This window comes from Saccharibacillus sacchari DSM 19268 (assembly GCF_000585395.1).
GTDB lineage: Bacteria > Bacillota > Bacilli > Paenibacillales > Paenibacillaceae > Saccharibacillus > Saccharibacillus sacchari.
Genome location: NZ_KK073875.1, coordinates 323,186 through 438,528 on the forward strand (window position 1 = coordinate 323,186; position 115,343 = coordinate 438,528).

Consider the following 115,343-nt stretch of genomic DNA (forward strand, 5'->3'; position numbering starts at 1 on the left):
GCAATATAAGATGCGGTCGAGAGGACTCGAACCTCCACGGGGGTAAGCCCACACGGACCTGAACCGTGCGCGTCTGCCAATTCCGCCACGACCGCTTATCATGATCACTATTACAGCGACAAGGTAAATCATAACATAAAGCAAAAGCTTCAGTCAACAACTTTCAAAAAAAGCAAGGATATGCTTGCATGCGAACACCTATTCGGTTATACTAAAAACAGAACACAAGTTCCTACAAGGTGGTGAAGAGTATGACCGCTGTACAGACGACCCGAGATGAACTGTCTTTAATCAAAAGTTACTTGTTATTGACGCATATTTTGAAAACATTCGAGAATGATGCCAAAAAGCTGGAGTCCGATACACCGACGCAGACCTCTACTTTATATACAGAAATGATTCGCAACGCTTCCCGGTGTGCGGCTGTACTGCTGTCGGGCATTCGCCGCGAATTCAAAAAACGTAGCATCCGCATGTGTGAAGTCCAGCACTCGGAGAAGGGCGTAGATGCCGATTATCTCTGCCGCGGACTTCACGGCACCATGCATATTGATCATGCTCCTTTCCATAACGAAATGGAGTTGCGCATGCGCGCTTATCTGGGAATTTCGTCTACGGAGAATCGCTCGGCAGAACCGATCGTGACCGACTCCGGCCGTCAAAGCGCCGCACCTGTTCGCAATTACGGTCACCGAACTTCCAAGCCGGGAGTCTCAGCCAAAAAGAAGACATCTCGTCCTTATTCGGCTGGAGCGTACGCCTGAACATCGTCCCCCTCTCCCTTATGTCGATCCGACCGCCATCCCCCCGGCGATCGGCCGATATGGGGGGATATTAAATAAATAAAGTTATACCCCCGCAACAATAAAGCCCGGTTACACTGAAACTTCAGTGTAACCGGGCTTTATTTGTTCTTATATGCTAAGTTAATGACCAGCTTGTCGATTTAGGAGAATCAAACTCAGAGATGCGGATCAAAGAATTCATTTAAGATGTTGAGAAAGTCCAACGTAGCTGGAAGCGAGAAGACGGAGAGAAAAATTCAGTGAAGGAACGATAGTGATCGCCTTTGAAATCGGGAAAATTCTACTAAAAATTCAATCAGTTTTCCCGATTTCAACACGCGACCGGAACGAATTTTTCTCGGAGTCTTCTCGCTTCCCCCGCCAAAGTAACTTTCCCAACCAATCAGTTCTCGGATTTAAGCTCGTCCAAGCTTAACGGATCAATCCGTTCTTCCTTGGATGGCTGAATGATATAATTGCGGTCCAGCTTGACCACATTGCGATTCGGACGACGAATCAGGACATGCGTATCGTCCCACGCCACCACGATGCCTCTGATATCATTCTCCTTCAACCCGTCGCGAACGACCCGGACCTTTTCCCCGGATATTCGGTAGGCATTGAGCTGCGCGTCATCGATCATGGCGGACTCCCTCCCTTCTGTTTATCGTTTACCTCTTAACGAAAAAAGCCCGCACGCGCGTCGCGCGAGCGGACCGGTCTAAAAAGCGATGCTGGAATCTGTATTGCGGAAGAAAAAACTTATTGTTGCGCCGTTTCTTTCGAGTCCGCATTTTCGAACCAGAAGTCGAGAACTTTCGCCGACATTACGCGTTGTTCGACGTATTCAATCTGCTGAGGCGTGAATTCTTCTCTCCACGGGAAAGACAATTCTTCGCACAGATCGGCGAGCGTCAGAAGTTCGGACCAGGCGACATAGCGCTTATACCAGAAAAATTGAGGATGTTCGATCATATAGGGATAAAGGTCATCAAACTCCGTGTGCTTGCAATCGAGGGCACGTTCGAAATGTACCTTGGCATCGTTGACTTTTTTAATGAAAAATTCAGCATTTACTGTTGGATCGCTCATATTAGTCTTCCTCCTCTCCCTACTTAAAAAGTATTATACGTAACATTATCGGAGGGGTAAAGCGGGAAATTTAGCTTTTGGCTCAATTTCTCTCAGTCCGCAAAAACGACCCCTTCTTCGCCCAACGACTGGATACGGACCAGCGATTCCAGACGGATTCCCTGATCCCGCAGGCTTTGCGCACCGGATTGGAAACATTTCTCCACCACGATGCCTACCCCCACGAGCGTAGCTTCCGCCGAATGGATAATTTTGACGAGCCCCCGCGCGGCGTCGCCGTTGGCAATAATGTCGTCGATGAGCAAAACTCTGTCTTCTTTTTTAATAAACCGTTTGGGAAGCATTAAATCGGTTACGATTCCTTTTGTAAAAGAAGGCACGCGCTCCACATAAGAATCCGGGTCGGCCAGCAGCGTCTTCTTGCGACGGGCAAAGATCATCGGAACACCCAGTTCAAGCGCAACGGCAAAGGCTACCGGGATACCTGAAGACTCGACGGTCACAACTTTGGTTACGCCTTCCGCGGCGAAACGGGAAGCGAATGCGCGCCCCATTTCCATGGTCAGCGCAGGGTCAACCTGATGATTCAGAATTGCGTCCAGCTTCAATACCTGCTGCGATGCAATGACCCCTTCGAGCTTGATCCGTTCTTTTAACTCTTCCATAGGCTCTCCTCCAGATACCTTTTCGGCGCGCACGCCAGGTACGTTTTCGTAAAAAATAGCATTTTGTTTGATTTTTTTCAAGATGACACGACATGTGCGGAATTTCAGGCTTAAACCGTTTGCCGACCGCGTCCCTCATAACTGAGGTATAATCGCTTCAATTCGATCGCGACGCGGTTAAGCGAATAGTTCGATTTGGCTTTTTCGCACGCGGTACGGGCCAATTCATATCGGTAAGACGGATCGACGATGACTTGCTCCAATGCGTTCGCCAGCGCTTCGGCATCGTCGGGCGGCACAAGCAATCCATTTACCCCATGTTCGATCTGTTCCGGTACGCCGCCGACGCTCGTTCCGACCAGCGCCAGGCAGCACAAGGCAGCTTCGGCAAATACCGATCCGAATGCTTCCGCGCGCGAAGGCAGGACGAAGATATCGAAGAACGGCATGAATTCCTCCGGATGCAGCGTATAGCCGTAAAAGATCGTATCGTCGTATACCCCGAGATCCTGCGCCATCTGTTCCAGTTCTTCGCGCGAAGGGCCGTCTCCGATCAGATGCAGCACGTACGGCACGTTCCGCTCCTTCAGACGCGCGCAGGCTTGCAGCAGGATATCCAGCCCCTTTGCAGGCACCAAGCGGCAGACCGCCATCAACTGCGGCACCTCGTTCTCGTGCGGCACGGGCTTGAAGCGGCGTTCGTCGTAACCGTTCGGCATAATCTTCACCTTTTCCGGATACTGGATATAAGGAGCCATGTAACGCCGGAACGCGTCGGATACGGTGATCAACTGATCCGTCTTCGCTTCCAGTTCTCCATACATGGCCAAAAGAAAACGGTGTTCGGGTCCGCCTTCTTCAATCTTTCCGTTCAGCACCAATTCCCGTTCATAACTGGAGTGCGTCGTTTGCAGCACGGGCGTCTCCGGAAACGCCGTCTTCATCGCCAGCGCGGCAATCGGATGATGGGCATGGATCAGATCATACGGTTTTTGCAAACGCAGACGCGTCCACCATAGGTAATCGCGATAGGTCTGCATGTATTTTTGCACGATCGGACTGTCGCCGTACTCCGTCCAATCAAAGGTCTCGAACACGACTTCTTCGCGTCCTTTGCCCCGAATCCGTTTGGGCAGCGAAAAGATTTCCATCTCCCAACGGGCCGAAGAAAACTTCTCTTGCAGATACGGGATCATCGATGATACGCCCCCCGGCTGTTCGGGCGGAAAAAATAAAGCTTGCAGCAATCTCACAGCCAGTCTCCCCTTCCGCTTCACACGCTCTTTCTATATGATGATAGCCCACAAAGCCGCTCAAGGTAAAGGGCAAGCGGGCTGTTTTTCCGATCGGTTGCGGTATGGAAGGATTGCCGGATTGCTTGGGTCAAAGCTGCCGATTACGCAATGCATCCAGTTCTTCGGAAGTCAGTTCGCGATATTCGCCGAGCGACAGTTCCGGATCGAGCCGCAAAGGTCCCATCGAGATTCGCTTCAGGAACACGACCTTTTTGCCTACGGCTTCGAACATGCGCTTGACCTGGTGGAATTTGCCCTCCATGATCGTCAATCGAATATCGGTATGCGCTTCGCCTTCTTCTTCGAAATGCCGCACGATTTCAAGTTCTGCCGGCATCGTCTCGTATCCGTCATCCAGCGTGACGCCCGCTTTGAACGCTTCGCCGTCCTTTTCGTTTACGGCGCCGAGCACTTTGGCTTCGTATGTCTTCGGAACGTGCTTGCGCGGCGACAGCAGCTCATGCGTCAATTGCCCGTCGTTGGTCAGCAGCAGCAAGCCTTCCGTGTCTTTGTCCAGGCGACCGACCGGGAACGGCTCGAACGCCAAATATTCGGCATCCAGCAGGTCGATCACGGTGCGGTCCCATTTGTCTTCGGTTGCGGATACCACGCCCTGAGGCTTGTTAAGCAGCAGATAGACAAACTCCCGGTAATGCACGGATTGCCCGTCAACCTCGATGGTCGACGTTTCGGGATTCACTTGCAGGCCGCTGTCCTTGATCGGATTGCCGTCCACGATAACGCGTCCCTGCTTGACCAACTTTTTGCTTTCGCTGCGCGTGGCGATGCCGAGATGCGATAATATTTTGTCCACGCGCAATTTTTTTGCGCTTTTACTGCCTGATTGGTTGCTCATCCGTTCCATCTCCATCCTGCCGGGTATTCGTTTTTGAGTACGCCTGCGGCCCATTTGCCCCAGCCTGCCGAGTAGCCGTCGATACATACCAGCACATAGCCTTTGGCATCGGTGCCTTCGCCGCGCTCGACGCGTTCCTCGCCGAATGTCAATGTCTCGCCTTTGAGGTAGGACACGGCTTCCGGCAGCGACGAGCTTAAGTTGAGCGACCGCGCCGATTCGCGCGGCGACAAAGCCGCCGCCAATGCGTTCGACGGCACGAAGCGGCCTCCGGCTTTGACCATGCCGAGCTGGAAGCCCGAGCGGCGGACTTTGAGCCCGCGCAGCCGCTCCGGTTCGACCGGGCAGGCGTACGCATAGTCGCCGGAGATCAGCAGCGTGCCGAAGATCGGCACCGTGACCTGCTCGGACAGGAACTGAAGACACGCGCGGCGCACGTCGTCTTCGGACGCCTCCTCGCGGATATAGGCGTCCTTTTGGCGTCCGCGAGCTTGGCGCGCGGACTTGTCTTCGCGGCGAGGCGCAGCCGCAAAGCGGCTTTCCTGGCGGCCCTTGCCTTTAGGGCCGCCGCCTTTGCGCCCGCCTTCGGAGGCGGCGGGCAGTACTTCCCCGGCCCCGATGATCGGGCCGGAGGCCGTTCCCGCGGCGCCTTCAGCCGGCGCCGCCTTCTCCCCCGTGTGCTCCAGCACGCACACGAAATGCCCTTCGCCTTCGGCGAGATGCGGCCATATCCGCGCCGCTCGCGCCGTTTGCGCGAGCGCTTCCGGCCGCGTAAAGCCCGGCTCGCCGCGTCGAGCCTCCTGCTCAAGCAGCGGCGACAGCCAGCCGCCGCTTTGCGCCAGGCCGGCCACCCATTCCGGCCGCCCCGGAGAAAACAGCGGCGAATGCTTCAATTCGCCCACGACGAATTCCGGATGACGCGCCAGGAACAGCGCGATCATGGCCTCGTTCTCTTCCGGCGAGAACGTGCAGGTCGAATACACGATCCGCCCGCCCGGCGCCAGCATCGAAGCGACCGTATCGAGAATATCCCGCTGCATCACCGTGCAGACGTCTACCGAGTGTTTCTCCCACTGCCGGACGGCATCGGGATCTTTGCGGAACATCCCTTCGCCGGAGCAAGGCGCGTCGATCAGAATCTTATCGAAATAAGCCGGAAACTTCTCGGCGATCCGATCGGGGGTTTCGTTCAGCACGACCGCGTTGCGAACGCCGCTCATCTCGATGTTTTTCGCCAATGCCTTCGTGCGCTCGGCGCTGATATCGTTCGTTACGAGCACACCCTGACCGCGCAGCTTCGCCGCGATCTGAGTCGATTTGCCTCCGGGTGCCGCACACAAATCCAGAACCCGGTCGCCCGGTTCGGGATTCAAAGCTTCGGCAGGCTCCATCGCGCTCGGTTCCTGAATATAATAAAGACCGGTATGGTAAAACGGATGCTTACCCGGCCGTTCGTTCTCGTCTACGTAAAACCCGGTCTCGCACCACGGGATCGGCTTCAACTCGAACGGGCTGGCGGCTTTAAAATCCTCGAGTCCGATCTTGAGCGTATTCACGCGAATCCCCGCATGGCGCGGCCTTTCGTAACTGCCCATAAAATCTTCGTATTCGTCTCCGAGCCAACGCTGCATGCGCGACTCGAACAACTTCGGAAGTTGGATGCTCATAAAGCATTCCTCCTGTTTCTGATCTGATCAGGCACAAAACAGCCCGCCCCGCCTCGCGGCTGCTTGCCGCGGCCCGGCGGAGCGGGCCTGACTTGTGTTTAAGCGTTCGGTTTGGCCTTAGGCCCGCGCGCGTACCCCGTACGTTGCGGGATATTCGGCTGAATCTCTTTCGCAACAAGATTCACCTGAGCGATAAGCTCCGGGTCAAACATCTCAATTTCCAACGGATAAAAGTCAAACGGTTCTTGATCATAACGCTCCAATTGATCCAAATACTTCTGCGCCTGCAATACAAGCCGATCCAATCGAATGCCCAACGCATCTCCGGGGTACATCGATAACTTGCTTATGGCACTGCGCATCATCTTCCTGGCGCCTTCAATCTTGTTGTACGCGGGCGTGATTCCGCCGTTGCGAAAATGGTACAACGCTACGGCGATCTGAAGCAGCCCGGAATACAGCGGATCGCGACCGCGTTCCAACCATAATTCTTCGAGCTCTTCGTGACATTCAAAGTAGTCACGATCCCGATTGAAGTACACCAGGAACGCGGCAAACTTCGGTTCAGCCTTCATCTTCCGGGTCTTCCTCATGCTTCGAAGCCATGATTGCTTTGATTTCGGTTAACATTTCTTTCATGCCTTCGAAGTCGCGTACCAGGAATAACTCGCTGAATTTCTGCTGATACGCGATCGCTTCAGCAACCAGATGATACGCGTACAATCGATGAATCGTTTTGAGCGAGGTCGATACGATGTTCGCGTCGTCCTCGAATAGCTTCTGCGCGTCCAGAATTTCTTCGCGGATGCTGGACATCTCGCTATCGAGTACCGATGCGGCTTGCGCCGACTTTTGCAGACGAAGGCGCATGTCGCCCGGCAACCCGCCGCGATATTTATAGTTCAACGAATGTTCAATCGTTGCCCAGAAGTTCATGGCAAGCGTACGAATTTGAATTTCGGCCAGTACGATCTTTTGCTCCAGCGCAGTCTGCACCGGATAACGAATAATCATATGGAAACTGCGGTAGCCGCTCTCTTTGTAATTCGTGATGTAATCCTTCTCGTACAGGACCGTCAGGTCTTTCCGGGCCCGGATGTATTCGGCCACGCGGCGGATATCTTCGACGAACTGGCACATGATGCGAATCCCGGCGATGTCTTCTATTCCTTCTTCGAGATTATCCAACGGAACGTCCAATCGTTCGGCTTTTTCCAAAATGCTGGTAATCCGTTTGACTCGCCCGGTGACAAACTCGATCGGCGCGTATTCTTCACGCTTTTTCAATTCGGAGCGCATCGTTTTGAACTTGACTTTCAGTTCTTCGACTGTCTGTTCATAGGGAAGCAAAAAGGTTTCCCAGTTTCTACCGTCCATACCCATGCTATGTGCCTCCTCGTCTTCCTTCACCCTTTTAGCGGTGGTCAGCACCGACCGCTTGGGAGATATGGGTGAACCCGTCTGTTTGCAACAGCCTTTTGAGTCCGGTATGCAGGTGGCGGTTAATTTCAGGCCCCTTATAGATCATAGCCGTGTAAATCTCGATCAGGCTTGCGCCTGCGCGAATTTTGGCATAAGCATCTTCCGGCGTAAAGATTCCGCCGCTCCCCACGATCGGCAGTCTTCCTTGTGTCTGAGCATAAGCCCGCCGCACGATCTCGGTTGAACGGGCTGTTAACGGCCGCCCGCTGAGTCCGCCCGCTTCGGTTCGGTTGACATGCGTCAAGCCTTCGCGCGACAAGGTCGTGTTGGTCGCAATAAGACCGGATACGCCGCTCGAAGCAATAGCGTCCACCGTCTCTTCCAACTCGTCATCGCCCAAATCCGGCGCGATCTTAACAAACACGGGCTTCGGCGAAGCCTCGCCCGCTAGGCTTGCCAGTTCGCTCGTCACCGCGGTCAACAGCTTGCGCAATTCGTCGCCATGCTGCAAACGGCGCAAATCCGGCGTATTGGGCGAGCTGATATTGACGATAAAGAAATCCGCGTACGGGTACAGCACCCGAATGCAGCGTTCGTAGTCGAGATAGGCTTCCTCGTTAGGGGTGACTTTGTTTTTGCCGATATTGACGCCGACCGGCACGGGACGCTGCTTCAATGCAGCCAAACGAGCCGCCATCGCTTCCGCGCCCTCGTTATTGAAGCCCATCCGATTGATGAGAGCTTCATCCGACGGAAGACGGAACAATCTCGGCTGTTCGTTACCGGGTTGACTCAAGGGGGTCACGGTGCCGACTTCCATAAAGCCAAAGCCGACCGACGAAAATCCCGGAACCGCCTCGGCGTTTTTATCCAGTCCTGCAGCCAAGCCGATCGGAGACGGAAACGACAGTCCCGCCACTTCGGAAGCCAGCGCTTCGTCAGGCTCGGTACCGTACATCTTGCGCAGCAGAGTCAGTCCTCCAGGCGCGCTTGAAGCCCCACGCATGCCGTCAATGACGAGGTGATGGGCTTTTTCGGGGTCCATCCGGAAAAATAGCGGTTTGGCTAGGCGTTTATACAGCAAGCGGTTCACTCCCATTCTTCTCTTCTGACTCTTTAATTTTACTCGGAACCCCGTTAAAAGGAAAGCATTCCGGTCGCTTGTTTTCATGAAATAGCAGGCTACGTTCCCTCTTACAATTCCATGAAAAGAGACTTACAATGAGGATATACGATACCCAAAGGAGACGATGACAATGGCTGTCAAACGCAAACCGCCTGCCCTCCAGCAAAAAAAGGAAGAAATCAATCGCAAAGCTGCGCTCTGGATCGGCGGGAGCCTTGCTTTGTTCATTTTGGTTGTAAGCGCATTAATCGTCTGGGCGCAACTCTAACCCCGTTCCTATAGGGTTCGATTCCCAGCACTTAGCCCGGTCTCCGGTTTTTCTGCCGTAGCCGGGCTTTTTCGCATCTAATTCAGCCAGCGGTAGACCTTCTGATCGTTCGTCTGATCCTGACGGTCTTCGGTCTGGAAACGCTGCTGCGGAATCACCGTTTCCTCGGGCAGCACGTTGTCTGTCATCGTCACCTTCGTTCCGGCAGGGATCATGTCAAACAACTCTTCCACGTCATCCTTGTTCATGCGTACGCAACCGTGCGACTCGTCGCCGCCGATGCTGCTGGGCACATTCGTGCCGTGGATCGCATAGTCGGTATCCGACAATTGCATCCCCCGACTGCCGAATTCACCGTTGGATTTCCCGTTCGGATTGACCACTTTGTCGCTGATCGCGAACGTTCCGGTCGGCGTCTTGCTGCCGCCGAGTCCCACTTCATAATTGCGAAGCAGCACGTTTCCGCTCACCACCGCAAGGCGGTGCCGGCTTCGGTCCACGATAATCTCGAGCGGCTGGTCCAGATACGGGGTACCGCCAAGCGTTCCGGCCGAAACAGGACGCGCGCCTTCTTCGGACAAAGGCGGCATCTCTTGACCGTAAGCCTGCCTTTTTAACATCGTGGCAAAAGGATCGAAGGATCGGCTCATGATCGGCGTGGAACCCGACATCACGTTATTCGGAAACGGCTGATTTAGAGCCTTCAAGTTCTCCGGTATGCCGCCGCCCCCTTCGCGGTAACGGGCAACGGCCGAAGCGAGGGCGGCCAAACTCTCTTGTTCGCTCACCCAAGCTTGAGCGGCTCGACGTTCTCCCCTTGAGACGTCGGCTTCGCAATCGCAGGTGGTCGGATCATAGCTTCGAATCAGGCTTTCTGCCGATCCTTCGCCCGGCTCAAGCTCCGCTATCACCGGCATGTTCTTGTTCCAGAGCAGCCACTTTCCGTTTCGCTCCATGCCAAGCACGGAGGCCGGAACGGATCGTCCGTCTTCCATATAAGCAGCAGCCGCGATGCCGATGGCTCTGGGTACGCCGATTTCGGCGGCCGTGAAGACGGTTGAAGGCGGCCCCGGATCTTCATTCGTTCCCGCCGCGAACCTCGGCGCGCTGATCCCTGGCGCCTCGGCATAACGGAAGCCGGCAAGCAATAGCAGCACGGCAGCCAGCAGCCAAGCTCGGCGCTTGGCTATCGCCTTTTTCCGCTTTTGAGCCGCTTCCCGCAACTTTTCCTCATACTCGGCTAAAATATCTTCCGGCACATGCACGTGTTCATAAGCCTCGTAGACTTCCTGCGCCTGATTGAAACAGTAGTTGGCCTTGCCCTCTTGACCGTCGGCCGCATATTCCTTGCCTAATAAGTACCAGGCCATTTTGTTATCGGGATGTTCGCGCACGTACTGCTTCAAATCGCGAAAACGGGTCATGGCCCTTCGCTCCTTTGCCGGAAAATAGGCTCTAATGGCTTGCCTGATTCATTCCCGTAAAAAAGCGCCTCCCGCCTGTGTTTCAGGAGAGAGACGCTTTATCTCGGATCTGCCCTGTATTCGGCGCTTTCGAGTCGAATCAGCCTTCTTTGTTAAACGGTTCGTCCGCAATAATAATCGAATCGGTCGGGCAACCGTCGCATGCGTCGAGCATATCCTCGTGCATGTCTTCCGGAATTGCTTTAACGCCGTGGTTACCGTCGCCGTCGAAAATAACTTCAGCCAGTCCTTCATCATCGTAATCGTAGATATCCGGAGCTGTCGCGCCGCATGCGCCGCACGCGATGCAAGTGTCCTTGTCGACCCACGTAAATTTAGCCATGTATGTTCCCTCCTGTATACTCTATATCGGCAATACTGATTCTCTTGTCAAGAAGCCATTCCCGTAAGAGCCTTCATCCCTCTAACTATAATATAAACTTTTTTTGATTTCAATCATTCTTACGTTTCATTTTCATCGGTTTTCCTGATCCTTGCTGCGCTCGCCGTGAAAAGAAATCCCCGGCGAACGTCCCGCTTTCAAACGTTTGGTCCCGTCTTCTTCCAGCATCCCGGCGACCATCAAGGCATCCTCTCCGAACTTATCGCGCAGTTTATCCATGATCTCGGTCAGCTTTTCCTTCTTCGGCTGCTGCTCGTAATCGAAAAGGTCAAGTTGGATCGCCGCCGTGCTTTTGTCCGATAGATTCTGCGCGGCCACTCCAAGCAAACGAACCGGCTTTCCGTCGCTCCAATGACGCAAATACAGAGCTTTGGCTTCCCTGTAAATATCATCGGCTGCTTCGGTCGGAATATCCAGCGTCCGCGAGCGCGTAATGGTCTTCATTTCCGGCGTGCGAATCGTGATCTGCACCGATCCCGCCAGCAAGTGCTGTTTGCGCATGCGTCTGGCTACCTGATCGCTCAGATTCAATATCACCCGAAGCGCTTCGGGCGATTCGGTTACGTCGTACGGCAGCGTCGTCGTATGCCCCACAGATTTGCTGGGTTCGGGAACCGACTGCACTTCCGAATGATCTTTTCCGTTTGCGGCACGCTTCATCCAGGCTCCAAACACGCCAAAAGAGGCTTGAAGTCTCTTTTCATCGGTGCGCGCCAATTCGCCGATCGTACGGATGCCCATACGAGTCAGCTTTTCGGCTGTTTTGGCGCCTACACCAAACAATTCTCCACAAGGCTTGCTCCATAGCGTTTGCGGCAAATCGCGAATGCGAAGTATAGAAATGCCATTAGGCTTTTTCATATCCGAAGCCATCTTCGCCAACAGCTTATTCGGCGCTACGCCAATCGAACAAGGCAGCGATAATTCATGCTCGATCCGCCGCTGAATCGCCTCGGCAATCTCAATCGGTGTCCCGAACTGCCTGGAGCCGGTGATGTCCATATAACATTCATCAATGGAAGTGGCTTCGATCAGAGGCGTATAGTTATAGAGAATCTCGCGAAAAGCTCTCGAGTATGCCCGATACAACCGAAAATCCGGCTTGATGAGGATCAACGACGGGCAGAGCCGCTGCGCCTGATTTACCGTCATGCCCGTGCGTACGCCTTTTCGTCTCGCTGGGTAGGAGCTGGTAACGACAATGCCGCGCCGCTTTTCGCTGTCTCCGGCTACAGCCGTCATTTTGCCGCGATACAGCTCCGGGTTCTCCGCTTCATGCACCGAACAATAAAAAGCATTCATGTCGACATGCAAAATAACCCGCCCTTTTGACGGATAATAGCGCTCGACGTCTTCCATTCCTACCCACCTCCTTTTGGCCGCATTTATTGATTTTCATTCTTTCATTTTACAACATCAGAAGCGGTACAAACCGTTTTACGAATCGAAATTTTCGACCTTCATCGAAATGCTTAATTTTATCACATCCCATCGTATCCGTCCTGTCGCGGACTCCGTGCATGCGTTGCCGGATATCGTAAAAGCCTTCGATAGACTGACATCCGGCCAGCAATTCGGTAACGTTTCCATTTCAATCTCACCTTAGTTAAAAGGCTCTTCGTCCGCCTTGTGCGGACAATCTTTTTTCACTCCCTTTTCTTCCGTAAAATTTGTTAACCCGAGTACTATACCGGTTTAAAGCGTTCATGCTATAATCGACAATTAATACGGACGGAAGGGAGCAGTTCCATGACGCGTTCCATCACCATTTTCGATACGACACTCAGAGACGGCACACAGGGCGAAGGCATAAGCCTGTCTGCCGACGACAAGTTAAAGATCGCGGTCAAGCTAGACGAACTCGGCGTGCATTATATCGAAGGAGGCAACCCCGGCAGCAACGGCAAGGATGTGGAATTCTTCCGTCGAGTCAAAGATTTGAACCTCCGGGCAAAGATCGTCGCTTTCGGCAGCACGCGTCGCAAAGGCGCCTCGGTCGAAGACGACGAAAACCTGCGACTGATTGCCGAATCCGGCGTGCAGGCCGCCTCACTGGTCGGAAAGGCTTGGGATTTCCATGTCCATACGGCGCTTCAGACGACGCTGGAAGAAAATTTGGCCATGATCGGCGATTCGATTGCTTACCTGAAGCGTCGGGGGCTGGAAGTCTTGTTCGATGCCGAGCACTTTTTCGATGGATATAAAAACAATCAAGACTACGCAAAAACCGTGCTTCAAACCGCTTCTGACGCAGGAGCAGACTGGTTGGTGTTATGCGACACCAACGGGGGAACGATGCCGCATGAAATCCGCGAAATCGTAACCGCCCTTGTCGCCGAGATGCCGGATGCACGCTTGGGCATTCATACGCATAACGATTGCGAACTTGCTGTCGCCAATGCGCTCAGCGCAGTGTCCGCCGGAGCTTTGCAAGTTCAAGGCACGATTAACGGTTATGGCGAGCGCTGCGGCAATGCCAATCTATGTTCCGTCATCCCGAATCTTCAGCTCAAACTCGGAATGCCCTGTTTACCTGAAGAAAAGCTTACGCAGCTGGTTCCGGTTGCCCGTTATGTCAGCGAGATTGCTAACGTGCACATGCCAAGCGGCCAACCGTATGTAGGCAGTGCGGCTTTTGCGCACAAAGGCGGCATTCACGTCTCGGCCATATTGCGCGACTCGCGTACGTATGAGCATATTGCTCCGGAGCTTGTCGGCAATAAACAACGAGTGCTCGTATCCGAGCTTGCCGGTCAAAGCAATCTGATCTCCAAAGCCAAAGAGTTGGGCATCGAACTCGATCCGAAAAGCCCGCAAGCCGCCGAGACGATCGGGCGAATCAAGGAGCTTGAGCATCGCGGGTACCAATTCGAAGGCGCCGACGCCTCGCTTGAGTTGCTGCTTCGCGAAGCCGGCGGCGAAGTACGCGAATTGTTCGTTTTCGAGTCGTTCAAAATGCTTGTGGAAAAGTCGGCGGGAAAACCGGTCGTATCGGAAGCTTTCGTTAAACTACGTATCGGCGGAGAAAGCTTGTATACCGCCGGAGAAGGCAACGGTCCGGTCAATGCGCTCGACAATGCGCTGCGTAAAGCACTGCTTCACTATTATCCGCAGCTCACCGATATGCACTTGAGCGATTATAAGGTTCGGGTATTGGACGATAAAGAAGCAACGGCTTCCAAGGTTCGGGTGTTGATCGAATCCCGCGATGCCGAAGATGCATGGAGCACCGTCGGGGTATCCGGCAATGTGATCGAAGCCAGTTGGGAAGCCCTCGTCGACAGCATGCGTTACGCGCTCCTCGGTCAAGAACCTGCTGCAGCCGTAATAGCCGCGGAGCCGCGCCCCGGTCTGCTCAACCATTAACCCGCAAACAAAAAAAGCGGCTTCCCGCCGTAGCGGAAAGCCCAGTATGAGAGGGGTAAACATGGGTGGCAAGCTTCGAGGGAGCAACGCTTGTCTTGATCGTCAGTACCGGTACCCGGTCAGGAATCCGGTCTCGCGATCAACACTCGCTCCGTTCAAGGCTTGCGGGTCAAACATTGGGCGTTCAAAACCCGCTTCGAAATGAAGGACATCATTTCGGTGCAGGGAATTTCGCAGCGGGCGGCATGTGAAACGGACTCGTAATCCGTCTCACACCGTAGCGCCAGACCCGCCGCTTTTCGGATTTGGATTGCCGTTCATCAAATTGCATGATCCCGCATAAGCCAGGCAACGGTTTCGTTCAAAGCGAAATCAGGCCGAACTTTATGCGGGATTTTTCAGATGCCGTTCATTCGATCAAGTGTTGCTCAAATGGGCATACAGATCGCCAAGCGTAGAGATTTGACTTTCCCTCACCCGCTCCATGTAACCACCCCATAGCTTTGCCGTCATCAAAGAATCGCCCAAGGCATGATGGCGTTCTTTGATTTCAATACCTTCCTCCACGAGTAGTTCATCCAGCCCATATCCCGATCTTGTCGGGTCAAGCAGCTTCGCGATCATCATGGTATCGATCACGCGGTGCGTCAGATGAGCCTTGGAAGTTTTCCAAAGCGCGGTATTCAAAAAAGCTTTGTCATGGGCACTGGCATGCGCGATCAATACGGAATGTCCGATAAAAGCCATAAAATCATGCAGCCCTTCAATCAAAGAAGGCGCATCTTCCACCATTGCCGGCGTAATGCCAGTCAAATCCGTGATGTGCGGAGGAATACCGATGCGCGGATTGACCAGCGTATAAAACGTCTCGTCTTCCAGCACCTGTCCTCCTCTCATCTTGACGGCTCCGAACGATAGAATCTCGTCTCCCTTTTGACAATTGAAGCCTGTCGTCTCCAAGTCGAACACTACAGTCTCCAATTCATTCAGCGGGGTGATCAAAGCTTCCGGTCTGCGCTGTTCCCGGCTGAGCGAGCGGATGAATGCCATCTGATGGGCACTCTGTCCCCCGAATACCGACGCTACCGCCGAAGGGACGCCCCCGCCGCGCAGCATGTTCCAAAATCCGCTTCTCGACCCAGCCGGTCCCTTCATGCGCGTCTCCTTTCTGCGAATCTGAGCTGACGCTGAAGCACGCGGTGCAGCTTGCGTACCAGAATCAGGCCGTCGCGCAGTTCATAGAACTGCTCTTTTTTCTTCAATTCGTCGCTGAGCAGATACCCGGAACTCTCCAGCAGTCCCTCGCGCTCCGTTGCCTCAGTCAAGCCGCGCAGGCGGAGCGCCGTGCGAAAAGCTTCGTAGGTCGGCTCGAGAAGCGGTAACGAAGCGGCCTCGAACTGAATCAACCGTTCAAGCCGCTTCAATGTGGAGGATTCCTCCACATCGTGTTGAATCGCAAAAAAGCGGGCAGCATTTACAAGCGGAATATACATTCCGTACTTGACGTCAAAATCGCCGGCATGATCGCCGAAGCGTTCGGTCACGACCTGTCCCAGTACGTTTAACGTTTTCTTGTGGCGAACGGTATTACGTAAAATGGCGGCATGCAAAGCGGCATTGCCGCGTACTCCGTCGTAAAAGTCCCTGCGCCATTTGCCGGCCAATTCGGCATCGCCGGCAATCAAACGAAGATCGGAAGCAATAATCAGATAGCGTACGGGTTCCCAGCTAAGATCACTGCGCCATTCTTCCAGTTGCCTTGCCCATTCGGAAGAAGTCCGGCGCCACCTGGGCTCCGAACACATGACCTTTCCCTCGCATTTCTCATAACCTGCCGCCTCCAAAATATCCGTCAGCCGACGACCGAATTCTTCAAAATACGATTCTTTGTCGATATGTTCCGCGTCCGACAAAATCAATCCGTTATCCTGATCGCTCCAAAGCGTCTGCTCCTGCCTGCCCGCACTGCCGAATACGACGAAAGCATAAGACACGGGAGGCGGACCGAAGCCCGCCTCCCCCATCTCACGCTCGCACAATTCGACCGCGTGCTTCATGAGGCGGTCATGCATATCGTTGATTGAAGCGTTCCGGCCGAGAATATCAAGGCCGGTTCCCGCTTCCGCTAACTCTCGTTGCATCTCGACCCTTTTTGCGCGCAGCGCTTCGGGGGAACGGATCTGCGATAAATCTTCGCGGGATACGAATGAATGGTCCGTGTACGAATCAGTCGGCTTCACCGGATTCCCCCCTTTCTGATCATAAGCGCTTGTTTCCGAATTTCGGAGTTTCGAATTACCTTACATGTATCTAACATTTATTTATTTTAACTTCCAGTTTCATCTTTATGCAACCTCATGTCTGCAAGTAAATCTTAAGCGTTAGCCGGCGTGCGTTTGCTGCCCGAATCCGGGCTTGTCGGACCGTGGAAAGTCGTTTCGCCAGCCATTTTCATTTGCTCCGGATAACCATAGTTGCCATGCTCGCTGATATCCAGACCCATCATTTCTTCTTCTTCGGTTACGCGGATGCCCATTGTTGCTTTGAGGATTGCGAAGATCACGAAGGTTACGGCGCCTACGAAGGCCAGTGTGCCGACAACGCCGAGTGCTTGAACGCCCAATTGGTGCAGCCCGCCGCCATAGAACAGGCCGGCTTGTCCAAGACCTTTTTCAGTAGCCAGTGCAGGTGTCGCGAAGAAACCTGTGCAGAGCGCGCCCCAGATGCCTGCTACGCCGTGTACGGAGAATGCGAAGACCGGATCATCGACGCCTGCTTTTTCAAACCATTGCGCCGTGAAGAATGTCAGTACGCCTGCCACCAGACCGATGACTACAGCTGCCCACGGTTCAACGAAGGCACAAGAGCCCGTGATCGCAACCAATGCTGCCAATACGCCGTTCAACATGCTTGGGATGTCGGCTTTGCCGAATACCATCCAGGAGATCAACAGTGCCGCTACGCCGCCTGCTGCCGCTGCGATATTCGTCGTCAATGCTACATAAGCGAAGAAACCGTCCATGACCGTCAACGCACTACCCGGGTTGAAGCCGAACCAGCCTACCCACAGAATGATTACGCCGAGTACCGACAACACTTGGTTGTGTCCCAGAATGCTGTTCGGCTTACCTTCTTTGCTGTATTTACCCAAGCGGGGTTTGAGCATAACGGTCGCCACAAGTGCCGCCGTAGCCCCTGTTAAGTGAACGACTGTCGAGCCTGCAAAGTCTTGCATGCCCATTTGCGCAAGCCAACCGCCGCCCCATACCCAGTGTGCAATAATCGGGTAGATAATGATGGTGAAGAGAGCGCCGAAGACGATGTATACGCTAAGTTTGGCGCGTTCTGCAAGACCGCCGCCCGCAATCGCCAGCGATACGCCCGCAAAAGCCAGGTGGAACAGGAACATCAGCGATACCGGAACACCCAGTTCGTTAACCGAGTTGAACGATGAAGCTTGTCCGTCTCCTCCGAAGAAAAAGCCTTCAAAGCCGAAGAATCCGTTGCCGTTACCGAACCCGAAGGCGAATCCGAAAGCCCAGAACGCGATACTTGCAACGCCGAAGGAAAGGATTGTCTTGCCCGCTACGTGACCGGCGTTTTTCATTCGTACTGAACCCGCCTCAAGTAAAGCGAATCCCGCTTGCATGAAGATAACCAGTACGGCTGCGATAAATACGAAAGCCGAGTTCACGCCTACCGTCAATGCTTCGCCGTCTACCGCTTCCGCCGCATACGCGCTAACCGGAAAAGCCGATACCGCCGTCAGTGTCCCAAGTGCCAACCACCATTTCTTTCTCAAATTCCCCACGCCCTCTTCATGTTATTTTTTCTAACACAATGTGAAATCCTTGATGTCATTATAGACCGCGGCAAGAAAGCTGACAAGTGTATTTTCATAAAAAAAAAGAAAATTTATTTCAAACGCTTTTTAGCGAGCAAAAATTTGACCTGCGTTAATGCGGTGATGCGTACTTTCGGTTTGAAAGTATGACGTTTGACTGTACGCTTTGGGTTGGATATAATTGAATTTGTCAAGAGTTTCTTTTAAGAAAGGGTGAGGCAGCGATGGGGATATGAAACTGTTCAGGATCGGAGAACTGGCCCGTGCCGCAGGAACCAGCGAACGTACCATCGACTATTACACCAAGTTGGGATTGATTCATCCGCAGGACCGCTCGATGACCAACTATCGATTATACGGACCTGAAACCCTGCTTCGTCTGGAGCGTATTCATGAGTTGAAAGACGAAAAGTTTACATTGGAAGAAATTCGCGAACGACTCGACAAATGGAGCGCAGCTTCGGGAGACGAACGCGTTTCGGAGAAGCTGACCTTGCTCGAAAGCCATTTGGCGCAGGTCGAGAAGGAATTGAAGGAACTGCAACCGCTGCTTCAGGATCTCGATCCGGCGCAAGCGCGCAAGACCTTTTCTCAACTGCTTCCGCAAGGCATCGCCTGCATGGAAGCCATCAAATTGCTGTTGGGGCAGCCATGATCGATTATTTGAATATGGAGGGAACAAGCACATGAGTTTTAACGCGTTTATGTACATTCTGATCATTCCGGCCTTCATTTTGACCATCTGGGCACAGTTTCGGGTCAAGGGGACGTTTAAAAAATGGAGCGAAGTACCGGTGAACAGCGGTATTACCGGCTATCAAGCCGCACGCCATATGCTCGATACGCACGGGCTGCACGACGTACAGATCGTAACGGTACCCGGAACGCTGTCCGACCACTACAATCCGGTGAATCGCACCGTTGCCTTATCCGAAGACGTCTACTACGGAAACAGCATCTCCTCCGTCTCGGTCGCGTGCCACGAGATCGGCCACGCGATTCAGCATCAACAGGCTTACCCGATGTTGGCATTGCGCCACAAGATCTTCCCGGTCGTCAATTTCGCTTCCGGCGTCGCGCCGTTTCTGATCTTGGCCGGTTTTTTCTTCAGCCATACGCTGATCGGCTTGGGTATTCTGTTCTTCGCCGTCACGGTAATCTTCCAACTTATCACGTTGCCGGTCGAGTTCAACGCCAGCAACCGGGCCAGAGAAATCATGGTCTCCGAAGGCTACATCACCAATGAAGAAGAACGCGGCGTGGGCAAAGTCCTGAACGCTGCCGCGCTGACTTACGTAGCTGCCGCATTGGTCGCTCTGCTTGAACTGATTCGTCTGATCGGAATTTTTAACAGCCGCGACTAACGCCGATTCTCCGCAATCGCGCTTTCATTCGAAGGCAGTTGAATACACGCATACAAAACCGGCGCAGTCGCTCAGACTGCGCCGGTTTTGTATTTTCTTGGATAGAGTTGTGTACGATAGGTGTAAAAAGACGACAATCTTCGTCTGACGGACGATAAATACTGGCTAATTCTCTTGGTTTTATGGTACTATACATCTACTTTAACATTGCAGTCGATTGCAGCTTTCGCACCCAAAAGGAGAAGGTTTGTGAACCTATCAGTGTGGTATGATCTCTTCTTGTTCGCCTTGTTGTCCGTCTTGCTGGTCTACATTTTCTTCGCAGTTCGGATTACGAATCTACATAAAGTCTATTTCGTTTTCCACTTCTTCATGATGTTATGGCCGCTTTGTCAATTCGCTACGCACATCGTACAGGATGTTCAATTGCAGTTCCTCTACGTTTCGTTATCCTTCGTCGCATCCCTCATGCTTGCAAGCGGCTGGCTGCTGTTCACGTTGTTCCTTGCGGGAGACGAGAAACGATTAAGCCCCAAGTCCATCGCGCTGCTGTTCGTTCCCGCAGCCGTTGCCTCGCTCGGGACGATGATTAACCCGTTCCATCTGTTCGCCAGTCCCACGACCGACAATTACGTCGACCGTTCCTACGGTTCGCTGTTCTGGCTAACCATGACGGTCATCGCCGGATATTTCCTCACCTCGTTGGTTGTCCTCCTGCGCGCCGTACGATCTCATTCGTCTTCTCCAAGCCTTAAAAAGCAGATTCGTATCGTTTTATGGGGCGTGAGCGCATTGGTCTCCTTTGTCGCGATCGATATTCTGCTCAACGTTGTGCTTGCCAAGTTTTTGCCGATCATCCCCGGACTGACTTCGCTCGGTATTTTTATTGCCGATCTGTTTTTCATTTTCGTCATCACCCGGTACAAAGTGTTTGATCTGGTATCGATTGCGCACGAAGACATCATCAATACGATTCCGCACGGCATTCTCGTATTGGATGAAGACGATGCCGTGGTTGAAGCGAACCGCGCGCTCCGACTTTTTATCGATGCCGAAGTCGGGGAGTTGTTCGATATCGAAACCTTTCTGTCCTCGGTCCGGGCAATAGAAGACCCTCGTCAGTTCCTGAATCATTATAAGCGAAAAGAGCGCGACTTGTTCCAGATCGAGCTGACTTCGAACCGCGGAGACGGACTTCATTTCATTTTGCAAACGTCGCCGATCTTCGATGCCTCGCGTTCGCCGATCGGCCATATCCTGACCTTCCAGGACGTTTCGCAGGAGCGGCGCCTGGTTCAAGAGTTGAACCGTCAGAATGACGTTCTGCATGAGCGCAACCGCTCGCTGGATCGGACGCGTCTCGAACTGTCGCAAGCCAACCGCAAGTTGGAGGAGATGGCGCTGACCGATAGTCTGACAGGCTGCTACAACCGCCACTACTTGACTCAACGCCTGACGCAGGAAATGACGGCAAACGTCGAGCAGCGCATTCCGTTTTCTTTTATCCTGTTCGATATCGACTTCTTCAAAATGATCAATGACCGCCACGGTCACGTGGCAGGAGACGAAGTCTTGTACCGCACGGCGCAGATCGTCAAGCAGCGTATCCGCAGCACAGACATTTTGGCACGCTACGGCGGCGAGGAATTCATTCTATACCTGCCGTGCACAGAGAGAAAAATGGCCGAGAAAATTGCCGAGCAGGTACGCGCCGCCGTCGAAAGCAACTTCGTGAAACTCGATCAGTCGGCAGAGCCGGTTAACGTCACTGTGAGCTTGGGCGTATTATCTATCGAGGACTTCGAGCATCAATACATGCCGGATAACTTGGAAGAATATCTGACACGTTTATTTGCAGAAGTCGACAAGCCCTTGTATCAGGCAAAAAAGAACGGACGCAACCGAATTGAGTTTGCCGATATTCGCCAGATTTCGGATGACGGAACATTTGAAGCAAGAATGTGAAAAAGCAACGGATAAGGCTAAGCGCACAGCCTTCATTCGTTGCTTTTTTCATTTTATGGGTTAAAGTGGCTTGACAGTTCCAAGTCTTAGTTTTATGGTTGATTAATAGACTAACTAACCGCAAATGATCGACTTTATTCCAAAGGAGATTTCCGATGCCTATCTCTGCTTCACTTCCGAATCTGATGAAAACAAGACGCTGTTTATTCATTTTCCTGACTTTACTGCTCTTGTTGACTACACTGCCCAAATCTTCATTTGCTAACTCCGATCTCCGTCATGCAACGCCTTCCGGAATTCCAGTTCAAGATTTAGAAGCTTACATTGATGAATTCGTCGAACCTTACATCGGGAAAACAACCGCAGCCGCCTCGATCGCCGTGGTTCAAGATGGACGTACGGTTTTCTCCAAAGCTTATGGTTACGCCGATATTCCAAACCGGATTCCAGCTACTCCGGATAGTATCTTCGAATGGGGTTCGATCAGCAAATTGTTTGTATGGACGTCCGTAATGCAACTGGCGGAATCGAATCAACTGAATCTGCAGACGGATATCCGCGAGTATCTGCCCGATCATTTTTTAAAACGATTGCGTTATGACGAACCGATCACTTTGCTCCATCTGATGAATCACACCGCCGGATTCGAGGAGTATATGTTCGATATGGCTTATACGGCTCCTGAGCAAGTATCCTCTTTGGAAGAAGGTCTTTTACGAGCAGAACCTGCACAAATCTATCCTCCCGGGCAAACGGTTGCCTATTCGAATTATGGAAATTCTCTGGCTGCCTATATCGTGGAACGGGTATCCGGGCAGTCGTATGCCGACTATGTGAACGAACATATCCTGCTCCCGTTAAAAATGAATCACACCGAAATCCGCTCCGTTTTGGATGATCGACCGGACTTGCTGCGCAGTAAAGCCAAGGGCTATTTATCCGTTGAAGACGGACAAACTGTCGAAGGTCCCTGGAACTATATGTCCATGTATCCGAACGGAGGCGCTAACGGCACGGCTGAAGATCTTGCTCGTTTTGCGATGGCTTTAATGCCGGCATCCCATGAACAATCTTCATTATTTAGCCAATCCCGTACCTTATCCGACATGCTCAGCTCTTCAAAATCCGATGATCCTTACATGCCCGGAATCGCTCACGGCTTTTGGGAATATCCGGGTGCGGCTCGCACGCTCGGACACGGAGGCAATACAATGGCGTTCTCCAGCAGCCTTCAGTTCGCGCCTGACGAACATTTTGCTGTCGTGGTTCTCACTAATCAAGCCGGAGAATCCCATCTGGTACACGGGTTGTCGCAGGCCCTGATCGGAAGCCCGGAGATTCCCGCTTCCGATCAAATGCTACCCGAATCCTCCTTGGTCACCGGAAGCTTCGTTGCAGCCAGACGTCCCGACCAAGGATTTATGAGCGTCTATCCCTACTTGTCGCTGATGCGCGTCACCTCCGACAAAAAAAACGCTCTGACCGTTAAGCTCGCCGGATACGAAGGCGCGTACGAACAAGTTCGACCTTATTTATACCAAAGAACCGGCGGCGATTCCGAGTTAGGGGCCTGGCCTTTTATCTTTTTCCAAACGGATCAAGGATCAGTAACGCGGGTTTCGCTTTATACGAGTGATTATCTGCCTTTGTCCGCCGGCCGTTCCCTCGCTCTGCTCATTGTGCAAGGGATTGCGGCTATCGTTGCCCTGCTCTTCTTCCTGATCGCTCCGTTCTTGTTGCTGTTGGTTACATGGTTTAAGCGAAAAGGACAAACGGGCGGCCGCTTCACTCCGCTGCGGATCAAAACGCTGATCTTTATGTTCAGCGGAACGCTTTTGGCAGCCAACAATCTCCTGCTTGCTTATCGGATGCTGAGTCAAAACGAGCGGCCGTACAGCGATGTGCTGCCGCAGGTGATCTTGAACAGCATATTTGCAGGAGCCGGCTTGATTGCTCTGATTGCGCTTCTGTTGGAAATCAAACGACGGCCGCTGTTGGGCAAGCGCTCTAAAGTTGGCGTGGGAGTTTCCATTCTGCTCTGGGTTATCTTGATCGTATTGCTGATTGTGTGGCAGTTTTATCGCTGAGATGCTGAACATTAAAAAAGCCGCTTCCTTTTTTTAAGAGGAGGCGGCTTTTTCCTTTTGAAATTCCTATTCGTTGAGGAGTGCTGAGGGCGGCTGCGGGAGAAATTCATTCAAGACGCTGTCTCACGCAAAAAGCTTACAGCTTTCCGCGTTCAAAGGCGTCTTTCATTGAATTTCTCCCTCCGCCTATCGCTTCGCTCAGGCTATCAGGACTTTCTAACTTATTTGTTTACTATAATACATAGTAGACATGTCTTTTTAACTACACTCACTTATCGGCCAACGCCGCAGCAGCGGAGCGCCGTAAGAATGGCTGAGAAGCGGAGCGCTCGCCTTTGCAGCGAAGTTGCGACAGCGATCGAAGCCATCTTACGGCGCGCAGCGGTCTCCCGGAAGCTCAGCCGATCTTTTTCCCGATCGGCAGGCGTACGAGCAGTCCATACAGGAAGAAGCCTGCGATGGCGCCGCCGATGTGGGCGGAGATGTTGACGTTCGGCGTCGCGAAGCTCATGATCAAGCCCATGACGAGCAGAATATAGACCGTTTGCCGCGATCCTTTGTCCATTTTGGCTCGCTGGAACAGCGCCATGTACAAGAAAGCGCCGTAACCGCCGTAGATTGCGCCCGACGCTCCGACGGAGATGAAATATTCGCCGGCTCGATTGTAAAAGCCCATACTGATTAAGTTAGCAATGATTCCGCTAGCCAGGTAAAGAACCGCGTAACGAACATGTCCCAACAATCGTTCAAGCGGCGGTAAGAAGACCATAATGGCAAAGCAGTTGAAGAGCAAGTGCTCAAAGCTGCCGTGCAGGAAAACCGAGGTCAGGTAACGCCAAGGCGAATCGACGTTTTCAATACCTGGAACGCCGACAACATTGGACAAAGCTCCATATTGAAGCAGGATCGAGCCGGAAGCGTCTCGGCTGTAAGCTCCGTTCACCGCCAATACAATGAACATCACGACATTGACCAACACAAGAAGAGCCGTGACCGGATAAAACTTCAGGTACTGGTTCCATTTTTCGTACCTTACAAAAATCATCATTTTCCTCTTTTCCAACAGATCATGTCCGAAAATTCCGAAGAAATCTGACTTAGACTCGTTTTCGGACACGCTCTATTCTCTTTTTTGCAAACAATCCGTTAAAAACATTATAATAAAAACGTACGGGAAAATCCAAAATCCCGATTATCGTACGTTGATCTCAGTCATGAGCACGTACTTGCAGGAAAATCCAAGGAGGTTATTCACAATGGCACAACAAAGAACCGGCGTCGCCACATTTAAAGGCAACCCGATCACCCTGATCGGTCCCGAGTTGAAAGTCGGAGATTCGGCCCCGGACTTCAAGCTGAACCGCAATCTGCTGGAGGAAGCTTCCCTGAAAGACTTTTCCGGCAAAGTGAAACTGATTAGCGTCGTTCCTTCGCTCGATACCGGCACTTGCGATGCGCAAACGCGTCGTTTCAATACGGAAGCTGCCGATCTGGGCGAGAATGTGGTCATTTTGACCGTCAGCGCCGATCTTCCGTTTGCACAAGCCCGTTGGTGCGGAGCGGCAGGCGTGGATCAAGTGATCACCCTGTCCGATTACAAAGGCCATTCGTTCGGCGAAGCTTACGGCGTTCTAATCGAAGAATTCCATTTAGACATGCGTGCAATCTTCGTACTCGATGCGAATGATCGCATTACTTACGTTGAATATTTGAAAGAAATGAGCGAACACCCGAACTATGAAGAAGCGATTGCAGCCGTAAAAGCTTTGCTGTAATACGCCGTTCTTCACACATAAGCATGAAAAAACGTACCCGCCCTCGGAACTCCGTGGAGCGGGTACGCTTACATGAAAGCCGAAAAACGGCGCTGTCCATTTTTTCGAAAATTGATATTTCTCCAAGCGACTATTTGATGGCCTTAGCCCACTACCCTGTTGTCTTATGTGATGCCAATTTTTTGTCGAGGATCGTGAACAAGCTTATAATCGTACGGTAGTTTGCACCCAGATCACCTAAAGAACCACGGGATGCCGAATAGATATCGACAGCGCTTTTGACCGGACCTACAGCCAGAACCGAAACGGTGATATCCATCGTCCGACCGAACTTCGTACGCTTCTCCAAGATGATTTCTCCCACGTTAGGCACTTCATGCAGTACCTTATAGCCGGGAATCTTTTTCAGCGTCGAGCTGACTTCTTCCCAAGCTTTGTCCCTGGAAAGGCTATAGTATCTCGTTTTCATTTTAGGATCGGTCGCGCGATCACTCGTGCCTTCCTGGCTGCGAATGATTCCGATCAATGTACGTTTAAACGACAAGATCTTTCCTCCTTTGACGTTACCCTCATTCTATTCTCTAGTTTAGCATTGTTCGATTAATAACAAAAGAAAAACACAGCAAAAAAGCGTTCCCGCTCCGGGAACTTCCCCGGCGCAAGAACGCTTGATCCCATTCGGGACAAAGGGCGCTTCAGCCTATGTAACTGACCACTCCCTGATTTGGACAAAAAGAGATCCCGCTCTGCCGTCCGGTAACATTGTCTCGAACCTGCTATCGCAGGTGGGTGACCGCAAGACGGGCTTTGAAGTCCCCATGTCATATAGACAGGGCTTTTCATCGCGGCGCCTAATGTAGATCTCCCGAGACTTCATCATTGGTTCAAAACAACGAAAGACCGAAACGTACATCGCAGGATGTAGAGTTATTATAGCGCTTACGACACTCAATGTAAACTCTACCGCGCTCTTTTGTTAAAAAATGCTCACTTTTCTTTTCTCTCTTTTTTCTCTTTGCCCAGTTCGATCAGTTCGGGCTCGCCTTTCGAATTTTGCTCCTCTTCCCGCTTTTTCGCCTGATCCTGCATCTTCTGGAAGGTCGCATAGAAGTTCAAGAAAGCAAACCAAGCGATCACGCTGCCCGCCGCAATCACATACAGCACGGGCATATACGTCCAACAAATATAGATGACCGCGATTGCGCCGATCAGCGTCGAGAAAACGCGGAACGGACGCAGCAGCGTAAGCAAAATCGCATTTTTCAGAATACCGCCTATTTTCATATGGTAATGGGCAACCATAGAGAAGAAGTTGAACAGCGATACGAATAGCAGAATCATCAGGATCAGCATCAGAATGCCGAACAGCTGCATGTTGCGGAACTGCACCATGTAGACCGTGATATCCACGTACATGACCACGAACAACAGCGTATAGAAGATGCCGCCTACCAGACTTTGCTTGTAGTTTTCTTTGTACCCTCTAAAATAAGTACGGAAAATTTTGACGTCCGGTTCCCCCATCACCCATTTTCGCGTAACGGTGAACATCGCCGAAGTCGCCGGGAACAATGTAAGCGGAGCCAGAATTCCTAACGCCCAATTCAATGTCAGTGCTTCGTTCACATACTGCGGGTCGATCGCCAATCGCATGTACAAGATGAATAAAAACGGCGCCGAACACAGCACCCAGAGCAGATTCGTTCCCGAGATCCTCATAATCCACTCGGTCAGGCGGTAGATGCCCCCCGTAAGCCCCCTAAATTCCAACAGGTATTCCTCCTCAAAAATCGCATAATCGCTAAACCACCATATTGATAGTTCAATTATACCGATTATATCCACTAAAAACCACTCTTATCAAAAAGGCTTTCGAAACGTTTTGTTGTCAGCGAGCTTGCTTCTTCTCCATGCAAAAAAGACGACGCATTGCTGCGCCGTCTTTTGCTTATCTTAAAAATTAACCTTCGAAGTTATCACGCTTCGGAGCCGGACGATCTCCTTGGTACGAGGACTTGCCTCCGCGACCTTGGTATCCGCCTTCTTTCGAACCTTTGTAGCCGCCGGTTCCGCCGCTACGGCTGCCTTGGTAACCGCCGCTGCGTCCGCCGCTGCTGCTTCCGCCTTTGTAGCCGCCGCCTTTATAGCCGCTACCGCTTCCGCCTTTGTAACCACCGCCGCTACGAGCGCCGCCGTAGCTACCCGATGGTTTGCGACGCTTCACGCGAACCGGATCTTCCGGAGTCAGCTCGACCTTGGCATCTTTCTTCTCGCCGGTCATCAGCTTCATCGCAGCCGACAGCAGGTTCACGGAATCGTACTGTTCCAGCATTTGGATCGCGATTGCTTTGTACTCGTTCAACTCGCCGTCTTGTACCACTTCGAGCAGACGCTCGGCCAAGATGCGTTGTTTGCCTTCGATCGCTTCGCTCATGGTCGGGAGCGGTTTGCGCGTAATCTTGTGACGCGTGACGCGTTCGATGAAGTTCAGGTGATCCAGTTCGCGCGGCGTTACGAACGACCATGCTTTACCTTCTTTACCTGCACGACCCGTACGGCCGATCCGGTGAACATAGCTCTCCGGATCTTGCGGAAGGTCGAAGTTGATTACGTGCGTAACGCCCGATACGTCGAGACCGCGTGCCGCAACGTCCGTTGCAACCAGAACTTCGATGCTGCCGTCGCGGAATTTGCGCATTACGGCATCGCGTTGGTTCTGCGAAAGGTCGCCGTGCAAGCCGTCAGCCGAATAGCCGCGTTTTTGCAGCGCTTCTGCCAATTCGTCAACCCGACGCTTTGTACGTCCGAACAGGATAGCCAGTTCTGGCGATTCCATGTCGATCAAACGAGTCAGAGCTTCGAACTTCTGACGCTCAGGCACTTCGATGTAAGCCTGATCGATCAGCGGAGCGCTGATTTGCTTAGGGATAACCGATACATGCTGCGGGTTTTTAAGGAATTGCTCAGCCAGACGTTTGATGTTCGCAGGCATCGTTGCCGAGAACAGCAACGTTTGACGCTCTTCCGGAACCAGCTTCAGGATCGACTGAATGTCTTCCATGAAGCCCATGTCGAGCATTTCGTCCGCTTCATCCAATACAACGGTTTGAACGTCGTCGAGCTTGATCGTTTTACGGTTGATGTGGTCAAGCAGACGTCCTGGCGTACCGATGATGATTTGCGGCTTTCTTTTCAGCGCGCGGATCTGACGAACGATATCTTGTCCGCCGTAGATTGCCAAAGAACGAAGTCCTTTGAAACGTGCCAGCTTCTCGATTTCGTCGGCAACCTGAATCGCGAGTTCGCGGGTAGGCGCCATGATCAGTGCCGAGATTTTTTCTTCTTCGCGGGCGATCTTGCTGATCATCGGAATGCCGAAAGCTGCCGTTTTACCTGTACCCGTTTGAGCTTGTCCGATCATGTCGCTTCCGCTCAGGGCGATTGGAATCGCCTGCGATTGGATCGGTGTTGCTTCTTCAAAGCCCATTTCCGTGATTGCTTGTAATACCTTTGGTTCCAAATCGAAGTCTACAAAATTTGCCAATAGATTCATGCTCCTTTTATTGTAAGCGGACCGCCACTTTGCTTATGGACAATCTGCTTTCGTATTCTGTATTCTTAAGTAGCCGCAACCGATCGATAACCGAAGGGTTCCTCATATGCTGATGACACCAAGTTTTCCGCACCTACTTGGACAAGGGAGGAGCTTCTTCAACGCCGAAGCTGAAAAGCTGAAGCTATATTATATACCGTTTATCCTTTAACTCGTGATTCTTCCGTTCAGCCGCTGACGGTTACGGAAACGAGAAAGATCTACTCAAGAACATCTAAATCATTATAGCATAAGCGACTATAAAAAAGCCAGTAAACCTTTCAACGGATTGTCACATTTTTTCACGATTTTCATTTTCGTTCTTGTTTTTTCATTTTCTTTTTCAGGAGTGGTGAGGTTTGTTTATTCGTATCGGTCATATCGTAACAACGGTCGTCGGGGCTTTATTAATCGCGGCCGGCTTTAACCTGTTCTTGATTCCGCATCAACTGCTCAGCGGCGGCGTATCCGGCTTATCCATGCTGACCGGCTACTTTACCCCGATCTCCATCGGCGTGCTGTATTTCGTTTATAACGTCCCTATGCTGATCGCCGGTTGGTTCCTGCTCGGGCGACGCTTCATTCTGCTCAGCATCGTATCCGTTGCCGCTGTTACGGTATTAATTACCGTCGTGCCCGAGCGCATGGTCGCTACCGATCCCATCCTGTCCTCCGTATTCGGCGGCGTGTTAGTTGGCGTAGGCGCGGGCATTTCCTTCCGCGTAGGCGGCTCAAGCGGCGGCTTCGACATTCTAGGTTCTATCGTCACGCGTTATCGCGATTTCCCGGTCGGAAATGTGCTTGTAGCGATGAACGGCTTGGTCATCGTTGCGATGGGTTACCTTCAAAACGATTGGAACCTGGCGCTTCTGTCGATGGTCTCCATTTATATCACGGGAAAAGTCGTCGACATGATCCATATCAGCCACACCAAAGTTACCTTGTTCATCGTGACGAACGATACGGACAAAATGTTGGAACGCCTGCTCCAGATCGAACGCGGCATTACCCGCATCCCAGCCGAAGGCGCGTTCTCCCATGCCAAAAAAGACATGCTGATGACGGTTACCACGCGCTACGAGCTGGCCGAACTCAAACGCATCATAAAAGAAGCCGACCCTCTCGCTTTCGTCAACATCGTCGAAACCGTAGGCGTAATGGGCTCGTTTCGGAAGCGCTCTGTGTGAAGCCTTTTTTTCGGCTTCGGGAAAGTCCTGTTCGCTGGGGAACGCCGCTTGGCGGGCGGAGGATCAAGTGCGTTTCGGTCGCGTGTTGAAATCGGGAAGCTTGATCTGAATGTAATGAGGCTTCCCGATTTCAAAGGCGATCGCTGGCGCTCCTGCACTGCACTTGATCCTCCGCCCTTGTGCGGCAAGCCCGCTCAAGAACTTCCTTAAGACCGAAGCGGCCTTTACAGGCGCTTCTTTTTTTGTGGTGTAGTTTTTCATAAAAACTGCGCAAACAAAAGTTCATTAGATCCTTTCAAGGTTTTGAAAGCTGCGGAGCGTGGGGGGCGGAGGGGGGAATTCAGTGAAAGGCGCCTTTGAACTTGGAAAACCTACATCTTAAATTTCAATCCAGTTTTCCAAGTGAGACAGCGCCTTGAACGAATTCCCCCCGCAGCCCCCTCCCACACGCTTCTTTCGCGAACATAACCGCGATGTGATATAATAACCCCGTACCAACTTCATGGTTCGCTTTTCGCAGGTATTCGAGTCAGACAATGACGCACGATTCCGGAAAAGAAAGGGTGACGACTATGGAAATGGAAGCCGTAAAACTTGAACAAATCGTGATGAAATGGTACCCCGACATGCTTTCGTTCTTGAAGCAGCAAGAGTTGGATTCCGTGATCGTCCTTCGTGACGGCCTGGGAATTCTCGAAGCCGAAGACGCGCTTGACATTATCCATCACAGCATCCTCGAACATCAGTCGCCGGAAGTTTTGCATTAACGATCAGCTTTGACAAGGTATTGGGTTGAGTCTTTTCAATAAGTTCTTCCAATAGGCCGCTCTCTTCCTTAGGGAAGGGGCGGCCCTACATATGAGCATTGACAAAATCGCAGTACCTTGCCAACGCTAGTAGATTCGTCGCTTCTTCGGAAGGTTAAAGGTTGAAGGTGTGTCTTCCGGCAATGAAGAGGATTTTGCATTTCCCGGAATAATCAGGCATTCGTGACAAATTTGTTGCCTCACTTGATGAGAAAAACGCTATACTGGTAAAGGCTTTCGCAGCCGAGAATCACCTACAGACGAGGGAGAGAATACAATCATGGATATCTTATGGAGCCTGCTGGCTCTCACGGTAAGCAGCCACAACCCCGAAAGCGCACCCGCAGAACCGATTAATGCCAATCCGATCACGGTCGCGGTCGAATCGGCTTGGAATCTCAGTACGCTGACGGCTCAAAAAGACAGCGTGGTCATCGATGCGGACAACCCTCCGATCAAAATCGATCCGCAACCCGACGCGCCTAAGGTCAAAGGCATTTATGCTACGGCTTACAGCGCAGGCGGCGCAAGAATGACCGAACTGCTCGATCTGCTTGACAATACCGGTCTTAACTCGATGGTTATCGATATCAAAGACGACTTGGGGTACATAACGTACAAAACCGAAAATCAGGAACTGCTGAAAATGGGCACGGCGCAAAAGTTCATTCCGGACATCGACGCGCTGATGACCAAGTTGAAAGACCACAACGTTTACCCGATCGCCCGGATCGTCGTGTTCAAAGACACGGTGCTGGCTGAAAACCATCCGGAACTTTCTTTCACGGACTCCAGCGGCAAAGTATGGAAAAACGGCGGCGGCGACGCGTTCGTAAACCCGTACAGCAAGGAAGTCTGGGATTATAACGTCGCAATCGCCAAAGAAGCCGCGGCGCTCGGATTCAAAGAAATCCAGTTCGACTACGTCCGCTTCGCGGAAGGCTTCGAGAAACGCGCCGACACGCTCAAATACGAAAAAGACGGCGACAAATCGCGTACCGAAGCCGTATCCGAATTCGTGCAATACGCGCGCAAAGAACTGGCGCCGCTCGGCGTCCGCGTCTCCGTCGACATCTTCGGCTACGCGGCCTCCGTTCCGGCTGCCGACGGCATCGGGCAAGACTTCACCAAAATTTCGGAAAACGTCGACGTTATCGCGCCGATGGTCTATCCGAGTCACTACTCGACCGGCTGGTTCGGCGCGAAAGACCCGGACAAAGAACCTTACGTGACGATCAAAGGCTCGATGGTCGACACGTTCAAAAAGCTCGACGAGATCGAAGACGAATCGCAGCGTCCGATCGTGCGTCCGTGGATTCAAGACTTTACCGCAAGCTGGCTCGGCAGCGGCCACTATACGAAGTACGGCAAAGCCGAAGTGGATGCGCAAATCAAGGCCATGGCCGATATGGGCGTAGACGAGTATCTGCTCTGGAACGCCTCCAACCGCTACACCAAAGACGCCAATTACGGTCCGAAGGACTGATTGTCCAACCTCAACTTTACCGAGCGATACGTTCATGCGGACGCAAACGCGCGGCAACAGCCCGGCCTGCCACGGCCGGGTTTTTGCCTGCGTCCGTTTCGGGCGCCATTATCGTTATCTGAAAGGATCTGCCAACCGATGCATGCCGCTTCAAGCTTCAAGCAAAAATTCGCACAGTTTCTCGTCGTCTTTCTTCCGATTTTCATCACGCAAATCGCGCTGTCCGCCATGGCCTTTTTCGATACCAGCATGACGGGACACGTCAGCCCGGCCGCCCAAGCGGGAGTCTCGATCGGGGTCAGCCTATGGATTCCGATCCAGACGGGCCTAAACGGCGTGTTGAACGGAATCATGCCGATCGTCTCGCAGCTTATGGGCGGGGGGCGGGAGCGCGATATCCGTTTCAATCTGTTCCAGGGATTGATCTTGTCGCTTCTGTTCTCCGCAGCGGTGCTTCTGATTGGCGGCCTGCTGCTTAAGCCTGCGCTCGGATTCATGAATGCCGAGGCCGAAGTCGCGGATACGGCGTATAAGTTCCTGCTATGCCTGGCGTTCGGCGTCGTGCCGTTATTCGGTTATACCGTTCTTCGAGGCTGTATCGACGCAATGGGCCAGACGCGCGTCTCCATGGCGATTACGCTCTGTTCGCTTCCGGTGCAACTTGTGCTCAATTACCTGCTGATCTTCGGTAATTTCGGCTTTCCGAAGCTGGGAGGCGTCGGCGCAGGCGTTGCGACCGCCGTTACTTATTGGGTCATTTTTCTGATCGCGCTTATCGTGATGCACCGCTTCGAACCATTTGCCAGCCATGGCTTTTTCCGCAAACGTCATCGCATCTCTTGGGCCAAGCAAGGGGAATTGCTGAAGCTCGGCATTCCGATCGGCTTCGCGACCTTTTTCGAGACGTCCATCTTCGCGGCGGTGACGCTGCTCATGAATCGTTTCGGAACCAACGCTGTCGCTGCGCACTCCGCCGCAATCAACTTCGCTTCGACGCTGTATATGATTCCGCTGGCGATCTGCATGGCGCTCACCATTCTTGTGGGCTACGAAGCGGGAGCAGGACGGCGCAAGGACGCCCGTCAGTATGCCTTTATCGGAATCGGTTCCGCCGTACTGATGGCTCTGGTCACCGCGGTTGTTCTGCTGCTGTTTGCCGACAAAGTCGCGTTGATCTATTCGACCGATCCTGCCGTCACCGCATTGATCGTGCAATTTTTGGCTTATGCGATCTTTTTCCAGTTATCCGACGCTTTGGCAACGCCGATCCAGGGCGCGCTGCGCGGATACAAAGACGTGACTCCTGCTTTTTTCATCACGCTTATCGCTTACTGGGGTATCGGACTTCCGCTCGGATTCGTGTTGGCCGCGTACACCTCGTTCGGTCCGTTCGGCTACTGGATCGGATTGATCGCGGGTCTGGCTGTCGGGGCTGTTCTGTTACTGCTGCGCTTGTTCAAGGTTCAAAGGATGCACGGCAGCTCCCCTGCATCGTCCACGCTTTCTTAAACGGTTAAGTTTTACTGGATATGGACTTCGGTCCGCTTTAATCATATGCCGCTCCTTCATGCAAAAAGGCAGCTCCCGCGTCGTCACGTTCGACGCTCGGAGCTGCCTTTTTTTCGAAATCAAAATAAATCCAACTGCTCCGGCTCGTCCTCGCCAAGAAGCTTCGGCACATTCTGCCCCAGAATCGCCATCAGTTCGCGCGCATTTTCTGCCGCATCGCCTCCGGAGTTGTTGTTAAAAATGATCACGACTTCCTTCGATTGCTGTTCCAGTCTGCGCAGCCGCTCTGCCCATTCTTCCAGCTCCTGCGTATTATAGCGATACAGGTAGCGAACTTCGCGCCAGTTGGGCTGATTGGACGACTGCCAACCGGATACGTTGCGACCGTGCATGCGCACGATCGTCAGTTGATCATCCGTTGCTTCTTCCACGATGGGGACCGAACCGACGCCTGCTTGCGGTTCGTCGCATACGCTGTGAATCCAACGTTCTTCGCGCATGAATTTGAGCGTCCGTTCGCGCATCGCCGGTTGGAACCAGCTCTGATGGCGAAACTCCAGCGCGCAAGGCACATCTTCCATCCGCTCGCGCACCTCGCGCAGCTTGGCTACATTTTCCCGCGTGCAATCAAACCAAGGCGGGAATTGGAACAATGCCGCCTTCAGTTTGTTCGCATGCTGCATCGTGCTGATCGACAATTTGAACGCTTCGAACATCTCGGTCTCGCTGTCGAACGGGATTTTCCCGCGCGAATGTCCGGTCATTCCTTGATAAGCTTTGACGACGAAACGAAAGTCTTTCGGCGTCTCTTGCACCCATTTTTCCATATTGCGCTTCGATTGCACGGCATAAAACATACTGTCCACCTCGACGGTTCCGAACATTTTCCCGTACGTGACCAATTTCTGCTTCGCCGCTTCCTTCGTCGCATAGATATAATCGTGATCGCCCCAACCGGTCAACCCGATCGTGATCATATGCCGCACCTCCTTCATGCCGAATGGCTTGCCTCGTTGTCACTTACCCGTTCTGTGAAAAAAAAGAAACCTTCGCCATCCAAAACGGCAGAACGGCTGCCGCTTCGGAGCAAAGGTTTCGTTGGACGAACCGATTACTGCGACAAGCGCAGAGCCAGCTCGTACATCTCGTGATCGAACGTAGGACGCGTGTTGACGACCTTGTCGATATCCGTCAGCGTCAGCTCTCCTTTGACGATGCCGCAAGCTTTGTCGCTTTCGCCGCGGATCAGCGAGCGTACCGCGAAGTCGCCCAGACGGCTTGCCAGGTTACGGTCGAACGGAGTCGGCGTGCCGCCGCGTTGGATATGGCCCAGCACGGTTACGCGCGCATCGATTTGCTTGGAGCGCTGCGACAATTCGGTCGCGATGTCATCGCCTTTGCCTGCGCCTTCCGCAACAACGATGATACTGTGACGTTTGCCCATCGCGAAGTTATGCGTCATGCGCTGCGCGACTTCATCCAGATCATAAGGGACTTCAGGAACGAGAATCGTTTCCGCGCCCGAAGCCAGACCCGCATGCAGCGCGATATCGCCGCAATGGCGACCCATGACTTCAACGACGGAAGCGCGTTCGTGCGACGACATCGTATCGCGCAGCTTGTTGATTGCGTCGACAACCACGCCTACGGCCGTATCGAAACCGATGGTGTAGTCCGTGAAGGAGATATCGTTGTCGATCGTGCCCGGAAGACCCATCGTATTGATGCCGAGCTTGCTCAGCTTGTTCGCGCCTTGATATGAACCGTCGCCGCCGATGACGACCAGGCCGTCAATTCCGTAGTTGCGCAGGATTTCCGCGCCTTTGCGTTGGCCTTCTTCGGTATAGAACTCTTTCGAACGGGCGGATTGAAGCACGGTTCCGCCGCGTTGAATGATATCGCCGACGCTGCGAAGATCCATCGAGAAAATATCGTTGTTAAGCAGGCCCTGATAGCCGCGTTGAATACCGAAAATCTCGATTCCGTGATAAAGTCCGCTGCGCACGACGGCGCGAAGGGCGGCGTTCATTCCCTGGGAGTCTCCTCCGCTGGTCAATACTGCGATTTTTTTTACTGCTGACATATTACTTCCCCCTTGTTAATGCTGCTTATGTTTGCGGATCCATACACTGTTGACGAAAAAGAACAGGCGAGTCAGCGGGCTTTTCTTCATCAAGCGTTTAGACACGGTTCGCACATCTTTTTGTTGGCTTACTTTCGGGTCGGACAGATACAAAGCAATCAGTCCTTCAATCACCATGCGGTGGAAAGCGGCATGCGGAAGCCCGGCCACGTCGCGGCGCGCCCCGCCCACGATAAACTCGACGCGCTGTAGCATGTCTTCCCCGCTATCATAGTAATTGCAGAAATTCAGGTCCCCTCCGACGCGGTCCTCTTCCTGATCGATCAAATAATCGAGCATGATATGGAGCCCGCAGACGTAAGGAAAATACGACTCGTAGACCGATTTTGCCGCTTTTTCATCGAAATCGTCACGGCTCGCTCCGGCAAAAAGCATGAACATGCCGAGCGTCGAACCGGTGGCAGCGGCGAATTCGTTCCAATGCAAATCAGGTGCCAGATCGGCATGTTCGGCTCTCCAGGTCGTTAGCGACGGCTCCCTCAGCTCGGGGGCGATATGCTTGTAGACTTGAAGATCGCCGTACAAACCGACCAAACGGCGCACATAAGGCTGGGCATGGGCATAACCGGGCAGCTGCCGGATATTTTCCTGACAGGTGGTCACGAGGACATTCAAATACCCTCCGTCCTCCTGTTCGTCACGGAAGCGATAGTAATTTTCCGGCTGTACGGACGGATCGACCGCGTCCAGCATGGACTTATGTAAAAGACGAAAATCTTCCGGGTCCAGCGACGTGCTTCGATCGCACAAATTGTCCAGATAGTCGCTGATGGTCTGAAGGGCTACGATCAGCGGAATCAGTACGTCTTTTTTGTCCGAGTTGATTGCTGCATAGACCGAGCCGCCCTGACAATGAAATTCCTTGTCCGCGATGCTCGCCAGCGCTTGGGTTCGAAGTTCGGGATCGGGAATGGTCGCCGCGCGATCTCTCCAGCCCCCGAGTGCGTCCTTCACGCCCGGTAAAGCGAACTTGTACACCCATCGCATCAAACTGATGGGTTCTTCGGGAACGGTGTAAGCGGTTCTGAGTGGGTTCAAAACGTACCTCCAAATACCAGTCTTAAGTCTGTGGCGCATGCGTTTGCCTGTCGGACAGGCGTAATTGCTTGTTTCGCACGCTCCCGTACCCAAATTCACTTTCCATTATAATATGAGGGTGTAATTTGTACAAATAACCTTCGTCATATTCTCGGCTTTTTTCAGCGTTTTTTCTGCAAAAAGCCATCGCTTCCGCCAATCCTCCCGCGCCGCTCGCCGGATGTGCCGAAAAACGTTCATTTTCGAGAAACTTTCCGTTCGCGCGCTGCAAACGATTTCAGTCGTGCTATACTGGAGAATGATCTATTCGCTCGATTCTCGAGAAAGGGGTTCATCATGTCCGACGTTCCGTTATCCTGGAAGCGCCTGCTCCTGTTTTTCGTTCCGCTGGGCTTGTCCGCTTCGCTCGTTACCTTGTCCCATGTCATTATCAACCGTACGCTGGCCTCCGCCGCCTCGCCGGAGACGGTCATCGCCAGCTACGCGCTCGCCAGCAGCCTGTTGGCCGTTACCGAACGGCCGTCCACGTTGCTGCGGCAGACCTGCTCCGCGCTGGTGCGCGACAAGATTTCGTTTAAAGCGCTCACGTTCGTCACGTACGTATTCCTCGTCTGCGTGCTGCTGATTGGGGGCATCATCGTCTACACTCCCGTGGGGCGCGGCATTTTCGGCGCTTTATTCGGCGTTGATCAAGCGCTGCTGCCGAGCGTGATCGCGGTATACGGCGTATTGATGTTCGTTAGCGTGTTTTCCGTCATTCGCAACATCTACCAAGGGATTATCATCACCAACAACCGTACCAAATGGCTGACCATCGGCATGATGATCCGCTTGGCCGGCATGTATCTGCTTTCCCTGTACTTCGTGAACGTTCAGGGCGTGACCAGCGGGATCGTCGGCGCCATTATCTTCCTGGCCGGCATGGTGATCGAAGCGAGCGTAAGTTTCCTTGAAGGACGCAACATCGCCCGCCGCTTACCTGTCAAAAAGCCGGACCATCACATCGAGACGCGCGGCGACGTGTTCCGTTTTTACAAGCCGCTGCTGTATTCGTCGCTCGTCGCGATGTTTATCGGCCCTGCGCTGAACATCATGCTGGGCAAAACGGACGGCGTTGCGCTGGCGATTTCGTCTTTTGCCGTCGCCGCGAGTCTGATGCAGCTCATGTTGAGTTTCTTCATTTATATCCATCAGATCGTACTTAATTATTATAAGGTCGATCCGGTGCTTGTCCGCAAGTTTGCGCTCGCGATCGGCTTCATCCCTGCTGCTCTCGTTGCGATCATCGCCTATACGCCGCTCGGCTATTGGGTATTCGGGCATGTGATGAACGTGGAGGGGCAGCTGCTTCAGGAGAGTCTGTACACGCTGCGGGCGTTCATCCTGTATCCGCTCGTCATGCCTTGGCTGGATTACGGCAACGGGCTAATCCTGCTCGGCGGGCAAACGAAAGTCATGTTCCGCTCCCAACTGGCTAACGCGATCTGCACCATCGGCTTCCTGTTCCTGCTGGTCGCGATCTTCCCGAATTGGAACGGTATGGTTGGCGCCATTGCGCAATCTTTGGGACTGCTGGCCGAAGCGGTGATTATCTTCCTCGTCGTTCGCCGTATGGGCAGAGAGCCGAAGTTGGACCGGACTGCCGCGCCGTAATCCGCATATCCGCGTCCCCTGCTGCGCCTCCGATGTTCGGATTGGCGTTGCGGGGACTTTTTTTATTAAAAAGGATGCAAAAAGGCACAGTTCCCGTGAAGGATCTGTGCCTGTGGTTTGCTATGTCATCAAATAAGGCAAGAAATAAATTCTTACAGTTTGATTACGTTAGCTGCTTGTGGTCCGCGGTTTCCGTCAGTGATTTCGAATTCTACTTCTTGACCTTCGTCAAGAGTTTTGAATCCGTCGCCTTGGATTGCCGAGAAGTGTACGAATACGTCTTCGCCGCCTTCTACGGAAAGGAAACCATAACCTTTTTCTGCGTTAAACCATTTAACTGTACCTTTCAAATGAACAACCTCCTAAAAATATCACCATCTATGGTGAATATCGTTATTATACTGCAAGAAAAAACCTTTGGCAATTGGAAAGTTAAAACGTGCAAAGGCTTTCTTCTATAGGCGTTGCTTTTGGTTATGCGGGTAGGGTATGATTTTAGATAAGAAACGATGTGAAACGAGGAATGGCTTACATGATTAAAAAGCACAGTATTTACAAGACGGATAATTGGAACATGATGACGGTGGAAGTTCACGGGCGTAACCTTGTGCTGCGCGAAATTTCCGACCAATGGGGCGAGGAAACGCACCACTTCATGAGTCGTCCGGAGATGATGCATTGGGCCGAGAACCGTTTTGCCAAAGACAAATTCGAGGGCACCGACGAAGAATGGCAAAGCATCATGGACGCCCTTAAGGGCGTGTAACCTTCTATGAATACGACCAATATCGCCGCCCTGCTGATCTTGACTCTTCTGCTCGGCGCTGTCGTCGTGTTTTACAAGGACTCGATTCCTCCCAAATTGAAACGGGGTCTTGCGATCTCCGCCGCCGTTATGCTGCTCCTTTCGTTCATCCTGACGGTCTATACGCTTTTCAGCATGGGCTCTTAAGACGTGCGTTCGCCCGCATCGTTCCTGCCGAGCAGCTTGACCAACCTTGCTTTTAACTTGGTCAAGCTGCCCGTCGGGTCAACGATGCGGGATTTTGAATACGCGTCATCATGCCAATTCTTCCTATACGATCATCGCACAATTCCTGAGGAGGTCTTTATCTATGAGCACAACGCCTAAATCCCTGCCGAAACGAAGCGAAGTCCCTGCCGAGCACCAATGGAAGCTGGCCGATCTGTTCGCGGATCAAGCTGCCTGGGGCGCTACATACGAAGAAACCAAAGCCCAATTGAAAACGTTCGAAGATTTCCGCGGCAAGTTGAACAACGAAGCCTCGATCGGCGAATGCTTCAAGTTCGAAGACGAAGTCTCCCTGAAGCTGGAGCAGCTCTACGTCTATACGCATCTGTACCATGACCAAGATACGGCTAACCCGACCTACCAGGCTCTTACGCAAAAAGGCCGCAAGCTGCTGGTCGACGCCGGCGAAGCAATGTCGTTTATCACGCCGGAGATCTTGTCGCTCGACGACGCGCAGCTCGACAAGCTGATCGAAGCCGAGTCGCTGAAAGATTACCGGTTCACTTTGCAGGAAATGAAGCGCGAAAAAGCCCATGTGCTGTCGCAAGCCGAAGAAGCGCTGCTCGCTCAAGTCGGCAACTTGTCGCAAGCGCCGCAGAACATTTTCGGCATGCTCAACAACGCGGACTTGAAGTTCCCGAACATCAAAGACGAGAACGGCAACGAAGTGGAATTGACGCACGGCAGCTACATTCAATTCCTGGAAAGCTCGAACGTCGACGTGCGCCGCCAGGCTTTCCAAGCGATCTACGGCACGTACGCCAAGCTCAAAAACACGATCGGCGCGTCGCTGACGGCCAATGTGAACAAAAACATTTTCTACTCCCGCGCGCGCAAGTATCCGTCCGTGCTGGAAATGAAGCTGTACGGCGACAACGTTCCGGTATCCGTGTATGACAACCTCGTCGACGCGATCCATGAAAGCCTGCCGATCCTGCACCGTTACATGAGACTTCGCAAAAAGCTGATGGGCGTGGACGAGCTGCATATGTACGACCTGTTCGCTCCGCTGGTGGACGAGTTCAAGATGGACATCACGTACGACGAAGCGAAACAAACCGTGATCGACGGCCTGCAGCCGCTCGGCGCCGATTATCTCCAAGTGCTCGAAGACAGCTTCAAAGACGGCTGGATCGACATTTACGAGAACGAAGGCAAACGTACGGGCGCGTACAGCTCGGGCGCTTACGGCGTTCACCCTTACGTGCTGCTCAACCACAAAGACAATCTGAACAGCATGTTCACGCTGGCGCACGAAATGGGTCACGCGCTGCATTCCTACTATTCGGACACGACGCAGAAATACCGCGACGCGCAGTACACGATCTTCCTGGCCGAAGTGGCCTCGACGACCAACGAAGCGCTGCTGATGGATTACCTGCTGAAAAAGTCGACCGATCCGAAAGAAAAAATGTACCTGCTGACCTACTATGCGGACCAGTTCCGTACGACGGTGTTCCGTCAAACGATGTTCGCGGAGTTCGAAAAGATCATCCACGCGCGCACCGAAGCCGGAGAATCGCTCACGCCGCAAGATCTGTCGAGCATCTACTATGACCTGAACGTGCAGTATCACGGGCCGGATATGGTCGTGGATCAGGATATCGAGATGGAATGGGCACGTATCCCCCACTTCTACAACAGCTTCTACGTATACAAATACGCGACGGGCTTCTCGGCCGCGACCAGCTTCTCGAAGCAGATCCTGGAAGAAGGAGCGCCTGCTGTCGAACGTTACCTCAGCTTCCTGAAAAGCGGCGGCAGCGACTACTCGATCAACATCTTGAAAAAAGCCGGCGTGGACATGTCTTCGCCTGAACCTGTTCGCGAAGCGATGAGCGTATTCGAAGCTTTGATCGAACAAATGGAACAGCTCTCCGAATAAGGGCAAAGCTTCCTGCGTCAAAACCGCCATGAGCGGCTAATGATGCTCAGAAGCAACAAAGCGAAAGGGGTTGTCCTTATTTATGAAAGCTCAATGGTCTTTGATTCTTATGCTGGTGTTCGCGGTCATCATCGCGATCTTCGCGGTCATTAACGTCAATCCCGTCGAAGTTAACTTTATCTTCGGTTACGCGGACGTGCCGCTCGTTCTGCTCATTCTCGGCAGCGCATTGTTCGGCGGTCTGGCGGTCGGCATGTTCGGCGTGTATCGGTTGTTCAAAACACAGCGCGAAGTCAAAAGACTCCGCGCGGAAAACGAGAAGTTGCGTACGCAGCCTGCTGCTCCTGCCGCTTCCGTGTCTGCTTCTACACCGCCGCCGGCTTACGACGAACCTACCGTCTCTGCCGACCCGACGCCGCTTGAGCCGATCTCGGATGATCTGGATTCCCGGCCGGAGTCGCGCGGGTTCCGTTCGGATAAGCTGAAAAAGTTGTAAAGGTAAAAGTTTCGCTTGCACCGTTCGATCCGCGATCACGGGAAGAATGAACCGTGATCGCATCCCGAATGAGTTCATACGAAAACCGCCGCTGTCATAGCGTGCGGTTTTTTTTCGGGTCGCGAAGCAGCGGAGGTTTTGTCGGAGCTTGCGATCGATTACAATAGAAAGTGGAGTGCAGCATAGGGTATAAGGATTAGCGGAACATGTACTCGAATTGAAACAAGTTACTGAAGGTTACCGCCTGATTGTTGACCTTTTGCACGCATTTTACGGCTCAATATGCGTTTTTTTCAAAAATGCTGACGAAAGGTCAACAAAGTTGCGATCATTTCCGCTTTTTGATCCTTTTTGAGTAAAAATGTTGACCACACATCAGCAATCGATGAGAAAAGAGCAGATCATGCCTTTTTTGTTGACTTTTTGCACACATTTTCTGACTCGCATGATCTATGCAGAGTTTGATTTGACTTACTTGATTTCTACCTTACTGGAGGCTGACCGATTATGACCGTAAACATTGACGAAAAATACGTGGTTTCCTTTTTAAAAAAATTGCTGGATACGCCAAGTCCCACGGGCTATACGCATCACATTATCGATATGATCCGCGAAGAAGCGGAATCGCTCGGTTTCCCGGTGACGTTTAACGAAAAAGGCGGCGCGATTATCAGTATGGAAGGCGAAAACGATTCCTATACCGTAGGTCTGAGCGGTCACGTGGATACGCTGGGCGCGATGGTCCGTTCGATCACGCCGCACGGCACGCTGAAAATCACGTCGCTCGGCGGGTTCGCGATGTCCAGCATCGAGAACGAATACTGTATCATCCATACCCGCAGCGGTAAAACGTACACGGGCACGATCCTCACGCAGCACCCTTCCGTTCACGTCTATGCGGATGCACGGGACTTCAAACGCTCGGAAGAACATATGGAAGTCCGGATCGACGAGTTGGTCTCTTCCCGCGAAGACGTGGAAGGCTTGGGCATTCGCACGGGCGACTACATCTCGTTCGACGCTCGCGCGGTGGTGACGGATAGCGGGTATATCAAATCTCGCCACTTGGACGACAAAGCCAGCGTGGCTGCATTGTTCGGCCTTCTGGAGTCGGCGAAGCGCGAAGGCTGGAAGCCGAAGCAAAACGTGAAGCTGCTCATCTCCAACTACGAAGAAGTCGGTCACGGCGCGGCTTATATTCCGTCTGACATCGCAGAGCTGATCGCGGTGGATATGGGCTGCATGGGCGAGGATTTGACATGTAAAGAGACGGATGTCTCGATCTGCGCGAAAGATTCCTCGGGTCCGTACGATTACCATATGACCGGGAAGCTGATCGAATTGTGCGAAGCGCAAGGGATTGAGCATGCAGTAGACATCTATCCGTTCTACGGCTCGGATGCTTCGGCGGCGCTGCGCGGCGGAAGCAATATCCGGGCGGCGTTGATCGGACCGGGCGTGCACGCCTCGCACTCGATGGAGCGGACGCATACGCGGGCGGTCATTGGGACGGCTCGGCTGCTCTGTGCTTATGTTCAAGGATAAGAAGGGAAAAAGCGAAAAGGTCTCGGAAGAAGCTTCGACGGTTGTCGAAGCTTTTTCCGGTTCGGAGACTGTTAGGCGTGCGGGTAAGTCGAGCCGACGGAAGGCGCACAAGCGGTGGGTTATCGGCGCAGCCGCTCTTTTGGCTTGTTCGATTGCACTCGCCGCGTGGCTGCTTGTTCCGTCCAAGCTTGCGGAGGTGTTCGACGGACTGCCTCATCGCTATACGTATGCGGAAGCGGAAACCGCAGGGCTGCCCAAGTTATATATGATGGCCGTCGCACCGGAAGATGTCGAGCTGCGGGCGGACAAGCTTCCTCTGCGGCAGATTCCGGCTTACGGGATCAACGGCGGGTTCTTTTACGAAGATACGCTGCTGTCGATTGCGGTCATGGATGATACCCCGGTTAACGGAAAGCGCGGCGATTACGGTTCGGGATGGTTCAATGCTAAATATGCCCGGGGCACGCTGGTGTGGGACGGAGCGGAGAAGAAGTTTTCGGTACAGGTGGTTTCGTCCGCCGACGAGCTTCGGATGAGCGATCGCGGAAACTATTTTGCTCAAGGCGGCGTGAGTTTGAACCTTGCGGACGACGCAGGCTGGGAAAAGCAGAGCGTGCGCGAGCATCTGCCTTTTGCCGAAGATCGGCGAATGCGTTCGGGACTTGTGTATAATGACGCCGGGCAGCTGTGGTTGATCGTGGCGCCGGAGCCGATCACGGCTGCGGAGTTCCGTTCGGCGCTGCTCGCGGGCGTTCCGGGCGAAGGACGCGAAGGCATTTTCCTGGACGGGGACGGTTCGTCGCAGATGAATGCGGACGAAGCGCTGCTGACCGGGGATGGCCGGATGGTGGTGCAGATGATTGGCGTGTCGGCGGAAAAGTAAAGACTTGAGTCTGAAAACGTAAAGAACCTTCACGGCCATTGCTGGTCGATGAAGGTTCTTTTGCAATATTCGTTTTAAAAGGTGATAAGCCAAGCCATTTCCGGTTTATAGATCTTCTCCGTTCGTTGCGATCACGCGTTTATACCAGTCGAACGAATCTTTCTTCGAGCGGTTTAGCGTGCCGTTTCCTTCGTCGTCTTGATCCACGTAAACGAATCCGTATCTTTTGGACATTTCCGAGGTCGACATGGAGATCAGATCGATCGGTCCCCAAGCGGTATACCCCATCAAGTCCACGCCGTCCAGCACCGCTTCTTTCATTTGCTCGATATGCTTTTTCAAATAGTCGATCCGGTACGTATCGTGAATCGAGCCGTCTTCTTCGACCTTATCGTAAGCGCCCAGGCCGTTTTCCACGACGAATAGCGGTTTACGGTATCGGTTGTACATATCGCGCAAAGTAATGCGAAGTCCTTTCGGATCGATCTGCCAGCCCCAATCAGAGGTATCCAGATATTGATTTTTGACGGCATACGTGACGAGATTGCCGGACACGGCTTCGTAGTTCTCGGGATTTTTCGCGACCGATTTGCTCATGTAATAACTCAGCGATACATAATCGACCGGATACTGCTTCAGTATTTCGTCGTCCCCGATCTCTTTTTGGATCTCGATATCATTCTCGGCAAAGTAACGGTTCATATAAGACGGATATTCGCCGTGAACATGAACGTCCGTATGGAAAAGATTCAAATCGTTATAGTGCTGCGCCAAAAATACGTCGTCCGGATTATTGGTCACCGGATACGTTTGCGTTCTGGCCAACATGCAGCCGACTTGGGCAGAAGGGTCGATCTCGTGCGCCAACTTCGTCACCAGCGCGCTTGCCACGAACTGATGATGCAGAGCTTGATACGCGATCTGTTCCTTCGTGCGGCCCGGAATCCGATCGATCAGAACGCCGCCGCCCGTATAAGGGCTATGTCCCATCATATTGATCTCGTTGAAGGTGATCCAGTATTTGACCTGATGCCGATAGCGATTGAAGACCGTTTCCGCGTATTTGACGAAAAGCGGAATCAATTCGCGGCTGTACCAACCGTTATGTTTGCGACTCAACGCAAGCGGCGTCTCGTAATGCGACAAGGTCACGATCGGTTCGATCCCGTGCTTGTTCAAAGCCGCGAAGACGCGGTCGTAAAATTCCAAGCCTTCGAGATTCGGAACCGCATCGTCGCCGTTCGGGAAAATTCGCGCCCAGTTGATCGATAAGCGGAACGCTTTGAATCCCATCTCCGCAAACAGTTCGATGTCTTCTTCGTAGCGGTTGTAAAAATCAACGCCGTCACGCTTCGGATAACGATCTTCCACCTCGCCTTTCAACGCCCGCTCGATATAATCCGAGTTGACGTCGATCGCGAAATTCAAGCCTCTTTGCGCTTTCGGCACGAAAGGCACCATATCCGCGGTCGTCAATCCTTTGCCGCCTGCGTCGTATCCGCCTTCGACCTGATTGGCCGCAGTCGCGCCGCCCCATAAAAAGTCGGCAGGAAACCCGTTCATTTTTTTCGATAAGTTGTTTGTCATCTTAATCGCTCCTTATTTCATAATCGTCAATGCGCGTTCGCCTTCGAAAATGGCTCCCGTCTCATTGATCGTCAAAACGTTCAAATAATCGCTCGTATTGGTCACGATCATCATCGTTACCGTTTCCAGTCCCGCTTCGCGAATCGCCGCACGGTCGAATTCGATCAAAGGCTGACCGATTTCGATCCTGTCGCCAGGCTTGACCAGACTCGTAAAATGCTTGCCTTTCAGCGAAACGGTCTCGATTCCGATATGGATCAGCAGTTCTTCCCCGCCGTCGCCTTTGATGCCGATCGCATGTCCGGATTTCGGCAGAATGCTGACTTCCCCGTTGACCGGCGACACGATGCGGTCTTCTTCCGGTTCGATCGCGATGCCTTTACCCATAGCCTCTTCCGAGAAGGTAGGATCGGATACGGTTCGCAGGTCGACGATTTGCCCGTTCAGCGGCGAATGGATATTGATTGGCGATTTGGAGTCGGCGTTCGACGAAGCGACGGACGGTGATTTCGTTTCCGTTTTGACGGCCGGTTCACCGGCTTTCGCTTCCTTTCCTTCGACCGGAATATCTTTGAATCCGAAGACCATGACCAGAATGAACGCGCCCAGCAAAGATCCGGCGAACAACACCGAGACCATGATCAGGTTGAATGAATCACCGGAAGGATCGGCAAAGGTCGGCAGGACGAGAAGACCGGGCAATCCTCCCAAAACGAATTTTTTGATGCCCAACCAGGCCATAAGCGAACCCATCGCGCCCGAGGCAATCATCGCCAGATACAACGGTCTTTTCAATTTCATGTTGACGCCGTACATCGCAGGCTCGGTGATGCCCAGCAGGGCGGAAAACCCTGTCGAAGCGCCCAACTGCTTGAAATGAGGATTGCGGCTTCGCACCGCGACGGCAAGTGCCGCCCCGGCCTGCGCGACATTGCTCATCAGCATCATCGGACTGACGATCGGATCGAAGCCGTAGCTGGAAAAGTTCTGAAAAGCGATCGGAACGAGCGCGTAATGCATCCCTGTCATGATCAACAGCGGCATAAATCCGGCGATCAGCAGACCGGCCAGCGGTCCGGCTACGTCGAACAGCCAGACGAGTCCGCCCGCTACCGCGTTGCCTGCGTAAGTGCCCAGCGGACCGATCAGCCACAGCATGACCGGAGCCACGATCAGCAGCGACAACAGCGGCGTGAACATCATCGTGATCACCTGCGGCATCCATGATTTGACGAAATTGCTGACGTACTTCAGCAAAATAACGCCGAGAATGATCGGAATGACGGATGATGAATAGCTGATTACGGGAATCGAAATCACGCCGAACAGCGCAAAGTTCGTAACTTCCCCGCCGGAATTGACCGCGTTGACCATCGTCGGATACAGCAGCGGCGTTGCCAGCGCGAGCGCGACATATTCATTCGTTTTGACTTTGCGGGCTGCCGTAACAGCCAAGAAGAACGGCAGGAAGTAGAACAGCCCGTCTCCGATCATGTTCAGAACCTGGTAAGTCTCGCTTTGATTGCTCAGCCAGCCGAACGTGACGAACATGGCGACGAAGCCTTTAAGCAGACCCGCACCGGCCAAAGCCGGAATCAGCGGAGTGAATACGCCGGAAATAAAGTCGAAAACGGACGAGATCGGGCCTTTTTTATCCGCGTTCTCCGATGGTTGTCCTTCGCCGGCTCCGACCAGCGGTTCGACCTCGGCGAAGACGTCCGCGACCTGATTGCCGATAATGACTTGAAATTGATCGCCGGAGAATTGCGCGCCCATAACGCCTTTCAGTTGTTTGATTTCCTCCAACTGCACCTTTTCCTTCTCGCTTACCAGAAAGCGCAAACGCGTCACGCAATGCCAAGCCTGCTCGACGTTCGGCTTGCCTCCGATTTTTTCGACCACCTGCCGGGCCAGTTCCTGATGTTCTTTCATCAGTCGTTCACTCTCCGATCCTGTATGTATTTTTCAAAAAAAATACCCAAACAAAGTCGAGCGTTCGCTCTCCTTCGCTTGGGTAATGCCCGAATCTTCGATTCGGTAACAATCCGCAACGGACTATTCGGTTTCGGGCTGATTGGTCAGGCGCCAAATATGAAGAGCCAGATACAGCATTTCATTCGGCGATAACGTCCACCCGTATTTTTGTTCCAACAAACGGCCAATCTTCTCGACGGCTTGATAGGAACGGGGATACTTGCTTTTCACTACTTCGACGATCGTGAGATCGACTTCCTGGTCTTCGATAGGATTTTGCTTGAATTGACGGATGAAAAAATGGCGTAAATGAGTAATGAACCGGGTATAGCTCAACGACTCTTCATCCAAGCTGATTTGAAAATGATACTGGATGACTTCGATGATTCGATTAATCACTTCGGTCATTTTCAGCGTCTCTTCGATTCGCGTCTTTTTGTTCTGCTGCCCGTTCACGAAATGATACGTAAAGAAGGTTTCTTCGCTTTTCGGCAGCAAGACGTCGAGACGGTCGAACACGAGACGAATCGCTGCTTGAGCCGCAAGATACTCTTGCGGATACAGATTTTTGACTTCCCAGCGATTGGCTCCCACATAATCGACTTCCTCGATGGCGCGCTTAATGGCAAAGTTCAAATGATCGGCGACCGTCAAGTAAATATTGTTCTCGAATGTCGTGCCGAGCGACGCTTCCGCGTTTTTGACCACTTCCACCGCCACATCGAGAACCTCGGGCTCCATATGATCCAGTACCTGAACCAAAGGCCTTTTGGCTGTCGAATCCTCTGCCGCAAACTTCCGGCGGATGCTCGCTTCGTCGATGGGATCGCCTTTTTTCTTTTGATACCCTACTCCGGTCCCCATTACGATCCATTCAAGCCCAGAGTGATCGTTAACTAAAGCCACGTTGTTATTAAAGGCTTTAATATACTTCACTGTGCTGACCCCATCTCTAGAAAACACAAAAATCCATCTTAAAAATACAATGAAGTATTTTTAACATGGTAATGCCTGATCGAATCAGTAACAACCCATTTAGTTTATGCTTTATAATTTATCATCAAATGAAAGCGGAGTCAAACTAAATTTTGAAAGTAAACACAAACCGATCATCCGCCTGCCACCTATGCTCCGCATCGCAGCGGTAACCGCGCAACCACAGCGTTCCGTCGATCTTGCGCAGGTAAAACCCCTTCGGAATTTCGTCGTCTTCGCTCAGCGGCTCCGAAGCGATCGTGATCGATCCGGCAGGTGCTTGATTCGAACCAGGCTTGCCGGCCGAACCTTCGTCATGTTGATCCTTATATTGCAGCCTTAGATGAACAGCCAATTCGAGCGGAGCTAACGCCAATCCAAGCTTCGACGCTTGACGAAATACTTGCGGCAGCGTCGCCCCTTCACGGAACCCGAGATCGGCAACGGACGCTTCGACGGCAAGCAGCGTGCGACGAATATCCGAAGTCGTAAAACGAGAATCGGCAAAAAGCTGCTCCGCATAGGCGTTCAACGATATGCGCTGCTCGTTCAGCCGCTGCATTAGTTCATTTTTAGATACTCCGCCAATCTGTACGTGCCAACGAGCCGTCGGAACTTTTGGATGCTCTTTGCTTTCTTTTTCATTCATGATTCCGCCTCCTCTTTTTCGCGAAACTTCGCAGCCGGGTTGGTTCTCAACCAATTCACGATCTCGTCGAACAGTTCAAGCGAATACCGGTGATCGTTGTGCATGCCAGACAGCTTGTTTTCGATGATCCGTACATTTTCTTCGACGCGGTCCGAACGAACAAAAGTCACCAGTCCGGGCATAAAAGTGTTCAGCGCTTCGAAATACCTTTTCTGCGGCTCGATAAACGTCAGGTTCATCTCGAAGCCTCTTCTCATTCGCGTGGCATCGCCGGCTTTGCGCGTTCTTAACTGCTCTTCGTCCGTATGTAAAATGAAATACCAATCGGGAAAGCCCAGCTGGCGCTGCTCAATCAACGGGCGGTAAAAGTCGGTGACGAAGTCCAGCGATTGGCCTTCGAACAAGGTGAAACCGAACGACCAGTTGTACCAAAACGGCTGGAACAGATCGATGTCGATCACGGCAAGACCCTCTTGTTCCTTCTCTGTCGCGATGTTCCATCGGTCCGCCTGCCGCTCGAAAAACCATTCCGAATATTCACGCTGCGGCTTTTCCCACAACATGGCGACTTCAGGGATATGGAAACCTCCGGTTTGAACGGCCAGCGCGGCGGAAGTGGTCGTTTTACCTGCGGCGCTGGCGCCTTCGATGCTGATGATGGTCATAAAATTTCTCCCTCCGTAAAAATGCACCCTTGAATGAACACGGGTTCCCCTAACAGGGTCCTTAATGTTCATTCTAAAGGGTGCAAGGCGATATTCCTAAATTTTCTTCAAATCGGATAGCTGATTCAGATCAAATCGGAGCGCTGAAGCAGACGCTGCACGATAGCGGCCGTCTCGGCACGTGTCAGCCAGCCTTTCGGTACAAGCAGGTCTGTTTTGCGTCCTTCAATAATACCGGCGCTCACGCTTGCCGCCGCTCCTTCTCTCGCCCAGTCGGCAAGTTGATCATTGTCGCGGAAAGCGGAAAGATTCGTCGAAACTGATGTCCCTTCGCTTAAGCCGGTCAAACTCATTGCCCGAGTCAGCATTTGCATCGCTTGTTCGCGAGTCAGCATTTCGTCAGGACGGAACGTTCCGTTCGCAAAGCCGTCGACCAATCCGTATTCGACCGCAGTATTGATATCTTGATAAAATGGATTGTTCGAATTCACGTCGCTGAACGTTGAACCGCTTCCTCTCGATTCGAGCCCCAATCCGCTGACCAACGCCGATGCGAATTCCGCACGCGTGGCATTTCTGTTCGGCATGAACATCTGTGCGCTCGCGCCTTCCATTACCCAACGCGAAGCCATATCCTTAACGATATCTTCCGACCAATGGCCCGAAGTGTCTTGGAAAGAAACCGGATTCGAGACCAATACATAGGTACTGTTGCTCCGGCTGTTAACGATTGCTTGCAGGACGCCGTCAATTCGTCTGACTTTGGTCGGCACCGAATGCAGACTACCGTTCGAATTGAACACGATCGCGGTCGTCACGAGATTCGAAGCTACGCTCTGAGGAAGAGTTATCGTTCGCTCGACGTAACGGTCGAAATCGGTAACCGGCCGTACGTTTCCGTCATAAACGGCTTGAATTTCAAAATCCATGGGCGGAGCAACGATATCGAAGCCCTGGGAGGATGCCGTTTGCTGAACCTGCTCCGTCGTATCTGCATTCGAGACGGCGATGCGAACCCGAACCGCAACATCTTGCAGCGGAGTACCGCTGCCAAAGGCGGAAGCCAGTTCATTCACATTGATTTCTTCCGCCGGAATCGTATACGAAGCTCTAGGCGTTTGTATGCGAAGAGTCGCGTCGGATTGTTCCAGATTGTTGATCATGCGACCGCTGATTTCGCCGACAACCGCATCTGATTGATCCGTGACCGGAATTGTCAACACCGCGCCGTTTCCGGCCTCGTTCAATCTTTGCTGCAGCGTTTCTTCATTGACACGAATCGTGGTTACGCTTTGGCCGTTTTCTTGTGTCGTCGTTGCGGTTCCCACATTCTGCGGCACTCCGTTCACCAGGACGTCAACGCCCGAAGCGGGAGTCGGCGCAGGTGCAGGAGTCGTTGGCGCAGGAGTCACGACAGGATCAGGCACGGCCGGAGTCGGATTGCTCGGCGGGTTCGGATTTCCCTGAACCGGCGTAACCGTTACTCTTGCGACCCGGCTTGTGGCAGCCTTTGATTCGATAATTTGGTTTACGGATATCGAATCGCTAAGTCTTCTTGGTTCTTCATTCGTTACGACCACATAATAGTAAGCGGTTCCGACGGAAGAAGTCGGCACCGAATAGCTTGGACTGTTCGCTCCTTCGATCGGAACGGCATTCGTCGTGCTTTGAGTCGTGTTTCGGTACCACTGATAACGGAGCATCGGTTCTTCAAAAGATATTGCCGATGCCGTTGCCGTTACAGTCAATGTCACCGGCGTCCCTACCGTAACCGTCCGATCCTGAGGTTGGGTCGTGATAATCGGAGATCCCGGGCCATGCGGCAGATCGTTCACCGTTACGACTGCGGTACGACTCGTCGAAGTTGCTGTCTTATTGCCTGTTCGACTATCGTCGGTATTCGTGACCACGACATAATAAGATCGGGTTCCGGCTTGCTTAAACGCCGTAGTCGTGTAAGTAGCATTGTTGGCTCCTAGGATCTCTTGGCCGTTTTGATTATCGCTTTCTACTACTTGATACCACTGGTAACTTAAAACGCCTTCACCGGGCACGGATGCCTCGACGGACAATGTAGCGCTTTGTCCGATATAAACCATTTCATCCTGCGGCTCCGAAGTAATCGTAGGCGCTTGGGCGTTCGTGCGTTCATTGACGAATACATTTGCCGTTTGACTTCTGACTGTAGCTGTTTTATTGCCGGTTTTGCTATCGTCGGTATTTGTTACTACCACATAATAGCTTTGGACTCCAAGATTATCTGTCGGAGCCGTATACGAGGATTCCGTCGCACCCGAAATCAGCGTTCCTTCGTCCCCTGCAATGTCGCTGTCCACCCGGTACCATTGATAGCTCAATGTTCCGCCCTCCGGAGCTGTCGCGGTCACGCTAAGCGTAGCGGTCTCTTCCATGTTGACCGTCACGTCTTTGGGCTGAAGAGTGATCGTCGGTGCTTGAGCATCGGTACGTTCTTTGACAGTTACTGTAGCTTGTTGACTTCTGACTGTAGCTGTTTTGTTGCCGGTTTGACTATTGTCGGTGTTGGTTACCACAACGTAATAAGTTTGGACTCCGGCATTCTGCGTCGGTGCCGAATACGTGGATTGGGTCGCGCCCGTAATCGGAGTTCCGTCCTCTTCTCCGACAATATCGCTATCCATTCGATACCATTGATAGCTCAATGTTCCGCCCTGCGGAGCCGTCGCGCTCACGCTGAGCGAAGCGGGATCGCCCGTATTCACGTTCACGCCCTCAGGCTGCCGGGTAATCGTCGGCACTTGGGCATTTGTCGCCTCGCGAACGGTTACCGTAGCGACTTGGCTTGTGGTCGAAGCCGTTATCGGATTTCCGGATTGTTCGGTTGTATTCGTTACGATCACATAATAATAATAAGGTCCGGAAGCATTTGTAGGTACGGTATAGGTATTGCTATTAGCATTTTGAATTGCGATCCCGCCAGTCGTTGTACTGGTATCGTTTCTATACCATTGATAGCTCAATGTTCCGCTGGACGGTGGATTGGCGGTTACGCTAAGTACCGTTGGACTTTTGAAATCCACTGTCTGACTTACAGGCTGAGAAGAAATTACCGGAGCTTCAGCAGTCGGAGCATCGGATATGTCGGACAATGTAATATTGTCGAAGTTCAAAGATTCCGGAGGATCGCCAGCATACTCCCATTCAATATCGATGGAAGACACTTTTTCAAATTCATAAGGTGAACCATTCTGAAGAATGCTTGAAAGCTTTACTGTTTTATCAGAAGGAATAACTAAAACGTTATTGTTCTCTAAAACAGCAATATCATCATTGTTCGAATCCTTCAAAGTCACTTTAAGCCGTTGAAGTTGCCCGTTACTACCGTATATAGTATTCGTACTGAGTCCAAGATCGTTAAAAGTAAACGACTGGTTGATTGTTCCTCCTTCAGCTAAAAGAGTCAGATTCCCAACAAAGTCGGGTCTCGTCATATAATTAAGACGAAGCGAATCTTGTTGAAAAGTATCAGGAGATTCACTGGATGTCACGACTCCGTTCGTCACCTTGAATTTGTCGCCAACCCGCTGAAATCCCTGACCTGCGGAATCGGCGGCTCCCAGGCCGCTAAAATTGTAAGTACCGTCTATGATGCCCTCTTGGGCATAAGCAGCAAAAGGCAAAAAGTTCGAGAAAAAGAGAACGGCGGCCATAAACAGAACCGGGACTCCCCGAGTGCGCTTTCGTTTAAAGCTTGCTTTCATCTTTCATCCTCCCATGGATTATGATCTGCATCCTATGAACCAGATCATAACTTCAGATTGCTAGCATCCGGCAGTTTGAATAGTTGAAGACAACCGACAGTCCGTCACATCGACTTTTACGACTTACACGTTGAATTGATCCCTATCTTTATTTGCCTTTTCGCTCCTTTCTTCTCTCTTTACACTTTATATTTAATCCAAAATATTTCATTTAAACATCCTTATGTAAAAAGAAACAAAAAAACAAGAATATCAATATACGATTCCTTGTTTCATTAGCGCTATCCTTTTGGGTCTTTTTTAATCGGGGAGCCTAGCTTGTTGGCGTTATTCCCCGGCCGAATCATCGCCGATGCGTTCGATCTGCTCCAGTACGTAACCTTGTTGAACCGAACCTTGGTAATTTACGAAGTATTCCCGATTCGGTTCGATCAGATTCCAAACCATCTCGTTTTCGACTTCGATGCGAACCGGTCCAATCGTATCGGTATTGACATTGGAGCCGATAATCCAGTTTTTCGCAGAGTCGTCCGATCGGCCTTTTTCCGTAACGCGGATCGAGGTGGCGACGGCTTCGAACGGTTCGTTATCTTTGTCTTTGGAGGTACAGCCGCCGATACAGAGTGCCGCGGCAAGCACAAGAAGCGGTTTTGAACAGATCGATTTCATCACGGATCGCCTCCTTACCCATTCTTGCGAATATACAGAACAGTTCCGGCAAAACGGTGCTTGTCTTCGCATGCGAATCGTTTATCCGAATATCAATATTCCTTCTGAAATAGGACGGCTCGGTGCGACAAATCGATTGCTCGAAAATACGGTTGAATCCAATTGTTTTTCCTTTACAGCTACAAGTCCCGGGAAAGAGCCTTTTTCGAATGGCATGAAGGATTACCCGCCTACTTCGCTTGTCATTCCTGGTTCGTACGAGACGTTCAGCATTGCCTTTTCTTGTTTGGCGACGAATTGTTCCATAAACGTTTCTACTTCTTTTTCGGTTTCGAGTTTTTGCCGATCGAATGCGTTGAACACGAAATTGACCTTTTGCTCGGAGATCTGTATGCCTAGATGCGTCATTTCGATGCCTGCTTCTTCGATGTCCTGCTGCTTGGATTGGATTTTCTCGAACACTTTGTTCAGATCGGCTCGCGAATACGTCACTTCAATGAATTCGACTTGATCCGGAAGATTTTGTCGAAGTTCATGTTTAAGCTTGCGGGTACGATCATTGTCTTGTTTGATTCCGACTATGATCTTGCCCGATTGCGAATCCGTGTAAAAGGTTCCGTCTTGGGAAAAAGGCACATCGCGATACACCTGCTTGACGATACGGCTGTAGGCCTGAATGTCTGCGGGATCGATACCGATTTTCGGACGATCGGAAGAAACGCCGCAAGCGGTCGTCATGGTCAGGATCATCGCTAACAGGCATATCCGGATTCGGCTTAGGTTCATCGTTATCCTCCTTGGAATGAAGCGGTTGGACGATCAAAGATGGTTTGATTATCTAACGCAAAAGAAACGATGAAAGTTGCCCAATAAAAAAACGCCGATAACCGACTCGACGTTTGCATAAGATTTGAAAGCTGATGGTCATTCGCCGACTTCATCCAAATGGGACGCATAGTAGGCAAGCGGTCTGCTGAAATACTGAAGCTTTTCGTCCGAGGTTGTTTCCAGCAAATTCGTCAGCAAAAGCTCGGTCGATTCTTGGTGTTTCCCCGTATTGTAAAGGGCGAGTGCCAAAAACGCTTGAAGCCCTCGATGATGCGGAAACTCTTTCACGCCTCGGCGCAGCGTCTTCTCCGCCTCCTCGTAAAAGCCCAAATAACGGTACGTGCTGCCCAAGCCGAGCAACGCTCTTTCCAGATCCGCTCCGGCCAGCCCTTGATCGATCGCTTGCACGTAAAAAGGAATCGCGTCGCGTCCCATGCCGGAGTTGTCGTGAGCGACGGCGGTCTGGTAGTTGATCTCGGCGTCCTGCGGATAAGCGGCTGCCAAATCCAACAGCATGGCCCGCACTTCGGCAAGCATTGCCTGATCCTGCTTGGCCCGTCCTTCTTCGCGAAGTTGTATAGCTTTATCTAAAAGTTCTCTATTCATGGGTGTGCCTTTCTTGTTCGGAGTGTTTTAAGCAATGATTTTGGCGCCTTTCGTTCGATTGCACTTCCAGCATAGCGTTTGCAGGTTGCTTTCGGTCGTTTCTCCGCCTTTGGACAAAGGGATCATATGATCGATCTCCAGCAATAAGTGCTTCGTGTCATAAGCCGAGATGCCGCAGCTCTGACAAGTATAATGATCGCGTATCTTGATTTTTTCCCGCAAAGCCGAAGTCATTAACGCTCTTTGGCCCGCAGCACTTTTTTTGAATTTGACCAGCGTACTCAAGTAATTTACAAACCGATTCAAATTATCGATGTCCAATGTAATGTCGCATTTAGACGAACTGTTGCCGCCGGCGGAAACATATTGGAACGTATAGACCGGAAAATATAAGGTGCTAAAGTCGATCTGTTCAAAACCAAGCTTTCTTTTTAGCTTTTCTTTGTTGAATCTGTAGATCATGGCCGGAATCGAGCTTTTAATATTTTCAACAATGGAATCATGTTCTTGTTTTAACAGCACTTTGCCTTGTTCGGCAGCATCAAAATCGTTAAGCACGGCTTCGAAACTCGAAAGGGATGCTTCTGTCACTTTGATATCAAAATACTTGCACAAATACTTAAACGGCTGATCGTTCGCGTTTTTACATACGGTTGCCGAGCAATTATGTACGTATCGATTCTTGATGTTTTTGTTCCACTCGGTTCGTTTGAAGTTGTAGTTGCTGTTGTCTTGAAGTGTGCTTTTGCCGTAATCGTAAGAGTTGATGTCGACATAGGCGTTCTTGAGTTCTTGGATGTGATGATTGAGGTCGTTGCAGTTCGCGGTGTAGGCTTCCACGCTTCGTTTGAGGGTGTTGAACTTTTCGCTTTTGAAGTAGACCGTGACGTAGATTTGATAAGCGACGAAAGTAGCCAGTATGACTAGTAGAAATTCCATTGTTTTCGTTCCTCTCGATTTGGCATTTATATTTTCTTTTGCAAGACTTGTTCTTCTTTCGGTGTTACGCGATGCAGTTATTGTCTTTGAACTAACCTTCAAATCTGTATGTAGTCCCTTTTCCAAAGTGCTTCTAATACATCGAGTTGATAGTTATGAGAGATTCTATTCCCTTCAGTAACCTGATTCCAAAGCTCTTTTTTGTTATTCAATAAATCAGGTTGTTCCTTAATTATGCTTGCAGCTTTTACTACATATCTTTTATTCTTTGAATCTCTTTTTGAATTATAAACCCCTGAAGAAATACCTTTTATATAACCTTCTTCGCATAAACCGAGAAACGCGTTTTTAGGGCATCCTTTTTTGGCTCCCCAAGTTCCTTCACCAAATACTTCTGCCGTGGCAATCTCCCAAGCTTCAATAGGTGAATGACAGAGATCCTTATGCATTATCTCTACAGCTTTGATAGCTGCTTGATTATACTTACTCATATAATTCTTCTCCTTAGATGATCTCTAATTTGCTTCTATAAATGCTTCGCATAACTTCTCTCGCATTCACGAACCCTCACCACCTTAACAAGCCCTTTGAGAGTTAGATGACTCTTATCTTACTCTCAAATATTCTTTATCCAGTATCTCTTAATGACATTGCCATCTTCTTCAATGAAATCAGAATCCGGCTTCCCGCCGTTTTTGATAATTGTTTTTTCAGATCCTATGTTGCCCGCATCACAGACCACTAAAACATCTTTTACACCTAGTCTCTTTGCCTCAATAAGAGAAAGTTCTAACAGAATTGTCGCGAGACCTTTTTGACGTTCAGATGGACGGATGCCGTAACCGATATGACCACCCGCATTAAACAAATGTTCGGTAAGCCGATGTCTGATATTAACTGCACCCAATACTCTATTGTAATCATTCACCAGCCAAAATGTTGAATCTGACACCCATCCCTCTGGCAGTCCGATCCCCTTCTCACTATCCGATAGCGATTTCAACATCCCTTGGAAATCTCTTGGATCTTTACTAATGACCCAAGGAACCATGTCTTCACCTGATTCTTTCCATTCTTGATAAAAAGGTAAGTACTCATTTTTTAGTTCTAATCGAGGTTTAACTAATTTTAAATTATTCATATTTGATGTCCTCTATGAAATGCCTTCAGATTCTAGTGACTTTCTTCATTTTCTTCTTTGTAAAAACATTCTCCATTCTTGCATCCATAGGTAATTTTTGAGCCAAAGTCTTCGTAATAGATGATTTCATTAAAATCAGAAGGCGGTGTTTCTCTAATTTTCTCTAACAAAGCTTTTGCGGACTCTATTGCATTGGGTTGATTTTCCTTTTGATCGTAACCGATCGCAGGCCCTGAAGGACCATCATAAACCATAAAATGCCACTTGCTTGTATCATTACTTACTTCAATTACGTAGTGGTAGGCATCTTCAGCATTATCTGATTGATATAACGGTTCGCCAAACAAAGTAAGAAGCGATCCTCTAAACCTCGCACTTTCTTCACCTTCATAAATGCCGGGATCAAGAAATTTCGAGAATCCTAATGTTAAATCTTCAGAAATAGCTTTGTAGGTATACACTTCATTTAGCTCCCCTTTCAAAGGATTATCATTTATTGAATTACCTTGTTCGAGATTCTTACGTGTATGATCCGAACAGCCTAATAAAACCACCAAAATCAATACAGTTATTAATTTGTACATGTTCATCCTTTCTAGAAGTGAGTAAGCTTTATAACAATTCCTCATTGATTTCAGTTAACGTTCCTGTATTCATGACTCGATGTATGTTGGATGTCCAGAGAATACCGGGCCAAGGAAAAATGTTTGCAGAGTGAATATTATGTTAGCTGATGTCCTGCTCTTCTTTGAGTCTTCTCGCATCAGGTCTTAACTATAAAGGTATAAGTCAAAATCAATTTCCGCCCCCAGATCATAAATAAACTTTATTGTGTCTTTATTTAGATACATGGCAGGCTTTATATTGTTCTCAATATTAATGACGACTTCAAATTTACATTCAAGATTGTTTTGTTTAATTAACTGTACGATTTGATCTTTTTGATCTTGAATTAGACCCTTAATTTTATCGATCTGATCATTGATATCAAAAGACTCTTCATATTCTGTAGCTATTTCCCAACATGTTTCCTTACGAACTAGATCTTTTCGTATCGGATCGCCTTTAAACCATGTTCTTGTAGGAGTAATTAAAAGTGTTTGGGTCAGAATTTTCGGGTCAAATTGTTCTCCAAATATACTGAATTCAACTTTTACATTCGTTCTTTCCATCCTGAGTTGCTCCTCGAATTATATGTTTAGCAGGATTTCACTTAACGTTCCTGTATTCACGACTCGACGCATGTCGAGCATGCGGCGAATGCCGGATCAAGGACGAATGTCCGCAGCGTGAATATATTGTTAGCCGATGTTAGTTTTCTTCTAATTCACAAACCTAATCTAAAATCTTCAATTTTCTGTTTAATAACTTCTTCTGGGTTATTCCCATTCTTTTTTAGCATAAGCATTTGTTCAAAATCTGTATCATTTATAAAAATAATCAGTTTGCTATGTGCCATCCAAATCTCTCTTTGGGTATGAATTGCAGATTCTTTCGGTTCTGTTCTTAAAGCTATGATTCCAAACATTCCAGGGCCATAATCTTTTAAATAGTTTGCCATCTGTAATACACAACCTTTGTCCACTTTGGTTGAATAATTTTTCGCGTCAACTATAATATAATCTGCTCTGTATCTACCTCTTAAATATTTCCAATATCCTTCATCACAATAGTTAGCCATGATAATGTCTCTTCTATTGGCCCTTATATGATCCGAAAGTTCGATAATCGGTTTACCTAAATTAGGACAAAAAAGGTGCTCAAGTATGTTAGCACAGATTTTCTGATAAGCCATCCAGTGCCTATTCCCTTTTGAACAGTTATTCAATTGTATTAATAATTCATCCTCTTCTGTTTTGCTAAATAACTCATTTTTTTCAAATAATCTTTTTAATTCTTCTGATGTTGACTTTCTTATCTGCGAATGAAATATTTTTGACAATTCATCAATGTCCCATACTGTCAACCAATCTTGTTCACCTAATTTGCTTTTTTGCTTTGATGAGAGTTCTCCTGGAAATGCTAAAACAATTTTATATTTAGATGATTTATACACAGATAACTGTTTTAAGACTTGTTCTAATCTATTCATTGAGAAAATAGGGCTTACTTTACACTGGATTAAAACCTTTTTTCCTCGATACTCTGCAGCAATGTCAATCCCATAATTTCCATGCACTTGACTTTCCATCACTACATTACTGAAATCCAGATGCTCTTTCATCATATTTGCCAATTCATATTGAAATATGTATCCAGTTAGAGCACTTACAGCATTATAATTTCGATTTGGTTCCATCATTAATTATCCCCTATACTTTTGAATGAACTTTAAACTAATTTCGGCTAACGTTCCCGTATTCACGACCCGGCGTATGTCGGTCCAAGGACGAATGTCCGCAGCGTGAATATTATGTTATACGTAGTTACGTTACCTAATCTTGATCTAATTTCATCATTAATTTTTGTTTAATCTTCTGCAAGATTAATTAAAGACCCGATTAAATCGAGTCTTTAATTAATAGGTTCACTACACCCTTATTTTATCTATATTTTCTTTTTGAATTAGTTAAATACGTCGTATTAGACAAAGCACCTTTATATATTTCTTCATCCAAAAATCTTAGGACATCTTTTAATTCCTTTTTATCTTGAGGTAAGATTAAGCTTTCTTGTTCTCCATCCTTCCCTGACCTTAGATCAATATTCAGCCCATAAGTTGCAGCACGTTCACGAATTTGAGCAGGCGTATAATTAATAAAAGTTTCTGAATCCTTAATTAATGCTACTTTTCTTCTCACCCAACTATCAGCATGTTGAAGAAAATGATCTTTGCTTTCAAGTGTGATTAAATCGCTTTGAATAAATTCATTAATATCGGCATCTGTCGCTTCACGATAATGATTCGATAAATCAAAAATTTGTCTGGCTGTAAAAAAAGATTTAAAAAACAAATCACCATCTTTATAAATACAATCAATTTTCTCTAAAATATTGATTCCAAACCCCTTTAAAAGTTCAAAAGTACCGCTGCTGTGGAATAAACTTATCCCCTTATTTGCTATATACTGCGTTTTATTAAACTTTTGAAATACAATCATCTTTGCATCTGTTGTGCCTGTAAAAATCGAAATGATTTTCGAAGCGTCTTCAGAATTCGATTTTAATTCATCAATTGAAGTAGGTTCTCTAAGAGCTGAACAAATTTCTTCTGAAACTTGAAAGTTTGAGATTTGGTGTATTTCTCCTTCGTCTGTCTTATAACTTCCGTCAAACGGAACAACATCAAAATTCAATAGATTTTCTACCTCTTTAATGAACATAGAAGTTAGTTCTTGTTGAGCATCTCGATCCAGTTTAATTCGATTTATATATAAATCATCCTCTTCATTTCGAACCATCACAAAAAAGCTAGCATTTTTGAACATATTATCACTCCTCCTCAGTATCCAGCACAATATAATCAGTTAGCTGTATCACACTTTTTATTGCTTTTGTGTTTTTAAGGCTTTTTTTAGTTATTAATAAATAAGTGATGTTCTCTGCAGTTGATACTTCGTAAAAATGGTACCCTAGTAAAGATAAGAGGGGATTGAAATGATAAGCATTAGTGCCCCAAATAACAATAAAAAAGATAAACATTATAAACAATAAAATTTGTCCATTTACTTTGTCAGTTCCTAATGAAAGAAAAGGAAGCAAATAAGCCACTAAAAAACCGACCACTTCACCATCTGTCACTTTTATTGAATTTATAGGAAAGTTTATAACCTCTAGTTTCTCTTTAGCAATTTTTATTATTTGAATACAACCTATCAACAATATAACTATTAATAATGTAATCAATGAAATTAAAGTAAGTGAACCGCCTCGTACCCACACAACAAACGCATATGTTAATAAAATTGGGGAGAATGAGGTCAGCACTAACATCGCTTTAGCTAATCTATTTATACGAATCACCTCCTATCAAATTTTATGGATAATATAATTTTACCTACTGTGATCTTGAACGCAAATAAAGGTGACTTGAATTCTCTTTTCATATTTAAATGCTATTCACATATTTCGAAATAAAAATTAGCTATATTTTATGAAAGTTCAAAGTAATTACGTATAACGTTCCTGTATTCACGACTCGGCGTATGCCGGGTGTCCGACGAATGTCGGACCAAGGACGAAAGTCCGCAGCGTGAATATTATGTTATCTGAAGTCGTTCTTTTCTTTGTCGTTTTTATTTATACGTTCTTTTATGACTCCATTAGAAAATATAGTTTTTATTTTCCCTTGCTCTATATATTCAATTACTCCTATTAATTCTTTGGTGTAGTCAATCTCAATGGTTTCTATAGCAGGAGGCGCTATAGAGTATTCGACTTGATACTCTTTTAATTTCATTCGTAAATTGTTGTAGCTAATAAATGCCTCTTCAAATGCTTCTACTTTAGTAAATTCACCGTACTGTTCATTTTCAGACAACGTTAATCTATTCATTAAGTCATTGATAGAGTATCTGTCATCATTAACTATATCTTCAATTATAATTTCAGTACTCGTCCCAGAAACTTCGATCGGTTTAGTGACATCCAAATCTGTATTTTTTTCTAACCATTCTTTATCAACTACTGGGCTAAAAGTTTTAATGATTGCTGGAGACTTAATATAAAGGCGCATATCAATCTTCCTTATTAAAGGTGTACCGTTCGCGCTTAACCAGTCAGAGTTGTTTTGTTCTCTAACAATCAGTAAACTGATTTTATTTTGCTCCGCCTTTTTTTTAGCTCCTGACTGATAACCCTTTTTAGTAGCAAAAACTAATTTTAAATCAGGAATATCTCTAGCTTTTCCAACCAAAGAATCAATTTTATCAATTGAAATATCAGAATTATAATCTTTGCATTCAATAATTGTTTTATAAACCAATCCTGCAAGCTCATATTCCCAGTAAATATCGAACTGTCTTTCGATTCCCCAGTTATCTTTAATCAGTTTATTGACTTCTACTTTAATATTTTTTTTGGCAGTAAATTCATCTGAGTCAAGAAGTGCTTGTTGCAACTTAGCAACAAATAATTCATATTCTCTACCTGTATTTTTCATTTAAATTCTCCTGAATTTATTATTTGTTTACGATTTCAGATAACGTCTTATTCATAAACTTCGCTTCCACCATTTCATTTATAGTATTCACGAATTTCGTATATCTAGCACTCTTCCGATTATTCACGACCCTCTTTTTCTTCTATACCTTCTCCCAATGCCTAATCGCTTACTTTTTCCATTTTAGCATCGTTAGGGAAATTTGGATATAAAGTTTCGCAGCAAAAAGAGGCCTTAAGATGGATAACCATCTCAAGACCTCAATCCTTTATGCCTAAACTTATTCTCTATCCGGCTTACTCTCGACGAAAATCAGCCTTTCCCCGCCTCGATCTGCTCCGCTAGTTCATTCAAATAGGTCCAACGCTCCATCAGCTCTTCCAGCTTCGCTTCCGCTGCTGCCTGCTGCTGCATCAGCTCCTGAAGCTTCGCGGAATCGCTGGCTGAGCGCTCCATCTCAGCGGCGATGTCCTCGATCTTCTTCTCGGCCGCTTCGATCGTCTCGTCGATCGAGTCGTACTCGCGCTGTTCGTTATACGTAAACTTCGCTTTTTTCGCGGCAGGAGCGGGAGCGGCGTTATCGGCAGTAGCCGTGTTAGCTGCACCGTTACTTTTTCCAGTATCGGAAGAGCCTTTAGCCGACGCGCCAGCCCCTTTCCCGCCTTCCGAAAACCCGTCCTTCAACGAGCCTCCACCCGTACGTTCCATATACTCGCTGTAATTCCCCGCGTGAATCGCTACTTTCCCGCCGCCTTCAAAAGCAAACAGCTTATCGCACACCCGGTCCAGGAAGTAGCGATCGTGGGATACGGTAATCATGACGCCCGGGAAATCGTCCAGATAATCTTCCAGCACCGTCAACGTCTGAATATCCAGATCGTTTGTCGGCTCGTCGAGCAGCAGGACGTTCGGCGCGGCGATCAGGATGCGCAGCAGGTACAGCCGACGGCGCTCGCCGCCGGACAGCTTGCCGATCGGCGTCCACTGGGCGGTCGGCGTAAACAGGAAGCGTTCCAGCATCTGCGACGCGGTCACGGTGCCTTCTTCCGTTTTCACCGTCTCGGCCGCTTCTTTGATATAGTCGATCGCCCGCATGCTCGGGTCCATCTCGGCGGCTTCCTGACGGAAGTAGCCGACGCGGACGGTGGAGCCTTTATCCACGGTGCCGCTGTCCGGTTCCAGGTCACCCGCGATCAGATTAAGTAAGGTGGATTTGCCGCGTCCGTTCGGGCCGACGATACCGATCCGGTCGCCCGGGACGGTCATGTAGGTCAGGTCGTCGATCAGCAGGCGTCCGGCCATCGACTTGCCGACGTGGTCGAGTTCAAGCACTTTGCGGCCCAAACGTGCGGATAACGTCGCCATTTCCATATCGCCGGCTTTTTGCTGCGGCTTGTCGTCTTGAAGCTGTTCAAAACGGTCGATCCGCGCTTTCTGCTTGGTCGAACGGGCTTTCGCGCCGCGACGGATCCAGGCCAGCTCTTTGCGCAGCAGGTTTTGCCGTTTGTCTTCGGTCGCCGCTTCGCGTTCTTCGCGTTCCGCCTTCAATTCGAGGAAACGGGAATAGTTTGCGGTGTAGCGATGCATTTTTCCGTAATCCAGTTCCAGCATGACGTCCGCGACCCGATCCAGGAAGTAGCGATCGTGCGTCACCATGAGCAGTGCGCCGCGGCGTTTTTTCAAGTAGGTTTCCAGCCATTCCACCGATTCCGAATCGATATGGTTGGTCGGCTCGTCCAGGATCAGCAGTTCGGACGGCTGCACCAACGCCGCCGCCAACGCGACGCGTTTGCGCTGACCGCCGGATAACGTCCCCATTTTCACGTCAAACGTATCCAGACCCAGCTTGGACAATACGCTTTTGGCTTCGCTTTCGATGCTCCATGCGTTCAGCCGATCCAGCTCTTGTCCGGCTTTGAGCAGACTCTGCTGAAGCTCATGCGAATCCGGCTCCCGTTCCAGCTTCAATGCCGTTTCGCTGTAAGCGCGCGCTGCCGCCAGCTCGTCGCCTTCGCCATGCAGAAGCTGCTGGAGCACCGTCAATTCCGGATCGAAATCCGGATTCTGCGCCAAGTAACGAATCCGCATGCCGCTGCTTTTGACCACCTGACCCGAATCCGGCTGCTCGATGCCCGCGATCACTTTCAGGAACGTCGATTTGCCGGTACCGTTCACGCCGACGACGCCGATCTTATCCTGATCTTCCATGCCGAACGAAGCTTCGTCGAACAGCACCTTTTCCCCATAGCTTTTGGATATACGTTCAACGGTCATGATATTCATCGCCGTTCAGTCCCCTTTCATGCTCACGCTCTTTTTCTATAAAAAAACGGACCCCCGCTGCCTGCGGAAGCCCGTTCGTCCTCCAAAATCTCAGTTCAATTCCCCTTCGCTGCCGCGCAGGAACAATCGGACGGTTTGATCCACCCGCAGCTCCAATTCTTCGCGCGTGAAGTCGCCTTCGAACAGAATATCCATCTTCAAGCGATCCAGCATCCCGATAAAAGCTTTGGCGTAAAAGTCCGGATCCGGCATGCCCGCTTCTTCCAGCACGTCTTTCACCGTCGCCATATAGCGGGTCAGAAATCCGTGCATCATCTTCATAAGTTCAGAGTCGTTATTAGGCGCGTGGAAAAACAGCTTGCCGTGCGACTTTCGCTCGTAATAATACTCCAGATGATGCTCGGCGACCTGTCGCAGCTTGGGCAGCAGCCCGTCCGCATGCTTGACGCGATAATTCAGGTTGCGCAAAAAGGTATCCCAATCCCGCCGAGTCACCGCAATAAATAGTTCTTCTTTGCTTTTAAAATATAAATACATCGTCCCTTTAGCGATTCCGGCATGCTCGGTAATATCCGAAATTTTGGTTTCATAGAACCCTTTTTGACCGAAAATCTCAAAGGCCGAGTCCAGAATCGCTTCATGCTTTTCCCTCTGCGCTCCGCTCATCCGAACCACCTCCCTGCCAAAACCATAATCGTCAATGCCAGCCCGCCGCCCGCGACCGAGGACAGCAGGTTTACCGCATCGTTATTCATGAAAGACCATCCGCGATAACGCGTGGTCGCCGCTCCGCAATGCGTGCGGCTTTCGACGCTTTTCCCGCATACCGGGCAGCGGTACATCACTTGCACCGTCGCGCCCAGGTACGAATCGACGAAAGCGCCGACGGTTCCGCCCAGCGCTCCCGCGGGAATCCATGCCCACCACGGCCAATCCGGTCCGCTTTTCGTCCAGAGCAGCAATACGAGCGCCGCAGTTCCGATCATGCCCGCGCCGACGACCGCAGCCGCGCTGCCGCGAAGCGACACGCCTCCGGACGTCCCCGCAGGCAGCGGCTTCCACGTCACGATCGATCGCGGCGGGCTTTTGCTCAGGCTGCCCCATTCGGTTGCCCAGGTGTCCGCGGTCACGGTCGCCATCACGCCGACGAACGCGCCGAACCAGAGCGGAGAAGGCCAGATATAGTTACCGAGACACAGCACCATGCCGATCCCGCCGTTGGCGAGCACCTGCACCGCGTCGCGCCGACCGCTTTTTTCGTACATTTGCTCGGCTTGACGCTTCTCGGCCTGCTTGACCTTGGACAATATGCTCGATGTGATAAAGAAGAGCAGCAGTAGGCCAAACCAGAACAAATCGCCCGCCCCGTAATAAATCGTGCCCATAATAATCGCCACGATCGCGCCGGATGCCGACAACGATCGTTTGGCGTAAGCGGCGCCCGCTACGAGGCAGGCGCCGACCGCTCCGATGATCCAATCCACTTGATGATACGCCTCCCGCGCGGAATCCGCCCTCGCCGTCTATTAGCCGACGGTGCAGCCGCCCCATTTTTCTTCGTTCCAGTACAGCTCCAGCACGTCGCCCGCAGCCGTCGGACCGACGCCTTCCGGCGTGCCGGTATAGATCAGGTCGCCTTCGCCGAGGCCGTAGTGCTCTCCGATGTAATCGATCAACGTTTGCAGGTCGAAAATCATGTTGGCGATGCTGCCGCGCTGCACGACTTCGCCGTTTTTGCGCAGCGAGAACCAAGCTTCGTTCAACGCGTCCAAACCCGGGAATTCAATTTCTTGCGTCAACGGAGCAGAATTTCGGAAGCCTTTGGCCGCCGTCCACGGATGCCCTTTGGCCTTAATCTTCGACTGGACGTCGCGCAGCGTGAAATCGATGCCTAGCGCGACGGAAGCGACGATGTCTTCAACTTTGATGCCCGGCTCGTACGCGCGGCCGATCCGCAGCACAAGCTCCGTCTCGAAATGAACCTCGCCCGCGTCTTGCGGCAAAGCGATCGTTCCTTCGTCCAGCGCGCAGATGGCATGGGACGGCTTCAGGAAGATCATCGGTTCGGAAGGAACGTCGTTACCCAGTTCTTCGGCATGCTTTTTATAATTGCGTCCTACGCAGTACACGTTATTAACAGCGATCATTGAAAATCCCCACCTTCATCAATTTTGAGTTAAAAAGGCATCCAGCGACGCCACAGCGCCCGTTCGCGGATCTCCGGCAGCTTGAGCGCGAGCAGCCAGCGATCCGGGCGATTCGTGCAGATCATCAGATCCGGGTGCATGGAGCCGAGCTCGCGCATGCGGCGAATATGATCCACCGTCCAGACCATAACGTCGATGCCGCGTTCAATTATCGAGCGGACGAACGCCGCATCCACTTTTCCATGCGCGATCGATAACAGCGTGCAACCGCACTCTTGCAGCCGCTGCTCCAAATCCGGAGGACGATGATCGATAATCAATCCGCGGCGCACACCCGGTGCGAGAGCACGGACTTCAAGCAGCGCTTCCCGTATAAAAGAGGTCAAGATCACATCCTGCTCCATCTTGCGCAGCGCGACCTCTTTCAGCACGGCCGCCGCAAGTCCCGTATAGCTGTCCGCTTTGGCTTTCAGTTCGATGTTGACCTTCAATCGTCCGCGAACCTCGTCCAGCAGCTCGCCGAGCGTCGGAATCCGTTCTCCGGCATACCAGCGGGATTTCCAACGCCCGGCGTCCATTTTTTTCAGCTCGGCCAATGTATGATCGCGGACGATGCCGCTACCTCCCGCCGTACGGCCGAGCGTAAAGTCATGGATGACCACCGGCACGCCGTCGCTCGACAGCTGAACGTCGATTTCGATCCAGTCCACTTCTTTGATCTTCATCGCCAGCCGCATCGCGGCCAGCGTATTTTCAGGCGCCGCGCCCGAGAATCCCCGGTGCGCGACGCAGCGATTATTCAACATCCGATTATTCATCTCCCGCGAACATTTAACCGAATACCTTAGTACCTTGACCGCATCAAATCTAAGGTTTGCGTTCATCGGAAACCCGCACGCTTCAAGCGGGTTTTCGAGGGGCGTAAACTAACATATTAAGCGGTCAAGGTACTAGTACTCTGTATCACTCAAATAGTAGGTTTACGTTTGGCCGAAACGCACATGGGTCTAGTGCGTTTCGGACGAGCGTAACCGTACATTCATCTGATACAGAGTACTTGTCAATTCGCACGAACCTGTCCGTCGGCATCGATCCGCACGCCGGGCGACAGATTATCGATACGCTTCAGCAGCTTCTGCGCATCCGCCTTCTGCATCGGAACCGGACGACCCAGCTCGGCCCAATACGGAACCAGCTTCATCGAGCAATCGCCGTTTTTGCTGCACTCCGCCTGGAAAACGCCGGTCTCCCACGTCTTGGCCGTCGCGGATTTCGTAAAAATAAAGTTGCCGGTTCCGTATGCGATCCACTTGCCTTTGTACTGCTCGAAGCCTTGCAGCACGTGCGCGTGACCGCCGATAATCAGATCCGCTCCGGCGTCAATCATGGCGTGCGCCAATGTTTTCTGATTTTCGTCGGGCATATCGACTCGTTCTTTGCCCCAGTGCGCGATCGCGACCACGACATCCGCGTTTTTGCGAGCTTCCGCTACGGCTCGGGCGGCGGCTTTCGGATCGTAGGCGCTTGCCGCGCCGGGATGATCCGGGCCCGCGGCCCAATTCGTTTCCGGAAGCACGCGGCTGACGCCGACGATCGCGATTTTGATGCCTTTGCGTTCGACATAGACCGGAGCATAAGCGGCCGAAGCGTCTTTGCCTGCCCCGACATGCGCGATGCCTGCTTTGTCCAGGTGCTTGATCGTATCCAATAACCCTTTGATTCCCTGATCGAGCGTATGGTTGTTCGCCAGATTGACGACATCCACGCCCGCATCCTTCAAAGGACCAAGCGCCTTCGGCGACGACTTGAATACGAATGATTTATCCGCACCCGTCGTGCTCAGCGCCGTAACCGGCGTTTCAAGGTTTATAACCGTCAAATCGTCGTTTTTAAACCGTTTTTGCACATAAGTGTACGGGTATGCGTAGCCTTCCTGCTCTAACAGCGACTGTACCTTGCCGGAAAAAATCACGTCTCCGGCAAAAGTGAGATTAACGACCTTGCCACTGTCGGTCTTGGACGAAGCCGCGACGTCTTGCGGCTCGGGAACAGCCGTCGCCTCGAAGTCGGCAGCCTGGTCTTCGGTTTCCGTCCCAGACGAAACGTCTTCGTCCTGCGGCTGAGCATCGCCTGCATCGTCAGCACGCAACTCGTCGGCCAGGTCGCCTGCCGACGGCACGGCCGCGCCTATGGCGGAACCGGCGGTCAGAGGCGGATTCCCGTCTTCGGAATCCGCTTCGCCGCCGCTTGGCAGCGCGTCTCCGGCCTCGTCTTCGGCCGGAGACTCCACGTCCGGCTGCGTATCCGTGCCGGACGGCTCTTCCGGATCGGCTGCATCGCTGCCGGTCTGCTCCTCCCCGGCCGCCGCTCCGGAAGCGGCCGGCTCTTGGCCCTCGGACGATAATTCCTCGTCCGCCAAGCCCGGCTCTTCCGCGATCCCGGCCGCGGAAGCCAGCGCAGATTCATTCTGCGCGGCTGCCGCGCGCAAAGCCGCAGCCGTGCTGGCTTCTCTAGCAGCATGTTCGCGCGCATACACCAGCGCGCCGCCTGCAACCACCAATATCGCCAATATCATATTAACCGTCAACAATACCCGGCGCTTTCGCTTCCGGGCTTTTTGGGTTCGAGTGCTTCTCGAACGCGGGGAATCATTCAAGACGTGGAATCTCCTTCAGCTTATTCGGGCATTTCTCAAAACGTACAACCGATATCGAAAACTATTCTTCATTATAGCAGGTTATCCGGCAGAAGGAGAATAAGCGCCCGCAAAAACGAAAAAAGCCGCCTCCTTATCCTGAAGATAACGGAAACGGCTTGCGCCTGATTTTCATTTTCGGGAATAAAACCAGACGCTTTTCGCAAAACAAACAGCTTTTTGCTCGTTGTCTCAATCTACTGCTCGTTTACGTTCGCCTTCTGCCTCTCACACCGCAGACATCGCCGGAACCGCGCTCGCCATTTCCGTCGAAATCTCTTTCGCCTGACGGATACAATCCGGCAAACCTACACCGTCGTAACCGGCTCCGGCAATATAGACCCCCGGCAGTTCTTTCGCCATTTGCTCACGCAAATTGGCGATTTGCTGCTTGTGACCTACCGGGTACTGCGGCATGGAGTTGTTCAAGCGCGTCACTTCGGTGAACAGCGGCTGTGCATCGATATCCATCAGATCCAGAATGTCTTTGCGAACCAACTCCACCAGCCCGGCGTCATCCTGTTTCAACGCTTCCTGCTCGCCGGCCCGTCCTACGTAACATCGCATCAGCACTTTATCGTCCGCGCTGGTGTGCAGCCACTTGGTCGATGTCCAGGTGCAGGCGGTAATCGTACGTTTTTCTTTGCGCGGAACCAGGAAGCCCGATCCGTCGAAGGTCGTTCGGATATCCTTTTTATCAAAGGCCAACACGACGTTCGCCACCGACACGTAATTTATCGCATCCAGCGCCGACGCGTCCACGTGAGGCGACAGCAGCCTCGATGTGGCAAAAGTCGGCGTAGTCGCCACGATAGAGTCCGCCGCAAGCAGACTTCCGTCCTCCAACTCCACGTTGTAGCCGCCTTCGGGCCGCTTGCGGATCGAAGAAGCTCCCGTGTTCAATCGCAGATCGACCGTTCCCGACAATTCCGTAATCAAAGCATGAATCAGACTTTGCAGTCCCTGGCGGAAAGTCAGGAACATGCTTTTTTTCGTCCCGGTATGCGTCTCGACAGGCTTGCGTCCCGTCATCATGCCTCGGATCAGGCTGCCGTGTTCGCGTTCGACGGCGCCGAACTGCGGAAACGTCGATTCCAGGCTCAAGCTGCGCGTATCGCCTGCGTAAATGCCCGCAAGCAGCGGTTCGGTCACGTTTTCCAATACTTCGTGCCCCAGCCTGCGCTCGATGAAGTCGCCCAACGATTCGTCTTCCTCGCTCCGGCGCGGCGGCAGCACGTAATCCATCAACGCACGCAGTTTGCCCACGGGCGAGACCAGTTTGCTTGCGAGAAACGGCTTGATTTGCGTCGGAATGCCAAGCACGAGTCCCGAAGGCATCTCGTGCAGCTTACCTTTATGCAGCAGGTAAGTTTTTTTGGCATCCGGGTTGGTCGTCACCAGATCATGATCGATCTCAAGGTCTTTTGCCAGGTCGACCATCGCCGTCTTGCGTGCCAGGAACGAATCCGGGCCTTTTTCAATAACGAAGCCTTCCTTGTGCAATGTCTCGATCTTCCCGCCCCATGTATTCCCTTTTTCCAGCACGGTCACGTTCGGCTCAAAGCCCGCTTCGCGCAGGAAGTTCCGGGTGTAAAAGGCGGCGCTAAGGCCCGTAAGGCCTCCGCCGATGATGACGACGTTACGCTGTTCAGCCATGAACCAGCGCCCCTTTTTTGCATTCGGTCACGATACAGTCGGCTATCGTCTGCATGTACAGCGGATCGGTGTTCAGCGAATCGATGCGCATCAGGCGAACATCTAGCTCCGCGGCCACTTCCTGCGCTTCAATATCGAGATCGTACAACACTTCCAGGTGATCCGATACGAAGCCGAGCGGCGATACGAGCATGTAACGAACTTCTTTTTCCGACAGCTCTTTCATCGTATCCAGCACGTCCGGACCGAGCCAAGGCTCTGCCGTGCGTCCCGCGCTCTGCCACGTGAACTGCCAGTTGGTCACGCCTGCCGCAGCCGCGACCGCTTCGGACGTTTCCAGCAGCTGGTCGCGGTACGGATCGCCGATCGACAAGATGCGTTCCGGCAGACTGTGCGCGCTGAACAGCACCTTGACCTCGTCGCGCGGCGCGCCACTTTCCACGAACGCGTCCAGCTTGGCTGACACGCGCTTCGAGAACGCTTCGATCAGTTTCGGATGCAGATGGTAGCTTTCGACAAAACTCATCTTGACTCCGGCTTCTTCCGCCGTTTCCTTCGCGCGCTTGATGTAGCTGCCCACGCTCATCGTCGAGTAATGCGGAGCCAGTACGATACCGATCGCTTCGGTAATCCCGTCGGCCGCCATATTCCGCACGCCGTCTTCGATAAACGGATGCGCATGCTTCAATCCTTGATAACACACGAATTCCGCATCCGGCAGATTTTGCGCGTTCAACTCGGCCTGAATGCCTTCGACCTGACGGTCGGTATTTTCGCGCAGCGGGAACACGCCGCCCACGATCGCTTCGTAGCGGTCTTTCAGTTCTTTGAGCTGCTCAGGCGCGGGCGGGTTGCCTCTGCGGATATGGGTGTAGTACGCTTCGACGTCGTCCAGACTTTTTGGCGTTCCGTAAGACATGACGAGTACTCCGATTTTTTTCTTCAACTTGATTTCCCCTCTCTTGCCATGATAGGAGTCGGCTTCGGCCGCTCCAAGTCCGATCTTTTATACGTTAACGTTTTTTGAAGCGCGAAAAGCCGCCTTGGAGCGGATTTTCGCCTTGTTCCCTTTATTTAACCCCGAGCGATAACGCGCGACAGCGCCTGGGCCGAGTATTCATGCACGTATCCGGTCAACTCGCGCAGCTTGTCCAGCGAAGCTTCCGGGAACAGGCCGTGTCCCAAGTTGAAAATGTATCCCGGCTGCTGCACGCCTTCATCGATAATTTTCGCCGCGCGCTCGTGAATGAGTTCCTGCGGTCCGGTCAATACGAACGGATCGAGGTTGCCCTGCACCGCATAACCAGGTCCCAGTCTTCGACGTCCTTCGGCAATCGATACGCGCCAATCCAATCCGATCACATTGGCTTTCAGCCCGCGCAGCGTCGGCAGCAGTTCGCCTGAAGCGACACCCGGGAAGTAAATCTTCGGCACGTTCTGCATCTCCGGCATCGCCGACAGCTCGTCGAAGATCCGCGTGATCGTCGGCAGCACGTAATGGGCAAAGTCCGCCGGAGACAGCGCGCCGACCCAACTATCGAACACCTGGAATGCTTTGCCGCCGTTTTGCACGTGTGCGCGCAGATAAGCGATCACCATGTCGCCCAGCTTGTCCATCAGCGCGAACCAGGTTTTCGGCTCGCTGTACATCATCGTTTTGGTACGGATGTAATTTTTCGACGGACGGCCTTCGATCAGGTAACTGGCGATGGTAAAAGGAGCCCCGGCGAACGTGATCAGCGGCACGTCCAGCTCGCGGTCCAGTATCCGGATCGTTTCCAGCACGTGGCCGAGATCGCCTTCGACGTCGATCGGGCGCAGACGTTCCACGTCGGCCAGATCCCGGATCGGATTGTCGATAACCGGGCCGATATCCTTCACGATGTCAAAATCGATCCCCAGCGAAGCAACTGGATTCATGATGTCCGAATACAAAATGGCCGCGTCCACGCCCAGCTTGCGCACCGGCATCAGCGTGACTTCGGCCGCAAGTTCCGGTTGGCGGCAAATTTCGAGCAGCGAATAATTTTCTTTGATTTTGCGATATTCCGGGTCGTATCGGCCGGCCTGCCTCATATACCAGACAGGCAGACGGTCGACCTCTTGACCATAACAGGCCCGGATAAAACGATCATTGTAAGTCATGTCGATAAGAGCCTCCAATACCGGTTGATAACGGTCTATAAAATACATTCAATTTTAATTATGCGCTTTTGAAACGTTTGTCACAAGCTGTGATTGCGACGATTGTTTGACGTTTTCCTACCTATATATTATCCACCCGAAGCAGCCGTTTGGAAACCGCTTCGGGCATTTTCTCATTCAACGTTCACGTATTCTTCACCATTGCGATCGCCAACCCGTCGTAAGCGGGCAGCAGCGTTCCGAGCAATCTCGGGTCATCCGCCATCCGGCGATTGAACTCCCGCACGATTTGAATCGCCGGGCCGTTGCGCTCGAAATTCAGCGTGCGTCCGCGCAGCAGCAGATTATCCGCCACGATCACCGCGCCCGGATTCGCCATTTCGATCGCCATATCCAAATAGTTCAGGTAGTTCAATTTGTCCGCGTCGATAAAAAAGAAGTCGAATTTCTCGCCGGCCGCTTTCAACTGCTCCAAGCTGTCCACCGCAGGTCCGATCATGTATCGCGTCTGATCGCCGAAACCCGCTTCGATCAGATGGTTTTTCGCGACTTCCGCATAATCGGGCCGAATCTCCAGCGAAGTGATCGAGCCGCCTTCCGCCATGCCGCGAGCCATGCAGATCGCGCTGTATCCGCCGAGCGCGCCTATTTCCAAAATGTGCTTCGCCCCCATCAACGTCACCAGCAGCGTCAGCATTTTGCCGTATCCCGGCGCTACCGACACGTCCGGCATTTTCGCGGCGTGGATTCTTTCCTTGATTCTGAGTAAAAGGTCGTCCTCGCGGGCGAGATCGTCCATATAGATTTCGGCAGCCGAAGCGCTCGTATGCAAGTCGTTCATTTTCTTCACTCTCCGTTTTCGCTTATCCATTGTTTCCGAATATATTGTAACCTCAGCAGTGTTCCCCTATAATTGAGCATTGGGCGCACGAATACCCCCGGAAGCGCGTTTTGCGCCCGGACACGTCAGTCTTCATCTGATCATTGTACGATTTTATCGCAGGCTTCACAAGCGGCTTAACCGATTTTCTTCGCTGCGCCGCGGATCTTTATCGCCTGCTTTCACCTTTAATAAACGGAGCTGAACTTATGAGAATTCCTGAACAATTAACCCTGATCGCAACCTGTGCTATGGGCATCGAAGCAGTCGTCGCGCGCGAATTGAAAGACCTCGGCTATGCCGATGCCCGCACGGAAAACGGCCGCGTCACCTTCACCGGCACGCCTGCCGATATCTGCCGCGCCAACCTGTGGCTGCGCACCGCCGATCGCGTCTTGATCAAAATGGCCGAATTCCCTGCCGTCACGTTCGAAGAACTGTTCCAAGGCGTCAAAGCCGTCGATTGGGCAGGCTTCATCCCGGAGTACGGCGAATTCCCGGTCAACGGACGCTCGCACAAATCGCAGCTGTCCAGCGTGCCGGCTTGCCAATCCGTGACGAAAAAAGCGGTGGTCGAGAAAATGCGGGAATCGTACGGAACCGAATGGTTCAACGAAGACGGTCCGCTGTTCACGCTCGAAGTGACGATGCTGAACGATATCGCCACGATCACGCTCGACACGACCGGCCCTTCGCTGCACAAACGCGGCTACCGCAAAACGACCGTCGAAGCGCCGTTGAAAGAAACGATGGCCGCCGCGCTGATCCTGCTCAGCCGCTGGGGCCCGCACCGCCCGTTCTACGATCCGTTCTGCGGCTCCGGCACGCTGCCGATCGAAGCCGCGCTGATCGGCTGGAATATCGCGCCGGGCCTGCGCCGCAGCTTCCCGTCGGAACGCTGGGATTTCGTGCCGGAAGAATTGTGGAACCAGGCGCGCGACGAAGCATTCGACGCGGTGCGCGACGAGATTCCGCTGAACATCGGCGGCAGCGATATCGATCCGGAAGCCGTCGAGGTCGCCAAAGCTTCCGCCAAACGCGCGGGTCTCGGCACCGAAATTTCGTTTAACGTCCAGCCTGTCGCCCGCTTCAAAGCGGAAGGCAAATTCGGCTGCGTAATCACCAACCCGCCTTACGGCGAACGTCTCAGCGAAGAAGAGGAAGTCGAGAAAATGATCCGCCAGCTCGGACGCGCCGCGCTTGATCTGCAGGATTGGTCGTTCTTCGCGATCACGCCGACCGAAAACTTCGAGCAAAACTTCGGCAAAAAAGCCGACAAACGCCGCAAACTGTTCAACGGACGCATCGAGTGTCAGTTCCTGCAATTTTTGGGACCTTTGCCTCCGCGTCGTTAAGGAGTGACTATGTTGCGAATATTGAATTCTTCATCAACAAGACCCGGCCCCAAGCCGGGTCTTCTCTTTACCTCGGTCCTTTATGTGTTGTTCGTGCTTCTTATGCTGGGCAAGCTGCGCCTGCTGCATGGCAATCTGCAACTTCCGTACATCAATATGGGTGCTACGGATTTTCTGATCGCCGCAGGCTGTGTGCTGGCTTTATCATTTTGGGTATTCTGGCTGCCTGTGCGCGCTCGCTTATGGGCATTGGCGCTGCTGGACCTGCTGCTGACGGCGCTGATCTTCGCAGACCTCGTCTATTTCCGCTACTTCGGCGACTTTCTGACCGTTCCCGTGCTGCTGCAAGCCGGGCAGGTGGAATCGCTCGGCGGCAGCATCGCGGAACTGCTGCGCTGGCGCGACCTTTGGCTGTTCGCCGATTGGCCGCTGATGCTGGCTGCCGCGCTGTGGGGCTGGTCGAGACGACGTAAAAATGTTCGGGGCTTCTCAGGCACATCCGCGTACTCGCTCGGAACGGGTACGTCCTCTTCTTCGCGCAGAAGAGTCCGTTTCCTCCAACGATTTGCGGCCGGACTTCTGGTGCTGGTCATCGGGTTCTCCGCCGCCTTTTTCCCGATTCGACACGCTTCCCAGACCTGGGCCAAAAACCTGTTGGAAAACAACTGGTGGAACATGTCCATGTACAACGTGACCGGGTTGCTCGGCTTTCACGCGATCGACGCTTACCGTTACGCGCAGACCGCGATCGGCAAAGGGCAATCGTTATCGGATGAACGTTTGACGGAAATCCGCGACTGGTTCGAGAAAGGCCGCGCCTCTCGCACAGGTCCGGCAGAATTGCTGGGCAAGTACAAAGGCAGCAACGTCGTCATGGTGCAGGGTGAAGCGTTCATGAACTTTTTTGTCGGAAAAGAAGTGAACGGACAGCCGATCACTCCGAATCTCGACGCGCTGATGGCGGACAGTCTGTATTTCGATCACTTTTACCAACAAACCGGGCAAGGCCGTACCTCCGATGCCGATCTTGCCGCCAACTTTTCGCTGCATCCGCTGCCTTCGGGTTCCGTTTTTATCCGGTACGCCGACAACGAATTCGAGACTTTGCCTTCGATCTTGAAAGAACAAGGCTATTCGGCCAACGTATTCCACGCCTACGACGGCAGCTTCTGGAATCGGAATCGGATGTATCAGGAGATGGGATATGATCGTTTTTATACGGAAAAAGATTACGTGATCGACGAACCGCTCGGCTGGTCGCTCGGGGATCGCTCGTTCTTCAATCAGTCGGTCGGGTTTATGGAAAACACGCCGGAGCCGTTCTATTCGTTCCTGATCGGTCTCAGCAGCCATCATCCGTATAATTTGGCGCTGAAAGACGAAGACAAACTTCCGGTCGGCGAGTTCGAAGGCACGACGTTCGGCGATTATTTGCAGTCGGTGCATTACGTCGATTCGGCTTTGGGCGACATGGTGCAGCGGTTGAAAAACGACGGACTATGGGAAAATACGATCTTCGTCTTCTACGGCGACCATGACTTTTCACTCGACGAGCACGAAGCCGTAGGAACCTTGTTGGGCGATGACGTATCGGAGTTCGAATATACGCAGATGATGGGCCAGGTCCCGCTGCTGATCCATCTGCCGGACGGCGAGCTGGCCGGGACATATGAGCAGCCTGGCGGTCAGCTCGATATCATGCCGACGTTGCTGTCGCTACTGGGAGTCGATGCCGGCAATTACGCGCTGATGGGCAGCAATCTGCTTGACGATTCCAAGCAGGAACGACTCGTCGTGCTGCGAACAGGCGCATTTACCGACGGCAAAATCTACTACGAACCTTCTCCTGACGGCGTGTTCGAAAATGGGATCTGCTATGACCTCGCAACCGGACAACCGACCGACGTGGAACAAGCACGGGCAGGATACGACGAAGCGGTAAAGCGTCTGGCGATCTCGGACGATGTGCTGGCGAAAGATTTGATTCCGACGCTGGATTTAAAAAAATAACTTCTCGCTCCGCGCCAACTTTTTTCGCAGCAGCCCATAAAAAGCCCCGAATTCCGTCAATCCGGAACTCGGGGCTTTTTGGAAATCGGTCATACACGCAGCTCAATGCCGAGCCGCGACGTGCCGATTATGATTTTTTAATAAAAGGCGCGACCTTTTCCAGCACTTCGGCTTCTGTCGGAGCGCTGACGTAACGGCCGTTGATGAAGACGAATGCCCGTTTGCCGCAAGGACCGCAGTACGACTTGCAGCCCACTTTGATCTCGGCATCGGGAGCCATTTTTTGCAGCTTCGGCACGATGGTCTTCATGCGTACGTGCTGACATTTATCGCAAACGCGAATATCGTTAGCCATGATTCTTCCCTTCTTCTTCGGCAGTTCTTAGTGGTCGCCGTGGTTACCCTTCGACGGATTCGTGATCACGAATCCTTCTTCCTGGGTGCTGTACAGATAATCGATCTTGATTCCGTCAAGCAGCGGCTCGCTGGCATCGACCAGAACGCTGATATCCTTGTCGGTCGCAACCAACTCGTCGCCGTCTTTTTGCTTATCCAGATCCATGCCGTAGTGGGCGTGGTCGCCGTGCGAATGCGTAATGAATACGCGAACGTTCATTTCTTTGTTTTCTTCCTTGTTCAACTCTTCCAGCAGTTTCTTCGCAGCGTTGCGCGTAATTTTGACCTTCATGACAGACTCCTCCCGCCTGCGGTTTCAAACCGCGGCTCTTCATAAGATGATAGTGCAGCAAAAGGCAGTCTCAACCTTGCATGGATGCGACCTGCCAAATGGCTTTCGTTCTTGCGATATACTCGGCCAGCCACTTTTGTGCGATTTTCTCGAACATATCCGATTCTCCGCTGTGCAAGAACCGATGCTCGGGAATGGAATCGCCGGTTTCCAACTGCCCTTTTTCATACAAAATCGTACTGACTTCGCGAGCCGTCTCCTCCGCCGAACTGATCAGCTTCACCGACGGTCCCATCACCCGCTGAATGGTGTCCGCAAGGAACGGATAGTGGGTGCAACCCAAAATCAGGCAGTCGAGCGGCAGCGCACGCAATGGGAGCAGTTCGTTTTTGACGATCTCATACGTGGCCCGACCGCTAAAATGCCCCTGCTCGACCAAAGGAACAAACGACGGACATGCACGGCTGACCACATTGACAAAAGGAGAGATCTGTTTCAACGCTTGGGCGTATGCCCCGCTATCGACTGTTCCTTTTGTGCCGATGACTCCGATAATGCCGTTGTTTGCTTTGCTGATCGCCGCGCGGGCACCCGGATGAATGACGCCGACAACCGGAATATCCACCTTCTCCGCAATCGTATCAAGCGCTGCGGCGGTGGCCGTATTACAGGCGATGACGATCATTTTGGGATTGAACGTCATGAGATAATCGACGATCTGCTCCGTAAATGCGCGGACTTCCATGAGATCGCGCGGTCCGTAAGGGGTACGCGCCGTATCTCCGAAATAGATGATTTGTTCTCTCGGCAATTGACGCATGACCTCTCTGGCCACGGTCAGGCCGCCGACTCCCGAATCCATTATCGCAATAGCTTGCTGCACGAGTACACGCTTCCTTCATATCGTTTTCCCGAACATCCACCTCTTATGGACACAACACCGCAAAAGATGGACCGGGGTTAAAATTAAGCCTAAACTCTATCATAGCGAAGCGACTCCCTCGCCGCAAGCAGCTTTTGGACGAATCGATTACTCCTCTTCGGAAGTCGATGCATGCGAATCTTGCGTGGGCGGAGTCTGACGACTCTCCTGCATCCGGTACTCGCGCTCGGAGCGGAACTCGGTTCCGTCTTCTTCGCGCAACCGATAACCAGAGCCTGAATCTTCTTCGTCATCTTGCCAAGCGTTCGCTTCATCCTTCTCGTACCCGACCGGATCTTCCGTTTGCGTTCCGGCATAATGAGGATGGCCCGGATTGAGGTCGATCACCGCGCGTTCGGGAGCCAGGACGGAGCGCTGGCGCTCGCAGCGCCATCTGAGTCCGGCACCGCCGAGCAGTTGTCCGTCGGCTGCTTCGCCCGCGTTGCCGTAGACGTAGTAAGAGGCGCCGTAGATCATCGGAATCACCCGGTCCGGCGTCATATCCACTACCCGGCACTGAATGTCCGGCACGCCGAGAGCGGTCAAGCCGAGCGTATCGACCAGCACTTCGTTTTGCCGCTGCATCTGATAAACTCTGACGTTCAACGCTCCGTAGAGAGGCTCGTTCGGATAAGAGGCCAAGAAAGTTCCCGCATCGATCAATTGTCCGCTCGGCTGCCAATAGATCGCATCACAGCCCGTCGTCTCGATCACGCTTGCCAAGACGGACTGGAACATATCAATCCGACGCTCAAACGGCAGCATGGCCGCGTACCAATCGCATAGCGTTACCGCATACCGATACTCTTCAAGCCGCTCCGCTCCGCCTTCCCATTTCCAGCTTTGCTGAAGCACGCCTTCCCAATTCAGATCCTCGCGAATCTCTCTGGGCTCGAAGATTCTCGTCTGCGCGGGCACTTCCGCATCCGTGAAATTCACGGTGTAATCGGCATGGTAAAAAACGGCGGCCAGCTCGAAACGGTCGCTGCCCGTCGTCTCCTTGCGACGCAGCGCCTCGTTCTCCACTTGTTCCGTCTCCCGAAACGGTCCCGTGTTGATCGCGGTCTTGCGAATGCGTTGATGAATCCGCTCAAGAATAAGCGAAGGTTCCAGCTTCGGTTCCTCCCGGAATAATAACTCGACTGCGTATACCGGAAGGAATCCCGGTTTCATTTTCTTGCCTTCTTTTGGTTGTTGCCCTGCCGAATCGGCCATGTGTCTGCTTCCCCCTCCGTGTCTATCCGGTATGTTCGCTTAGTTTGGCCTGCCGCTCTCGCCAAGTTCGCTAAGCAAATACCGGTTCACCCGATCCGCAAACTGCTTCAAGGCGGCAGGCAGCTCCATTGTCAGCGTGTGCAGGGCTTTACGATCCCATTCGTAATAATCCTGCACCAACGGACGACGCAATCTGACCAGTCGCAACATCACCTCATGCAGCTGATCGTCGATCACGGTCTCCCCGTGAATAATGTCTATAATATCCTCGTAACTGCCCGCATCGCGCATAATGAATCCGTCGATCAGATAGCTTCCGATATCCGTGACGGCTTCCAATGCCAGATGCAAAGCGCGCTCTTGCGCCATTCCTTGCAGGAGCGTTCCCTCCCACTGCGCAGCGACCAAACGCATCGCTTCGATCGTCTGCGGCAGCGACAGCAGGCGCTTCTCGATCTGTTCCCGATTGACGTAATACAATGCCGGTTCCTCCTGTGTATCCGCTGCGGCTGAAGTCGCAAACCGCTCGGTTCCTGGATTTTCGCGTTTCGTCTTTCCGCGATATGTAGTAATCGCGTAAACCGATATTAGATTTCGTAGTCGACGGCGTACGAGACTTCTTTGACGCCATTGATGTATTCGATAATCTTCTGGTGTTCCGGATGCGTCTGATAGCCTTGCAGATCATCCAGCGTCTCTACCGTTGCCGTCAGCGCGATATCGTAAGAACGCTCGGTGCGCAGGATATCCGTTCCGATCTCCAGCGATTTGAGCTGCTCGATCTTGCCTTCCATGCTGCGCAAAACGTCTGCCGCCTCCGCTACGCTTTCCGCCGAACGGTTTTTCAATTTAAAAAAGACGATATGTTTAATCATCATGTTCATCTCCTTCTGCCGTTGAATTGACCTTCAAAAAAGCTCATAAAGAAACTATATCATAAGGAGAGCGGTTACAGCCAAAATCGAACACGGCGATTTAGCGAAAATGCGTCGTCCTTTGTCAAAGTCGGCGCAAAGAAAAAGACCGTTTGCCGTGATTCCGACAAACGGTCTTTTCCCGCTCAAGCAAAGTGTTTTTCTTAACGATTAACGCGAACGACGAAAACGAATTGCAGCACCGGATACCATCAGCAGCAAGCCTGCGTACAGGAACATCGCGTCGCTGCCGGTTTCTCCTGTTTGAGGCAGTTCGGAAACGCCGGTCCAATTCATCGAAGCCGCAGAGTTCGCTGCATCCGTTGTCGTAGCGTCCATTGCAACTTCCGCGGTTGGCGTCGCTGCGATCGTCACAGGACGTTCTCCGATATCGGCCGTCGATGCATCTGCTGTTACAATCGCTCCATCCGTCACGCCGCGGTTGTCATCCATTTCAGGCGACAACTCATCAAACTCGTCACCTTCCGATGCTGTAGCTGTCGTAACGTTGTTTCCAACCGGTTCTCCGTCTTCGTCGTCGGCAGGCAGCGCACTTGGCGTATTGCCCGAAGACGCGATTACGGTTCCCGGTACGGATGCTGCGACTACGCCGTCAACCGTGATTCCGCCGTCGTTACCGCCCGTGCCTGGGTTTGGCGTCGTACCGCCATCGTTACCGCCAGTGCCCGGGTTCGGCGTCGTACCGCCATCGTTACCGCCAGTGCCCGGGTTCGGCGTCGTACCGCCATCGTTACCGCCCATGCCTGGGTTCGGCGTCGTACCGCCGTCGTTACCGCCCGTGCCTGGGTTAGGCGTCGTACCGCCGTCGTTACCACCCGTTCCTGGGTTCGGCGTTGTTCCACCATCATCGTCCCCACCGTTACCCGGGTTTGGCGTGGTGGTGCCGCCGTCATCGTCTCCGTTACCCGGATTCGGAGTCGTTCCTCCGTCATTTCCTCCCGGTGCTGCTGGAGTAAATGTAGAGTTTTCCAGCACCGACACCTGAACGCCAGGCAGAATGCCGTTCAAGTTCAAATCAAGCAGCGAGGAATTGTTGGACGTTCCATCTCCGTTCACGGAATTATTGTTGCCCAGAACCGTCAGTCCGACGTCGTTACCGAGCAGATCGTCGAGATTCAGGTTCAGCAGAGAATCGGAATTGCTTTGCGTTGCCGGGTTCGTCGTACCGGAGTTCGTGTTGTTGGATTCGTTTTCCAGCACGCCCAAATGAATATTGTCGCCCAATACTTCGTTAAGGTCTACGTTCAACAAGGAATCGTAGCTGTTATTCGTCGTTGTTGGGTTCGTCGATCCATTGGTTGCGCCCGAATTCGTGTTGGTTGCTTCATTTTCCAATACGCCGACGTGAACCGTTTCTCCCAAAACTTCGTCGAGGTTCACGTTAACCAGCGAACTCGATTCCGTATTTGCTGTAGCGGCTGGTGTTCCTGTTGTCGCACCGGAAGTTGTGTTGGATTCTTCGTTTTCCAGTACGCCCACTTGGACGCTTTCGCCCAACACTTCATCGAGGTTCACGTTAACCAGCGAACTCGATTCCGTGTTTGCTGTAGCGGCTGGTGTTCCCGTCGTTGTACCGGAAGTTGTGTTGGATTCTCCGTTTTCCAGTACGCCGACGTGGACCGTTTCTCCCAACACTTCGTCGAGGTTCACGTTAACCAGCGAACTCGATTCCGTGTTTGCTGTAGCGGCTGGTGTTCCCGTCGTTGTACCGGAAATTGTGTTGGATTCTTCGTTTTCCAGTACGCCCACTTGGACGCTTTCGCCCAACACTTCATCGAGGTTCACATTCAGCAATGAGCTAGATTCCGTCGTTGTTGTAGCGGCTGGCGTTTCTGTTGTTGCACTGGAGGTTCTAGTGGATTCTTCGTTCTCCAGTACGCCGACATGCACATCATCGCCCAGCACTCCGCCAAGATCTACGTTGACCAGCGCATCGTAATTCGTTGCCGCACCATTGCTTCCAGCACTGCTTGTCTCACTCGGCAATACATTGACTTGCAGCGTATCCCCGAGCAGGCCGTCGGCATTGAGGTTCAGCAGCGAACGACTTTCCGTCTGAGGCGCGCCGCTGTCGGTCGTCGTAACTTCCGCAGCCGATGCGGCTCCTTGAGCCAATACGAGTGTGACTGCCGCAAATCCTGTTGTCATCAGTGCTTTTACCGTCTTTTTCATTAGTTATCGCTCCCTTTTATTTTTTTGATTTTTACGTCAAAAAGGGAGCTTGCTTCGGTGGTGAAAAAGGCGGGGCGTTGATCCATTGACTGCCTTCCGTATCTGAAGTGGCTTTCAAACGATATAACGAGTCCGAAGCTACCGGCATGAATCCGGTATACAGCTGCGCGATCGGAGGCTGAGGCCCCGCAAATCCAGAGCCGCCTTGCGACGATCCCGAAGCGCCGCGCGTCGGCGAGCCTTCGCTTAACAATCCGGGTACGACCGGTGCTTGCGGCTGACGGCCTTCACGTGGTGCAAGAGGCGCTGCCTGCTTGCCCTTCGGCTCTGCAAGTTCCGCCGAAGAATCCGAGGAAGAGGTCTTGTTCTCGCGAACCTGAGTAACTCCCCCGTCTCGCGAAGACGTGCCTAACGCTTCTTCATTCGGTAATATACCGGCTACCTCTAGTGTAGAAGGATCTGGTAACAGCTCCGCAGTCATACCAACCGGCTGTTCTTCCAACGAAAGTTCTTCTGCATCGTCCAGCCCGTAACCCGCAATCGATACGGATTGGTTCGGCTCGGTCAACGGTTGTTGTTCGGTCACTGAAGGCTGATTCTCCGGTAAAACGGGAACGAGCACCTCGCCGACGACAATACGCTGAGCTTCCTGAATGTGCACCACCTGTCCGGCTACCGTATTCGGCGCGCCGTCAGATTGGGAAGGGTTAACTGCCCCGTGTCCACCGTCCGAGACTCTGGCCCCGCCCGAAGACTCGGTCGTCGTTGGAGCAGGCACCGTTGTCTCCGACCCTGTCGTTGGTACTGTCGGTTGTTGTCCGCCCTGACCGCTTCCCGGTTCCTGATCGTTCCCCTTACCCGGCTCTTTATCCGGTTGCGAAGGCGTCGGCGTCTGTGTTCCGGGGTTGGTCGGTTGAGTCGGAACAATCGGAATCGCAGGCAAGCTTGGCGTCCCGCCGCCGCTTCCCGGCTGGGTAATCGGCTTCACCGTTTCTTTTACGGTCTCTGCCACCGTCTCGACGACTTCGCCAACCGTATTTCCGGCTCCTTCCGTTACAGGTCCGACGCTTTCCACGATCTTTCCGACATTTTCCGTCGTGTTTTTGACCGTCTGATCTACCGCTTTGACGGTTTGCCCCGTTTCTTCCAGCAATGTGCCTACAGGATCGGCAGCCTTGCCGTTTAATGCTCCTGTCACTTGAGGAACGGTGTTCAGCGGAATGTCAACGGTTTCATTCACGATGACATTTGCGTCTTTCACCACTTGTTCCACGGTATTGACCACATTGCCTACACTGTCTGCTGTTGGAGTCGTAACCGGTTCAAGCAGCCCTCCAGCCGCTTTTCCCGTAACATCTAACGTATTCTGGACCACTTGCTGCGTCTGATTTAAGGTTCCGCTTACCGTTTGCTCCAGCGCGCCCGTCGCGCCGCTTACCGTCTGATTGACTGAATCGGATACGCCGCCGACCGTTTGATCGACGACATCAACCGCTCCTTTAAGCACATTGTCCAAAAGTCCGGGGGCGAACTTAGCCTCGGCGGAGTGGGTCTGGAAGACCAGTATCCATGATGCCGCCAAGACGATCGCTAGCATTCGTCTTTTCACTGATTCACCTCCTTTCTGCATCCGACATCTCCTGCTTTTGACCCAATTCGACCACTTTGTTGAAAAGTGTCTAAACTGTGTCTACTCCTTTTTTACCATCCATTTTTTCTGTCGAAACTCATTTTTAAGCAAAAAGTAAAAAGATCCCATATATGAAAAATGAACAACTCGCTTACTGCCTGGTTTTCTTGCTTTGAATTTTTTTCATAATGTTTGAATAGTCAGGAACGCGCAAAAAAGCCGTCTTCCCGAAGGAAAACGGCTTTTCTTCATTTCGTTATAAACAAACGTTCGGTCAACGTACGGCTTACTCGGATTTCTCCTCGTCGCCTACGCGCTCCGGTGCCACTTCCGGCTCTTCCGCAGCTTCGGCTTCCGGCTCTTCGAGCACTTGAGGAACGATCACGGAAGCGATCACTTCCTCCTCCGAAGAAAGCAGCTTAACTTTATCCGACAGCTTCAGATCTGCCGCAGTCAGCTTGTCGCCGATCTCCAGATTGGAAATGTCGATCTCCAGCGTGCTCGGAAGATCGTCCGGCAGTGCCTCGATTTCGAGCTCTGTAGCCTGAACCTGGAAGATGCCGCCTTCCTTCGTTCCTTTGGCTTCACCCTGATAATCGATCGCGATCGTGGCGCGAACGACTGTGTTTTTGTCGATTTGCAGGAAATCCGCGTGAATGATTCGCCCGCTGACACGCTGTACGTCCTTGATCATGACTTGGGACGTCGAACCGTCTTTCACCTTCAGGGAGAAAATGTCCGCGCCGCCTCTTTGCACGTGGCGAAGCAGATCCTTGGCATCGACATGAACAGGAATGCCGTCTGCTTTCTTGCCGTACACTACGGCAGGAACGCGCCCGCTTTCGCGCAGAACTCTGATATCGGAACGTTTAAAACCGCTTCTTTTTTCAGCTTCAAGTGCTTTACTCATGATTACTCGACCTCCTCGGAATTGGACAATCAACGATTCGGAAAGAACTGGAATACCGGCCTGGCCGGGCTTTCCGTCGTCTTCACGTTATTCTATTACCCCGCAGACGCTAACTTGTATCACATGCTCGAAATGGCCGGAAAACAAGTTCGAAAAAAACTCCGCTCAATCCGCCGTTTTTTCTGCGACTGAAGCCAGGTACGGAGCCAGATAAGGAGCGGTACGGCTCTCTTTGTTCTCCGATACTTCATGCGGCGTTCCCGCCGCCACGATCTTTCCGCCTTGAGCCGCCGCTCCCGGTCCCAGATCGATGATCCAATCGGACTGCGCGGCGATCCGCATATTATGCTCTACCATGACGACCGCATGCCCGGCTTTCGCCAACGCGTCCAAATGGCGCAGCAGCCGATCCGCGTCGACCGGATGCAGGCCGTTGGTCGGCTCGTCCAGCAAGTAGAGCGTACGGCCGCGCTGCGTGCGCTGAAGTTCGGAAGCCAACTTGATGCGTTGCGATTCGCCGCCCGAAAGTTCGGTCGCCGGCTGACCGAGTTTCAAGTAGCCGAGTCCCAAGTCCAACAGCACCGATAACGGACGAGAGATCGACTGCTGATCCGCAAAGACCTCGGCCGCTTCTTCCACGGTAAGCCCCAACACGTCGGCAACGTTCAGGTCGTTCCATTGCACCTCAAGCGTCTCGGGGTTATAACGCGCCCCTCCGCATTCCGGGCAAGGCACGTAAAGGCTCGACAAAAACATCAGCTCGATCTGGACGAAGCCTTGCCCTTCGCAGTTCGGACAGCGTCCCGCCGCCACGTTGAACGAAAAACGGCCGGCTTTGTATCCTCTTTCCCGCGACAGCGGCGCATTCGCGAACAGCTTGCGCACATGGTCGAACAATCCGGTATATGTCGCCAAGTTGGAGCGCGGCGTGCGTCCGATCGGCTTCTGGTCGATTCGCACCAGGCGGCGCAGCGAATCCAGATCGCCGGAGATTTTTCCCGATACCTGCCGGCTTTGGCTTTCTTCCTCTTCTTCTTCCGGATCGGACGGAAGATCGCCCAGGCGCGGAGCCAGCAGCGCCGGAAGCGCCGTCGAGACGAGGCTCGACTTACCCGAACCGGACACTCCGGTCACCGCCGTCAAGCAGCCGAGCGGAATATCGACGTCTAACTCATGCAGATTGTTGAACGAAAGCTGCCGGATCTTCAGCCAGCCTTCGGGCTGCCGCGGTTCCCGGAGCGCGGCAGGCGTTTCCGCGAACACGTATCGGCGGGTGATCGATTCTTCGACCGATTCCAGACCCGCGGGCGGGCCGCTGTACAAGACTTTCCCTCCGCGTTCGCCCGCTTCCGGTCCGATATCGACCAGCCATTCGGCATGCTTGATCACGTCGAGATTATGCTCGACGACGAGTACCGAATTGCCCGCGTCGCGCAGCGCGGCGAGCGATTCCAGCAGCGCTTCGCCGTCGGCGGGGTGCAAGCCGGCCGACGGCTCGTCCAGCACGTAAGCGACGCCGAACAGCTTGGAGATCAACTGCGTCGCCAAACGCAGGCGCTGAAGCTCGCCCGACGACAACGTAGGCGCCGGACGATCCAGCGACAAATGGCCGACGCCGATCGCGATCAACCGTTCCAACCGGCTCGATACGTCGTCGACCAGACGTTTGGCGACCTGCGCTTTTTCGGTTTCCCGTTCGGGACTCTTGGCGCCTTTTGCCGAATACGCGCGATGCAGGCGAACGCCTTCTTCCAGCTTTTCCCGAAGCTCTGCGACCGGCAACCGGAACAATTCCGCGATATCCAGTCCCGCGAATGTCACCGAAAGCGCCTCGCGCTTCAGTCTTTTGCCTTCGCACGCCGGGCAAGGGCGAACTTCCAGATAAGGCTCCAGCCGCTGCCTGCGTCCCGGCGTGTCGGCAGAAGCGTACATATTGAGCAGTTGACGCCGGGCGCCCGTATAATTGCCCATGTAGTCGGGACGTCGTCCGGCGCGGACGGCTTCCCGGATTTCCTCGTAACTCAGGTCGGGATAGACCGGCGCCGAAGGCTTTTCTTCGGTGAACAAGATCCAATCGCGGTCTTTTTGCGGCAGGTCTTTCCACGGTTTATCCACGTCGTACCCGAGCGAGATCAAAATATCGCGCAGGTTCTGTCCGTGCCAAGCTCCCGGCCAAGCCGCGATCGCGCGCTGCCGGATGCTGAGTTCGGGATCCGGCACCATCGATTCTTCGGTCGCGTCGTAAATGCGTCCGAGTCCCTGGCATTCCGGGCAAGCGCCTTGCGGCGTATTGGGCGAAAAGTCTTCGGCATACAGCACGGCTTGGCCGTCCGGATAATCGCCGGCCCGCGCGTACAGCATGCGAAGCACGTTGGACACGGCGGTCAAACTGCCTACGGTCGAGCGTTCCTGCGGCACGCTCCGCTGCTGCTGAAGCCCCACCGCCGGAGGCAGTCCTTCGATGCTTTCGACCTGCGGCGCGCCCGCCTGCTGAATCAGTCTTCGCGCATACGGCGCGACCGATTCCAAATAACGCCGCTGCGCTTCGGCATACAGCGTGCCGAAAGCGAGCGACGACTTGCCGGAACCGGACACGCCGGTAAAAACGACCAGCGAATCGCGCGGAAGATCGAGATCGGCATGTTTTAAATTATTTTCGTTCGCCCCGCGCACGCGGATCATGCCGTCGGATTCGCGTCGGCGCTCGGAGCGTGAAGAGAAGAAGTCGGCATTCATGATCAAGACCCCCTTTGCGGATTTTCGTTCTCGGACAAGATCGGCAGCCGATCCTGTCCTGATACGTTTACCGCATTCGGAAGTCCTTAAATCAGTTCGGCGCTTTCCGTTGGTTCGAAACTGCCGAAACCGTTCCGAACACAAAAAAAGACCGGCTTCAGGCCCTGACAAGGCTCGAAGACAGTCTCCTTTAGGGCGTGTACGCAAACTCCGTCAAGATGCATGGCGTTGAGTTTGCGTACACGCCCTAGCATGAAAAACTAGATGTTCCGTCCGGCATTGAACGCGCGCGTCTCATTACCGATCGATTTCGCCGCGCTGCCCGCATTCAGCACCACCGGCAGTCCCGTCTCCGCGCTTTCATAAAAAGCATCCACGACCTCCGCGAAATACAAGCCATGCTCCGCCGGAGCAATCAGATTTTGCTTTTCATCCTTAATGCAATCGACAAAATGACGAAATTCGCCGGTCAATTGCAGAAACGGATTGATTTTAAGTTTGGGCGTCATATCGAGACAAATTCCGTTATGCTCCCCGAACAAATTCAAAGTCCCGTTGATCAGCGTGGCCCCGCCTTTGGTTCCCATCAGTTCCACGTAGAACCGTTCTTCTTCAATATTGGCAGCCCAACTGAAATCGAGGGCCAGGCTTGCTCCGTCTTCCAAAGCAATATAACCGTGCGCAGCATCTTCGACGTCGAAAATGCCATTCTCGATTCCGGTATAGCCATGCCGGTTCCGCGTTCCGGTCTGCATGAAGTTCTGGTAAACTCGTCCCGCTGCATACGAGACTTTGGGCATGCCCATGAAATACAGCGCCAGATCGATATAATGCGCTCCAAGATCGATCAACACGCCGCCTCCGGCACGGGCTTTATCCGTGAACCATGTTCCGCGCCCAGGAATGCCGCTGCGACGCATCCAACCGGCTTTGGCGCTGTAGATATGGCCGAGGTTGCCGTCGTCGATCCACTTTTTCAAATAGATCGCTTCGTTCGTAAAACGGTTGTTCAACCCGATCATGACCTGCTTGCCGGAACGGTCCCTCGCTTCCACGATCCGCCGGGCTTCCTCCGCATGCAGAGTAAGCGGCTTCTCGCAGTGCACATTTACGCCATGCGACAACGCATATTCCGTAATCTCGGCGTGCAAAAAGTTGGGCGTGACGACGCTGACGATGTCCGGCTTCTCCGCTTCGATCATTTCTTTGTAATCGCTGTACGCATTCGGTACGTTATGCCGGGCCGCCATCGCGGATGCTTTGCCGAGATCGACATCGCAGATCGCAACGACTTCGATGTCGTGCAGCTCTTTATAGCCGTGGATATGCTTTTTCTCGGCGTTGCCTCCGGCTCCGATCAAGGCATACTTCAATTTGTCCATGCTGATTGTCCCCCTTTTTCCAAACGATAGACTACGGTTGCAGCAGCAGCTTGCGGAAATAATCGGCCGAATAATCGATGCCCGCCGCCGCCAGTTCGTCCGGCAAAGACGATTTGCGCGGTTCGATGCTCAATCCGGCGTTATATCCGGTGCTTCTGAGCACCGCCAGGAATGAAGGCCAATCCGTCTGATCCAGTCCTGCCGGCGGTTCGTCGACTTTCACTCCGTTCACCAACAGCGATCCTTTAAGATGAACGTGATAGAAGCGATGCCCCCAATCCAGCGCCTCCTGCAAATAATCTCCCTCGAAAAAGCGCGCATGCGACGGATCGAACTTGATGCCCAGCTCCGGCAGATGGCCGTGCACGATTCTCCAGACGTCCGGCGTATTCACGAAATTCACTTTGCGGCAATTATACGTGGAAATTTTCACGTTTTTGCCTTGCGCGTAATCGATCAGCTTGCTGAAAAATCCGATAGCCGCCGTGCAATTTGCATAAAAAGACAGCTCTTCGACGTAATTGCAGCCCACGACGAAACTGCGGCATTCCAGCGCGGAAGCAACGTCGATCAGTTTGCAACAGCGCTCCAGTTCTTCCGCAATGATCTCTCCGTTTGGATCGATCCGCTCCGACTTCCAGCGTCCGATCGAACCGATCTCGATTCCGTACTGCTGGCTCCACTGCGCAATCTGTTCCCGACGATCGCAGAATGCGTCCACGTCGTCTCCCTCATTCACGCAAAACTCCAGGAAGCTGAGCCCTCTGCGCTCGGCTTCAACGAAGCTCTTTTCTTCAACTGTTGCGATGATTCCCAATTTCATGCCTGGCGGCTCCTTTTCATTCCGGTTTGTCTATTTCTACCCTATCAAAAACGGATTCTCTTGGGAATCCGTTTTTGCGACACTTTTGCAGTCTGTTATTGCGCCTGTTTTTCGAATGCGATCTTTTGTCGAGAAAAACAAAAATCCCCTGAATCGTCCTGAGACGAATTCAAGGGATTTTTATTCAATGATGCGGTCGAGAGGACTCGAACCTCCACGGGGGTAAGCCCACACGGACCTGAACCGTGCGCGTCTGCCAATTCCGCCACGACCGCATATCATGTGCCGGACAAAATGTCCTGCCCAAATAATATAACACGGTGAGCAAGCAGTGCGCAAGTCCTTTTGGCAAAAAACGTTCGCTGCCCGCTCTCACGGATTCATATGGCCTTTTTCACGTCAGCTGTACCACAGAACTTCGCTCAACCAACTCCGGCAGGTATAAAAGTTCTTCTGTATCATCACTGGATCTTTCTTCTTGTTCGATCATCGCGATTAACCGCCTGGCCGCTTCCCGTCCCATTTCTTCCTTCGGATGCGTAAGCGTCGTCAACGGTACGCCTGCCGCCAGCGCAAGCGCCGAATCATCGAATCCGACAATCGACAACTCGCCGGGCACGGACACTCCCATTTCGCGAGCCGTGTTCAGGAGCGGAACGGCCAACGCGTCATTATAAGCAAATAATGCGGTCGGGCGATCCGTAGAGGCCAGCAGTTCGCGCAGCTTTTTCACTGGCAGCTTGTCCTTCTGCGACGTCGTATAGGTGACTACATGCTCCGGATCCAACGGAATTCCGGCTTCGCGGTGGGCATGCATGAATCCTTTCAGACGGTTAACCCCTTGCAGATCGTCCGTTTTGAAAAAACCAACGATACGGCGATGCCCTTGCTTAATCAGATAACGCGCCGCCGTAAGTCCGCCCCGCTCGTCGTCTACTTTTAAACAAGGTACTTCCAGCTCGCGGTAACTCTCGTTAATCATCAGGAACGGCAAATTCTTCGACTGCATCGACAGGTAAAAAGAAAGATTCGGATTGCCTTCGGCACTCTTGGTCGGTTCGATGATCAGTCCGCTTAACGGCTCGCTCAACATCAGACGCAGACATTCCATCTCTTTTTCTTTGTCATTGTCCGTACTCGCCAGCAGCAACCGGTACCCCCGACTGCGCAATTCCGCCTCGGCACCCCGCACAATATGAGGAAAAATATAATCGGAGATATATGTGGTGACGATACCGATCGTGCGCGGCTGCGCCGCTTCTTCGCGAACGGCGGCATGTCGGACAAATGTTCCTTTTCCCTGCACGCGCTCCAGCAAACCTTGTTTTTCCAGCTCGGAGAAGGCTTGGCGGACCGTTTGGCGACTAAGCGAAAATTGCTCGGCTATCTCATTTTCGGAAGGAACCTGACTGCCGGGAGAGAGCTTTCCGCTTTCGATCCAGCTCAACAGTTCATTTTTTAAGATCATATATTTAGGAAGCCGCTTGCTCATTGGATTTCACCTCGGTCCATAATTGACGATCATGATTCTTGTTAAAAGAGAGCGGTTTCAACTTTGAAAAAGATAGGCCAAGGTTGTACATACCTTTTGAGGAAGCATATGCTTTTACAAAGTCGTACGTACAAGAAAATCTTAATTGCGGCTTAGTCAAAATGCAAGCTAAAATTCCCCTTTCCATAACGGTTTGCACTCGGAATACCCCATCTCGTTAAGAAAAGTCCATGCATTCTCGATTAGAATCGTCTGACCGACCTGCCATGATTCCGGTTGTCGATGTTGCAAATGGGCAATGATTTCCGCAATAGATCGAGGTCTTCCCAGATGAATACAGGCGGCTTCTCCGTTTCGCTGCGCCGAGATTTCATAAAATGTCCAAGAAGTATGCGGATCTTCGTCAGGCAGGAAAGCCGGGAAGACCAGCACGATTTTGGTATTCTTTTGTTCTTTGGGCGAAAGGTGCAGCGTGAATCGGACTCCGCTCGTATGCCAATAGACGAAAGCTTGATCTCCGACTACAATCGTTCTGTGCGCGGTTTTCATTTCCTCTCTTCTCCTTCCTCCAGCCATTCTCTAAGAATCGTGTTGAAACATTCCGGCTGCGCCGAAGGAATGCCGTGTCCGATACCGGGCAAAATCTTTTTTTGCGCTTTCGGATGAATCGACGCGATCTGCTCCGCCGACTTGCGCATGATTCTTTTTTCCTTTTCGCCGACCGTCACGAGAACACGAGCGTTCGAACGCGAGAATCCCGCTGGCAACCGATAGGTCAAGCTTTGCCGCAACATGCGGATCAGAGCATCCTGGCTGCTTTTCAAACTATGTGCATAATACGTCTCGAACTGCTCGGACGGAATATACAGCGCTTTGGCTTGAAGAGCCGAAAAGCGGCGATTGCGAATCAGCGGAAAACTGCAACGAACCATGGGACCGATCATTCTGTCGGCAAAAGGAAGCGGAGCAACCGAAGCGCTATTGAGCATGGCTCCGCGCAGCAGATGCGGACTGTCGTTCATCATTTGAATCACGATCTGCGCTCCCAGCGAAAAACCGACCGCGTAAATCGGCCGGCCTGCGCCTTTTTGCTTCGCCAGATCGATCAACTGCCGGGCGCTCTGTTCGATCGTGAACATCGGCTTTGTATCGGGCTGTTCCGATTCCGCCAGCTCCGGCACCAAACAATGATAATGTTGAAAAGACTCGACCTGACGATCCCACATCCATCCGCCTACCCCGCCGCCATGCACGAATATCAATAAAGGAGCATTCGAATTTCCCGACTCCGTATACGTCCATTTCATTAAAATCCACCTTTCTGACAGCACCTTTAGCGTTGGTTGCATATTTTTGTATGTATTGATTTTAGCATATCTTGATTACTAACAAGGCTGTAGCGATAAGCCTCCAAAATAATTGTGACAATTTCAAGTGAATAATTTCACATTTGATGTGACTACAATCACCAACCCCTTGAATTTTAATTAAATATAATGAGAATGTAAGTTAGATCAAATTTGAAATAGCGGCGGCTCGCCGGATCTTCCGGTCCCGCCGTTCAGTGAATGTTAACTTGTGAAGAAAGTCACATTATGATGACGAATCGCCTTTCCTGCCTTTTCACCTACAGGTCGCGATCTTCCCTACACCGAATTCAAACGCCAAGGAGGCACATCGTTATGACGAACGCAAAAGAAAAACTCGTCGTGATCGGCAACGGCATGGCCGGTATCAATACGCTGGAGCAAATTCTAAAGCTGACCGATCGTTTTGACATTACCGTATTCGGTAGTGAACCTCATCCCAACTATAACCGGATCATGCTCTCCTACGTGCTCGAAGGAAGCAAGACCATTGACGATATCGTCATTAACGACTGGAACTGGTACAAGGATAACGGAATCGCCCTTCATACCGGACAGACGGTAACCGCAATCGATACCGCAAATAAAACAGTTGTCACTGACGGCGGAATGACTGCATCTTACGATAAACTGCTGATCGCAACCGGTTCGAATTCTCTCATGCTCCCTATTCCGGGCAGCGACCGCGAAGGCGTCGTCGGCTTCCGCGATATCGCGGACTGCGACCAAATGCTCGAAGCAGCCAAACAGTATAAAACGGCAGCCGTCATCGGCGGCGGCTTGCTCGGTCTCGAAGCGGCGAAGGGCCTTGTCGGTCTCGGCATGGATGTCACTGTGGTCCACCTGATGAACGACCTCATGGAACGCCAGCTCGATACTCAAGCTTCGGCGATGCTCAAAACGGAACTGGAACGTCAAGGCATCAAATTCGCGATGGGCAAATCGACCGCGGAAATGCAAGGCGACCACCGCGTGCGCAAATTGGTATTCACGGACGGCGAAGAACTGGATGCGGAATTTGTCGTTATGGCGGTCGGGATCCGTCCCAACAAACAAATCGGCGAAGTCAGCGGAATCGAGACCAATCGGGGCATCCTGGTCGACGACTTTATGCGCACCTCGGCACCGGACGTCTATTCGGTCGGCGAATGCGCGGAACACCGCGGCATTTGCTACGGCCTCGTCGCTCCATTGTTCGAACAAGGCAATATTTTGGCGAAACATATCTGCGGCGTAGAGACAGCAGGCTATGAAGGTTCGATCACGTCGACCAAACTAAAAATTTCGGGCGTAGACGTATTTTCGGCCGGCGAATTCATTGAAGGTCCTCAGCATACCGTGATCGCGGCCAAAGACGAATGGAAACGCACGTATAAAAAAGTTCTGCTGGATCAAGGCAAAATCGTCGGCGCCGTATTGTTCGGGGACGTCACGGAATCGGCTTCGCTGCAAAAGTACGTTCGCGAAGGCACGGAAATGACGGACGAAATCTACGGCGATCTGATGGGCGCGGGCGGCCACTGCGGCGGCAAGTCCAAGACGGCTGCTGTGGAAAAGATGGCGGACGACGAAATCGTCTGCGGCTGCAAAGGCGTCACCAAGAAAGTCATCGTCGATGCGATCAATGAAAAAGGACTGACTACGGTCGACGAGATCAAAGCCTGCACCGGCGCTACCGGATCGTGCGGCGGCTGTAAACCGGTCGTGGAACAAATCCTGAGTTTCGTCCTCGGCGACGGATTCAAGAAGACGGCCAAAACCGGCATTTGCGCTTGTACGCCGCTCAGTCGTCAAGAAATCGTGGCCAGCATCAAGGAAAAAGGACTGCGCACCACGAAAGAAGTCATGCACGTACTGGATTGGCATAACCCGGAAGGCTGCTCGAAATGCCGTCCGGCCGTCAACTACTACCTGGGCGTCATCTATCCGGGCGAACACAAGGACGAGAAAGAATCGCGCTTCGTCAACGAACGCATGAACGCCAACATTCAAAAAGACGGTACCTACACGGTCGTTCCAAGAATGTACGGCGGCGTCACGACACCGGAAGATCTGAAGAAAATCGCCGACGTCTCGGTCAAATACAATGTCAAAGCGGTTAAAGTCACGGGCGGACAACGTCTCGACTTGATCGGCGTGCAGAAGGAAGACCTGCCGAAAGTCTGGGAAGAACTCGATATGCCTTCGGGCTACGCCTACGCCAAATCGCTGCGCACGGTCAAGACTTGCGTCGGTTCGCAATACTGCCGCTTCGGCACGCAGGATTCGCTGGCCGTCGGCGCAATGCTGGAACGCAAATTCGAACGTCTAGACTTCCCTGCCAAATTCAAGATCGCGGTAAACGGTTGTCCCCGGAACTGCGCCGAATCGTGCACGAAGGATATCGGCATCGTCGGTAACGACGGCGGTTGGGAAATCTTCGTCGGCGGTAACGGCGGGATCAAAGCTCGTCTGGCCGACTCGCTGTGCAAAGTGAAAACCGATCAGGAGCTGACGGATACCGTTGCAGCCGTCATGCAGTACTATCGCGAGACCGGTAATTACCTGGAACGGACATCGGAATGGGTAGAACGCATCGGTTTGGAAGAAATCTATAAAAAGACGGTCGAAGATCTTGAGTATCGCCGCACCCTGATCGACAGCATCGAACATGCGCTGACATTCGTCGAAGATCCGTGGAAGCAAGTGCTGAACGACAAGAAACTTCGCAGCGAACTGTTCGAAGCCGCGAAACCAACGGTTACGCAAGTTTAAGCTTTAACTTTACTGCCTGCCAATATCCCATATAATGAAACGCCGTTGAAGAGAGCTGCCGATCGAATCAAGCAGTCCCCTCTTCTCCCCGTTTCATTCTTGCTTCACTATACTGATTATCCCGAGAGGAGCTTGACCATGACTCCGCAATTAAACGCTGTAAGTTCGGTTGTACTGGATACGCTTGATCGCTTCCCAAGCCGAATCGGCCGCGTCTTCATCGTTGGCGATACTGAAATTGCCGTATTCCGCACATCCGAAAATGAAATTTACGCGGTTGAAAATCTCAATCCCCATCCAAAAGGCGGCCCGTTAGCCGAAGCCATCGTATCCGAACACTACATCTACGACCCGCTCTATGATTGGAAGATCGATCTGAAAAGCGGTCTTGTTCAAGATCCGGATCGCGGACAGGTTCGTACATTCCGTGTTGAAGTCGCGGATGAGCAAGTGATTCTGTTCACGAAGTAATCCAAGAGCCGGCTACGGCTCTTCGGCTTCGTTGTTTCACCTGATTTGCACATTCGCGCGCCCAGGAGGCTGAAGGTTATGTTTACCGAAAGTGTACGGTCCATTGTTGAAGCTGCTGCAAAAAAAAGAGATTTCATGAACGAACACCCGCTCCGTTATTTCATTAGCGCCATGCTGGCAGGCGCCTATGTCGGGCTTGGTATCATTCTGATCTTCTCGCTAGGCGCTCCGCTCGCCGCGATCAAATCGCCCGTGCAATCGCTGGTGATGGGCGCTTCGTTCGGGATCGCGCTCACCCTCGTTATTTTCGCAGGCTCGGAGCTTTTTACCGGAAACAATATGTTCTTCACCGCTTCCACTCTGGCCCGTCGCACTTCGGTTAAAGACCTCGGCAAAAACTGGACGTTAGTGTTCTTCGGCAATCTGGCCGGTGCGGTGGTACTTAGTCTGCTTGTGCTGGGAACCGGGCTTTTCAAAGGAATCGCGCCGGAACATCTGATCTTCGCCGCTGCTGCCAAAAAAATGAGTTTGCCTGTAATGGAACTGTTTTTCCGCGGTATTTTGTGTAACTGGCTCGTCTGTCTGGCGATCTGGATGGCAAGCCGGACCACGAACGATATCGCCAAAATCATGCTGATCTGGTGGTGTCTGTTCGCCTTTATCGCCAGCGGTTACGAGCACAGCGTAGCGAATATGACGCTGCTCAGTACCGCGTTGCTGCTGCCTGGCCATCCGGAAACGATCACGTTGGTCGGCTGGCTGCATAACATGATTCCGGTGACGCTCGGCAATATCGTCGGCGGTGCATTTTTCGTGGCCTGCGCCTACTGGATGATCTCTCCGGTTCGCAAATCTGCTCAAAACGAGGCTCCGGAAGCTCGGCAAGAAACTCGTCCGGCTTCTTAAGTTTCCTCGTTCAACATGCTTCTTGCAAAAGTCTTTGCCTATGGCGAAGACTTTTTTAATTCCTCTTTTTACCAAAAAATCACTTATTCGAAACCGTTTTTTATCAAAACGCCCTAGTTCTTTATCCCTGTATTTTCAACAAAATTCGCTTTTAATATTGAATTAATCACAAATTACGCTTATATTCGATCCGTACTTAAGACTCATATTTTCATTTGCCCATTTTATTTTACTTAATAATCCATCGTAACTTTTCAAGCTTATTCCTACTAGTGACTTGACCAAGTTAAACGTAAAGTTACGCCCATCTGAAACGCACCTAAAGCGTGTGCATTTCAGCCGAACGTAAACCTATGGTTAAGGTTGGTCAGGCTACTTTATCAACTATTGCTTTTATACGGAAAGGAAAGTGACTTAGAAAATGAGTATCGTCGATTCAATGCTTGCCGTAGCCCCTTACCTGGGAAAAATGATGCGTGAAAATACCGCCGTCATCATTTATGATCGTACCCATATGCTGTATTATGCGCAACACGGAGACTTCGACATGGGTTACAAAACCGGAGATCAATTATATCCGGGCTTCGAAAACTTCGCTGCGTTGAAAGGTTCCAAAGAAGCCCGTCTGGACGCATACCCGGCGGAGATGTTTACGTTTGGTTATCCGCTGCATTCCGTAACCATTCCTTTGCTCGAAAACGGAGAAGTCGCAGCCGTATTGACGATCAGCTACGACCAAACCAACCAGGAGAAGCTCCAAACGCTTGCCAACGACAACCGTTCGATTGCCGAGAACCTGGTCGATATGGTTCAGCATATTGCTGCTCATGCCGAAGAACTTCAAGCAACCAGCGAACAGATCCTCGTCAACACCAAAACGGCTGTACAGAATTCCGGCAAAATCACCAACGTCGCGACGCTGATCAAGGAAATCTCCGATCAGACGAACATGCTCGGCTTGAACGCCGCTATCGAAGCTGCGCGCGTCGGCGAGCTGGGAGCCGGATTCGGCGTTGTTGCTTCCGAAGTGCGCAAGCTGGCCGTCCACTCCAAATCGGCTACAGCAGATATTGAGCTGGCACTAAAAGACGTGCAGGATTCGATCCGCGTCATGGAAAACGAAATTTCCCAAATCGTATCTTCGTCGCAAGAACAAGCCAATCTCGTTACAAACTTTACGGACGTGATCGAACGCCTGCAAAAGACCGGAGAATCCATGCAGGATCTGGCGTCTAACCTGACCCGTTACCACAAAGAAGTCCGCTAACGGAAAATATACGCCGCAAACCGACCCCAATTACTTGCCTTAACAACAAGAGCCGCCTGTCTCCGATTTGGAGCAAGCGGCTTTCTTTTTTATAAAAACGTCTTCAAAATTCCGTTCTTTTTCCGATAATTAGGTAGGTAGGCGTTTATATCCGGAAAGGAATGTGAAACGATGAACAAGTTAGAAGCATTGCTGCAAACCGCTCCTTTATTCAGTACGGTAGCCCGCGAAGAGGTTGCCGTCACCATCTATGATGCTACGCATGTCCTGTATTACGAGCAAGCGGGAAGCTTCCATCTGGGATATCATACGGGAGAACCGATGAAGGAAGGTTTCGAGAACTTCGTAACCCTGGAAGGCCGTACAGAGCCGTTCATTTTGAAGTTCCCGGAAGACTGGTATAGCGCGCCCCTCGAATCCGTCGTCGTTCCGGTTCTCGAAGACAACAAAGTGATCGCCGTATTAAATCTTACATATAATCAGAAGAGCCGCGACGAATTGAATTCGATCGTCAAGACGAACGGAGCGATTGCCGAGCAGCTGGGCGACATGACCCAAAGCATCGCCGCACATTCGCAGCAGCTTCAAGCCACCAGCGAGCAAATTTTGGAGAATACGAAAACGGCTGTGCAAAAGTCCGGCAAAATCACGAGCGTCGCTACGCTGATCAAGGAAATCTCCGACCAGACGAATATGTTGGGGCTGAACGCCGCTATCGAAGCTGCCCGCGTCGGCGAGCTGGGTGCCGGATTCGGCGTCGTGGCTGCCGAGGTACGCAAGCTGGCCGTTCACTCCAAATCCGCAACAGCGGACATCGAGACGGCTCTCAAAGACGTTCAGGACTCGATCCGCACGATGGAAGCCGAGATCGCGCAGATCGTCGCCTCTTCGAAAGAACAAGCCGAGTTGGTTTCTTCGTTTACCGACGTGATCGAGCGCTTGCAGCAGACCGGCAGCTCCATGCAAGACCTGTCTCAAAGCCTGCTGCAATATCATGTCAAATCGCATGCCTGATCGGGCATGAACCGACAGGTTCGCTTCATACCTGAACTGCCCACCGGCCTTCGCCGGGATACGGGCAGTTTTTGCTTTTTAAATGGGCGATCACCGGAACCAGACAGCCGCATAGCATGCAGGTCGTCCCTCCGTGAAACTTCGGACAGTCTTTGCAAGCTTGCAGTCTCGCCTCATACACCTCTATATCAACCCTCAACTCCGGTGCAAACGCCGCCGAAGCAAGCAATCGCTCCATTTGCTTTTCGCTGACCGCAAACTCCTCGCTGCATCCTCTGCAGGTTCGATGGGTACTCTGCATCGTTTCCCCTCCTATCCGTTTGCTTTTTCATGAATGATTAAGGTTCGCCTTATCATTATAAAACGGAAATAAGTCGCCCCGTCAACAGTTGAGAAATTTCTTGCCGCTTGGAGCCGATTGGCTGTTTGCGCGCTTGCTTTTGTTACCCTGAAGACTCTAAACTATTACATAGAAAGAGTTTGCATAACTCATCGGTTGTCCGCGTTTTAATCAAAAGGTCGAAAACGTTTCTGGGCAGCCGAAAGTCTGATTCCGAAGGAGAGAACCGCGATTTCATGAAGGCCCTTAGAGATTTTTTCTACATTCCGGGGATTCGCAGGTCACTGGCGCTGATTCTGGCCCTCGTCCTGCTCATTTCGCTCCGGAGCATGCTCAGCATGCTGCTTATCACGTTTATCCTCACGTATCTGATGAACCGACTGCACCGTTTTATACGAAAAGGAACGGATCGCATCAAGCTTAACAGTAAACTCGTGCTCGTCCTGACGTATGCCTTGCTGGTATTTGCGCTTGGATTCGGGATTTACCGTTACTTGCCCGTCTTCATCTATGAAATTCAGCAGTTAATCAATCAGGTCATCTCCTTCTATAACAATCTGTCCAATCTGGCGTTGCCCGACAATACGTTTACGCGCTATATCATGAACTCCGTCAAGGAATTCGATATCGCGAGCTACGTCGAAGGCGGTCTGGACTTCATCGTGCACACGATCACCGACATCGGCAAATGGAGCCTCAACTTGTTTATCGCGTTCATTCTGAGCTTGTTCTTTAACTTGGAAAAAGACAAAGTCTCTTCGCTCATGTCGAAGTTCCGTTACAGCAAAGCGGCTTACTTCTTCACGGAGCTGGAATACTTCGGCCGCAAATTCGTGGCTTCGTTCGGCAAAGTGCTTGAAGTCCAGTTCATGATCTCGCTGACGAACTCCTTGCTCTCGCTAATCTTCCTGTGGGCGTTCGGATTCCCGAACTTGTTCGCGCTATGGCTCATGATCTTCCTGCTCGGTCTTGTGCCGGTCATGGGCGTTGTCATCTCGCTCATCCCGCTCTGCGCGATCGCGTTCAACATCGGCGGCTTCAAAATGATTCTGTACATTCTGATTATGATCGTGGTGCTGCACGCGATCGAAGCTTATGTGCTCAATCCGAAATTCATGTCGAACAAAACGCATCTGCCGATCTTCTTCACGTTCCTGATCTTGCTGCTGGGCGAGCATTTCCTGGGAGCATGGGGCTTGATTGTCGGGGTGCCGATCTTTATCTTCCTGTTGGATATTTTGGAGGTTCCGCTCGAGCCGGGAGGAAAAGCTTCCGCGAAGAAGAAAGGGGAACCGCCTATCATGCCGCCGAAGGTTCAGTAGTTTCCGTGCGGTGGGTGACGCTGCGGGAGAAATTCGTTCAAGACGCTGTCTCACTCGGAAAATGGATTGAAGTTTTTAGTGGAATTTTCAGAGTTCAAAGGCGTCTTTCACTGAATTTCTCCCTCCGCTTCTGCGCTCGTTCGCGGAACCTTTTTTAAAAGTAAGAAGACCGAACCGGGGTTTGCGGTTCGGTTTTTTTTGATAGTTTCCAAAAAGAATAAATTTGTTGTGTCGATAAAAGCGGCGGCAATACGCGGACAAAAAAAGGTCCCCGTCGGGGTGGCTCCGACGGGGATACATATATCTCTCAAAGAGGGGTTACGTGTATATTAAGCGCTCAAGCTGAAAAGAAGCTGACTGTAACTTAAAGATTTGCTTAAAATTCGAACAAGTACAAAAAAAGGACCCCGACGAGGTGGCTTCGTCGGGGTCAAGCTCTATGATTAGAGGGGATTGAATATAAAATAACCCCGGAACCTGAAAACAACCTGAAACGCCGATGAAAGTTGGATAAAAGACAGCGAGCGGCTTAAAGGGCGCCGTAGGCGGCAGCGCGGACACGCAGGTGATGATGTTCTTCCATGTTGGGCAGCATTTGGTGCATGTAGACGATCGCCGTATTCGTTTCCGGCGAGATCGAAGTCCAGGTTCCGGCCATGCCTGTCCAGCCGAATTCGCCAAGCGGACTGTTGCTGCCGCCTGCGGCGCGGTCGATCAGGGTGCGAACGCCGAGGCCGTAGCCGTAGCCTGCCGAGTACGAGTTGGCGAAATCGGCGAGCTGCACTTCATTCAGTTGGTTGGTGCGCATCAGGTCGACGGTGCTGCGGCTCAAGATTCGGACCCCGTTCAGCGTGCCGCCTGCGGCGAGCATGCTGGCGAATTTCATGTAGTCGCGCGTTGTTGCGTACAAGCCTTGACCGCCGGGTTCCAGCAATGCGTCCGGCTGGTGCAGGGCATCCATTTCCTCCGATGCCGGAGTGAGCTTGCCGTCTTCGGCACGCTCGTACATGACCGCCATCCGTTCCTTAATATCGTCGCGATAGCGATAACCGGTGTCTGCCATTCCGAGCGGTCCGAAAATTTCATCCTGCAAAAACTCTCCGAGCTTTTTACCGGAAACGGCTTCGATCAGCGCTCCGACCAAATCATGACCGTATCCGTACATCCAGCGCGTGCCCGGCTCGAACATCACCGGTGCTTGCGCTGTCGCGTTGACTTCTTCCTGCAACGTGTAGCGTCCGCCCGTCTTCTCGTTCAGCTCTTGGCGCAAACGCGTAATCTCGCGCGCGGTCAGCGATTCTCCGTACGGATACGGATGCCCGGTCATCATGCCGAAGGCGTGCCGAACCAGGATCGGATTTTGCACGGGTTCGGTATGGACTTGTCCGTTTGCGTGCGTCACGGTCTTCCGTACATTCTTATACTCGGGCAGATACAGATGCAACGGCTCGTTCAGCAAAAATTTGCCGCGTTCGAACAGAATCATCGCTGCCGTGCAGACGACCACTTTGGTCATGGAATATAACCGAAATACCGTGTCGGCATCTACTGCGTTTCCTTTTTCCAGATTCGATTGTCCGAAATATCCTTCATATACGACTTCTCCGTCTTTCGCGATCATGCAGGCGCAGCCGGAAGGTCCTTGTTCCGTAAAAGACTCCAGCAGCGCGGATAAGTGATCGAATCGTGCCATTTGCATCGCCTCGTTTTCCGTTAGGTAGCGTATTTTTCTTGTATGCATAAAGAAGAATAATCCGCTTTCACGTTCCATTTTGGCAGATATGAAACGTTTTAGCTAGTACCTTGACCTCATAGCATCCAAGGTTTGAGCGCGACTTGAACAGATGCTTCGCCCTGCAACTTCGTTTTCATGAATCGTTCTGTCCATGATCGGCGGCTAGCACCTTGTCAACGCTAAAGGTAAGGTTTCGCCTCTCTGAGATTACGTATCTAACCCGTGTACGAAGTCTTTAACGGATCGCACATCCGTTAGAACGCTTTTTTTCGCGATCTGAAATCCGTAACGGATAGTAGGGGCGCTTAAACCGGAAAAACAGATGAAATGAGCACGAAAATCGGCCTTTTTCACCGCTAAGCGTCGCCTCGTTCCGTTAAAAATCTCAATTCTCCAATTCGTAGCGCTAAGCGTCATGTCGATCCGTTACATGTCATCTCCCCCGGATTGCGCTTGTCCGATCAAGTTGAACGAACCGATGCGGAGCGGGTCTTGATGGATGGACAACGCTGAACCTTAAATCTAATCCGGTCCAGGCAGTAGGGCGTGTATCCAGCTTCGGTATGACTTTTTTCAAAAATTAGCTTGACCTTCATTAGTAGACATGGTATATTCCATATTACGAGTTATCTGATCGGGGCCTTAGCTCAGCTGGGAGAGCGCATCGCTGGCAGCGATGAGGTCAGGGGTTCGATCCCCCTAGGCTCCACCACGTATATGGATTCTTAGCTCAGTTGGTAGAGCATTCGACTCTTAATCGACAGGTCCAGGGTTCGAGCCCCTGAGAATCCATCCCAAAAAGAAACGACAGAAATGTCGTTTCTTTTTTTTGTCTTCTTCTTCAAACTACAGAACTAGTTCCAAAGACCTTAATTCATTCGACCAAATAGGTCTTGCCAATAATAAATTGACACAGGATGTAAATTTTCATTGCTACTTTCAAATAGGTATACTATAATTCTATTTGGCTATAGAGTGGAATTTATCTACTTTCATCAAGTGAAAATCCTTATACAATCTCATATTTTGGCAAACTTATTGAAAAATAAGGACGCAAAGCTATAGGGACCAAATCCGTCGGGGTAGGTCAGCCAGTTGCATTCAACAATTGGCGAGGTATGGGTATTTGTACCCATTTTCGCCTTTTTACATTTTAGATTGGGGAGGAACCCAGGAGTGTCTAATTACAGAGAGAATTCCGTACAAACCTTTTTTCCAAGCGAGGATGGAAATCAAGAAGAACGTCAGCAGTTTATGCAGCTCATCGAGCAATTGATTACAGGTGTCGACGATTTGAAAAACCCTAACGGCGTAAATTTGTTGGGCGAAAAAGAACGTTCGAAGTCCTTCTATACCGATTTGATTCGCAATAGCACAATCCCGGCGGATAGCACGGACCAAAAAGAAGTAAACGAGCATTTGCTGAAGCTGCTGCACAATCACCCTTACCACTCCAAATATTTCTTGACGAATATTCTGCCAATGGCAAGCACTCCGGGAATCTTGGGCATGATCACGGCATTCCTGGTGAATGGCAACAATCTTTGGGATGTATACGGTCCTGCCGGTGCCGAGGCGGAAGTTCGCGTCATCAGCATGATGTCCAAGCTGGTCGGATATGATCCGCAACTGAGCGGCGGTTATACGACATGGGGCGGTCAAGGTGCTATTTTCACAGGCCTGAGATTGGCGATCGCCAAAGTTGCACCGGATGCTCCTCGTAAGGGCGTTCCGCGCAACCTGTATGCCTTTTGCTCGGAATCGGCTCATTACAGCTTGTTCAAATCCATGGAAGCAACAGGACTCGGCAGCGATAACCTGATTAAGATTCGCACCCATTCCGATAGCTCGATGGACACCGAAGACCTTCGTCAAAAGATGGAGAAAGTCATTGCCGAGGGCGGCATTCCGGTTTACGTCGTAGCGACTACGGGCACCACCGATGCGATGGGCATCGATAATGTTAAATTGATCAAGGAAACCGCTGCGGAAGTAGCCGCTCAACACGGTTTGCAGCGTCCGCATATTCATGCCGACTCCGCGCTCGGCGGATTTTTCGCCTTTTTCCGCGAGTACGATTTTGCGGGCAATCCGCTGAAGTTCCCGACGCAAGTGTTGGGAGCTTTGCAGCAAATCAACAGCAGAATGCAATACCTGTCGCTGGCCGACACGCTCTGCTTCGACTTCCAAAAGCTCGGCCAAACGCCTTATTCGACAAGCCTCTTCCTGGTAAAAAATGCTGCTGATCTCCAGCTCGTTGATCTTGCCGAAGAAGAAACGCCTTATGTCGGACACCGGGGTTATGGCGATTATCACACGGGCTACACTTTGGAATGCTCGCGTATGGCAAGTTCGATCAGTATCTATAGCGCGCTTCTGGCATTCGGCGTGACCGGGTATCAACGTCTGCTGGCCCAGTTTGTCGAAGTCAACCTGGCATTCCGAGACGCGTTGCGCCGCGAAATTCCCGAAGCTGTGATCGTGAACGATGAAAATCCGGCGATCATGACGCTGTTCCGGATCTACCCGGATCGGAAGAACGATTTCCAAGCGGAATTGTCCGGCCAATGCTCACTTGCTCATATCGAAGATACCAATCGTTTGAACGAGCAACTGTTCGAAGTCTTGGGCGAGAAAAGAGAGGTCATGTTCTTCGGGGATACGAAAAAACATTTGGTGGTGCCGACAAGCGACGGAAACCAAACTTCCCTGTCCGCCGCTAAACTGTTTGTCATTTCGCCTTATACGCAAGTTTCGCATGTGCCGGAAATCGTAGACTATCTCAAGCAAAATATCGACACCGTATTTCATTCCTATGCAGGTACGCTGCAACCAATCGGAGGGTAACACGTGTTAAAGAATACATCAAATCCATCCAAGAAATCCGCATTTGGCTGGTATAAAAATCATATTTCGGCAAAAATGATTTCTTCGATTATTTTGCTGATCGTATTTACTTGTACGGCGTTCTCGATTGCAGAATCCCAAATCAGCAACCGGCTTACAAGCGAATTGGAAGCCCAATTCGATCTGCGGCTCGCCACAAGCATTCAGTCGATCAACGCTTATTTGGAATCGATTCCCGAGAATCCGGCAGATATTGACGGAACCGACAATGCGGCGCACAAGAAAATCAAAGACAAGCTGGAGAACATACTCGTAACCGATACGTTGGAAAATGTGTACATTCTCAGCAACAACACGGGCAAGGAACAGCTCGTGATCCTGACCGGCGTAGACGATGATTTCGGAACAGATTATGCGTTTTCGGATGAAATGAAGACGGCTATCTCTTCTCAGAAGATGACGTACAGCTCGATCTACGAAGACGAGTACGGCATCCACAAATCGGTCTTCCTTCCTTTGAAAGACGGTAACGGAAATACGTTCGGGATTGCAGGCATCGATATTGACGCGAGCGTTATTCCGGCTACGCAAACCTTCATTTTCTGGTTCACCGTTATCATTGTCGCAGTCGTGATTGTCATCGGCGTTGCTGTAGCTTTCTTGCTCAGCCGCAGCCTGACTCGCCCGATCAACCGACTTGTGAACGCGACCCAAAAAGTCGCGGAAGGCGATCTGACCGAAGCATTGGTACTCAAACGCGAAGACGAACTCGGTACGTTAGCCGATTCGTTCAATACGATGCGGGGCAATTTGGAGACGTTGATTCATCAAATCTCAAGTTCTTCCGAAGTGTTCTCGACGACGGCAGGCAATATCAATCAATCGTCCAATGAAATGGGAGCCAGCTCGCATCAGGTTGCCCTTTCCATGAACAGCGTGAACGAAGGCGTATCCGAAGTCGTGGTCTCGATCAACGACAGCACCTCTTCGATCGTGGAAGCCAACGATGAATTGGCCAAGGTAACGAACGAAGTCGCGGGCATGCAGCAAATGGTTCAGGAGGTCAGCTCCTATTCCAAAGACGGCCAAGTGCTCGTCGAGAAAACCTTGAACCAAATGAACGTGATCCAACAAGAGATGCGACAATCTCAAGAAGCTGCCGTTCAGCTCGATACGCGTTCCAAGGAGATCAGCGATTTTATCACGGTCATTACGCATATCGCCACGCAGACCAACTTGCTGGCATTGAACGCCTCGATTGAAGCTGCGCACGTGGGTGAACACGGTAAAGGCTTCGCGGTTGTTGCCGGAGAAGTCAAAAAGCTGGCCGAACAATCGTCCAATGCGGCCAACTCCATTACGGAACTTATTCACAGTACCCAACTGGACAGCCAATCCGTGCTTACAAGCATTGAACAAGGCAGTCAGGCTGTTGAAAAAGGACAAGAATGGATTAACGAGATGTCGGAGAACTTTAATACGATCTTCAACGGCGTATCCTCGTTCTCTTCCCAAATCGGCCATCTGAAAAACTCGCTCGATAAAACAGATCGTTCGTTCGAGCTGATTACCGATTCCATGCAAAAAATTTCCGGGATTACCGAAGAACAATCGGCCGGATACGAAGAAGTCGGAGCCGCGATCGAAGAGCAAAGCGCGACCATGCAAGAAATCGCGGGCGCCATTCGCAATCTGTCCCAAATGGCCGACGAGCTGCAAGCCTCGGTACAATATTTCAAAGTATCTTAACCGATTTCACACAACAAACAGGAGCATGCCGGAAATACCGACATGCTCCTGTTTTTATTTTATTCGTATCGTCTCAATACAATCGCCGAATTATGTCCGCCAAATCCGAATGAGTTTGAAATCCCCACCTCCATGTCTACTCTTCTCGCTGCCTTCGCCGTATAATCCAAATCGCACATTTCATCCGCCTGTTCCAAATTAATCGTCGGCGGCACGATCCCGGTGTGCAGCGACTTCAGTAATGCAACCGCTTCTACAGCCCCCGATGCTCCCAACATATGCCCGGTCATCGATTTGTTTGCCGTAACCGGAATCCGATACGACATTTCGCCAAATACCGCCTTAATGGCTGCCGTTTCCGAACGATCGCCGATCACCGTACTCGTCGCATGCGCGCTGATTACGTCCACTTCGCCCGGCTCTATTTTCGCTTCTTTCAGCGCCAATCGCATTGCACGCGCCGCTCCATGTCCGTCCTCCGGCGTCGCTACCATATGGTACGCATCCGAACTCGCCCCGTACCCGACCACTTCGCCCAGAATCGTCGCTCCGCGCCCCAGCGCATGGCTGAGCGATTCCAGCACCAAAATCCCTGCCCCTTCCGCCATTACGAAGCCGTCGCGCTCTCCATCGAACGGACGGCTTGCTCGGGTTGGATCGTCGTTACGCGCAGACAGTGCCGTGGCATTCGAAAAGCTCGCCAGCGCAATCCCGTGCAGCGCCGCTTCCGTCCCTCCTGCGATCATCACATCCGAACGTCCGGCTTGAATATGGAAAAAAGCTTCGCCGATTGCCGTATTTCCGATGGAGCAAGCCGTTACCGGAGACATCGACGCGCCTAACGCACCATAGCGAATGCTAATTAACGCCGCCGCCATATTGGGAATCATCGCCGGAACGAGCATCGGACTGACGCGTCCCGGCCCGCGGCTTGCCAGCGTTCCCGCCTGATCCATCAGCGTCCCGATCCCGCCGATCCCGGAACCGACATAGACGCCCATTCGCTCCCGGTTCGTTTTTTCCAAATCAAGCCCGGATTGTTCCATCGCCTGTTCGGCCGCAACTAGCGCGAACTGACAGAACCGATCCAACTTCCGCGCCTCCTTCGCTCCGAGCAAGCCCGACGCATCGAAATCCTGCACGGCTCCCGCAATGTTCACCTTATAACCGCCAGCCTCAAACGCTTCAATAAACGATACTCCCGACTCTCCCCGAACCAGACGCGACCAGAAGCTTTCCGTTCCGATCCCCAGCGGCGACACGACACCTGTTCCCGTGACAACGACTCTTTCCATCCTGGACGTTCCTCCTCGAAATTCAGCCTTGAACCTTAACGATAGGCTTTGTATACCGCTATAATGTCATGTAAAATATCCTAGTACAAGTTATCGTTTATACGGGTATAAAAACTGCTCGATTCCTATTAAGGGAGGTTCGATCGTCCATGAACTCTACTGCCAGACTCCAAGCACTATCCGTCTTTTTGAAAAGCCAACGAGCCAAAATTTCTCCGGAATCCTTCGGGTTCCCCGCAGGGACAAGACGTCGAACGCCTGGGCTGCGCCGCGAAGAAGTAGCCCAATTGGCCGGCGTAAGCACAACTTGGTACACCTGGCTTGAGCAAGGGCGCGATATTCAAGCTTCCCCTTCCGTGCTCGATTGCGTTGCCGGCGCGCTCAAGATGAATGCCGACGAACGCAAATATCTGTATTCGCTCGCGATCGAAGACGGCTCTGCCGCGTACGCGCCGGAATCTCAAACCCTTCGAATCAGTCCGTCTTTGCAAAAAATCATCACCGGACTTGAGCATTGCCCCGTGATCGTCTCGGATCGAATGTGCAATATAGTCGGATGGAATCAGGCTGCCTGCCACGTTTTTCTCGACTTTGATCGCATTCCGCCGGAAGAACGCAATATGATTCGCCTCCTCTTTTCACGGCGGGAATTTCGTCGGTTGGCCGTCAATTGGGAACAGTTCGCCAGCGGCTTTCTGTCCATGTTCCGCTCCTATTACGGCCGCTACGTCAGCGATGAATGGTACGAACGCTTTTTAGGCGAAATGACCGAAGCCTACCCCGAATTCCGGTCGATGTGGGAACACGGGCAGGTCAGTTACGCCCCGGAAGTCCATCTTGAGTTTCGTCATGCGAAAGCCGGGAAAATGGTTTACGAACTGACTTCGCTGAGCGTATCCGGGCAGGATGACCTTCGCTTGAGCATTTACACGCCTGCGCCGGATACCCCTACCGAAAGCAAATTGCGACGTCTGATGGAGGAAGAAATTTTTTCGTAAAACGCTATCTTTCTTCTATTAGAATGCAATTTAATCGAAAACGGTCTCGAAAAAAACATAAAGAAAGCGTATTCTTTTCTCTTGTCAAATCATCTGGTTCTTGTTATGATTGCCTTGGGATTGTTACTGAAGAAGGCAAAACCCACCGCATATGCTAGCTGTATATGTGTTGGGTTTTGCCTTCTTTTCGTACCAATCTCTTTTCTAAACGTTGGGTGTAAGCGCTTATATCGCCCGTTTCATGATTTCGCAGGATAAGGAGGGCGGCAGGTGATCATCGGGAAAATTTTCAACAACAACGCCATAATAGCCAGTGACGCAGGCAAAAGTGAATTCGTGGTTATGGGACGCGGCATCGCGTTCAAGAAAAAGATCGGCGAGGCCGTAGATCAAGACCTGGTCGAGAAAATTTTCGTTTTGCAGCAAAAAGACGCTTCAGAAAAATTCAAGCTCCTGCTGGAAGATGTGCCGCCCGAGTATATCTCCTTATGTTACGACATCATCGAATACGGCAAAAACATGCTGGACGTGCCCTTAAGCGATTATATCTACGTGACGCTGACGGACCACATGAACAATGCGCTCAAGCTGCTGGAGGAAGGCATCACGACGACCAACCCGCTGATCTGGGAAATACGGCGCATCTATCCGAAGGAATTCGCGATCGGCAAGAAGGCGCTGGAATTCATCGAAGACTCAATCAGCAAAAAGTTACCCGAGGACGAAGCGGCGAACGTCGCGCTCCACCTCATCAATGCGCAGATCGACCAGTCTTCCCGCCGAACGGAAAACGTGACGGCGCAGACGGAAAAGATCAGCGACATCTTGAACATCATCAAGTACAGTTACGGCAAATCGCCGGACGAGAGTTCGATCAGTTACGAGCGGTTCGTCACGCATCTGCGTTTTTTCTTTCAGCGGATCGGCAAACCTCCTCGCGGCGAACTCGAAGACGACTTTTTGCTCAAGCAGGTCAAGTCGAAGTACAAAAAAGCTTACGCCTGCATGCTCAAAGTCGAGACGTACCTTCAGATCGAACTGCCCGACGAAGAAAAATTGTACCTGACGCTGCATATCCATCGCGTCACCCGGGAATCGGCCCCTTAACGGGACGTTCCTTTACGACAGAGCGCAAGCGTATTCAGTAAGCGTTATCAATTTCATAAAATCACGGATCGTGACTGGTAATGCAGGCGAGACCAACAGCAAGCATGTTCCTTCGGAATGCCGAGGGACGCGCGCTTGCTTGGTCTCGCCTTTTTTATATCCTTGATCATCATTCGCATAAAAGGGGCGAGAACAATGGGGAAATACGAAAAATTAGCGAAAGACATCATCCAAAACGTAGGCGGCAAAGAAAACGTCAACAGTCTGGAACACTGCGTCACAAGACTTCGGTTCAGATTGAAAGACGAAAACAAAGCCAACACCGACGTGCTCAAAAATATGGACGGAGTCGTTACGGTCGTGAAAAGCGGCGGGCAATACCAAGTCGTCATCGGCAACCATGTACCTGATGTCTATGCCGAAGTAAATGCTGCGGGCGGCTTTGCGGCAGAATCAAGTTCTTCCGATGCAGGCGGCGAAAAAGGCAACCTGTTCAACCGTTTCGTCGACATGATTTCCGGCGTATTCGCACCGACGCTCGGCGTATTGGCTGCAACCGGTATGATTAAGGGCTTCAACGCTCTGTTCCTGACATTGGGCTGGTTGACGGCAGAGTCCGGTACGTACCAGATCCTTAATGCAATCGGCGACTGTCTCTTCTACTTCTTCCCGATCTTCCTGGGCTTCACGGCCGCCAAGAAATTCGGTGCCAATCACTTCATCGGTATGGCTATAGGTGCCGCGCTCGTCTATCCGAACATTGCCGGCATTACTTCGTCGGGCGTCGAACCTCTCTATACGTTATTCGGCGGCACGATATTCGAATCACCGGTCTATATCACCTTCCTGGGCATTCCCGTCATCCTGATGACCTATTCGTCCAGCGTCATTCCGATCATTATCGCAACGTTCGTAGCTTCCAAAATCGAAGCGTTCTTCAAACGAGTCATTCCTAGCGTGGTTCGCACATTCCTGGTTCCTTTCTGTACCCTGCTCGTTATTGTACCGCTGACGTTCATCTTTATCGGCCCGATCGCCACTTGGGCAGGCACGCTGATCGGTAACGGCACGCTCGCGGTGTACAACTTCAGCCCGATTGCGGCAGGCGTAGTTATCGGTGCTTTCTGGCAAGTATTCGTTATCTTCGGTCTCCACTGGGGATTCGTTCCGATTGCGATCAACAACTTGACCGTTTTGGGCAGAGACCCGATCTTGGTGGGCATGCTCGGCGCATCCTTCGCTCAAACAGGCGTCGTATTGGCAATCTTGCTTAAAACGAAAAACGTCAAATTGAAATCCCTGTCGATCCCAGCCTTTATTTCCGGAATATTCGGTGTTACAGAGCCTGCGATTTACGGTATTACGCTTCCTCGCAAAAAACCGTTTATCATCAGCTGCGTAGCAGCGGCAGTCGGCGGCGCATTCTTGGGCGGCATGGGTACGCAAGGTTACATGATCGGCGGCCTGGGTATCTTCGCGATTCCTTCCTACATCGGTCCGAACGGCCTGGACATGGGCTTCTACGGCGCAATCGTCGGCATCGTGGTCAGCTTCGTGCTCGGCTTGGTTATCACTTTGGTTATGTTCAAAGACGAAGTCGTAGCGACAGATAACACACCGACCAAAAAAGACGATTCCGTTATTCAACAAGAAACCGTCGGCAGCCCGATGAAAGGCAATGTGATCGCACTGTCCACGATCAAAGACGAAGCGTTCTCCACCGGCGCAATGGGTAAAGGCGTAGCCATCGAACCGATCGAAGGCAAAGTGTACTCGCCGGTTGACGGCGTACTGACTTCCCTCTTCTCTTCCGGTCACGCAATCGGCATCACCAGCGACACAGGCGTTGAAATCCTGATCCACGTCGGACAAGACACCGTGAAGCTCAAAGGCAAATACTTCACGCCGCAAGTCAAACAAGGCGATACCGTGAAAAAAGGCGATCTGCTCATGGAATTCGATATGGACGCGATCCGTCAAGAAGGCTACATCCTGACGACTCCAATCATCATTTCGAACACGGGCAGCTACCTCGACGTCATCGAAACGGAAAAGAAAGATATCGGATACCAAGACGGTCTGCTGACTGTGGTCATCTAATCCTATTGCCGAAACATTTTGAATCATCTACATTCCGGGGCGTTCCGGAAGCTCGCGACTGCACGGTCCGGGCTTCCGCGCCCTTTACTTTTTGAGGAGGCATATACGCATGAGCTATAAGATTCCAACCGGTTTTCCGGAAAACTTTCTGTGGGGCGGCGCTACCGCGGCCAACCAGCTTGAAGGCGGATATAACGAAGGCGGCAAAGGACTAAGCACCTCCGACATGATGACCGCCGGCACGCATACGGTGCCTCGCCGCATTACGACCGAACTATTGTCAACCGAAAACTATCCGAGCCATGAAGCCATCGACTTTTATCATCGCTATGCGGAAGATATTGCGTTATTCGGCGAAATGGGCTTCAAGGTCTTCCGTCTGTCGATCGCCTGGAGCCGGATCTTCCCGAACGGCGACGATA

Annotated in this window: 102 protein-coding genes, 4 tRNA genes, 1 other RNA gene and 1 riboswitch (1 of these 108 cut by a window edge); of the genes, 35 read left to right on the forward strand and 72 right to left on the reverse strand. The window is 51.8% G+C overall.

Annotated features, from left to right (window positions below; translation table 11 throughout):
- Window positions 1-11: 11 nt before the first annotated feature.
- Window positions 12-95: transfer RNA gene (locus SACSAC_RS01485), tRNA-Leu, on the reverse strand.
- A 156-nt stretch (window positions 96-251) separates the two neighbouring features.
- Between SACSAC_RS01485 and SACSAC_RS01490 the strand changes: the two genes are divergently transcribed.
- Window positions 252-764, forward strand: coding sequence for a YhjD family protein (locus SACSAC_RS01490; RefSeq protein ID WP_051506784.1), 513 nt, complete (start codon window positions 252-254; stop codon window positions 762-764).
- Between the two features lie 424 nt (window positions 765-1,188).
- On the opposite strand, the gene SACSAC_RS01495 is transcribed toward SACSAC_RS01490, so the two are convergent.
- The 9 genes from SACSAC_RS01495 to SACSAC_RS01535 all read right to left on the reverse strand — a co-directional run bounded on the left by SACSAC_RS01495 (window position 1,189) and on the right by SACSAC_RS01535 (window position 8,866).
- The gene (locus tag SACSAC_RS01495; protein WP_037282738.1) at window positions 1,189-1,428 is read right to left on the reverse strand and encodes a hypothetical protein; all 240 of its coding nucleotides are present in this window, start codon (window positions 1,426-1,428) and stop codon (window positions 1,189-1,191) included.
- Window positions 1,429-1,547: 119 nt separating this feature from the next.
- On the reverse strand, window positions 1,548-1,877 hold the full coding sequence (locus SACSAC_RS01500; protein WP_037282740.1) for a hypothetical protein: 330 nt from the start codon (window positions 1,875-1,877) through the stop codon (window positions 1,548-1,550).
- 92 nt (window positions 1,878-1,969) lie between these two features.
- Window positions 1,970-2,542 (reverse strand): xanthine phosphoribosyltransferase, encoded by a 573-nt coding sequence (locus SACSAC_RS01505; RefSeq protein ID WP_037282742.1) that lies wholly within the window; start codon window positions 2,540-2,542, stop codon window positions 1,970-1,972.
- Between the two features lie 110 nt (window positions 2,543-2,652).
- Window positions 2,653-3,795 (reverse strand): glycosyltransferase family 4 protein, encoded by a 1,143-nt coding sequence (locus SACSAC_RS01510; RefSeq protein WP_037282744.1) that lies wholly within the window; start codon window positions 3,793-3,795, stop codon window positions 2,653-2,655.
- Between the two features lie 130 nt (window positions 3,796-3,925).
- Window positions 3,926-4,693 carry a pseudouridine synthase gene (locus SACSAC_RS01515; RefSeq protein WP_051506785.1) on the reverse strand — a complete coding sequence of 256 codons (768 nt, stop codon included), beginning with the start codon at window positions 4,691-4,693 and terminating at the stop codon, window positions 3,926-3,928.
- Window positions 4,690-6,360: an RsmB/NOP family class I SAM-dependent RNA methyltransferase gene (locus SACSAC_RS01520; protein ID WP_037282746.1), complete on the reverse strand. Its 1,671-nt coding sequence runs from the start codon at window positions 6,358-6,360 to the stop codon at window positions 4,690-4,692. The genes SACSAC_RS01515 and SACSAC_RS01520 overlap by 4 nt, the downstream gene beginning before the upstream one ends.
- 98 nt (window positions 6,361-6,458) lie before the next feature.
- Window positions 6,459-6,935 carry a DUF309 domain-containing protein gene (locus SACSAC_RS01525; protein WP_037282747.1) on the reverse strand — a complete coding sequence of 159 codons (477 nt, stop codon included), beginning with the start codon at window positions 6,933-6,935 and terminating at the stop codon, window positions 6,459-6,461.
- Window positions 6,925-7,737, reverse strand: a complete 813-nt coding sequence (gene yjbM / locus SACSAC_RS01530) for a GTP diphosphokinase (RefSeq protein ID WP_037291770.1) — start codon at window positions 7,735-7,737, stop codon at window positions 6,925-6,927. Before yjbM ends, SACSAC_RS01525 begins: the two co-directional genes overlap by 11 nt.
- 37 nt (window positions 7,738-7,774) lie before the next feature.
- On the reverse strand, window positions 7,775-8,866 hold the full coding sequence (locus tag SACSAC_RS01535; protein ID WP_037291771.1) for a quinone-dependent dihydroorotate dehydrogenase: 1,092 nt from the start codon (window positions 8,864-8,866) through the stop codon (window positions 7,775-7,777).
- Window positions 8,867-9,038: 172 nt separating this feature from the next.
- On the opposite strand from SACSAC_RS01535, the gene SACSAC_RS28170 reads away from it, so the two are divergent.
- Window positions 9,039-9,176, forward strand: coding sequence for a hypothetical protein (locus SACSAC_RS28170; RefSeq protein WP_169833743.1), 138 nt, complete (start codon window positions 9,039-9,041; stop codon window positions 9,174-9,176).
- A gap of 77 nt (window positions 9,177-9,253) precedes the next feature.
- Here the strand turns inward: SACSAC_RS28170 and SACSAC_RS01540 are convergent, their stop codons facing one another.
- The 3 genes from SACSAC_RS01540 to SACSAC_RS01550 all read right to left on the reverse strand — a co-directional run bounded on the left by SACSAC_RS01540 (window position 9,254) and on the right by SACSAC_RS01550 (window position 12,401).
- A complete protein-coding gene (locus SACSAC_RS01540) occupies window positions 9,254-10,600 on the reverse strand; it encodes a L,D-transpeptidase (RefSeq protein WP_037282748.1) in 1,347 nt (448 codons plus the stop codon).
- 139 nt (window positions 10,601-10,739) lie between these two features.
- Complete coding sequence (locus SACSAC_RS01545) at window positions 10,740-10,982, reverse strand: ferredoxin (RefSeq protein WP_037282750.1); 243 nt, start codon at window positions 10,980-10,982, stop codon at window positions 10,740-10,742.
- 132 nt (window positions 10,983-11,114) lie between these two features.
- Entirely contained in the window at window positions 11,115-12,401 is a 1,287-nt protein-coding gene (locus SACSAC_RS01550; protein ID WP_037282752.1) for a DNA polymerase IV, read from the reverse strand.
- 390 nt (window positions 12,402-12,791) lie between these two features.
- On the opposite strand from SACSAC_RS01550, the gene cimA reads away from it, so the two are divergent.
- Window positions 12,792-14,408, forward strand: a complete 1,617-nt coding sequence (gene cimA / locus SACSAC_RS01555; RefSeq protein ID WP_037282756.1) for a citramalate synthase — start codon at window positions 12,792-12,794, stop codon at window positions 14,406-14,408.
- Between the two features lie 417 nt (window positions 14,409-14,825).
- On the opposite strand, the gene SACSAC_RS01560 is transcribed toward cimA, so the two are convergent.
- The 3 genes from SACSAC_RS01560 to SACSAC_RS01570 form a co-directional block, all read right to left on the reverse strand.
- The gene (locus SACSAC_RS01560; RefSeq protein ID WP_037282758.1) at window positions 14,826-15,563 is read right to left on the reverse strand and encodes an exonuclease domain-containing protein; all 738 of its coding nucleotides are present in this window, start codon (window positions 15,561-15,563) and stop codon (window positions 14,826-14,828) included.
- Complete coding sequence (locus SACSAC_RS01565; RefSeq protein ID WP_037282762.1) at window positions 15,560-16,648, reverse strand: DUF294 nucleotidyltransferase-like domain-containing protein; 1,089 nt, start codon at window positions 16,646-16,648, stop codon at window positions 15,560-15,562. Before SACSAC_RS01565 ends, SACSAC_RS01560 begins: the two co-directional genes overlap by 4 nt.
- A 134-nt stretch (window positions 16,649-16,782) precedes the next feature.
- Window positions 16,783-18,210, reverse strand: coding sequence for an ammonium transporter (locus SACSAC_RS01570; protein ID WP_037282765.1), 1,428 nt, complete (start codon window positions 18,208-18,210; stop codon window positions 16,783-16,785).
- Window positions 18,211-18,484: 274 nt separating this feature from the next.
- Between SACSAC_RS01570 and SACSAC_RS01575 the strand changes: the two genes are divergently transcribed.
- The 4 genes from SACSAC_RS01575 to SACSAC_RS26675 all read left to right on the forward strand — a co-directional run bounded on the left by SACSAC_RS01575 (window position 18,485) and on the right by SACSAC_RS26675 (window position 23,668).
- Complete coding sequence (locus SACSAC_RS01575) at window positions 18,485-18,907, forward strand: MerR family transcriptional regulator (RefSeq protein ID WP_037282767.1); 423 nt, start codon at window positions 18,485-18,487, stop codon at window positions 18,905-18,907.
- Between the two features lie 31 nt (window positions 18,908-18,938).
- Window positions 18,939-19,616 (forward strand): zinc metallopeptidase, encoded by a 678-nt coding sequence (locus SACSAC_RS01580; protein ID WP_037282769.1) that lies wholly within the window; start codon window positions 18,939-18,941, stop codon window positions 19,614-19,616.
- Window positions 19,617-19,865: 249 nt separating this feature from the next.
- Window positions 19,866-21,581, forward strand: a complete 1,716-nt coding sequence (locus SACSAC_RS01585; protein ID WP_037282771.1) for a histidine kinase N-terminal 7TM domain-containing diguanylate cyclase — start codon at window positions 19,866-19,868, stop codon at window positions 21,579-21,581.
- 155 nt (window positions 21,582-21,736) lie between these two features.
- Window positions 21,737-23,668 carry a serine hydrolase domain-containing protein gene (locus SACSAC_RS26675; RefSeq protein WP_051506786.1) on the forward strand — a complete coding sequence of 644 codons (1,932 nt, stop codon included), beginning with the start codon at window positions 21,737-21,739 and terminating at the stop codon, window positions 23,666-23,668.
- A 397-nt stretch (window positions 23,669-24,065) separates the two neighbouring features.
- Here the strand turns inward: SACSAC_RS26675 and SACSAC_RS01595 are convergent, their stop codons facing one another.
- Window positions 24,066-24,713 (reverse strand): rhomboid family intramembrane serine protease, encoded by a 648-nt coding sequence (locus SACSAC_RS01595; RefSeq protein ID WP_037291775.1) that lies wholly within the window; start codon window positions 24,711-24,713, stop codon window positions 24,066-24,068.
- Between the two features lie 211 nt (window positions 24,714-24,924).
- On the opposite strand from SACSAC_RS01595, the gene tpx reads away from it, so the two are divergent.
- Window positions 24,925-25,443: a thiol peroxidase gene (gene tpx / locus SACSAC_RS01600; protein ID WP_037282773.1), complete on the forward strand. Its 519-nt coding sequence runs from the start codon at window positions 24,925-24,927 to the stop codon at window positions 25,441-25,443.
- Between the two features lie 151 nt (window positions 25,444-25,594).
- Here the strand turns inward: tpx and SACSAC_RS01605 are convergent, their stop codons facing one another.
- The 4 genes from SACSAC_RS01605 to cshA all read right to left on the reverse strand — a co-directional run bounded on the left by SACSAC_RS01605 (window position 25,595) and on the right by cshA (window position 28,930).
- Window positions 25,595-25,987 carry a DUF1499 domain-containing protein gene (locus SACSAC_RS01605; protein ID WP_037282775.1) on the reverse strand — a complete coding sequence of 131 codons (393 nt, stop codon included), beginning with the start codon at window positions 25,985-25,987 and terminating at the stop codon, window positions 25,595-25,597.
- 190 nt (window positions 25,988-26,177) lie between these two features.
- Window positions 26,178-26,367: non-coding RNA, 6S RNA (gene ssrS, locus SACSAC_RS27460), on the reverse strand.
- Between the two features lie 63 nt (window positions 26,368-26,430).
- Complete coding sequence (locus SACSAC_RS01610; RefSeq protein WP_037282777.1) at window positions 26,431-27,213, reverse strand: YesL family protein; 783 nt, start codon at window positions 27,211-27,213, stop codon at window positions 26,431-26,433.
- A 190-nt stretch (window positions 27,214-27,403) separates the two neighbouring features.
- A complete protein-coding gene (gene cshA, locus SACSAC_RS01615) occupies window positions 27,404-28,930 on the reverse strand; it encodes a degradosome RNA helicase CshA (RefSeq protein WP_425414830.1) in 1,527 nt (508 codons plus the stop codon).
- Between the two features lie 464 nt (window positions 28,931-29,394).
- Between cshA and SACSAC_RS01620 the strand changes: the two genes are divergently transcribed.
- The 4 genes from SACSAC_RS01620 to SACSAC_RS01640 all read left to right on the forward strand — a co-directional run bounded on the left by SACSAC_RS01620 (window position 29,395) and on the right by SACSAC_RS01640 (window position 34,023).
- On the forward strand, window positions 29,395-30,222 hold the full coding sequence (locus tag SACSAC_RS01620) for a YitT family protein (RefSeq protein ID WP_037282782.1): 828 nt from the start codon (window positions 29,395-29,397) through the stop codon (window positions 30,220-30,222).
- Between the two features lie 572 nt (window positions 30,223-30,794).
- Window positions 30,795-30,989, forward strand: coding sequence for a hypothetical protein (locus SACSAC_RS01630; RefSeq protein ID WP_037282788.1), 195 nt, complete (start codon window positions 30,795-30,797; stop codon window positions 30,987-30,989).
- Window positions 30,990-31,308: 319 nt separating this feature from the next.
- On the forward strand, window positions 31,309-32,514 hold the full coding sequence (locus tag SACSAC_RS01635) for a putative glycoside hydrolase (protein ID WP_037282791.1): 1,206 nt from the start codon (window positions 31,309-31,311) through the stop codon (window positions 32,512-32,514).
- A 138-nt stretch (window positions 32,515-32,652) separates the two neighbouring features.
- On the forward strand, window positions 32,653-34,023 hold the full coding sequence (locus SACSAC_RS01640; RefSeq protein WP_037282792.1) for an MATE family efflux transporter: 1,371 nt from the start codon (window positions 32,653-32,655) through the stop codon (window positions 34,021-34,023).
- A 119-nt stretch (window positions 34,024-34,142) separates the two neighbouring features.
- Here the strand turns inward: SACSAC_RS01640 and SACSAC_RS01645 are convergent, their stop codons facing one another.
- The 3 genes from SACSAC_RS01645 to SACSAC_RS01655 form a co-directional block, all read right to left on the reverse strand.
- A complete protein-coding gene (locus tag SACSAC_RS01645; RefSeq protein ID WP_037282793.1) occupies window positions 34,143-35,000 on the reverse strand; it encodes a DUF72 domain-containing protein in 858 nt (285 codons plus the stop codon).
- A gap of 134 nt (window positions 35,001-35,134) precedes the next feature.
- Window positions 35,135-36,106: a 6-phosphofructokinase gene (gene pfkA / locus SACSAC_RS01650; RefSeq protein ID WP_037282795.1), complete on the reverse strand. Its 972-nt coding sequence runs from the start codon at window positions 36,104-36,106 to the stop codon at window positions 35,135-35,137.
- 15 nt (window positions 36,107-36,121) lie between these two features.
- Window positions 36,122-37,204 (reverse strand): tetraprenyl-beta-curcumene synthase family protein, encoded by a 1,083-nt coding sequence (locus tag SACSAC_RS01655; protein ID WP_037282798.1) that lies wholly within the window; start codon window positions 37,202-37,204, stop codon window positions 36,122-36,124.
- A gap of 336 nt (window positions 37,205-37,540) precedes the next feature.
- Here SACSAC_RS01655 and SACSAC_RS01660 point away from each other — a divergent pair, with 336 nt between their 5' ends.
- Window positions 37,541-38,857 carry a multi antimicrobial extrusion protein MatE gene (locus SACSAC_RS01660; protein WP_037282800.1) on the forward strand — a complete coding sequence of 439 codons (1,317 nt, stop codon included), beginning with the start codon at window positions 37,541-37,543 and terminating at the stop codon, window positions 38,855-38,857.
- 152 nt (window positions 38,858-39,009) lie between these two features.
- On the opposite strand, the gene SACSAC_RS01665 is transcribed toward SACSAC_RS01660, so the two are convergent.
- A complete protein-coding gene (locus SACSAC_RS01665; RefSeq protein WP_018975236.1) occupies window positions 39,010-39,207 on the reverse strand; it encodes a cold shock domain-containing protein in 198 nt (65 codons plus the stop codon).
- A gap of 182 nt (window positions 39,208-39,389) precedes the next feature.
- Between SACSAC_RS01665 and SACSAC_RS01670 the strand changes: the two genes are divergently transcribed.
- The 6 genes from SACSAC_RS01670 to SACSAC_RS01695 all read left to right on the forward strand — a co-directional run bounded on the left by SACSAC_RS01670 (window position 39,390) and on the right by SACSAC_RS01695 (window position 44,699).
- Entirely contained in the window at window positions 39,390-39,623 is a 234-nt protein-coding gene (locus tag SACSAC_RS01670) for a hypothetical protein (protein WP_037282804.1), read from the forward strand.
- Window positions 39,624-39,629: 6 nt separating this feature from the next.
- On the forward strand, window positions 39,630-39,809 hold the full coding sequence (locus tag SACSAC_RS01675) for a hypothetical protein (RefSeq protein ID WP_037282807.1): 180 nt from the start codon (window positions 39,630-39,632) through the stop codon (window positions 39,807-39,809).
- A 163-nt stretch (window positions 39,810-39,972) separates the two neighbouring features.
- The gene (pepF, locus tag SACSAC_RS01680; RefSeq protein ID WP_037282809.1) at window positions 39,973-41,775 is read left to right on the forward strand and encodes an oligoendopeptidase F; all 1,803 of its coding nucleotides are present in this window, start codon (window positions 39,973-39,975) and stop codon (window positions 41,773-41,775) included.
- An 82-nt stretch (window positions 41,776-41,857) separates the two neighbouring features.
- Complete coding sequence (locus SACSAC_RS01685) at window positions 41,858-42,271, forward strand: LapA family protein (RefSeq protein ID WP_084777867.1); 414 nt, start codon at window positions 41,858-41,860, stop codon at window positions 42,269-42,271.
- A gap of 507 nt (window positions 42,272-42,778) precedes the next feature.
- Window positions 42,779-43,816, forward strand: coding sequence for a M42 family metallopeptidase (locus SACSAC_RS01690; protein ID WP_037282812.1), 1,038 nt, complete (start codon window positions 42,779-42,781; stop codon window positions 43,814-43,816).
- On the forward strand, window positions 43,803-44,699 hold the full coding sequence (locus SACSAC_RS01695; RefSeq protein WP_211251327.1) for a hypothetical protein: 897 nt from the start codon (window positions 43,803-43,805) through the stop codon (window positions 44,697-44,699). Before SACSAC_RS01690 ends, SACSAC_RS01695 begins: the two co-directional genes overlap by 14 nt.
- Window positions 44,700-44,804: 105 nt before the next feature.
- Here SACSAC_RS01695 and SACSAC_RS01700 read toward each other — a convergent pair whose 3' ends face one another.
- The 28 genes from SACSAC_RS01700 to SACSAC_RS01840 form a co-directional block, all read right to left on the reverse strand.
- Window positions 44,805-46,286 carry a glycoside hydrolase family 1 protein gene (locus SACSAC_RS01700; protein ID WP_037282815.1) on the reverse strand — a complete coding sequence of 494 codons (1,482 nt, stop codon included), beginning with the start codon at window positions 46,284-46,286 and terminating at the stop codon, window positions 44,805-44,807.
- 12 nt (window positions 46,287-46,298) lie between these two features.
- A complete protein-coding gene (locus SACSAC_RS01705; protein WP_037282818.1) occupies window positions 46,299-48,218 on the reverse strand; it encodes a beta-glucoside-specific PTS transporter subunit IIABC in 1,920 nt (639 codons plus the stop codon).
- A 123-nt stretch (window positions 48,219-48,341) separates the two neighbouring features.
- Complete coding sequence (locus tag SACSAC_RS01710; protein WP_037282821.1) at window positions 48,342-49,196, reverse strand: PRD domain-containing protein; 855 nt, start codon at window positions 49,194-49,196, stop codon at window positions 48,342-48,344.
- 145 nt (window positions 49,197-49,341) lie between these two features.
- On the reverse strand, window positions 49,342-49,884 hold the full coding sequence (locus SACSAC_RS01715) for a hypothetical protein (protein WP_037282824.1): 543 nt from the start codon (window positions 49,882-49,884) through the stop codon (window positions 49,342-49,344).
- On the reverse strand, window positions 49,881-50,549 hold the full coding sequence (locus SACSAC_RS01720; protein ID WP_037282827.1) for an ATP-binding protein: 669 nt from the start codon (window positions 50,547-50,549) through the stop codon (window positions 49,881-49,883). Before SACSAC_RS01720 ends, SACSAC_RS01715 begins: the two co-directional genes overlap by 4 nt.
- Before the next feature lie 125 nt (window positions 50,550-50,674).
- Window positions 50,675-53,749, reverse strand: coding sequence for an S-layer homology domain-containing protein (locus tag SACSAC_RS26680; protein WP_169833744.1), 3,075 nt, complete (start codon window positions 53,747-53,749; stop codon window positions 50,675-50,677).
- Window positions 53,750-54,616: 867 nt separating this feature from the next.
- The gene (locus SACSAC_RS01735) at window positions 54,617-54,961 is read right to left on the reverse strand and encodes a hypothetical protein (RefSeq protein ID WP_156950925.1); all 345 of its coding nucleotides are present in this window, start codon (window positions 54,959-54,961) and stop codon (window positions 54,617-54,619) included.
- A gap of 219 nt (window positions 54,962-55,180) precedes the next feature.
- Window positions 55,181-55,744, reverse strand: coding sequence for a hypothetical protein (locus SACSAC_RS01740; RefSeq protein ID WP_037282831.1), 564 nt, complete (start codon window positions 55,742-55,744; stop codon window positions 55,181-55,183).
- Between the two features lie 138 nt (window positions 55,745-55,882).
- Window positions 55,883-56,392, reverse strand: a complete 510-nt coding sequence (locus SACSAC_RS01745; protein ID WP_037282832.1) for a tetratricopeptide repeat protein — start codon at window positions 56,390-56,392, stop codon at window positions 55,883-55,885.
- Between the two features lie 27 nt (window positions 56,393-56,419).
- The gene (locus tag SACSAC_RS28335) at window positions 56,420-57,331 is read right to left on the reverse strand and encodes an HNH endonuclease (RefSeq protein ID WP_037282834.1); all 912 of its coding nucleotides are present in this window, start codon (window positions 57,329-57,331) and stop codon (window positions 56,420-56,422) included.
- A 98-nt stretch (window positions 57,332-57,429) separates the two neighbouring features.
- Complete coding sequence (locus SACSAC_RS01755) at window positions 57,430-57,822, reverse strand: DUF6979 family protein (protein ID WP_037282836.1); 393 nt, start codon at window positions 57,820-57,822, stop codon at window positions 57,430-57,432.
- A gap of 125 nt (window positions 57,823-57,947) precedes the next feature.
- The gene (locus SACSAC_RS01760; RefSeq protein ID WP_037282838.1) at window positions 57,948-58,472 is read right to left on the reverse strand and encodes a GNAT family N-acetyltransferase; all 525 of its coding nucleotides are present in this window, start codon (window positions 58,470-58,472) and stop codon (window positions 57,948-57,950) included.
- 32 nt (window positions 58,473-58,504) lie between these two features.
- The gene (locus SACSAC_RS26685) at window positions 58,505-59,056 is read right to left on the reverse strand and encodes a hypothetical protein (RefSeq protein WP_156950926.1); all 552 of its coding nucleotides are present in this window, start codon (window positions 59,054-59,056) and stop codon (window positions 58,505-58,507) included.
- 186 nt (window positions 59,057-59,242) lie between these two features.
- Window positions 59,243-59,644, reverse strand: a complete 402-nt coding sequence (locus tag SACSAC_RS01770; protein ID WP_037282842.1) for a DUF4279 domain-containing protein — start codon at window positions 59,642-59,644, stop codon at window positions 59,243-59,245.
- Between the two features lie 155 nt (window positions 59,645-59,799).
- On the reverse strand, window positions 59,800-60,774 hold the full coding sequence (locus SACSAC_RS01775) for a hypothetical protein (protein WP_051506790.1): 975 nt from the start codon (window positions 60,772-60,774) through the stop codon (window positions 59,800-59,802).
- A gap of 241 nt (window positions 60,775-61,015) precedes the next feature.
- On the reverse strand, window positions 61,016-61,900 hold the full coding sequence (locus SACSAC_RS26690) for a Kiwa anti-phage protein KwaB-like domain-containing protein (protein WP_051506791.1): 885 nt from the start codon (window positions 61,898-61,900) through the stop codon (window positions 61,016-61,018).
- Window positions 61,901-61,904: 4 nt separating this feature from the next.
- Window positions 61,905-62,405: a hypothetical protein gene (locus SACSAC_RS01785; protein ID WP_051506792.1), complete on the reverse strand. Its 501-nt coding sequence runs from the start codon at window positions 62,403-62,405 to the stop codon at window positions 61,905-61,907.
- A gap of 271 nt (window positions 62,406-62,676) precedes the next feature.
- Entirely contained in the window at window positions 62,677-63,573 is an 897-nt protein-coding gene (locus SACSAC_RS01790; protein ID WP_037282844.1) for a restriction endonuclease, read from the reverse strand.
- Between the two features lie 312 nt (window positions 63,574-63,885).
- Window positions 63,886-65,856, reverse strand: a complete 1,971-nt coding sequence (locus tag SACSAC_RS01795; protein ID WP_037282846.1) for an ABC-F family ATP-binding cassette domain-containing protein — start codon at window positions 65,854-65,856, stop codon at window positions 63,886-63,888.
- Window positions 65,857-65,946: 90 nt separating this feature from the next.
- Complete coding sequence (locus tag SACSAC_RS01800) at window positions 65,947-66,522, reverse strand: TetR/AcrR family transcriptional regulator (RefSeq protein WP_037282848.1); 576 nt, start codon at window positions 66,520-66,522, stop codon at window positions 65,947-65,949.
- Window positions 66,519-67,340 carry a DUF92 domain-containing protein gene (locus SACSAC_RS01805; protein ID WP_037282850.1) on the reverse strand — a complete coding sequence of 274 codons (822 nt, stop codon included), beginning with the start codon at window positions 67,338-67,340 and terminating at the stop codon, window positions 66,519-66,521. Before SACSAC_RS01805 ends, SACSAC_RS01800 begins: the two co-directional genes overlap by 4 nt.
- 42 nt (window positions 67,341-67,382) lie before the next feature.
- Window positions 67,383-68,003 carry a fumarylacetoacetate hydrolase family protein gene (locus SACSAC_RS01810; RefSeq protein ID WP_037282853.1) on the reverse strand — a complete coding sequence of 207 codons (621 nt, stop codon included), beginning with the start codon at window positions 68,001-68,003 and terminating at the stop codon, window positions 67,383-67,385.
- A gap of 29 nt (window positions 68,004-68,032) precedes the next feature.
- The gene (locus SACSAC_RS01815) at window positions 68,033-68,809 is read right to left on the reverse strand and encodes a glycerophosphodiester phosphodiesterase (RefSeq protein WP_084777869.1); all 777 of its coding nucleotides are present in this window, start codon (window positions 68,807-68,809) and stop codon (window positions 68,033-68,035) included.
- A gap of 254 nt (window positions 68,810-69,063) precedes the next feature.
- Entirely contained in the window at window positions 69,064-70,659 is a 1,596-nt protein-coding gene (locus tag SACSAC_RS01820; RefSeq protein WP_037282856.1) for a CapA family protein, read from the reverse strand.
- A gap of 267 nt (window positions 70,660-70,926) precedes the next feature.
- Window positions 70,927-72,354 carry a protoporphyrinogen oxidase gene (gene hemG / locus SACSAC_RS01825; RefSeq protein ID WP_037282860.1) on the reverse strand — a complete coding sequence of 476 codons (1,428 nt, stop codon included), beginning with the start codon at window positions 72,352-72,354 and terminating at the stop codon, window positions 70,927-70,929.
- Window positions 72,347-73,300 (reverse strand): ferrochelatase, encoded by a 954-nt coding sequence (gene hemH / locus SACSAC_RS01830; protein WP_037282862.1) that lies wholly within the window; start codon window positions 73,298-73,300, stop codon window positions 72,347-72,349. Before hemH ends, hemG begins: the two co-directional genes overlap by 8 nt.
- A gap of 128 nt (window positions 73,301-73,428) precedes the next feature.
- Window positions 73,429-74,499 carry a uroporphyrinogen decarboxylase gene (gene hemE, locus SACSAC_RS01835; protein ID WP_037282865.1) on the reverse strand — a complete coding sequence of 357 codons (1,071 nt, stop codon included), beginning with the start codon at window positions 74,497-74,499 and terminating at the stop codon, window positions 73,429-73,431.
- Window positions 74,500-74,683: 184 nt separating this feature from the next.
- The gene (locus SACSAC_RS01840) at window positions 74,684-75,340 is read right to left on the reverse strand and encodes an O-methyltransferase (protein WP_037282868.1); all 657 of its coding nucleotides are present in this window, start codon (window positions 75,338-75,340) and stop codon (window positions 74,684-74,686) included.
- 248 nt (window positions 75,341-75,588) lie between these two features.
- On the opposite strand from SACSAC_RS01840, the gene SACSAC_RS01845 reads away from it, so the two are divergent.
- Both SACSAC_RS01845 and SACSAC_RS01850 read left to right on the forward strand, forming a co-directional pair.
- Window positions 75,589-76,734: a THUMP domain-containing class I SAM-dependent RNA methyltransferase gene (locus SACSAC_RS01845; RefSeq protein ID WP_037282870.1), complete on the forward strand. Its 1,146-nt coding sequence runs from the start codon at window positions 75,589-75,591 to the stop codon at window positions 76,732-76,734.
- Between the two features lie 9 nt (window positions 76,735-76,743).
- Window positions 76,744-78,744, forward strand: coding sequence for an LTA synthase family protein (locus SACSAC_RS01850; RefSeq protein WP_037282872.1), 2,001 nt, complete (start codon window positions 76,744-76,746; stop codon window positions 78,742-78,744).
- A gap of 127 nt (window positions 78,745-78,871) precedes the next feature.
- On the opposite strand, the gene SACSAC_RS01855 is transcribed toward SACSAC_RS01850, so the two are convergent.
- The 16 genes from SACSAC_RS01855 to SACSAC_RS01930 form a co-directional block, all read right to left on the reverse strand.
- Window positions 78,872-79,099: a YuzB family protein gene (locus tag SACSAC_RS01855; RefSeq protein WP_037282874.1), complete on the reverse strand. Its 228-nt coding sequence runs from the start codon at window positions 79,097-79,099 to the stop codon at window positions 78,872-78,874.
- Between the two features lie 27 nt (window positions 79,100-79,126).
- Window positions 79,127-79,432 carry an iron-sulfur cluster biosynthesis family protein gene (locus SACSAC_RS01860; RefSeq protein WP_037282876.1) on the reverse strand — a complete coding sequence of 102 codons (306 nt, stop codon included), beginning with the start codon at window positions 79,430-79,432 and terminating at the stop codon, window positions 79,127-79,129.
- A gap of 70 nt (window positions 79,433-79,502) precedes the next feature.
- The gene (gene racE, locus SACSAC_RS01865) at window positions 79,503-80,315 is read right to left on the reverse strand and encodes a glutamate racemase (RefSeq protein ID WP_037282878.1); all 813 of its coding nucleotides are present in this window, start codon (window positions 80,313-80,315) and stop codon (window positions 79,503-79,505) included.
- Window positions 80,316-80,462: 147 nt separating this feature from the next.
- Complete coding sequence (locus SACSAC_RS01870; protein WP_037282881.1) at window positions 80,463-81,569, reverse strand: DUF4261 domain-containing protein; 1,107 nt, start codon at window positions 81,567-81,569, stop codon at window positions 80,463-80,465.
- 39 nt (window positions 81,570-81,608) lie between these two features.
- Complete coding sequence (locus SACSAC_RS01875; protein WP_037282882.1) at window positions 81,609-82,049, reverse strand: DUF86 domain-containing protein; 441 nt, start codon at window positions 82,047-82,049, stop codon at window positions 81,609-81,611.
- A gap of 107 nt (window positions 82,050-82,156) precedes the next feature.
- Window positions 82,157-82,444, reverse strand: a complete 288-nt coding sequence (locus SACSAC_RS01880) for a Dabb family protein (protein ID WP_037282884.1) — start codon at window positions 82,442-82,444, stop codon at window positions 82,157-82,159.
- A 210-nt stretch (window positions 82,445-82,654) separates the two neighbouring features.
- Entirely contained in the window at window positions 82,655-84,676 is a 2,022-nt protein-coding gene (locus tag SACSAC_RS26695; protein WP_051506793.1) for an LPXTG cell wall anchor domain-containing protein, read from the reverse strand.
- 31 nt (window positions 84,677-84,707) lie between these two features.
- Window positions 84,708-86,285, reverse strand: a complete 1,578-nt coding sequence (locus SACSAC_RS01890; RefSeq protein WP_037282885.1) for a hypothetical protein — start codon at window positions 86,283-86,285, stop codon at window positions 84,708-84,710.
- 307 nt (window positions 86,286-86,592) lie between these two features.
- Window positions 86,593-87,216 carry a 50S ribosomal protein L25 gene (locus tag SACSAC_RS01895; RefSeq protein ID WP_037282888.1) on the reverse strand — a complete coding sequence of 208 codons (624 nt, stop codon included), beginning with the start codon at window positions 87,214-87,216 and terminating at the stop codon, window positions 86,593-86,595.
- A 165-nt stretch (window positions 87,217-87,381) separates the two neighbouring features.
- Window positions 87,382-89,952 carry an excinuclease ABC subunit UvrA gene (locus SACSAC_RS01900; protein ID WP_037282890.1) on the reverse strand — a complete coding sequence of 857 codons (2,571 nt, stop codon included), beginning with the start codon at window positions 89,950-89,952 and terminating at the stop codon, window positions 87,382-87,384.
- 260 nt (window positions 89,953-90,212) lie between these two features.
- Window positions 90,213-91,334: a Gfo/Idh/MocA family protein gene (locus SACSAC_RS01905; RefSeq protein ID WP_051506794.1), complete on the reverse strand. Its 1,122-nt coding sequence runs from the start codon at window positions 91,332-91,334 to the stop codon at window positions 90,213-90,215.
- Window positions 91,335-91,365: 31 nt separating this feature from the next.
- Window positions 91,366-92,157 (reverse strand): sugar phosphate isomerase/epimerase family protein, encoded by a 792-nt coding sequence (locus tag SACSAC_RS26700; RefSeq protein ID WP_051506795.1) that lies wholly within the window; start codon window positions 92,155-92,157, stop codon window positions 91,366-91,368.
- Between the two features lie 191 nt (window positions 92,158-92,348).
- Window positions 92,349-92,432: transfer RNA gene (locus tag SACSAC_RS01915), tRNA-Leu, on the reverse strand.
- A 119-nt stretch (window positions 92,433-92,551) separates the two neighbouring features.
- Window positions 92,552-93,649: a GntR family transcriptional regulator gene (locus SACSAC_RS01920; protein ID WP_037282892.1), complete on the reverse strand. Its 1,098-nt coding sequence runs from the start codon at window positions 93,647-93,649 to the stop codon at window positions 92,552-92,554.
- Window positions 93,650-93,817: 168 nt separating this feature from the next.
- On the reverse strand, window positions 93,818-94,198 hold the full coding sequence (locus SACSAC_RS01925; protein ID WP_037282895.1) for a hypothetical protein: 381 nt from the start codon (window positions 94,196-94,198) through the stop codon (window positions 93,818-93,820).
- A complete protein-coding gene (locus tag SACSAC_RS01930; protein ID WP_037282898.1) occupies window positions 94,195-94,956 on the reverse strand; it encodes an alpha/beta fold hydrolase in 762 nt (253 codons plus the stop codon). Before SACSAC_RS01930 ends, SACSAC_RS01925 begins: the two co-directional genes overlap by 4 nt.
- A gap of 375 nt (window positions 94,957-95,331) precedes the next feature.
- Between SACSAC_RS01930 and nirB the strand changes: the two genes are divergently transcribed.
- From nirB to SACSAC_RS28570, 5 genes are all read left to right on the forward strand, one after another.
- Entirely contained in the window at window positions 95,332-97,770 is a 2,439-nt protein-coding gene (gene nirB, locus SACSAC_RS01935) for a nitrite reductase large subunit NirB (RefSeq protein ID WP_037282900.1), read from the forward strand.
- A 138-nt stretch (window positions 97,771-97,908) separates the two neighbouring features.
- A complete protein-coding gene (nirD, locus tag SACSAC_RS01940; RefSeq protein ID WP_051506796.1) occupies window positions 97,909-98,241 on the forward strand; it encodes a nitrite reductase small subunit NirD in 333 nt (110 codons plus the stop codon).
- 78 nt (window positions 98,242-98,319) lie between these two features.
- A complete protein-coding gene (locus SACSAC_RS01945; protein WP_037282903.1) occupies window positions 98,320-99,147 on the forward strand; it encodes a formate/nitrite transporter family protein in 828 nt (275 codons plus the stop codon).
- Between the two features lie 421 nt (window positions 99,148-99,568).
- Window positions 99,569-100,414 carry a methyl-accepting chemotaxis protein gene (locus SACSAC_RS28565; protein WP_037282905.1) on the forward strand — a complete coding sequence of 282 codons (846 nt, stop codon included), beginning with the start codon at window positions 99,569-99,571 and terminating at the stop codon, window positions 100,412-100,414.
- A gap of 171 nt (window positions 100,415-100,585) precedes the next feature.
- Entirely contained in the window at window positions 100,586-101,428 is an 843-nt protein-coding gene (locus SACSAC_RS28570) for a methyl-accepting chemotaxis protein (RefSeq protein ID WP_037282907.1), read from the forward strand.
- Window positions 101,429-101,453: 25 nt separating this feature from the next.
- On the opposite strand, the gene SACSAC_RS01960 is transcribed toward SACSAC_RS28570, so the two are convergent.
- Window positions 101,454-101,729 carry a DUF6171 family protein gene (locus tag SACSAC_RS01960; protein ID WP_037282909.1) on the reverse strand — a complete coding sequence of 92 codons (276 nt, stop codon included), beginning with the start codon at window positions 101,727-101,729 and terminating at the stop codon, window positions 101,454-101,456.
- A gap of 275 nt (window positions 101,730-102,004) precedes the next feature.
- Here SACSAC_RS01960 and SACSAC_RS01965 point away from each other — a divergent pair, with 275 nt between their 5' ends.
- Window positions 102,005-103,090: an AI-2E family transporter gene (locus tag SACSAC_RS01965; protein ID WP_037282912.1), complete on the forward strand. Its 1,086-nt coding sequence runs from the start codon at window positions 102,005-102,007 to the stop codon at window positions 103,088-103,090.
- A 529-nt stretch (window positions 103,091-103,619) separates the two neighbouring features.
- On the opposite strand, the gene SACSAC_RS01970 is transcribed toward SACSAC_RS01965, so the two are convergent.
- On the reverse strand, window positions 103,620-104,783 hold the full coding sequence (locus SACSAC_RS01970; RefSeq protein ID WP_037291803.1) for a serine hydrolase domain-containing protein: 1,164 nt from the start codon (window positions 104,781-104,783) through the stop codon (window positions 103,620-103,622).
- A 678-nt stretch (window positions 104,784-105,461) separates the two neighbouring features.
- Here SACSAC_RS01970 and SACSAC_RS01975 point away from each other — a divergent pair.
- The 4 genes from SACSAC_RS01975 (at window position 105,462) to SACSAC_RS01990 (ending at window position 109,421) form a co-directional block, all read left to right on the forward strand.
- Window positions 105,462-105,537, forward strand: a tRNA-Ala gene (locus tag SACSAC_RS01975).
- A gap of 7 nt (window positions 105,538-105,544) precedes the next feature.
- Window positions 105,545-105,617, forward strand: a tRNA-Lys gene (locus SACSAC_RS01980).
- A gap of 226 nt (window positions 105,618-105,843) precedes the next feature.
- Window positions 105,844-105,928: riboswitch (cyclic di-GMP riboswitch) on the forward strand.
- 151 nt (window positions 105,929-106,079) lie between these two features.
- Complete coding sequence (locus SACSAC_RS01985) at window positions 106,080-107,672, forward strand: pyridoxal phosphate-dependent decarboxylase family protein (RefSeq protein WP_084778382.1); 1,593 nt, start codon at window positions 106,080-106,082, stop codon at window positions 107,670-107,672.
- A gap of 3 nt (window positions 107,673-107,675) precedes the next feature.
- Window positions 107,676-109,421, forward strand: coding sequence for a methyl-accepting chemotaxis protein (locus SACSAC_RS01990; protein ID WP_037282916.1), 1,746 nt, complete (start codon window positions 107,676-107,678; stop codon window positions 109,419-109,421).
- A 59-nt stretch (window positions 109,422-109,480) separates the two neighbouring features.
- Here SACSAC_RS01990 and fabF read toward each other — a convergent pair whose 3' ends face one another.
- Entirely contained in the window at window positions 109,481-110,716 is a 1,236-nt protein-coding gene (fabF, locus tag SACSAC_RS01995; RefSeq protein ID WP_037282918.1) for a beta-ketoacyl-ACP synthase II, read from the reverse strand.
- A 149-nt stretch (window positions 110,717-110,865) separates the two neighbouring features.
- On the opposite strand from fabF, the gene SACSAC_RS02000 reads away from it, so the two are divergent.
- From SACSAC_RS02000 to SACSAC_RS02015, 4 genes are all read left to right on the forward strand, one after another.
- Window positions 110,866-111,714, forward strand: coding sequence for a helix-turn-helix transcriptional regulator (locus SACSAC_RS02000; protein ID WP_037282921.1), 849 nt, complete (start codon window positions 110,866-110,868; stop codon window positions 111,712-111,714).
- 270 nt (window positions 111,715-111,984) lie between these two features.
- Window positions 111,985-112,821 carry a BglG family transcription antiterminator LicT gene (gene licT / locus SACSAC_RS02005; RefSeq protein ID WP_037282924.1) on the forward strand — a complete coding sequence of 279 codons (837 nt, stop codon included), beginning with the start codon at window positions 111,985-111,987 and terminating at the stop codon, window positions 112,819-112,821.
- A gap of 195 nt (window positions 112,822-113,016) precedes the next feature.
- Window positions 113,017-114,921, forward strand: coding sequence for a beta-glucoside-specific PTS transporter subunit IIABC (locus SACSAC_RS02010; RefSeq protein WP_037282926.1), 1,905 nt, complete (start codon window positions 113,017-113,019; stop codon window positions 114,919-114,921).
- A gap of 109 nt (window positions 114,922-115,030) precedes the next feature.
- Window positions 115,031-115,343, forward strand: the 5' end (the start) of a protein-coding gene (locus SACSAC_RS02015) for a glycoside hydrolase family 1 protein (protein ID WP_037282928.1). 1,145 nt of this gene lie beyond the right edge of the window; 313 of the gene's 1,458 nt are visible here — the first part of the coding sequence; the start codon lies at window positions 115,031-115,033; its stop codon lies off the right edge, out of view.

Coding starts and splice junctions, on each gene's coding strand:
- SACSAC_RS01645 (WP_037282793.1), bottom strand. CDS start 35,000: ATGATCACGATCGGGTTGACCGGTTGGGGCGATCACGATTATATCTAT.
- SACSAC_RS01545 (WP_037282750.1), bottom strand. CDS start 10,982: ATGGCTAAATTTACGTGGGTCGACAAGGACACTTGCATCGCGTGCGGC.
- SACSAC_RS01905 (WP_051506794.1), bottom strand. CDS start 91,334: ATGGACAAATTGAAGTATGCCTTGATCGGAGCCGGAGGCAACGCCGAG.
- SACSAC_RS01705 (WP_037282818.1), bottom strand. CDS start 48,218: ATGAAAGAACATCAGGAACTGGCCCGGCAGGTGGTCGAAAAAATCGGA.
- SACSAC_RS01920 (WP_037282892.1), bottom strand. CDS start 93,649: ATGAGCAAGCGGCTTCCTAAATATATGATCTTAAAAAATGAACTGTTG.
- SACSAC_RS01850 (WP_037282872.1), top strand. CDS start 76,744: ATGTTGCGAATATTGAATTCTTCATCAACAAGACCCGGCCCCAAGCCG.
- SACSAC_RS01670 (WP_037282804.1), top strand. CDS start 39,390: ATGATTAAAAAGCACAGTATTTACAAGACGGATAATTGGAACATGATG.
- SACSAC_RS01760 (WP_037282838.1), bottom strand. CDS start 58,472: ATGAATAATTTAAAATTAGTTAAACCTCGATTAGAACTAAAAAATGAG.
- SACSAC_RS26700 (WP_051506795.1), bottom strand. CDS start 92,157: ATGAAATTGGGAATCATCGCAACAGTTGAAGAAAAGAGCTTCGTTGAA.
- SACSAC_RS01810 (WP_037282853.1), bottom strand. CDS start 68,003: ATGATCGCTGTTAATAACGTGTACTGCGTAGGACGCAATTATAAAAAG.
- SACSAC_RS01800 (WP_037282848.1), bottom strand. CDS start 66,522: ATGAGCGGAGCGCAGAGGGAAAAGCATGAAGCGATTCTGGACTCGGCC.
- fabF (WP_037282918.1), bottom strand. CDS start 110,716: ATGGAAAGAGTCGTTGTCACGGGAACAGGTGTCGTGTCGCCGCTGGGG.
- SACSAC_RS01855 (WP_037282874.1), bottom strand. CDS start 79,099: ATGGCTAACGATATTCGCGTTTGCGATAAATGTCAGCACGTACGCATG.
- yjbM (WP_037291770.1), bottom strand. CDS start 7,737: ATGGACGGTAGAAACTGGGAAACCTTTTTGCTTCCCTATGAACAGACA.
- SACSAC_RS01515 (WP_051506785.1), bottom strand. CDS start 4,693: ATGAGCAACCAATCAGGCAGTAAAAGCGCAAAAAAATTGCGCGTGGAC.
- SACSAC_RS01660 (WP_037282800.1), top strand. CDS start 37,541: ATGTCCGACGTTCCGTTATCCTGGAAGCGCCTGCTCCTGTTTTTCGTT.
- SACSAC_RS01550 (WP_037282752.1), bottom strand. CDS start 12,401: ATGGAAGACGTCGAGCGCTATTATCCGTCAAAAGGGCGGGTTATTTTG.
- pfkA (WP_037282795.1), bottom strand. CDS start 36,106: ATGTCAGCAGTAAAAAAAATCGCAGTATTGACCAGCGGAGGAGACTCC.
- SACSAC_RS01635 (WP_037282791.1), top strand. CDS start 31,309: ATGGATATCTTATGGAGCCTGCTGGCTCTCACGGTAAGCAGCCACAAC.
- SACSAC_RS01880 (WP_037282884.1), bottom strand. CDS start 82,444: ATGATTAAACATATCGTCTTTTTTAAATTGAAAAACCGTTCGGCGGAA.
- SACSAC_RS01560 (WP_037282758.1), bottom strand. CDS start 15,563: ATGAAGGGACCGGCTGGGTCGAGAAGCGGATTTTGGAACATGCTGCGC.
- SACSAC_RS01580 (WP_037282769.1), top strand. CDS start 18,939: ATGAGTTTTAACGCGTTTATGTACATTCTGATCATTCCGGCCTTCATT.
- SACSAC_RS01945 (WP_037282903.1), top strand. CDS start 98,320: ATGTTTACCGAAAGTGTACGGTCCATTGTTGAAGCTGCTGCAAAAAAA.
- SACSAC_RS02000 (WP_037282921.1), top strand. CDS start 110,866: ATGAACTCTACTGCCAGACTCCAAGCACTATCCGTCTTTTTGAAAAGC.
- SACSAC_RS26690 (WP_051506791.1), bottom strand. CDS start 61,900: ATGTTCAAAAATGCTAGCTTTTTTGTGATGGTTCGAAATGAAGAGGAT.
- SACSAC_RS01770 (WP_037282842.1), bottom strand. CDS start 59,644: ATGGAAAGAACGAATGTAAAAGTTGAATTCAGTATATTTGGAGAACAA.
- cshA (WP_425414830.1), bottom strand. CDS start 28,930: ATGGGCTTTGAAGAAGCAACACCGATCCAATCGCAGGCGATTCCAATC.
- SACSAC_RS01965 (WP_037282912.1), top strand. CDS start 102,005: ATGAAGGCCCTTAGAGATTTTTTCTACATTCCGGGGATTCGCAGGTCA.
- SACSAC_RS01925 (WP_037282895.1), bottom strand. CDS start 94,198: ATGAAAACCGCGCACAGAACGATTGTAGTCGGAGATCAAGCTTTCGTC.
- SACSAC_RS01745 (WP_037282832.1), bottom strand. CDS start 56,392: ATGAATAGAGAACTTTTAGATAAAGCTATACAACTTCGCGAAGAAGGA.
- SACSAC_RS01500 (WP_037282740.1), bottom strand. CDS start 1,877: ATGAGCGATCCAACAGTAAATGCTGAATTTTTCATTAAAAAAGTCAAC.
- SACSAC_RS01985 (WP_084778382.1), top strand. CDS start 106,080: ATGCAGCTCATCGAGCAATTGATTACAGGTGTCGACGATTTGAAAAAC.
- SACSAC_RS01695 (WP_211251327.1), top strand. CDS start 43,803: ATGTTCAAGGATAAGAAGGGAAAAAGCGAAAAGGTCTCGGAAGAAGCT.
- nirB (WP_037282900.1), top strand. CDS start 95,332: ATGACGAACGCAAAAGAAAAACTCGTCGTGATCGGCAACGGCATGGCC.
- SACSAC_RS01630 (WP_037282788.1), top strand. CDS start 30,795: ATGGAAATGGAAGCCGTAAAACTTGAACAAATCGTGATGAAATGGTAC.
- SACSAC_RS01520 (WP_037282746.1), bottom strand. CDS start 6,360: ATGAGCATCCAACTTCCGAAGTTGTTCGAGTCGCGCATGCAGCGTTGG.
- nirD (WP_051506796.1), top strand. CDS start 97,909: ATGACTCCGCAATTAAACGCTGTAAGTTCGGTTGTACTGGATACGCTT.
- SACSAC_RS26695 (WP_051506793.1), bottom strand. CDS start 84,676: ATGAAAAAGACGGTAAAAGCACTGATGACAACAGGATTTGCGGCAGTC.
- SACSAC_RS01860 (WP_037282876.1), bottom strand. CDS start 79,432: ATGAAGGTCAAAATTACGCGCAACGCTGCGAAGAAACTGCTGGAAGAG.
- SACSAC_RS01595 (WP_037291775.1), bottom strand. CDS start 24,713: ATGATTTTTGTAAGGTACGAAAAATGGAACCAGTACCTGAAGTTTTAT.
- SACSAC_RS01525 (WP_037282747.1), bottom strand. CDS start 6,935: ATGAAGGCTGAACCGAAGTTTGCCGCGTTCCTGGTGTACTTCAATCGG.
- SACSAC_RS01845 (WP_037282870.1), top strand. CDS start 75,589: ATGAGAATTCCTGAACAATTAACCCTGATCGCAACCTGTGCTATGGGC.
- SACSAC_RS01720 (WP_037282827.1), bottom strand. CDS start 50,549: ATGACCATCATCAGCATCGAAGGCGCCAGCGCCGCAGGTAAAACGACC.
- SACSAC_RS01640 (WP_037282792.1), top strand. CDS start 32,653: ATGCATGCCGCTTCAAGCTTCAAGCAAAAATTCGCACAGTTTCTCGTC.
- SACSAC_RS01960 (WP_037282909.1), bottom strand. CDS start 101,729: ATGCAGAGTACCCATCGAACCTGCAGAGGATGCAGCGAGGAGTTTGCG.
- SACSAC_RS01930 (WP_037282898.1), bottom strand. CDS start 94,956: ATGAAATGGACGTATACGGAGTCGGGAAATTCGAATGCTCCTTTATTG.
- SACSAC_RS28570 (WP_037282907.1), top strand. CDS start 100,586: ATGAACAAGTTAGAAGCATTGCTGCAAACCGCTCCTTTATTCAGTACG.
- hemG (WP_037282860.1), bottom strand. CDS start 72,354: ATGGCTGAACAGCGTAACGTCGTCATCATCGGCGGAGGCCTTACGGGC.
- SACSAC_RS01575 (WP_037282767.1), top strand. CDS start 18,485: ATGAAACTGTTCAGGATCGGAGAACTGGCCCGTGCCGCAGGAACCAGC.
- SACSAC_RS01540 (WP_037282748.1), bottom strand. CDS start 10,600: ATGACCCGTTTTCGCGATTTGAAGCAGTACGTGCGCGAACATCCCGAT.
- SACSAC_RS01785 (WP_051506792.1), bottom strand. CDS start 62,405: ATGTTAGTGCTGACCTCATTCTCCCCAATTTTATTAACATATGCGTTT.
- SACSAC_RS01970 (WP_037291803.1), bottom strand. CDS start 104,783: ATGGCACGATTCGATCACTTATCCGCGCTGCTGGAGTCTTTTACGGAA.
- SACSAC_RS26685 (WP_156950926.1), bottom strand. CDS start 59,056: ATGTACAAATTAATAACTGTATTGATTTTGGTGGTTTTATTAGGCTGT.
- SACSAC_RS02010 (WP_037282926.1), top strand. CDS start 113,017: ATGGGGAAATACGAAAAATTAGCGAAAGACATCATCCAAAACGTAGGC.
- SACSAC_RS01775 (WP_051506790.1), bottom strand. CDS start 60,774: ATGATGGAACCAAATCGAAATTATAATGCTGTAAGTGCTCTAACTGGA.
- SACSAC_RS01715 (WP_037282824.1), bottom strand. CDS start 49,884: ATGAATGAAAAAGAAAGCAAAGAGCATCCAAAAGTTCCGACGGCTCGT.
- SACSAC_RS01495 (WP_037282738.1), bottom strand. CDS start 1,428: ATGATCGATGACGCGCAGCTCAATGCCTACCGAATATCCGGGGAAAAG.
- hemE (WP_037282865.1), bottom strand. CDS start 74,499: ATGACTTACAATGATCGTTTTATCCGGGCCTGTTATGGTCAAGAGGTC.
- SACSAC_RS01870 (WP_037282881.1), bottom strand. CDS start 81,569: ATGGCCGATTCGGCAGGGCAACAACCAAAAGAAGGCAAGAAAATGAAA.
- SACSAC_RS01895 (WP_037282888.1), bottom strand. CDS start 87,216: ATGAGTAAAGCACTTGAAGCTGAAAAAAGAAGCGGTTTTAAACGTTCC.
- SACSAC_RS01690 (WP_037282812.1), top strand. CDS start 42,779: ATGACCGTAAACATTGACGAAAAATACGTGGTTTCCTTTTTAAAAAAA.
- SACSAC_RS01675 (WP_037282807.1), top strand. CDS start 39,630: ATGAATACGACCAATATCGCCGCCCTGCTGATCTTGACTCTTCTGCTC.
- SACSAC_RS01790 (WP_037282844.1), bottom strand. CDS start 63,573: ATGAAAAATACAGGTAGAGAATATGAATTATTTGTTGCTAAGTTGCAA.
- SACSAC_RS01900 (WP_037282890.1), bottom strand. CDS start 89,952: ATGAATGCCGACTTCTTCTCTTCACGCTCCGAGCGCCGACGCGAATCC.
- tpx (WP_037282773.1), top strand. CDS start 24,925: ATGGCACAACAAAGAACCGGCGTCGCCACATTTAAAGGCAACCCGATC.
- SACSAC_RS01755 (WP_037282836.1), bottom strand. CDS start 57,822: ATGAGTAAGTATAATCAAGCAGCTATCAAAGCTGTAGAGATAATGCAT.
- SACSAC_RS28565 (WP_037282905.1), top strand. CDS start 99,569: ATGAGTATCGTCGATTCAATGCTTGCCGTAGCCCCTTACCTGGGAAAA.
- SACSAC_RS01505 (WP_037282742.1), bottom strand. CDS start 2,542: ATGGAAGAGTTAAAAGAACGGATCAAGCTCGAAGGGGTCATTGCATCG.
- SACSAC_RS28170 (WP_169833743.1), top strand. CDS start 9,039: ATGGCTGTCAAACGCAAACCGCCTGCCCTCCAGCAAAAAAAGGAAGAA.
- SACSAC_RS26675 (WP_051506786.1), top strand. CDS start 21,737: ATGCCTATCTCTGCTTCACTTCCGAATCTGATGAAAACAAGACGCTGT.
- SACSAC_RS01840 (WP_037282868.1), bottom strand. CDS start 75,340: ATGAACGACTTGCATACGAGCGCTTCGGCTGCCGAAATCTATATGGAC.
- SACSAC_RS01740 (WP_037282831.1), bottom strand. CDS start 55,744: ATGAACCTAAGCCGAATCCGGATATGCCTGTTAGCGATGATCCTGACC.
- pepF (WP_037282809.1), top strand. CDS start 39,973: ATGAGCACAACGCCTAAATCCCTGCCGAAACGAAGCGAAGTCCCTGCC.
- SACSAC_RS01490 (WP_051506784.1), top strand. CDS start 252: ATGACCGCTGTACAGACGACCCGAGATGAACTGTCTTTAATCAAAAGT.
- SACSAC_RS01815 (WP_084777869.1), bottom strand. CDS start 68,809: ATGTTGAATAATCGCTGCGTCGCGCACCGGGGATTCTCGGGCGCGGCG.
- SACSAC_RS01700 (WP_037282815.1), bottom strand. CDS start 46,286: ATGACAAACAACTTATCGAAAAAAATGAACGGGTTTCCTGCCGACTTT.
- SACSAC_RS01685 (WP_084777867.1), top strand. CDS start 41,858: ATGAAAGCTCAATGGTCTTTGATTCTTATGCTGGTGTTCGCGGTCATC.
- SACSAC_RS28335 (WP_037282834.1), bottom strand. CDS start 57,331: ATGGAATTTCTACTAGTCATACTGGCTACTTTCGTCGCTTATCAAATC.
- cimA (WP_037282756.1), top strand. CDS start 12,792: ATGACGCGTTCCATCACCATTTTCGATACGACACTCAGAGACGGCACA.
- SACSAC_RS01795 (WP_037282846.1), bottom strand. CDS start 65,856: ATGAATATCATGACCGTTGAACGTATATCCAAAAGCTATGGGGAAAAG.